Source organism: Actinoplanes ianthinogenes (assembly GCF_018324205.1).
GTDB lineage: Bacteria > Actinomycetota > Actinomycetes > Mycobacteriales > Micromonosporaceae > Actinoplanes > Actinoplanes ianthinogenes.
This window is the reverse complement of sequence record NZ_AP023356.1, coordinates 9,552,136-9,663,207: the sequence shown is the minus strand read 5'-3', so window position 1 is coordinate 9,663,207 and position 111,072 is coordinate 9,552,136. Positions and strand designations below refer to the sequence as shown.

Here is a 111,072-nt window from a genome sequence, read left to right as displayed (position 1 = left end):
TGACCAGGGCCGGATCGGCGGCGATGGCGGGGAACAGGGTCGGGCCGGCGCGGTCGGGCCGGAACCGGGCCAGGCGGGTGGTCAGGTCGTACATCGGGCGGCGGGCGGTGTCCCGGTCACGGTGGTGGGCGGCCAGCGCGGCGTCCAGCGGGCGCCGGCCGCCGAGTCCGGCGACGATCGCGGCGCTCAGCGACTCGGCGTCCCGCAGAGCGTGGCCGATGCCCTGCCCGGTGATCGGGTCCATCACCAGCCCCGCGTCGCCGACCAGGGCCCAGCCCGGGCCGTACGGCCGCCGGAACACGTTCGGCAGGTCGGCGGTCGCCCGGACCGGACCGGCCCGGTGCGCGGTGGCGAGCCGCTCGCCGAGATCGCCCACCGAGGCGACGGCCGCGAGATAGTTCCCGGTGAGGTCGGTGCGCAGGCCGGCGAACCGGGCCAGCGGCACGGCGAGGAACACGATGGTGAGCCCGTCGTCGGTGGGCCACAGGGTGACCATCATGCCGGGCCGGCTGTAGATCTCGCCGCCGGTGACGGGCAGACCGGCGAAGTAGGTGTAGCAGCCGGCCGAGGTGGTCCGCCGCGACCGGTACTCGCGGGCCCCGGCGGCCCGGGCCACCGTGGAGTGCTTGCCGTCGGCGCCGATCACGAGTGGCGCGGTGAAGGTGCGCGGGGTGCCGCCCTTCGGCGTGCCGCGGATGCCGGTGACCCGGCCGCCGGCGCCGGTCAGGCCCTCGACGACGAACCCCTCCTCGACGGTCGCGCCGGCCGTGCGCGCGGCGTCGACCAGCAGGGTGTCCAGCCGGGTGCGCCGGGGACTGTAGACGGCGTCGACGCCGCCGACGTGCGGGTAGGCGCCGCGCAGCACGGCCGGGCCGGCGTCGAAGGTGACCATGCGGGCGGCCGGGGTGCCCTGTGCGATCAAGGTGTCCAGCAGACCCCATCGGCGCAGCAGTGCGCCGCCGGGCAGCTGCACCTGGTGGGTGGAGAGGGTGTCGCTCGGGAACCGGGTGCGGTCCACCGCGAGCACCCGCAGGCCGGCCCGGGCCAGCAGCATCGCGGTCGCCGCGCCGCCGACCCGGGTGCCCACCACGATCACATCGGCGTCCATCGTCTGCTCCTTTTCGTTACGCCGTAACGTAACAGCGTTGCGATATGGTGGGGAGCATGGGACGTCCGAAGGGGCACGGAGCGCAAACCCGGGCGGCACTGCTCGCCGCCGCGGCCGAGATCCTGCACGCCGAGGGTGCCGGGGCGGTGTCGGTGCGGCGGGTGGCCACCGCCGCGGGCACCTCCACCCGCGCGGTCTACAGCCTCTTCGAGGACAAGGAGGGGCTGTTGCGGGCCATGGCGGAGGACGTGGCCGAGACCATGCGGCGCCACCACGAGGCGGTGCCGGAGCGGTCCGACCCGTGCGCGGAGATCGTCGACCTGGCCCTCGGTTACCGTGCGGCGGCGCTGGCCAAGCCGGAGCTGTACGACCTCTTCTTCAGCCTGGCCCGGGCCGGGTCCGATCGTGACGACCCGCTGGTCCGGCTGGTCTATCGCAGCTTCGAGCGGGTGCTGCGAGTGATCCGGCGCGGGGTCGCCGAGGGGGTGTTCCCCGGGCGGGACGAGTTCGGCATCGGCCGGCACCTGTTCGCCCTGGTGCACGGTCTCGCCTCGCTGGAACTGAGCGGGATCCTCGGGGCCGGGCGGGCGCCGGCCGTGTGGCGGCAGTCGGTGGAGGCGACCCTGGCCGGTCTGCGGCAGCCGCCGTCCGGGACGGCTCCGGGCGTACCGTAATCGGGGGTGACGCCGGGAAGAGCGGTCCGGGACCGGAGGGCGGGCTATTCCGCGGGTTGCCGGTCGGCCAGGCGTTGCCGGGCCTTGTCGGCCGCGGCGTGCGCGGCCGCGGCGTTGGCGAGGTACCGCTGGGCGGCGGCGCGGCGGCGTTCGGCACTGGTCCGCGCCTCCGCGGCATGGTCGAGGACAGCCTGCAGGCGCTGCCTGACGTTGTCGGCATGCTGAGCCACACCGTCATCGGACGACGGAGGACCCGGATCGGCAAGATCGCCGGGCCGCCCTGTTCGTTCGGCGGGCAACCGGTTCGTGTGGCGGGGTACGTTCCGGGCTCACCTCCACGGGTGGTTCGTGCCGCGGACTTCGTTCGGCGGACGGTTCATGCGTACGGTGAGGGACGGGTTTGCCAGCGACCAGGGGTCGATTCCTACCGGGGGGCGACGATGTCGGCAACCGCACAGCCGGAACGGTCGTCCATCTCCTCCGCGGTCGAGGACGAGATCACCGAGTTCATGCGGCAGACGTTCGTCGGGACCCGCGCGCGGTTCGCCCGCACCGGCGACGGTGCGCGTTTCGCGGTCCGCAGCAGCCAGGTCCCGGCCATCGCCGGTGACCGGATCCGCAGCACTCTGGACTACAGCCAGACCACCGATCCGTTCGACTACTTCCTGTTCTTTGTGGTGCACGGCGGCCAGGTGCGGATCACCACCCCGGCCGAGGGCCACCTGGAGCTGGCGCCCGGCTCGGTCGCGGCGTGCCCGGTGGGTGTCCCGGTCGGTTTCGCCACGCACGACATCACGCTCAGCGTGCTGCGACTGCCGCTCCAGCGGCTGGACCAGATCGCCGAGGAGGCTTTCGACATCCCGCGCGGGCGGTTGCGCCTCGACGGTGTCCGGCCGATCTCGCCGGAGATGCGCCGGTACTGGCGGGCGGTCGCCCACCTGGCCAACGGCGCTCTGATGGACGACCCGTCGCCGATGGCGTCGCCCCTGGTCGCCGAGGAGATGACCCGCACGGTGGCGGTGGCCGCGCTGCACGCCTTCCCGAACTCCGGCATGACGCGGTCCTACCTGCCCGGACCCGGCTCGGTGACCCCGGCGGCGCTGCGCCGGGCGGTGGCCTACATCGACGCGAACGCGGCCCGGCCGGTGACGCTGTCGGACATCGCGGCCGCGGCCGGCGCCGGCGCCCGCGCGTTGCAGTACGCCTTCCGGACCCACTACGGCACCACGCCGCTGGGGTTCGTGCGGCGGGTGCGGCTCGAACACGCGCATCGGGAGCTTCAGGCCGCGGACCCGGCGCAGGGCGCGACCGTCAAGGCGATCGCCGCCCGGTGGGGCTTCGCCAAGCCGGATCGGTTCGCGGCGGCGTACCGGGAGGTGTTCGGGGACCTGCCGAGCCGGACTCTGCGTTCCTGAGGGTGGGGGCGGCTCCGGGCGTACCGGAAAGAAGACGCAGGGGCCGCGACGCGCGGCCCCTGCCGGTGGTGGGATCAGCTGGCGGTGCAGGTGGGGGTGGGCACCGAGTTGGTGCCGGTCCAGGAGCCGAGGAAGCCGAAGGACGTGGTGCCCTTGGCCACGAGGCTGCCGTTGTAGCCGGCGTTCTTGGCGGTGACGGTGGCGCCGCTGCTGGTCACGGTGGCGGACCAGGCGTTGGCGACGGTCTGGCCGTTGGCGTAGGTCCAGGTGACGGTCCAGCCGCTGATCGCGGTGCCGCCGGCGGTCACCTTGACCTCGCCCTGGAAGCCGCCCGGCCACTGGCCGGCGATCGCGTAGGTCGCGGTGCAGGTCTTGCCGCTGGGCTGCGACGGTGACGGTGACGAGGGCGACGGAGAGGACGGGGACGGGGACGGGGACGAGGTGCTGGTTCCGCCGAAGACGGTGGCCTCCCTGGCGGTGGCCTTGATCCCGTTCGGGCCGTCGAAGACCCGGCTGTACCAGGTGGTCTTCTGGTTGACGTCGAAGTTGAGCACCATGTCCAGGACCGGGTCGGTGTTGCCGGACCAGGACCAGCCGAGGTAACCGAGGCCGCGCCGGGCCGCCTCGGCGATCACCGTCTGGTCGTCGACCTCACCGGACGCGAACTGCCAGCCGAACTCGCCGATCAGCAGCGGCCAGCCCTTGGACTTGAAGGTGTCCAGGTACGACGTGATCGTCGAGGCCTGCGAGTACACCGAGTACATGTGGATGGACAGGATCGTGTTGTGCTGGCTGTCCGCGTCGAGCACGGTCTGTCCGTTGGCGAGCATCACCTGCTGCCAGTCCTGGCCCCAGTTCGGTGCGTCGATCATCAGCAGATGCTGGAAGCCGTTGTCGCGCATCTTCTTGATCGCCGCGGTGGTGGCGGCGGTCCACTGGCTCGGGTTGGTGTTGCCGATCGGCTCGTTGCCGATGTTGATCGAGATGTAGTCCTCCTGGCCGGCCAGCACGCTCTTCAGGCTGATCCAGTAGTTGACCGCCTGGTCGAGGGTGTAGGCGGCGCTGTCCTCGCCGTACCCGGTGGTGTCGTGGTCCTCCAGGACGCAGATCAGCTTGTTGGCCTTGCACAGCGAGATCACGTTGGCCACGTCACCGGCGGTGTTCGCGGTCCACCGGCCGCCGGAGAGCACCACCCGGACGGTGTTCGCGCCGGCCGCCTTGATGGCGGCGAACGAGCTGGTCTGCGAGGTGTACCAGGTGTGCGCGTGGTTGACGCCGCGCATGACGAACTTGTTGCCGTTCGCCTCGTAGATGTCGGTGCCGACCACGTGCAAGCCGGTGGCGGCGTAGGCGGGGTTGCCGAGCGCGATGACCGCGCCGACGGCGGCGAGCAGGGCGGCGCAGAGTGCGATGAGGACTCTTCGCATGATCTGCCCCTTTCTTCACATCGATGGGGGACGCTGTCGGGAGCGCTCCCATAGAGTGGAGATGTTTCTTCAGTAGGTCAAGATAGTCACAGGGATCCGTGGATAAAGGTCCGATAAGCGGGAGCCTGACGGTCCCCGAACGGCCGGTTCCGGAGCATGGGCGTGCCCTGTCCCGTCCGGCCGCTGTGGGGGTGCCGTCATGCTCCGACCGTTGCTCAGCCTGCTCACGATGGTGCTGGTCGTGCTGGCCGGCGCCCAGCCGGCGCACGCGATCGCCTACGGCGAGGACGCGGCCGAGGGCGCCTGGTCGTTCTCGGCGCGGCTGACCATGACCGGCATCCCGACCGAGGATCACGGCAGCCGGGACAGCTGGTGCTCGGGAGCGCTGATCGCGCCGCGGTGGGTGATCACGGCCGGGCACTGCTTCCGGGACGCGGGCGGTGAGCGGGTCGGTCGTACCGTCGCCGAGCGGACCACCGCCGTGGTGGGCGGGCATGAGGTCGACGTGGCCGGGGTCCGGCAGGCGGAGACCGCGGACGTCGCGCTCGCCGAGCTCGCCGAAGCGATCACCGACGTCGCGCCGCTCACCGTCGGGGACACCCCGCCGCGGCCGGGGGAGGAGGTCCGGCTGACCGGGTACGGCCTGGCGGGCGCCGGCGACCGGAACCCGGACAGGCTGCAGACCGGCACGTTCGTCGTCGACCGGGTCGGCGACGCCGTCGTGGAGGTCTCCGGCCGCCGGCCGCACCGGTACACCAGTGCCTGCCCGCACGACTCCGGCGGGCCGTACTTCCGCACCGACCCGCCCACGCTGGTGGCGGTGGTGAGCAGCGGGCCGTCCTGCCCGCACGAGGGAGCCGACCTGAGCGCGCGGACCGACAACCTGGCCGGGTGGATCGCGGATACGGCCGGCGGCCGGGGCGGGCCGCTCGACGGAGCGTGGGCTCAGCCGGCCGGCGTCGTCGCGCTGCTGGTGGCGGCCGCTGCCGGTGCTCTTCTGTGGACCCGGCGCCCGGCCAAGGCCAGCGCCGCCGCTGTCGCTGCCGCGAGACCGGCGGTGGCGAACGAGCCGGTGGCGAGATGCCGGCGCACGGGATGAGATCATGGGCGACTGTGTGGATTCCCTCGGACCAGGACATCAGGGCGCTGCATGAGCGTGTGGCGCCGACGCCGGAGGCGTTCGAGCTGGTCTGGACGCATTGCGAGATCGTCTGCCGGATCGCCGAGCAGCTCCTCGACCGGCTCGGCGCCGGGCTGAACGCCGATCTGGTGCGGGCCGGCTGCCTGCTGCACGACATCGGCGTGTACCGGTTGTACGGGCGCGACGGGGTGCTCGACTACCCGAACTACATCCGGCACGGGGTGCTCGGGCACGAACTGCTGGAGGCGGAAGGGTTCCCGGAGGTGCTGTGCCGGTTCTGCTCCTGCCACACCGGGGTCGGCGTGACCCGCGCGGACGTCCTCGACCAGGGGTTGCCGATCCCGCCGGGCGACTACGTGGCGAAGACCGGTGAGGAGGAGCTGGTCATGTACGCCGACAAATTCCACAGCAAGAAGCACCCGCCGGTCTTCGTGTCCGCCGCGACCTACACGGTCAGCGTGAGCCGTTTCGGGCCGGACAAGGCGGCCCGCTTCACCGAGATGGTCGCCGCCTACGGCGAACCGGATCTGGCGCTGCTGTCGGCGGAGTACGGCCACACCATCGCGTGAACGCGAACCGCGGGTTCTGGCAATACCTGGCATGAGCTTACGCATCGCCGAGGTGCCCGCCGTGGGCGACGATCCACCGGCCGGGTTGCGGCTGACCGGGCCGCACGCCAAGGAGCGGTTCGCCGCTCTCTTCGACGAGCATGCGCCGGGCCTGTGGCGGTATCTGGCCCGGCAGGTGGGCGCGAGTCAGGCCGAGGACGTGGTGGCCGAGACGTTCCTGGCGGCCTGGTCGGGGCGGGGTGACTACCGGCCGGAGCGCGGCAGTGCACGCGCCTGGCTGTTCGGGATCGCGGTGAACCTGCTGCGGCGGCACCACCGGGTGCAGGCGCAGCAACAGCGGATGTCGCAGCGCCTGACCACGCATGTCGAGTCCGTGGGCGGCCCCGAGGACGGGGTGGCCGCGCGGGTCGACGCGCGGACCCACGTCGCGGCGCTGGCGGCGGCGATCGCGGCGCTGCCCGACGGCGACCGGGACGTGCTGCTGCTCAGCAGCCTCGGTGAGCTGAGCACCAAGGAGATCGCCACCGCCCTGGGCATTCCGGAGGGCACCGTCCGTTCCCGGCTGCACCGCGTCCGGCGGGACCTGCGCGCGCTGAAAGGTGACTCATGATCGACGAACTCGACGTCGCCCTGAACGATCTCTACCCGGTCCCGGCGGAGGATCCGGAAGCGCTGCGCAGGGTGCGTGTTCGCGTACTGAAAAGAAAGTGGCCTCGTGTCCCGCTCGCCGCAGCGGCCGCGGTCATCCTGGCCGTGGCGGTGGCCGTCGTCGCGATCCGCGGCCGCACGCCGGACGGCGCGATGGTCCTGGTCGCGCAGACGCTGAACACGGCCGCCGATGCCCCGATCCAGGCCGTGGACGAGCCGGTTCCGGCCGGGAAATACCGGTACATCGCCGTCCACTCGATGGCGGCCGTCTTCCAGAACTCGGACCTGGGCGCCCTGCGAGGCGTCAAGCAGGAGCTGTGGGTGCCGGCGGAACGGGCCGGCGAGTGGTTCCGGCTGGAGACCGACACCGGGGAACGGGTTCCCCTGCTCGGCACCGCGGAACAGTTGACGGCTGCCGGGTTCGACGACCGCTCGGCGCCGATCCGGGAAACCGGCCCCTGCGGAGCCTTCGGGCCCGGGATCAGCGACATGTGCACCGCGAAGGGGACCTGGCAGGTGCCGACCGCCGCGTTCGTCGCCGGGTTGCCTCGTGATCCGCGCAAACTGTTCGACCGGCTGCGCGACGACACCGACGGGCGTGGGCGGGACGCCGACCAGGAGGTGCTCGTCTATGTGGCCGACGCGTTGCGCAGCGGGCTGATCCCGGCGGATCTGCGGTCGGCGCTGTACCGGGCGCTGGCGTACCTGCCCACGCTGAAGATCGTCGAGGAGCGGGCGACGCTCGACGGGCGGACCGGGACTGCGCTGGGCATCGCCGCGGCCGGTGAGCGGCTGGAGGTCATCATCGACCCGGTGACCGGGTTGTACATCGGGGAGCGGACCCGGCGGACCACGGCCGCGCGCGGCCTGCCGGCGGGCACGCTGATCCAGTCGAGCTCGGTCGCCTACGGCGTCGCCGAGGCTCCCTGGAAGCCGGCCGGGCACCGCTAAGCTTTCGCGGGCTGCGTGGACGCGCAGCCCGCGAAAGGGTGGGTGGCATGACGGACGTGGTGCGGACGTTGCGGTGGCTCGGCGTGGGCGCCGTGCTGCTGTTCGGGGTCCTGCCGGCGGTGATGCTGAGCCTGCTGGTGGCCGGCGGGCACACTCCGCGCTCGGTCGGCCTGCTGCTGGTTCCCGGCATCGCGCTGGTCGTGTGCGCGCTGATCTGCGCGGCGCGCGGCATCCTCAGCCCCGATCCCGAGGCGAGCGCCCAGTTGATGCGGCGCGGCATGGCCTTCGTCGCCGGCGCCGACCTGATCATGCTGGGCGGCAACGCTCTGATCGGGATGGTCACCGGCTGACCGCCGCGCGGGTGGGTCCTTAAGGATGTTTAAGGATCTTTAAGGTACGCGTACTCAACCGGCTCCCCGGCTTCCTTCGTAACTGTGAGTGCTGCATCGAAGCAGCCTGAGAGCGAAGGAGCGATGCGATGTATCGAACCAGGCGGCAGCCGTTTTCTGGGACGTCTCGCAAGGTCATGCTCGCCCTGTCGGCGGTGGCGCTAGTCGGCGGCGCCTTTGCCGTCAGCACCGGGGTGAGTAGTGCCGGGGAAAACGGCGCTACCGAGAGTTGCGTCGGCCTCGATCAGGCGTTGCGGCAGAACTTGCAGTTCATCGCGGGGCAGAAGGCCAATCCGGATGCTCAGTCGGCGGGGCGGATCGCGAACCGGCAGGCGGTGGTGGACCTGATCAATCAGCGGCGTGCCACCGCGGGATGCACTGCGGACGTGGCCGGTGAGGTGGCCGCTGGTGCCGGTAAGCAGAACAACGGCGCCGGTCAGGCTGCGCAGAACGGGGCCGGTAAGCAGAACAACGGCGCGGGTCAGGCTGCGCAGAACGGGGCAGGCCAGGGCGCGCAGGCCGCTGGGCAGAGCTCCGGTGGCGGCGAGGTGGTCTGCAAGGGGTCGACGGTAACCCTGTCCGGTGAGGGCGGGGCGCCCGCCGCGTCGAGTGGCACGTTCCCGGCCGGGACCGTTCTGAAGGTCACCAACCTCGACAACAACAAGAGCATCACGGTCAAGGTGACGTCCGTGTCCGGCAGTTGCGTGCTGCTCAACAACGCGGCGTTCGAGCAGGTGCGCGAGCCTGGCAAGTTCCTGATCCGGCGCGCTGTCATCGAACGCGTGGGCTGATCACCCGATCGGGGGGTTCCGTGCGGTAGGCGGCCGCGAGCCGGCGCCTACCGCACGGATGCGGTTACACGGTGATCGTCAGGTTCGCGACGTATCCGGACTGCGGGGTGCCGGAGATGGTGACCATCTGCTGGCTGTATCCGTCCCGGAAGACACTGTCGCTGGACAGCGACACGCGCGCGAGATTGGTGATGCTGGCCTGATAACCGGCCGTGCGGTAAACGGTGCGGCAGATGTCGGCCGGGAATGCCAGCTGCGACGTCTTGAGTTTCCCGCTCGCCGAGGTGGCCCTGGCCAGGCTCGGGTACACCTCGAAGTGAAGGTGCGGCCAGCGCCCCGGATAGCATCCGGGGAAGATGGTGGTGAACGTCAGCCGGCCGTCGGAGCCGGCCGCCTGTACGCCACGGCAATAGTTCTCCTGCGTGACGCCGGCGGAGTACATCGAGTACCGGCCCTCCCGGTCGCACCCCCAGAGGTATACGGCGGCCCCGCTGTACGGAGCGCAGGTCGCCGCGGACAGCACCGTGAGGCGCAGAGTCAGGTTGACGCCGCCGGCGGTGGCGGAACCGGTGCCGAAGCTGGTTCGCAGGTCGCTGCGGACGATGCCGCTCTGGGTGAGGATGTTGGGGCCGTTCGTGCCGTCGCCGGGGAACGGACCCCCGGTCTCCGTGGGGATGGTCTGGCAGGCGGCGGCGGTCGCGGCGGACGGGGACTCCGTCGCACTCGCGGCGAACGCGGGGCCGGCCGCCAGGCCGGCGAGGCCGGCGCCGAGGGCAAGTCCGAGCATCTGGCGACGGCGCAGCAGCGTCGTCAGGTCGAACTGGAGGCCGCGGTTGAAGATGTCGCCGTCGTGGTCGTGGTCCATCGAGTGCCCTTTCCGGGTACGGGTTCACGCTGTCTCCTCCGTATCCAAACGAGAGCCCCAGGGCATTGCCATGTGTCGATGCCGTCAACGTTGTTAACCTTGCGCCATGGCCGGGACCGGACCGCCCAACGACGTGCTCGCACAGTGCCTCGCCGAGCTGCGGTGGACACCTCGGACCCTGGCGCGGCGCATCAATGCCGTCTACGGCCCCGGCACCATCTCCGAGTCGGCGCCCTACCACTGGCGCGACCGCGGCCGGGTGCCCTACCCACCGGTGGCGCTCTACGCGGTCCGGGTGCTCGCCGACGCCCTGGGCCGGCCCATCGCCGCCGAGGAGTTGTGGACGGCCGGCCAGCGGCTCCCCGACGTCGCCCGAGCGTTTCTGCGCCCGCGACCGGGTGGGCAATCGGCACCCGATGACCCTGATGCCGGCCTCGAACTGGTGACCGTTGCCGAACGAGGGGTCGACGCGTTGCGCGGGGCCGCCGCCGGCTCCGACAGCCTGGACGCCCTCGGCTACGTCGCGGCTCAGTACCAGGCGACGCGGGAGCTGCTGGAGCAGGATCACCGCGGCGAGCGGCTCAACCGGCGGTTGACGGTCGTGGCGGCACAGTTGGCGCAACTCGCCGCGTGGCTGGCCATGGACGCCGGGCGGCACCGCGAATCGCAGCGCTATCTCGTCGTGGGGTTGCGCGCCGCGCACGAGGGCGGTGACCGCAGGCTCGTCGCCCACCTGTTGCGAGACCTCTCGGCGAACGTCGCCGTCGCGGGACGCCCCGCCGACGCGGTGGACATCGGGCAGGCGGCGCTCGAGGCCGCCGCCGGCACCACTGCCACCCGCAGTTTCGCCGCCGGACAGCTCGCGTACGCGCATGCCCTCGCCGGCGACGAGCGCTCCGCCCGCCGGGTGGCGGACCGAGCCACCGCGATGGCCGCGGCGCCCGCCGGGGACGAGCCGGAGTGGGTGCGTCGGGTGGCCGCGGACACGGCCGAGCCGATGGCCGCCCGCACCCTGCTGCGACTGGCTCGTGACGAACTCGTCCGGGGCCGGCGGGCCCGCGCCCGGACGCTGGTGCGCGAGGGAACCGCGATGTTGCGCCCGGCGACGCTCGTCGCACCGGGGCATCCCCGTCCCCGGGCGGCGATCTACGAAGGCCTTTACCTCGCCGATGGGTACGTGACCGCTGGTGAGCCGGAGCAGGCGTGCGTGGTCGGGCGGGTCGTGATCGACCGGCTCGAGCAGGTGCGCTCGCGCCGCGCCGTGAGCCTGGTGCGCGACCTGCTGACCGATCTGCGCCGTGGCGGCCGGCACCGCGGTGTCCGCGACTTCATCGCGCACGCCGAAGCACGGCTCAGCACCATGTGAGCCTTACGGGGAGCCGGCCATCACCGCGTCCCGGCCGGCCTCCTTGGCCCGATAGAGGGCTGTGTCGGCGTTGCGCAGCATCTCGTCCGGGTCGGTCAGCCCGGAACCGTCGGCGACGCCGATCGAGATGCGCACCGCGAGCCCGGGGGTGATCTGCTCCCACGGATACCCGCGCACCGCCTCGAGCAGGCGGTGGCAGGCTCGCATGGCGCCGTCCAGCGAGATGCCGGGCATGACGATCACGAACTCGTCACCGCCCAGCCGTGCCGGCAGGTCGGTGACCCGCAGGTGATCCGCCATCAGCCGGCTCAACGCCACCAGGACCCGGTCGCCCGCCTCGTGCCCGTAGCGGTCGTTGACGTGCTTGAACTTGTCCACGTCGAAGAGGGCGACGGCGACCGGGGGCGCGCCGTACCGCTGGTTGATCTTGGACAGGTCGGTGAGGTACTCGGTCACCCGCCGGCGGTTCGCGATGCCGGTCAGCGGGTCGGTCCGGCTCAGGTGCAGGACCTCCTCGTTGAGCCGCTGGAGATCCGCCATCTGACCGGCGAGCGTCGCCCGGGCCTGCTCCAGTTCCGCGATGATCGCGGCCTGGGCCTCAGTCTGCCGGCGATACTGTGCCGCCTCCCGCTGCGCCTGCGCGACCTCGAAGCGCACCCGGAGAGCCTGGATGCGGCGGTCGTGCGCACCGTGCGCGGCGGCGTCGGCCAGCTCCCGGCACCGAAGCAGATGCTGATAGGCCCCGGCGTCGTCACCGGTCGCGTGCAGCACCTCGGCGAGCAGCGACTCGGCCTGCGCTCCCGAGCGCTGCGAGTGCAGCGCCCCGGCGAGGCCGATCACGCGCTCCAGCGTCTCGCGTGCCGCATCCCAGCGTGCCGAGGGGTTCAGCACGGTACGGACCAGCACCAGGAGCCGATTCACCTCGTATCCCTGGTTGGCGACGGCGCCGCCGGGCAGGCGGTTGTGGTCCGCCGCCCGGTCCAGCCACCGCTCGGCCTCCTCCAGGCGGTGCAGATCCGCCAGGACTTGCGCGTACGCGGTCATCGCCCGCTGCGCGTCCACCGGCATCCCCGCGGTGCCGAACAGCCGCAGTGCGCGCTCGCAGGTGCCGGCGGCGGCGACCGGGTCACCGATCTCCCGCTGGCCGTCGGCCATCATGGCCAGCATCGTCGCGGCGCCGCTGGGGTCCGCACAGGCGAGGAACAGGTCATGGGCCTGCTCGAACAGCTCCAGGGCCTGGTGCCGGTCGCCCATCTCGGCCCAGAGCGTCGCGACGAGGCTGAGCACCCGGCCCTCGCCGTAGGCGTCACCGGCTGCCCGGTACGCCTCCAGCGCCTCGTGCCCGTGCTCCATCGACTCCGGAACGCAATCGAGCAGGTGCAGGCACATCGCCGCGGTGTGATGCGCCTGGGCGATCGCCAGGGGATCGCCGAGCGCGTCGGCCTCGCCGACCAGGCTCAGCGCCGTGGGCAGGGCGTCCACCGGCTGGCCGTGGCGGGCGGTGAACTCCGTGACCATCGCCGTGCAGCGCACGCGGGCGACCTCGTCGCCCAGCGCGGCGGCACGCTCGAGTCCTTGGCGAGCCAGCGCGACGCGACGCTGCGGGTCGCGGACCAGCCGAGCGGCCTCGTCGACGAGCATCACCAGCTCACCGGCGGGCGTGCGGGCGGATTTCACGTCCACCATCATCGGCAGCCGCGCCGGGCAGGTGAGCACCGCGGTCAGAGCAGCCGCCAGTCGGCGTACTCGAAACCGGGCGCGACCACGCAACTGACCACCACCGGATCGGGGCCGGCCGGCTCGGCCGCCTGCCAGCAGCCGGCCGGCACCAGCAACTGCGGCTGCTGGCCGGCGGCGAGATCCGGCCCGAGCAGCAGCGGCCGCTCGGCGCCGGGCCGCTCGCCGGTCCCGCCGAGGGTCAGCGTCAGCGGCCCACCGGAGTGCCAGAACCACAGCTCGTCCGAGCGCACCACGTGCCACGCCGACCGTTCGCCCGGGTGGAGCAGGAAGTAGATGGCGGTCGCGGCGGCCCGCAGCCCGTCGTACCCCTCCGGCGGGAAGGTGTGCGGGGACCGCCAGGTCTCCCGGAACCACCCGCCCTCCGGATGCGGCGTCATGTCGAACTGCTCGGCCAGCGGCGGTCGATCGGTCATGTCCGGAACCCTATGCGCCCCGGCACGCGTCAGCGGTTGCCGAGGCGGCGGTTGACCTCGTCGGACACCCGCTTGTTCAGGTCGGCCAGCTGCTGGTCGGTGTACTTGGACAGATCCCCGGCCGGTTCCGTGGACTGCTTCTGTTCCTGCTGCTGCTGCTGCTGCTGCTGCTCCATCCGCTTGAGTTCCTGCTCCTCGGGCGACCCGGGCGCCGCGTACGCGCACCGCACCAGCGCGCCCTCGGCGGTCCGCAGGCAGGTGGCCTCCCGCCCGTCCACCTGGCCACGGCCCTCCACCCGGTAGCGGATGCTCTGCTCGCTGCCGACCGTGGCCGTCCAGGTGCTGCCGCCGGTCGGGATGACCTCGAAGACCTGGTCGTCGTTGTAGCAGCAGACGTCCCGGTACTCGGCCTTGATCAGCGCGACGACGGCCTGCGGCGACGACCACGTCGGGTCGAGCCGGTGCACGGTCAGCGGCGCGAGCGCCTGGCCGGTCTGCCGGGTCGGGACCATGGAAACCGCCACCACGGAACTCGCCTCGCCCTGCGGGGTGAGCGGGGTGACGTAGGCACTGCCGGCACCATCGGCGTAGCGCAGCGTGAACTCGGAGTTGTTGCCCTCGTTGGCACCGTCCTCGGAGGCGTCCCAGCCGGAGCGGTCGAACCACCAGTCGGCGAAGCCGCCGATCCCGGCGCTGGCCTCCCGCTGCCGCTTGGCGAGGCTGATCGGGTACGTCGGTCCCGGCACCGCCGCGGCGTCCGTCGTGACGGTCAACGTGCCGGTCCGGCCGTTGTAGAGCGCGACGCCGGCCGGGCGCTCGGTCACCGTGAAGATCCCGACCTGGCGTTTGAGCGGGACCACGACCATCGGGGTGTCGCCCGCGCAGTACCCGTAGACGTCCCGGGCGTCGAAGCGGACCCACCGCTGTTCCGCGGAGATCTTCCGCCCCAGGTTGTGCGAGAACCAGCCGCCGACCCGGGCGCCGGCCGCGTCGAGGTCGAACGAGCAGCGCTGCGACGTGCGGCTGTTGCTGCCCAGCGGGACCTGCTGGACGACGCCGACCTCGTAACCGGACAGCCAGCCGCGCCGCTCGACGAGGGTGCCGAACCGGTCCAGATCCGGCAGGTAGGTGATGTCGGAGACCTCGCCGGTGACGTCGCCCAGGTTCGGCGCGGTCTGCGCCTTGCCGACCAGGTACGGCGCGCGGGCGGCGAGGCCGGGCACCGGGTCGCCGACCACGCTGATCGCCGCCGCGTAGTCACGATCGCGCAGGTAGGAGTCGTAGACGAGCCAGCCGATCCCGAGCAACAGCCCGGTCACCGCACCCATCCAGGCCAGCACCGGGATCGCGCCGGAGCGCCGCTCCCGGCGGCGGAACTGGACGGCGCCGGCCACGTGGGGAACGGACGCCAGCAGGACGACGAGGGCCAGCAGCACCAGCCACGGGCTCAGCTTGCGCAGCTCCCACACGAAGATCGTGGTGGCGTAGGACGCCCACCAGACGAACAGAGCCGCCACCACACCCAGCGGGACCACCCACCGCAGCACACGAACCACCGGCGCCTCCTCAGCTCGTCGTCAGAGACTCCGAGTCTGCGGCACCACGTCCACAGTCACCCCTTCCACATCAACCCCTGCTTCCGGTACGCCCGGAGCACGGTCCCCGCCGTGAAGCCCGAAGCGGCCGACCCGCCCAGGCGCTGCGCGCAGCCGCCGACCCGGTGCGGCGTCCCGGCCCGGGCCCAGGGACCGCGGATGGGCTCAGCGCGAGGGCAGGCGCAGGCCGGACATGCCGCCGTCGACCGCCAGGGACATGCCCGTGGTCGCGCCCGAGGCCGGACTGGCCAGGTACTGCACCGCCGCCGCCACCTCGTCCGCGGTCACCAGGCGACCGGTCGGCTGCCGGGCCGCGAGGCGTTCGCGCTCCGCCTCCGGGTCGGCGGCGTGCGAGAGCAGCCGCGCCACCCACGGCGTGTCCACCGTGCCCGGCGCCACGCAACACACCCGGATGCCCTCGCCGACCAGGTCCGCGGCCATCGCCAGGGTCAAAGCGTGCACGGCGCCCTTCGACGCGCAGTACAGGGCCCGCTCGACCAGACCGGCGGTCGCGGCGATCGAGGACAGGTTGACGATCACCGGGGTGCGGGAGCGGCGCAGGTAGGGCAGGGCGGCGCGGCTGGCGCGGGCCACCCCGGTGACGTTCACGTCCAGGACCCGGGACCACTCGGCGTCGTCGTTGGCCTCGACGGTGCCGACCGCCGAGATGCCGGCGCTGTTGACCAGGATGTCCAGGCCGCCGTAGGCGTCGGTCAGTTCGGTGAACGCCGCCTCCAGCGACGCCGCGTCGCGCACGTCGGTCTTCAGCGGCAGGCCGGGGGAGTTGGCCGGGTCGAGGTCGAGGATGCCGACCTTCGCCCCGGCCGCGGCCAGCCGGCGCGCGCACGCCGCGCCGATGCCCGAGCCGCCACCGGTGATCGCCGCGACCAGACCGTCCAGATCTCTCATCGCCATGCCTCGCCTTCCGGGTAGGCGTACCGGGCCAGCGACTCGGGACGCATCTGGGTGGAGAATCCCGGCACGCTGGGGGCCAGGTAGCGGCCGCCCGCGACAAGGGCCGGGTCGAGGAAGTGTTCGTGCAGGTGGTCGACGTATTCGATGACCCGGTCGTCGAGCGAGCCGGAGACCGCGACGTAGTCGAAGAAGGACAGGTGACGGACCGCTTCACACAGACCGACGCCTCCGGCGTGCGGGCAGACCGGTTTTCCGTACGCCGCGGCCAGCAGCAGAACGGCCAGGTTCTCGTTGACCCCGGCGACCCGGCACGCGTCGAGCTGGACGACGTCGACGGCGTCGGCCTGCAACAGCTGCTTGAAGACCACCCGGTTGGCGACGTGCTCACCGGTCGCCACCCGGATCGGGTGCAGCGCGCGGCGGATCGCGGCGTGCCCGAGCACGTCGTCCGGGCTGGTCGGCTCCTCGATCCACCACGGGTCGAACCTGGCGAGCTCGGTCATCCAGGCGACCGCGTCCGGGACGCTCCAGCGCTGGTTCGCGTCGACGGCGATCCGCACGTCCGGACCCAGTACCGAGCGGGCCAGCGCGCATCGGCGTACGTCGTCTCGCAGGTCTGCCCCGACCTTGAGTTTGACCATCCGGAAGCCGTCGGCGACCGCTTGCCGAGCGAGCCTCTCGATCTTGTCGTCGGCGTAGCCGAGCCAGCCCACGGACGTGGTGTAGGCCGGGTAGCCGTGATCTTTCAGCTCAGTAACCCGGCCTGCTCTTTTATTCGATAAATCGGACAACACATCGCGAGCGGCGGCGGGTGTCAGCGCGTCGGTCAGATACCGCCAGTCCACCAGGGAGACGATCTCGTCGGGGGAGAGCGACGACAGCAGCTCCCACAGCGGCAGCCCGGCCCTCTTCGCCCGCAGGTCCCACGCCGCGTTGACCAGCGCCGCCGTCGCCAGGTGCATGACGCCCTTCTCCGGCCCGAGCCACCGGATCTGCGAGTCGTGGGTCAGCCGCTGGTAAAGATCGTCGATCGGTTTCCCGATGACCAGCGGCGCCAGGGCGTCGATCGCGGCCCGGCACACCTCGTTGCCCCGCCCGATGGTGAACGTGAACCCGTGCCCCTCGGATCCGTCGTCGGCCCGCAGCACCACGTAGGCCGCCGAGTAGTCCGGGTCCGGGTTCATCGCGTCCGACCCGTCCAGCTCCCGCGAGGTCGGGAACCGGATGTCGTGCGTGGTCACCGCGGCGATCGTCATCCTTTGACCACCGAGCGCTGCCGCCCCAGCCCGTCGATCTCCATCTCCACCACGTCACCGGCGCTCAGGTAGGGGAACCGCCCGCTCAGCGCCACCCCCTCCGGCGTCCCGGTGTTGATCAGGTCACCCGGCTCCAGCACGGTGAACTGGGAGAGGTGCCAGATCAGGAACCCGACGTCGAAGATCATGTCGGCGGTGCTGGAGTCCTGCCGCGGCGCGTCGTTGACCCAGGAACGCAGCCGCAGCGGGAAGCCGACCTCGTCCGGGGTGACCAGCCACGGCCCGAGCGGGTTGAACGTCTCGCACGACTTGCCCTTCGACCACTGCCCGCCGGAGCGGTCCAGCTGGTACTCCCGTTCGGACACGTCGTTGGAGAGCACGTAGCCGGCGACGTGCCCCAGTGCCTCCTCCGGCGAGGTGAGGTAGCGGGCCGTCCGCCCGATCACCACGCCCAGCTCGACCTCCCAGTCGGTGCGTTTCGAGCCGGGCGGGATCAGGATGTCGTCGTCCGGGCCGATCACCGTGTTCGGCGCCTTGTAGAACACGATCGGCTCGGCGGGCGGCTGCGCCCCGGCCTCGGCGGCGTGCGCGGCGTAGTTCTGCCCGACGCAGAGGACCACCCCGGGCCGCGCGATCGGCGCGCCGATCCGGTGCCCGTCCAGGTCGGCCGGGGGCAGCTCGGCCGGGTCGCCGGTGAAGCCGCCACCGGCCAGGAACGGCCCGTCGATGTCCGCGGTCACCTCGGACAGGTCGCGCAGCTGGCCGTCGGCGTAGAGCACCGGACGCTCCGCGCCGGGCGCGCCGATGCGCAGGTACCTCATTGGTTCTCCAATCGGTAGACGCGGGTCGCGGTGCGGCCGAAGATGTCGCCGGGGCGGCCGCCGAGGATGCCGGTGAGCACGGCGGCGACCTCCTCGTACGTCGCCACCACCTCGCACACCGGCCAGTCCGAGCCGAACATCAGCCGGTCCGGGCCGAACAGGTCGAGCGCGGTCTGGACGAACGGGCGCAGCATCGCCCGGGTCCAGCCCGGTCCGGCCTCGGTGACCAGGCCGGACAGTTTCGCCGCCACGTTCGGGCAGGCGGCGACCGGGGCGATCAGCCGTTTCCAGCCGTCCAGGTCGCCGAACGGCGGTTTGCCCAGGTGGTCGAGGACGAACGTGGCGTCCGGCAGGGCGGCGACGGCGCGGGCCACCGAGGGGAGCTGGGACGCGCGTACGACCAGCTCGTTGACCAGGCCGGCCTCGGCGACGGTGGCCAGGCCGGCGCGGACCCCGGGCTGGTCGAGCAGGTCGTCCGGCCCGGCCTGGACCTGGTCGCGGACCCCGACCAGGCAGTCGCCGCCCGGACCGGACCGGTGCCGGGCCAGCATCGCGCGCAGGTCGGGATCGGCCAGACCGGCCCAGCCCACCACGCCGGCGATCTCCGGGGTGTGCGCCGCCAGGGCCAGGAAGCGGCTGGTCTCGGCGGCCTGGCAGAGCCCGGCCTCGACCAGCACGGTCCGCTGCACGCCGCAGGCGGCCAGGTGCGGGCGCAGGTCGGCCATGGTGTAGTCGCGCCGGATCGGGGCCAGCCCGTCGGCGGCCAGCCACGGATAGTCCGCGGTCCACACGTGCTGATGCGCGTCGACGATCATGGGTGCGGCACGTCCGCGTCGAGCAGACCGGATCTGATCAGGTCGCGCCAGAGCCCGCCGGGAATGTCGAGGGCGGCCATCGCGGCCGCGTCGGCCGCTTCCGCGGCCGAGCGCATCCCGATCAGAACGGAGGCGACCGCGGGATGGGCCAGGGGGAATTGCAGTGCGGCAGCCCGCAGAGGTACGCCGTGCCGCGCGCACACCTCGGCCATCGCGCGCGCTTTCGCCAGCACCGCGGGCGGAGCCGCCCGATAGTCGAAAGTCGCCGTTTCCGACGGGTCGGCGAGAATCCCCGAGTTGTAGACGCCGCCGCAGAGCACCGCGATGCCACGGCGCTCGCATTCGGGCAGCAGATCGGCGAGCCCGGACTGGTCCAGCAGGGTGTACCGCCCGGCCAGCAGGAAACAGTCGAAGTGGCCGGTGCGGGCGAACTCGGTGAGCATCGCGGACTGGTTCATCCCGGCCGAGACCGCGCCGATCGCGCCCGCTTCGCGCAGCTCGATCAGGGCCGGCAGGGCCTCGTGCAGCGCCGGGCCGAAATGGTCGTCCGGGTCGTGCAGGTGCAGGATGTCGACCCGGTCGACGCCGAGGCGCGCCAGGCTTTCCCGGTGCTGGTCCCGGACGCCGGCGGCGCTGAAATCCCAGGTCCAGGAGGCGCCGGAGGGCTCCGCCCAGATGTCCGCCCCGGCATTCCGGTCCGGCGTCAGGCGGCGGCCGACCTTGGTGGCGATGGTGAACTCCGGCCGGCTCCGGCCGCGCAGGGCCGCGCCGCCTCTCCGCTCGGACAGGCCCGCGCCGTACAGCGGGGCGGTATCGAAGAACCGGACGCCCCGCTCCCAGGCGGTGTCCACGGCGGTGATCGCGTCCGCGTCGCCGACCGGCGTGAACAGGCCGCCGATCGGGGCCAGGCCCATGCCGAGGCAGGTGACGGTGACGCCGGTGCCGCCCAGCGACACCCTCGCGAACGGATCCACGACGCGGTCCTTTCGTAGATCCTATAGGATCCGCGTACGTGTCTAACGTGTTTCGATGCGGTAGTCAACTTTTCTATTGAGGAAGGTAGATGTGTCGGGGCCGATTCGCCGTTCCGTGCTCAGCGACGACGTGTATGAGCAACTGAAATCGCTCATCCTGGAGCACCGGATGGCCCCGGAGGACCGGGTCAACATCGACGGCCTGGCCCGTGAACTGGAGGTTTCGCCCACTCCGGTGCGCGAGGCGCTGGCCCGGCTGGAGTCCGAGGGCCTGCTGCGCAAACGGCCCCTGGCCGGCTACACCGTCAGTCCCCTGCTGACCCGCGCCGAATTCACCGACATGTTCGACATGCGGCTGGTCCTGGAAACGGCCGCCGCCCGCTGGGCGGCCACCCGGGCCGACGCCGCGGCGCGCGATGCGCTGCTGTCCGAGGCCGCCGTCTCGTACCCGGTGAGCGCACCCCGCTCGCATGCCGCCTTCACCGCCGCCGACGCCCGTTTCCACGACCTGGTCGCCGCGGCCGCCGGCAATCCGCTGCTCCGCACGGCGATCGGCCGGCTGCACGCCCACCTGCACATCCACCGGCTCTATTTTCCGTACGCGGAAACCGCCTCCACCCGCCACGAACACGAACTGATCGCCGCCGCGATCGCCGCCGCCGACCCGGACGCCGCCGAAGCCGCGATGCGCGAGCACCTCACCGCGGCCCGCACCCGTCACCTGGCCGCCTTCGACGATTGAGCGGCATCGTCAGATCGCCCGGTCGTGAGTCCGGGCATCACCGGTCAGGCGATGGGTCTGTCCGCAGCCCCGACGACAACGATGATGCGTCGACCGGAAGGCCGCTGATCAGCAGGCGTCTCAGTTCTTTCATCTTGTTGACCAGGGTTATTGCCTGCTCCAGGAGATCGTGGCCGGCCGAGGTCCGGCCGCGCCGATCGTCCCAGCTGTCCGCGGCATCGATGATCTGCTGGAAGTATGTCTCCACAGCCGGGGAATTCGTCAGCTGAACACCTGCTATGGCGATCTGCAAACGGGCCACCTCGCCGGCGAGCGTCAAACTGCGGGGTTTCGGTATCAAGATTGCCGCCCCGTGCTCGGTGTTCGCCAGGTCCTCGAGAATCGTTGACGTGTGATCCATGACCGAAGCTCGGAGAACGAGATCGAGCCCCCGGTCCGGGATGGCGACTCGCCGAAGCGCCGGCCGTAAGGCAGGGTCCGCGGTGGACAAGTCCTCGACAACCGAATCCAGCGTTTCGCCGAGCGCGGCGGAAACCCGCTCCAACTGGCCGACGGCCGCCGTTGTCACGCGCTTTCGCCGCCAGTTCTCCACCACCACGTGCGTTATGATCAGGCTCGGTCCGAGCAGGACGAGGTTCGCGGCGACGTTGCCGAACAGGCCGCCCGCCAATGAGGCATATTCAGCCCCTAGACACGCTGCGACGGGCGTTGTCAGCACTCCTCCCCAGAACAGCCAGCCCGGCATGGCCGCTTCACGGGAAATGCCGGGTAATGTCCGGAAGGTGCCGCGGATCGACATGCCGGATCCTAAGTGCTGTCCGGTTGCACACGTAGCCCGGCTCTGCAGTCCTCGACGACCTCCGAGGGGACTTCCGAACGTTGTTCCCGGAACTCGTCGACAAGTTGCCGTGCTTCCGCGAGGAGTTCCCGGGCCTCGGGTGGCGGGATGTAATTGATCCGCGACATGACGTCGAGCAGCCCATCGCCGAGAAGCTCCTGGACCTGCCGCCACTGATCCTCCGAGACAGGGGTGCCGGCCCCGCCGAACCGTCCGAAGAATTCCTGGTCCGCCCCGATCCGGTCCAAGGCGTCGATGACCCGGCGTGCGGCCGCCTCGTACAGCTCCGGGGCTCCCCCGGTCTGCGCGAAGGTGATCGCTCTGAGGGCCCCTTCGAGTGCGTCGTACGCGGGAGTCATGGCATCCTCACCTCCAGCCTGCCAGCCGTGAAATCGAGCCTTCACCGATGGCCGTGCGCGACCAAGGCTGCGCCGGAAATCGGACACCGATCGCCCGCGGGCTCGGCCGGAGCAGCCTGCCCGCCTGCGCCGGACGTGGACCGTTTCATCGAGCCCGGTCGGCCGATGCGCCGGCCGCATCGGGCGCGGTACAACAACCTCATGGCCAGGCCATCGAGTGACAAGGACACATGCTGGATTCTGATCATGAGACATGCGGCGGCGGTCCGGCTCGGTGACGAGACGGTCGACGCGCCGAGCGGGTCAGTCGTCCCGCCGTCCGGCATCCTGACCCCGGACGGGGTCGCCGAGGCCCGCGACATCGGCGGCGCACTCGCCATCGCCCTCGACGACCTCGACCGGGCCGGCCAGGCCCTCACGGTCACCCGCTTCCTGCACGAGGAGACCAACGCCGCAACGGCCACCGCCCGCGAGGTCCGGGACGGCTTCGAGCGTACGGCGTCCGCGCTGCGCGCCCGATACGGCGACGGCCCGCCTTCTCTGCCTGCCCTGAAAGCCGTCGGCCGGGAGGTGTCGTGCCAGGAACGCTATCCGCAGGCCTGGCTGAAGAAGATGACCACGACTCTGACCGGCCAGGGTCCGGCGTGCGCCGCGCTCATCGTCGGTCACGATCCCGGCATGAGCTGGCTCCTCACCGACCTGCTCGCAAGGAGGGGGCGACTGCCTGACGTTCCCGGACTGGGCCGTGCGGAACTCGTCGCCCTGCGGGGGGACGGCCGGCGGTGGGAGCCGATGTGGGCACTCACGAGCGGTGGCGCCGGCGACATCGCCGAGGTCACCGCGAAGATCCGGTCCAAGATGGATACGGCCAAGGTGTTCGGCGGCTTCGTCACCGCGATGCTGACGTTCATCATCAGTCAGTACGCCATCCGTCCGCCGGCAACGACGTACTGGGCGGTCGTGCGCGGCGGGTCCCTCGCCGCGCTCGGCGTGGGAGTCCTGCTCTATCTGATGACCCTGTTCTGGTACGACCGGCTTCTCATGCCCCCGAGGTTCTGGAGCGGCCGGCCCGGCGGCGGATCCGTCTCGCTCGCCGTGATGCAGAGGCCGCCGAGCTCCGCGCTCTGGGTGCTGTACCAGAACATGCAGCGCACGTGGCGCGGCCTCTTCGTTCCCGCCACCTACGCGTCGGCGGTCGGCCTTGCCGGATTCGCCGCGGCCCGGACGGAGCCGGCGAGCCGGGCGGCGTGGATCGGGTTCGCCGCCGCCGGCCTCGCGCTGGCCGTCACGGCGTGGTGGGGCTGGCGGTCGAGGCCCGTCCTCGGCGTCCAGGACTGACGGCGCCGGCCCGGCCGGTCAGCAGAGACGCGGCAGGACGTCGGCCCACCCGGACAACTCGGCGCGCAGGCCGGCCGGGATGTCCGGGGTGGCAAGCTGATTCGCCGCGGCCAGCAGCGCGCGGGTGAGCTTGGAGCGGCGCACGTCCGCGGGGGTGAGCTCCCGCCAGGCGGTGGGCAGCGCCCGAGCCGCTTCACGGGTCAGCGGCAGCACCGCCAGGCACCGGCGGATCAGCCGGTCCGGCGACGGGCGGCCGAGCGGTGTGTCGGCCGCGCACCGGGCCACCATCAGGGCCAGCTCGATCTCCGGCACCGGTGCCTCCTGACCGAGGAGCCAGTCGTGGAACGCGGCTGCCTCGTCGGCGTACGACGGGTGTTCCCCGGCGACCGTGTGCACGGCGGCGTGCGCCATCCGGAACCACTCGGCGCCCGGCTTCGACCGTCGTGTCGCCTGGTTCACGACGGCCGCATAGACACTGCGGTGGACGGCGTGGAACGCGGCGCGATCGAAGGGCCCGCCGAGCGCCAGCCAGTCCGCGGCGGAGATCTTGGCGAGGTGACCGCGCGGCCAGCGGCGGCCGGTGTCCCGGCCGTTCACGACGGCCTGCGAGCCCGACTCGGCGACCCGGAAGTAGCGGTCCTCCAGCCCGGGCTGCGGCTCCGGCACGATCTGATAACCCAGCCGGCGCAGCTCGTGGGCGATCGGGCGCCACTTGAGCGGCTTCGGCATCCGGTGCAGCTGACCCATCAGCAGCGTGCCGTGCCAGGGCGCGCCCCGGTGCTCGCGCTCGTAGTACGCCTCGAGCAGGCCCCAGTCGCGCAGGAGGTTGCCGGAGAAGTCCAGGATGCCCTCGTCGCCCGGCGGCCCGATCCGCTGCTCCAACTCGGCCGGCCGGTGACCGGGCGCAACGCCACGCACCCGCCCGGTGGCCAGCAACTCCAGGGTCAGCTCGGTCGCCTGCGCACGATCGCGTGGCCGATATCCCACGCCGGCAGCGTAATGACTGGGGGCTACGGACAAACGACCCGGCGCTGCCCGGGCCGCTGACCACCCTGTCACCGTGTCGGGAAAGCTCCATCGGCTGGCACTCGGCTATGTTGATGTCATGTCGCAGGTGGACCCGGACGACCATGCCACGGCGGTGCGTCTGGTCGGGGAGCCCGCCGACGTGGTCGCGGCGTTCGACGAGATGCCGGTGGGCCTGGCCGCGATGGAGGGCCCGGAGTTCCGCTGGATAGCGGCCAACGCCAGCTACCGGGCGGCTTTCGACCGCGAGGAACTCGTCGGCGTCACGATGCGCGACGGCCTCCCGGAGATGGCCGGCCAGTACCTGTTCGAGATGGTGGAGGGCGTGTACGCCTCGGGCGAGCCCGTGATCGCGAACGGGTGGCGGGCTCAGGTCGAGATAAACGGCGAGCTGCAGGACCGTTTCTTCGACTTCCAGTTGCACCCTCGACGCCGGCCGGACCGCACCGTTCACGGCATTCTGCTGCAGGTCATCGACGTGACCGAGCGGGTGCGGCAGGCGCAGGCGGCGGAGCAGGCCGCTGCGGAGGCCGAGCAGCGCTATCGAGTGGCCCGGGATGTGGTCGTCGAGTTGCAGCGGGCTCTGCTGCCGTCGCGGCTGCCGGTGCTGCCACAGGCCGCGGTGGCCGCGCGATACCTGGTGGCCGGTGACGACCAGGCGGCGGGAGGGGATTGGTTCGACGTCACCGCCCTGCCCGACGGCACGCTCGCGTTGGTGGTGGGCGACGTGGTCGGCCATGGCGTGGCGGCGTCGGCGGTGATGGGGCAGGCCCGTGCGGTGTTCGACGAGTTGCTCGGCGACACCGGCGACCTCCGGCACGCCCTGGAGCGCATCGACCGGCTGGCCGCGCGATCGCCGAGCCTGAGGGCCACGACATTGTGCGCGGCGGTGCTGAACCCTCGGACGGGTGGACTCCGCTACAGCACCTGCGGTCATCCGCCACCATTGGTCATCGCCACCGACGGATCCACGCGATACCTGAGCCCCTCCGGTGGCGGACCGCTGGGCACCGGTTCCCCGCAGACCATGGCCGAGGACACGCTGCGTCCCGGCGAGGTCCTGATGCTTTACAGCGACGGCCTGATCGAACAGCCCGGCAAACCGCTCACCGCAGGCATGCAGACCCTGGCCACAGTGGCCGGGGACGCCGTGGCGAACCGGGCGCTGCGCAGCACCGAGTCGGCTGTCGAGCGGGCCTGCCGGCAGACGATCGAGCTGATCACCCGGGTCGGCTACGTCGACGACGTCACGGCACTGGCCGCGCAGATCACCGCCGAACCGGTGCGACCGCTACGTCTCGAGCTGCCCGCCGCGCCCGGCGCGGTCACCCGGATCAAGACCGAAGTCCGCGCGTGGCTGCGACAGGTCGACCCGAGCCCGCGCGATGTCGACCAGATAGTCCTGGCCGTCACCGAGCTGGTCGCCAACGCGATCGAACACGCCTACCCACCCGGACAGCCGGGACCCGTCCGGATCGAGATCGACCTCGGCGTCGACGGCGTCCTGACCCTCACGGTCGCCGACGAGGGGATATGGGACGAACCCGGGACGACTCCGCCCAGCCTGAGCGGACGCGGCCTATGGCTGGTGGGAGCGGTCCTGGACGATGTGTCGATCGCTCACCCCCCTCGGCCGGTGGCTGACGCCGCCGGTGTCGCGCCCAGCGGCACTGTGGTCACGGCGCGGCACCGGCTTCACCGTCCGGCGTTGCTCTCCGCCGAGCCGAGCGCGACGCCGGACCGGAAGACCGTGGTGACCTTCTCCGCCGAACTCGAAGAAGGGCAACCGCGGAGGGTACGCATCACCGGTTCTGTCGATATCGCCTCCGCCGAGGAGTTCACCGACCGGCTCAGCGCGGCCAGCCGCGGCGGGGTCTTTCCGCTCGTCGTCGATCTGACCGATGCCGACGTGCTGGCCAGCGCCGGTGTCAGCGCGCTGTTCCAGGCCCGCGGCCAGCACGCCACCCATGGGCACGCCCTGACCATCGTCGCCCGCGCGAGCAGCGTGCCCGCCGACGTCCTCGACCTGGTCGGTCTCACCCACACGGCCCAGTTGCCCCAGGATCACGACGGCAGATGACCGGTGACCCGGGTCCTCGACCGGCGGATCGACCCGGGCAAGGAGGCCGAACTTGGCAGCCTGGGTGACGATGCCGGGCGCCGCGTCGCGGATCTCGCTGAGGGTGGTGCTCAGTCGCCCTCGAAACGGGACTCGAGGCCGCGTAGCGGACAGCCGCGCGCATCCTGGGGTCGGAGCACCCAGTACTGCCGGCCTCCTGGGGCGGGATGCTGAGCAGTGCGGTCAGCTCGGGCTGGTGCGGATCGGCCCACGCGAGGCGCGGGTCGCGGCGTGGACGGCGAGGGGTTGATCGCGGGCGATGCCCTGCACGCGGCGATCGTGGCCGGGGCGCGGTCGGGATCAGGCGCGGACGGGCTGCGTGCGGTGCAGGCGGATCCAGTCCTCGACGTCATCGGCGAGCCAGACCCGGCCCTGCTTGAGCTCGGCGATCGGCTTGGGGAAGTGGGTCTTGGCGGTGAGTTGGTTGATCCGCTGGCGGCTCAGCTCGCCGCCGAGACGGATCTGGATCTCATGGGTGCCCATCAATCGGTGCTTGGCTTTCTTCATGCAAGCGACTATAGGCACAGAGCAACCAGGTGAGTACCCCGCGAGGCTAAGTTTTGCGGAAATTTGCTGTGCGCGCGCCGCCTGAGATGTCTTGTCGCGCGGCCAGATGCCCAATGACCAGCGAAATTCTGGTCCGCGGCGTGCCCGTATCGACCGTCACCGTTTCGGGTGACCTCGGGGCGATGCGTCGCGGGCGGTTACGGCCGCGGTCGAATGCGGAGACTATCGGATGAAAGCCCGAAAAGGAGCGCATGCCTGAAACATCCCGATTATCGGGATTGGTAGCTTTTCGGCGGCCGGGCTTCGGCCCGGCCGTCTCGTCCTACCCGATCACCTGGAGAAGCAATGCTTCGTCGAGTCATCCGATCCCTGGCAGTCCTGTCCTGTGCGGGCACCTGCGCCGCGCTCGGCACCGGCCCGGCCGCTGCCGGGACGCCCACGCACCTGGCGGTGAGCTGCACGGGAAGCACCGCTACGTCCGTGAGCGCCACGGGCGTCACCGTCAAGGGCTCGGCGACCTGCACCGGCCCGGTCAATGCGAGCCTCGCCACCACGTACACCGTCGCCGGTGTACGTGCCACGGTGACCACTGTGGTCCCGCTGGTTTCCGGAGCCACGCAGGTCAACGTCACGGTGCCGGTGGTGGGCGTTTCGGCCGCCTGCTCGGTCCTGACGAACGTCGCCACCGGCGCGACCATCGCGACGTCGTGCAGCGTCTGAGCCCGAACAGGCCGCCTCGCCGGTGACAGCGGTACGACGTTGGCCGCCCCCGAGCGCGGCCAACGTCGTACCGAAAGAGGGTTTGGAATCAGGCGGCCGGAGCGGTGACCAGGATCGCCAGGCACATCTCGTCGCTGGTGCCCTCTCCCCAGACGACGTAGCGCGGGGGCAGCTGCTGGAGCTGGGGGAGCAGCTTGCGCAGTTTGGCGTCGTGGGTGCAGGTGACCCGGACCGTGTCGCCGGCCTTGACCGGGATCGGCTTGGCCAGCGGGACCAGGGCCTGGTTGTCGAAGTTGTACTGCGGGACGTCCAGGATGGTCTGCGCGCCGGGCTTGCCCGGGTTGAGTTCGATCTTGATGGAGCGGCCCAGCAGGTGCATGTGGCCCGCGGCCATGTAGATCGTGCCGGCCGCCTCGACCGGCTGGTCGCAGTGCTGGGTGTTGCCGGCTGTCACCTTGCCGTTGCTGCACCCCTGGATCAGATGTTTCTCCTGCTCGCCGGCGTCCTCGCCGAATCGGCTGGCGACGTCGGCGATGGCGGCGTCGCGGTCGCAGAGCGGGCCGGACTCGCCGGTGGCGCAGGGCAGCTCGATCGGGGCCGGGAACAGGTCGGTGGAGAGCGGCTTGAGCGGGCTGGTGGCGGTGGCGACGCGTAGCTTGATGCCGGACTGGTCGGTCTGGCCGGCTGCGCCCGGGTCGAGCAGGTTGTAGTGCACCTGCATGACCAGTTTGCTGCCGGGCGGCATGTCGAAGCCGAAGCCGGACGGCATCAGCGTCTCGCCGGCCCCAGGCGCCCAGTGCGCGACCCAGGCGGTCTGACCCTGCACGCCGGCGTCACCGAAGCAGGTCCAGCCCTCGCCGGGGGTCTGCTCGTCGACCTTGGCGGCCTCGGTGGCCTGCTGCGGGTCCAGGCGGTAGAAGATCGCATGGTGCACGATGGCGGCGTTCTGCGGCTGGAACTGGCTGCCGGTGAGGTAGGCGTTCTCGGTCAGACCGGGGTCGACCACGAAGCAGCGGTAGTCGTCGGTGCCGCCGTTCGGCGCCTTGGGGGTGTAGGGCTGGGGGAGCGCCAGGTCGACGAATCGCTCGCCGGAGCGCAGGCCGGTGGCCGGCGGCGCGGAGCCGGCGGTGTGACCGGAGTGCGGGTTCGAGGTGGCCGGCGCCGCGACCGGGGTGTCGGTCGTGCCGCAGGCCGCGACCAGCAGCAACGCGGCGGCGGGAATCAGGACTCGCTTCACAGTGCCCTCCGTGGGTGAAGTGGGCCGATGCCGAGTGAGCACAGCCTGCGCCGTGCGAGCTGAGCCCACCCTGAGCGGCCTTCGAGACATCCGGAATCGTCCCGATTCGCCATTGGTGATCACATCCGGGATGTCCCGGAGACTGTCCCGGAAGGGAAGGTAGTGACATCGGTCAAATCGGGTATTTGATCTTCCTGGCATAATGGGTGGTCTTGCTTCGAGAGAGGAACTGATGGCAAGCGAAGGCAGTACCAAGGCCGTGGTGACCGCGCTGAGCGCCAACTTGGCGATCGGTGTCTCGAAATTCGTCGCCGCGGCCATCACCGGCTCCGCGTCGATGCTCGCCGAGGGCGTGCACTCGGTCGCGGACTCGACCAACCAGGTGCTTCTGCTGGTCGGCGGCCGCCGCGCCAAGCGGCCCGCCTCGGCCCTGCACCCGTTCGGCTACGCCCGTGAACGCTACGTCTACGCGTTCATAGTGGCCATCATCCTGTTCAGCCTGGGCGGTCTGTACGCGGTCTACGAGGGCTATCACAAGATCATCGACCCGCATCCGCTGGAGTCGCCGCTGGTCGCGGTGATCGTGCTGGTGATCGCCGCAGTGCTGGAGGGCTATGCGCTCAAGACCGCGGTCGGCGAGGCGAACCGGGTGCGCGGCAAGCGCAGCTGGTTCCGGTTCATCGTCCGCACCCGCAACCCGGAGCTGCCGGTCATCCTGCTCGAGGACAGCGGTGCCCTGCTCGGGCTGCTGTTCGCGCTCCTCGGCGTGGGGCTGAGCGTGGCCACCGGCAACGGCGTCTACGACGGTGTCGCGACGCTGCTGATCGGTGTGCTGCTGGTCACCGTCGCGGTGGTCCTGGCGGTGGAGACGAAGAGCCTGATCATCGGTGAGTCGGCGGTGCCGGAGCAGCTCACCGCGATCGAGAAGGCGCTGCTCGCGTCGCCCGGGGTGCAGCGGGTGATCCACCTGCGGACCATGCACCTGGGCCCGGAGGAACTGCTGCTGGCCGCCAAGATCGCGGTCGGTGAGCAGGACGAGGGCCGGGACATCGCGGCGACCATCGACGACGCCGAGGCCCGGGTGCGTGCCGCGGTGCCGACCGCCAAGGTGATCTACCTGGAGCCGGACATCTACCGGCCGGGCGAATCCGCCTGATCGGCCGTGCTGTTCATGGCATACCGGATAACGTCCGGTATGCCATGAACTATCAGCCACCGCCCGCCGCGCCGTCGTCGCAGCCGCTGCGGCCCACGCCCGCCTTCATCGGCGCGTCCTGGGCCGCCCTCGCGGTCGGCGTCGTGTCCTACGGGGTCGGGCTCTGGAACGCCGACATGACCAAGAGCGAGAAGGGCTTCTACGCCGCGACGCTGCTGCTCGGCCTCTTCGGCGCGATCTCGTTGCAGAAGTCGGTGCGCGACCAGGCGGAGGGGATGCCCGTGTCGGCGCTGTACCTGGGGCTGGCCTGGGTGATGGTGGCGCTGTCCCTGATCATGCTGGTGATCGGCCTGTGGAACAGTGGCATGCAGCTCAACGAGAAGGGCTTTTACGGCCTGGCGTTCACGATGTCGCTGTACGCGGCGGTCGCGGTGCAGAAGAACGTCCGGGACATGGCTTACCGCCCCTGAGCGAGCACCCAGATTGGGATCGGGTCGGTGGCGGAGGCGATGACCTTCCAGCCGGCCCGCTCGTACATCCGGACGTTGCCCTCGGTGGCGGTCTCCAGGACGGCCGGGAGACCGGCGTCGGCGGCGCGTCGCAGGCCCTCGGCCATCACGGCGTGCCCGAGGCGGCGGCCGTGGTGGTCCGGGTGGGTGCCGAGGACCCCGAGATACCAGTACGGCTCGGTGGGCAGCAGCGCGTGCATCATCCGGTCGTAGGCGTCGAGCCGCTCCCGCACGTCGGCCGGCATGCTCGGCGCCGGCACGGGGGTGACGGCACCGGTGGCCGGCGGCTCCCAGATCGCGACGGCGTTGCCGCCCTCGGCGACGTAGACGGCGCCGAGCCCGACCCGCTTGTCGAACAGGTAGCCGAAGAACGCCGCGGCCTGCTCCGGGTAGGCGTCGTCGCTGGGGAAGAACCACCGGATCACCGGGTCGGTGGCGAAGGTGGCGACCAGCGACTCGACGATCTGCGGGCGGTCGGCCGGGGTGGCCACCGCGATCTCGGGAGTAGTCACAATGCCACCCTATCCATCGTTGATCTTGGCTTGCGCTGACCACCCGCGGACAGTGAGACATCCCCTGTGCCAGGGGCGTCAAGCGGCCTGGCCCGATCCCGCGCCTGCCCTGGGGCGCTGAGCACCAGCCGGGGAGTGTCCGGCTGGTCCTGGTGGCCCTTTCCGGGGCTGGGATAGGGCGCTGGGGGCCAGCCGGGGAGTGTCGGGCTGGTCCTGGTGGCCCTATCCGGCCATGGGATAGGGCGCTGAGGGCCAGCCGGGGAGTGTCGGGCTGGTCCTGGTGGCCCTATCCGGCCATGGGATAGGGCGCTGAGGGCCAGCCGGGGGTGTCGGGCTGGTGCTGGTGGCCCTTTCCGGGAGTCGGATAGGGCGCTGGGGGCCAGCTGGGGGTTGATCTCCGGGACCAGCGGCGGACAGTGAAGAGGGCGGCGATTGGTTTGGACGCGTCAGCGGCCAGATCGCCGGCCTCGGCCCGCGCGGGAGCATGCGGTCTGCACCCCGGCGGACCTGCGTAAATAGAGAATTTGATCTCAGGGTGTCGCGCCGATGCGGGCGTGCGAGATGCGCAGGTGGTGCTCCGCGCCGGGGTAGGTGTCCGGGTCGACGTGGACGGTCGCCTCGGTGAGCCGGGGGACGTGGTGGGTGAGCTGGTGCTCGGCGTCGGCGGCGATCTCGTGCGCGGCCATCAGGCTCAGGTGCGCGTCGACCACCACGGCGGCCTCGGCGTGCAGCCGGTGCCCGACCCAGCGCATCCGCAGCGCGGACACGTCGCGCACGCCCGGGATCAGGCGCAACGCCCGCTCGGCGTGGTCGACCAGGTCCGGATCGACCCGATCCATCAGGCGGCGGTACACCTCGCGGGCGGCGTCCTTGAGCACGAACAGGATCGCCGCGGTGATCAGCAACCCGACGACCGGGTCGGCCCAGCGCCAGCCGAGCGCCGCGCCGCACGCCGCGAGCACCACGGCGAGCGAGGCGAAGCCGTCGGTCCGGGCGTGCAGGCCGTCGGCGACCAGGGCGGCCGAGCCGATCCGCCGGCCGACCGCGATCCGGTAGCGGGCGACCAGCTCGTTGCCGGCGAAACCCACCACGCCCGCCGCGAGCACCCAGGGCAGATGGGTCATCGCCTGCGGCTCGACCAGGCGGCGCACGGCGAAGAACGCCGACGCGGCTGCGGAGGCGGCGATCACCAGGACGATCGCTACGCCGGCGAGGTCCTCGGCACGACCGAAACCATAGGTGTACGCCCTGGTCGCGGCCCGGCGGCCGAGCAGGAAGGCGATTCCTAACGGTACGGCGGTCAGGGCATCGGCGACGTTGTGCAGGGTGTCGCCGAGCAGGGCGACGGAGCCGGAGAGGGCGACGACGGCGGCCTGAACTAAAGCGGTCAGCGTGAGGGCGGCCAGGGAGATCCAGAGGGCGCGCATCCCGGCGCGGGAGGACTCCAGGGCGTCGTCGACCTTGTCGGCGGTGTCGTGCGAGTGCGGCGTGAGCCGATGCCGGATCTTGTGCCACGCGTCGCGCATCGAGCCGGTGGCGCCGTGCCCATGGCCATGCCCGTTCCCGTGGCCATGTTCGGCCCCATGCCCGGGCCCATGGCCATGTCCGTTCCGGTGCTCGTGCTCGGGCCCATGCCCGGCCCCATGGCCATGCCCGTTCCCGTGGCCATGTTCGGCCCCATGCCCGGGCCCATGGCCATGTCCGTTCCGGTGCTCGTGCTCGGGCCCATGCCCGGCCCCATGGCCATGCCCGTTCCCGTGGCCATGTTCGGCCCCATGCCCGGGCCCATGGCCATGCCCATTCCCGTGCCCATGCTCGGCCCCATGCTCGGGTTCGTGGCCGTGCTCGTGCCCGTGCTGGTGCGTGGCCATCGCTGCTTCCCCCGTCTTCTCTTCTTCCCGGCACGCCCATAATATGTGCTCATGCGCGCACGCGACAACGTTGCAGATGCCAGTGACCTGCAAAAACACCCTTCAGGCGACACCATCGCCGTGGCAACGACCATGCTGTCGATGCTCGCCGACCCCACCCGCCTGCGCCTGCTCGCCGCCCTGCTCCCCGGGGAGCGGGACGTGTCCGCGCTGACCGCCGCCACCGGTTCGGCCCGCCCGGCGGTCTCCCAGCACCTCGGCAAACTGCGACTGGCCGGCCTGGTCCGGGTTCGCCGCGAGGGCCGCCGCCAGGTGTACGCGGTGTCCGGCCCGCACATCGCCCGCCTGGTCATCGAGGTCTTGCAGGTGGCCGAGCACCCGTCGCGATGACCCTCGGGCTGCCGTAAGGGTTGACAGACCGCCACTCCTTATCGATTATCAATATATCGACTATCGATAAGGAGTTCAGCGATGACCCTTCGCCGGCCCGACTGGCTCGACGAACTGCACGGGTTGCTCCTGGTGGCGCTGATCGCCGCGGGTCTCGGCACGGTCGTCGGGGTGGTGGCGCTGCTCTCCGGCCAGTCCATCGACGCCGAGGTCGCCGTGACCGGTGCGGTGACGCCCGACCTGCCGTCCGGGATCGCCCTCGGATCCTCGGTCGGTGTCGAGATCCTGCATCCGTCGGCGGGCCAGGTGGCGTGGGCCCTGACCGGGATGCTGCCCCGGCAGGTGTTGATCCTGGCGACGCTGGCGCTGCTCTGGCGGGCGGTGGGTCAGGCGCGCCGGGCGGATCCGTTCGGGCCCGGCATGGCCCGGAGCTTCCACCGGCTCGGGCTGGTGCTGGTGCTCGGCGGCCCGGTCGTGTGGATCGTCGACTTCTTCGCCCGGACCCGGCTCAGTGACAGCGTGGGTGTCGGCGGGACCTATGCGGTGCTGGATTTCTTGGTGCCGCTGGCCTGGGGGTTCGCCGGGTTCGGGGCGTTCGCGATCGGTGAGATCCTGCGCCGCGGCCGGGCCATGCGCGTCGAGCTCGACGGGGTGGTGTGATGCCACCCGAGGACGAGCACCGGGTGGAGGTGCATCTCGACAAGCTTCTCGCCGAGCGCGGTCTGACCCTGACCGAGCTGGCCGACCGGGTCGGTCTCACCCTGGCCAACCTGTCGATCCTGAAGAACGGGCGGGCGCGGGCGATCCGATTCAGCACGCTGACCGCGCTCTGTGAGGTGCTCCAGTGCCAGCCCGGCGACCTGTTCACGGTGCGTGGCCCGGCCGCTTGATGGGGTCGGGCGGGATGGGCGGCACGATCAAGCGGCCGGGCCGCTTGATCGGATCGCGCAGGATGGGCGGCGTGATCGAGTCTCGTGGTGGCGCCGGCACGTCCTGGATCCTGTTCCTGCTCGCGCTGCCGGGTGCGGCCTGGTCCGTGTGGGTGGCACTGATCGCGTCCGCGCCGTTTTTCGGCGAGACCGCGACCGCGCAGGATCACGCCACCAGCGCCGCCGCGATGCTCTCCGGCGCGTCGCTGTGGCTGGTCACGGCGGCCTGCTCGGTGCTGGTCTCGCGCGGCGTCGCGGTCCCGGTCCTGTCCGGGATCGCGGCCGCCGTCTTCGCCGCCCTCTCCCTGGGCGTCGGCCCGCGCGCCCCGCTGAGCAGCGCCGACGAGGCCGGCTGGGGCGCCGCCTGGACCCTCCCGACCGGCTGGGTCGTCATCTGCTGGCTCCTGGGGGTCGCGGGCACCAGGGTGTACCGAGCGGTCGTCGCTCACTCCGGCAGCAGCATGCGGCCCTGATCGTCGCGCTCCACGGGAACGACCCGGCTCACGGCGCTCGCCGGCACCGGGCCGTAGATGTGCGGGAACTCGTCGGCGCCCGGCTCCATGGCCTCGTACTTGACCGGTGCGTCGAGGCGCTCGCTGTCGATGACCAGGACGACGAGGTCCTCCGTGGCGTCCCGGTAGACGAACTCGGCGACGCCACGCAGCTGGTGCGGCAGCGAGCAGTGGATGAAGCCCTGCTGCTCCAGCGAGACCCCGCGGGTGGAGGTGCGATACCAGCCGGTGGGGAGGGCGGCCTCCCAGGTCTCTCGTTCGGTGAGGTGAAGCAGTTCGGTCATGGCCCAGACGCTACTTGCCCTGGATTCTCCGGTGGCGAGCACGCCCGGCGGCGCCCCGATCAGAGGTCCAGCACCAGCCGGTCACCCGCGGCCCGGGACACGCAGACGAACATCGTGTCGTGCGCGTCTCGCTCGGCCGGGGTGAGCAGGCTGTCCCGATGATCGACCCGGCCGGCCAGGACGGTCGTCTCGCACGTGCCGCAGGTGCCCTCGCGGCAGGACGAGAGCACGTCGACGCCGTTGTCCTCGAGGACCTCCAGGATCGACCGGTCGTCGGGAACGGACAGGGTTCTGCCGGTGCGGGTCAGTTCGATATCGAAGCCCGTCCGCACCTTGCGATCGTCGCGTGGCGTGAAGCGCTCGACGTGCAGGTTCGGGCCGGGCCAGCGGGCCTCGGCGGCGAGCAGGAGACTCTCCGGGCCGCAGCAGTAGACCAGGGTGTCCGGGGCGTGCGCGCCGGCCAGGGCGTCCAGGTCGAGGCCGCCGTCGGGGTAGAACGTGACCTGGTCGCCGTACCGTAAGAGATCTTGTCGGAACGGCATCGTGGCCGCGCCGCGGCCCGCATAGTGCAGCTCCCAGGCGGCGTCCGCGGCGGCGGCGAGCATCGGCAGGATCGGGGTGATGCCGATGCCGCCGGCTATGAAGAGGTATCGCGGGGCCGGGCGCAGCGCGAAGTGGTTGCGCGGGCCGGACACCTCGACCTGATCGTTCGCGGACAGCAGGTCGTGGACGTGCCGGGAGCCGCCGCGGCCCCGTGGCCGCAGGCGGACGGCGATCCGCCAGGTCGTGCGGTCGGCCGGGTCGCCGCACAGCGAGTACTGGCGGGTCAGGCCCTCGCGCAGGTGCAGGTCGACGTGCGCGCCGGGCGCCCAGCCGGGCAGCTCCGCGCCGTCCGGGTGCCGCAGGTCCAGCGCCACGACACCGGCGGCGAGCTCAAAACGTCGGGTGATCAGCAGTTTCACGCGGGCACCGGTCCGCTCGCCGGGTGATCGGGGTGCGCCTGGAGCCACTCCCACATGGCGGTCGGGTCGTCGCCCTCGGCCTCGGCGCCGCAGTGGCAGCGCCCGCGCAGCCGGTCGGAGCCGGGCAGCCAGCTGACCCGCAGCAGTTTGCTCATCGGCCGGCCAGCTTGGCGATCATGCGGCGGGCGGCCAGGCCGCCGGTGTCGATGTTGATGGACAGCTCCTGGTAGCCGTCCGGCTCGGAGGCGATGACCTTCTCCAGGACGTTCAGCGCGGTCACGTCCTGGAGCACGACGGTCCGGTTGCTCTCCGCGAGGAAGTCGCTCACGCCCTGGTCGTCGAGGGCGAAGTCGCGGGCCACCGCCCAGAAGTCGTGGGTGGAGCGATCGGTCTCCGGGGTGATCGCGTAGACCACCTCGACGTGGAACGCGTCCGGGTCGGTGCCGTCGTCGTGGGGGAGCACCCCGACGGGCGCGATCCGGCTGTGCAGGACGTACAGGCAGGGCGGGGTGTACTCGATGTCCTGCCAGCGGGTGATCCGCCCGGTGATCCCGGTCGATTTGGCGTAGAACGGCGGGCAGGCGGCGTCGGCCATCCGCCGGGAGACGTAGACGATCCCGGCGTCCTCGTCGACCTCGGTGGTGATCGGGGTCTCGGCGACCTCGGGCGTGCCGATGTAACCGCCGTGCAGGTACGTCTCGTGCGACAGGTCCATCAGGTTGTCGATCAGCAGGCTTGCCCGGGCTTGCAGCGGCTCCATGCCGGAGACGACGGTCCAGCCCGGCTGGTCGAGCCAGGGGGCGCGGGGGATCCGGGTCGACGCGGCCAGGGCCGGGTCGCCGATGAAGACCCAGACGAACGAGTCCTGTTCGACGACCGGATAGGTCTTGAGGCGGGCGGTCCGCGGGACCCGGGTCTGGCCGGGCACGGCGACGCAGACGCCGTCGGCGCCGTAGGTGAAACCGTGATACCCGCAGACCACGGTGTCGCCGACCAGGTGGCTGGGCTGCTCGGCGAGCGGGAATCGGCGGTGCACGCAGCGGTCGGACATGGCGGTGACCGAGCCGGCCTCGGTGCGCCAGAACAGGATCGACTCACCGCAGACGGTGCGGGAGAAGAGGGTGCGGCCGATCTCACGGCCGTAGGCGGCGACGTACCACATGTTCTGCATGCCGGGAGTTTGTGACGTGGATCGCATCCAGGCATCGGGGGTTTCCGTAAGTCGGAAGGTGTCATCATCGGTCGATGGGGAACGGTGGGCGGCGTCCGGTGACCGGGCCGGTGCTCAGCCGGGCTTTGCGGATCTTCGAGGCGTTCGGGCCGCGGCACACCTCGCTGACGCTGACCGACGTGGCGCGGCGCTCCGGGCTGCCGCTGTCGACGGTGCACCGGCTGGCCGGGGAGCTGGTCGCGTGGGGTGCGCTGGAGCGGGACGCCGCCGGCTGCTACCGCGTCGGGCTGCGGTTGTGGGAGGTGGCCGCGCTGGCGCCGCGCGGGCAGGGGCTGCGCGAGCGGGCGTTGCCCTATCTGGAGGATCTGTCCCAGGTGACCCACGAGAACGTGCAGCTGGCCGTCCGGGAGGGCAACGAGCTGGTCTTCGTGGAGCGGATCGCCGGGAGCCGGGCGGTGCCGGTGCACACCCGGGTGGGTGGACGGTTCGCGCTGTCGGTGACCGGGGTGGGGCTGGTGCTGCTGGCGCACGCGCCGCGCGAGGTGCAGCAGGAGATCCTGGCGGCGCCGGTGGAGCGGTTCACGCCGTACACGGTGACGGATCCGCAGGTGCTGCTGCGGATGCTGGCCGACGTACGGACCAACGGCTTCGCGGTCAGCGATCGGCAGGTGACGGTGGACGCGCTGTCGGTGGCGGCGCCGATCCGGGACCCGCACGGTTCCGTGGTCGCGGCGGTCTCGCTGGTGGTGCGGTACGGCTCGTTCTCACCGCACGCACTGTCGCCGTTGGTGCGATCGAGCGCCCGGGCGATCTCCCGGGCGCTGGCGGATCAGTCCAGTGGCTGGCGGGCCAGCGCGTCCGGCTCCGTCCCGGCGAGCAGCCAGGCGCCGAGGTAACCGGCCACCGGCAGCCCGATCAGGATCGCGGCCAGCTGCGGCACCGGCACGTGGGTCAGCCAATGTGGATCCTTGTGGTGCCAGGCCAGCAGAGCCAGGTAAGCGCCCGCCGTCCCGAGCGCCGCCCCGAGCAGGGCCAGGGACCCGGCGGTCGCCCCCGTCAGCGCCCGCCGGGTCCGCCGCCGGGCACCGGCCGCCGTCAGCGTCCGCAGGTCCCGGGCCGTCTCGCTGCGGATCAGCCCGACCGTCATGGCCAGCACGCCGAGCGCCACCGCGATCCCGGCCGCGGTCGCATAGTCCGCCAGCCGCGCGATCTCGGCACCGGTCGGTCGGGACTCGACGGTGAGCCCGGCGGCCCCGGCGGCCTGGCGCGCCCGGTCGATGTCCGCCTGGCTCAACGCTCCCGGCGCCTGGACCAGCCAGCCGGCCGTGACCGGGGTGAGGTGCAGCGCCCGCACCGCGTGGCCGGTGATCAGTGTGGTGGGCAGCGACGGGTAGGCCGGCAGTGCGGCGTGCTGGATCTTCGGCCGCCAGGTGTCGCGCCGGCCGAGGGCCACGCGGTAACCGGCGAGGTCGGTGCGGGAGCTGACGATGTCGGTGTCGGACTCGATGCTCGCCGGGTCGATGCCGTATCGCTGGAGCAGCTCCGGGGTGGCCACGTACAGCAGCACCGCCTCGGCGCTGCGGTATTCGACACCCGTCCGCCCGTCACGCACCACCGGGTGCGGGATCGCCAGCCGGGCCGGCTCCCGTCCGCCGCCGTCCCTCATCTGCGGTGCGGCCGGGTCCACGGCCAGCTGGAGCGCCAGCGTGCCGGTGGCGTGCAGGCCGGCGCCGATCGCGGCGACCGGCGCCGTGGGCAGGGCGCCCGGCGCCGGCACCGACCCGTCCCGCCCGTCCGGGGACAGCCAGATCACCACCTGGTCGGCCGGCAGGTTCCCACCGGTCGGCGCCGCGGCCCTGGCCACCGAGACCGCGGCGCTCAGCGTGATCACCGCCGCGATGCCCACGGCCAGCCCGATCGCAGCGAGCGCCGCGCTCGACCTGGCCCGGTAACGGGCCAGGTCGCGCATCGCCAGCCGGGCCGCCACCGGGGCAAACCGGGCGAGTCGGCCGAGCGCGGCGATCCCGAGCGGCGCGAGCAGCAGCAGGCCCAGCGCGGTGGCGACCACCCCGCCGACGATGTACGCCGGTTTCACCTGCTCCGCCAGCACCAGCGCCCCGAGCCCGCCGGCCAGCACGACCGTCCCCGCCGCGGCGAACCGATGTGCCGGCCGGGGCCGCGCCGGGCGCGCCGACAGCGCGGCCACCACGGAGATCCGCGCCGCCGAGCGGGCCGGCCACCACGCGGCCGCGACCGCGGTGACGATGGCCAGCAGCACCACGGCCAGCACCGCGAGCCACGGCAGGTGGAACCGGTCGAAGCGGTGCCCGACCAGGGCCTCGGCCCGCGGGCTCAGCAGGAACCAGGCGATCACGCCGACCGCGGCCCCGGCCAGCCCGCCGGCCGTCCCGATCACCGCCCCGTCGGCCAGCAGCACCAGGCGCACGTGGCCGCGTGCGGCGCCGACCGCGCCGAGCATGCCGAGTGAGCGCAGCCGCCGCTGGGCGAGCACGGTGAACCCGGCCACCGCGAGCAGCCCGGCGAAGAACAGCCCGATCGTGCCGAGCAGCAGCACCACGACGCTGCCGTTGTCCGTCCCGTCGCTGCGGACGTCCACCGAGGCGCCGTCCGGGAACGCCGGGTCGGCCGAACCGACGCGGACCAGCACCGTCGCCGTCGTGGTCCCGGTCAGTTGCCCGGGCGCCACGAGACCGAACCGCTCCCGCAGATCGAGCGGGTTCTCCACCAGGCCGACCACGGTCCGGTCCTGCCAGGTCCCGCCGACCGGCACCCCGAAGATCCGTGCCACGTCCGCGGTGACCGCGACCTCGCCCGCGCCCTGCGGAAACCGCCCCCGGTCCAGCCGCAGCGTGGGTGCGCCGAACGGCCCGTGCGGATCCTGGGCGCGCAGGTCGATCGGAGTCACCGAGCCCGGCACCGGAACCTGCTGATGCTCGATCAGCTCGGCGGCCCCGAACGTGCCGCGCAGCCGGTCGACGTCGGCCGCCCGCTGAGCGCCGCTGCTGCTCAGCGAGACCAGGCGGTCGGCGGTGCCGAAGGTCGACGCCTGCCCGCCGTACGCATTGCTCGCCAGCCCCAGCCCGGCCGTCGTCGCCGCCACCGCCACCAGCAGCAGCGCCAGGATCAGCGACTGCTGCCGCCACTCGCGCCGGAACAGCCGCCACGCCCAGCGCACCACCGCCCGCCGGGCCGGCAGCCCGCCGCTGCTCCGGTCGAGCACCAGCGGCCGGTCCCGCACCGCGGTGCTCATCCCGCCGCCTCCTCGCTGAGCAGCACGTCCGGTCCCGGCCGCGCTCCGGTCCCGTCGACGATCCGGCCGTCGCGGATGAACACCACCCGGTCCGCCCAGGAGGCGAGCTGTGCGTCGTGGGTGACCACCACGACCGCCAAGCCGCGCCGGCAGGCGGTCAGCAGCAGCCGCATCACCGCCTCGCCGGTGGCGGTGTCGAGCGCGCCGGTCGGCTCGTCGGCCAGCAGCAGCCGCCGGTCGCCGACCACCGCCCGGGCGATCGCGACCCGCTGCCGCTCACCACCGGACAGCTGATCGGGGAAGCGGGCGGCCCGGTCGCCGAGCCCCAGCTCCCGCAAGGCGTCCAGGCCGGCGGTGCGGGCCTTGCGGGCCGGCCGGCCGTCGAGCTCCAGGGGCAGTGCCACGTTCTCCGCGGCGGTCAGGCCCGGCAGCAGGTTGAAGTCCTGGAACACGTACCCGATGGCCTGCCGCCGCAGGCGGCTCCGGTCGTCGCGGGACAGTCCGGAGAAGGCCAGCCCGCCGACCGACACCTCACCCGACGTCGGGGACTCGAGGGCGCCCGCGATGGTCAGCAGCGTGCTCTTGCCCGACCCGCTGGGTCCCATCACCGCGACCATGGTGCCGGCCGCGACGCTCAGGTCGACCTCGCGCAGCGCGTGCACCTCGTCGTCGCCGTCGCGGTAGGTCTTCGACACCTGCCGCAGCTCCAGCACGCCGCTCATCGCCGGACCCCTGCCCGGCGCCGCAACTGCGGCGCCGCCGGCGCCGAGGGAGGCGGTGGCGCGAGGGCCGCTCGCTTGATGCGGCCGTCCGCGGTGTCCAGCCACCGTACGACCGAGTCCAGCCGGAACAGCTCGGCGTCGACGGCGAGGGCCAGCGGCAGGTCGTGCTCGGCGTCCTCCTCCTTGAGCCGGGTCCACTGCTGCATCAGCTCGACGACGTGACGCCGGTGCGCCTGGATCACCTCGTGCACGTCCACCCCGGGCAGCCGGACCGCGATCAACACCTTGATCACCAGCTCGTCCCGCGGCGGCGCGCCCAGGTCGGGCGGCGTGCGCAGCCACCCGGCCAGCTCCGCGGCACCGCCGTCGGTGATCCGGAAACCCTTCTGCGGCCCGGGCTCCGCGTCGTCGTCGGACTGGACGAGGCCGTCCCGCTCCAGCCGCTGCAAGGTCTGATAGACCTGGCCGACGTTGAGCGGCCACACCTCCCCGGTCCGGGCCTCGAACTCCTCGCGCAGCTGAAGCCCGTATTTCGGCCCCTCGCTGAGCAGCGCCAACAGTGCGTGCCGAATGCTCACGTCGCCACCGTCCTCGGTCGGATGCTCAGTAGCATACTCGGTATATAGGCGCTGTCGAGACGTCCGCACCGGCCCTTGCTGGAGGGCCGGTGCGGACGGAACCCGTCAGTCGAGTTTGAGGTCCGGGTGGCGGCCGGCGACCGAGCGCATCCGCCACTTGTTGGTGAACAGGGCCAGCAGCGCGTCGTCGCGGACCCGGGTCATCACCTCGACGCCCGCCTCGCCGCGCAGGATCTCCCGGCCGTCCGCGTCGGTCTTCGCCGTCGTCTCGTAGGGCAGGTGGTCGACCTGCACCTTGACGCCGAACTCGCTCTCCAGCCGGAACGTGGCGACCTCGAACTGCATCGGACCGACCGCCGCCAGCACCGGCGACTGGTCACCACGCTGGTCGGAGCGCAACACCTGCACCACACCCTCGGCGTCGAGCTGCTCGATGCCGCGCCGGAAGCGCTTGAACGCCGACGTGTCGGTGGTGCGCACCACGGCGAAGTGCTCCGGCGGGAACGACGGCAGCTGCGGGTACTGCACCGGCTTGCCGACGTACAGGGTGTCGCCGATGGCCAGGGCGGTCGCGTTGACCAGGCCGACCACGTCACCCGGGTACGCCTCGTCGATCGTGTCGCGGTCCTGCCCGAACATCTGCTGGGCGTACTTCGTGGTGAACGGCCGGCCACTGCCGCCGTGCGTGACGATCATGCCGCGCTCGAACTTGCCGGAGTTGATCCGGACGAAGGCCACCTGGTCACGGTGCGCCCGGTTCATGTTCGCCTGGATCTTGAAGACGAAGCCGGAGAAGTTCGCCTCGACCGGCTGCTCGGTGCCGGACGTGGTGGGCCGGGCAGCCGGCGGTGGCGCCATTTCCAGGAGAACATCAAGAAGCTGACGTACGCCCAGATTCGCCACCGCCGCCCCGAACAGCACCGGCGTGGTGGTCGCCGCGAGGAAGCCCTCCTGGTCGTGGTCCGCGCCGGTCAGTTCCAGCAGGTCCAGCTCCTCCACGGCGGTGTCCCAGTCCGTACCGAAAAGGGTTTTCGCCTCGTCGGCGGACATCTCCTGCTCGATCGCCAGGTCGGCGCCGCCGGGGGAGCGCTGCATCCGGATGAACGTGCCGGTCCGCCGGTCGATCACCCCGTGGAACTGCCCGGCCGGGCCGACCGGCCAGGTCAGCGGCGTCGGGCGCAGGCCGATCCGCTGCTCGATCTCGTCCATCAGCGCGAGCGGGTCCAGGCCGGGCCGGTCCCACTTGTTGATGAACGTCAGCACCGGGATGCTGCGCTGCCGGCACACCTCGAACAGCTTCAGCGTCTGCGGCTCCAGGCCCTTGGCGGCGTCGAGCAGCATCACCGCGCTGTCCACCGCGGTCAGCACGCGGTAGGTGTCCTCGGAGAAGTCCGCGTGACCCGGGGTGTCCAGCAGGTTGATCACCGCGTCGCCGTAGGAGAACTGGAGCGCGGCCGACGTCACCGAGATGCCGCGCTGCTGCTCCATCGCCATCCAGTCGGAGACGACGCCCTTGCGGTCACCCTTGCCGTGCACCGCCCCGGCCTGCCCGATCACCCGGGCGTGCAGCGCGAGCGCCTCGGTCATCGTCGACTTGCCGGCGTCCGGGTGCGAGATCACCGCGAACGTTCGTCGCCTGCCCGCCTGCGCTGCCACACCCGCCGCTGACGCCAGCACACTCTGACTCACGTTCCGTCCTCATCGCCCCGCAGATCCGCTACCTGCGGATCTTTCGGAGCAACTGTAACGTCACGCCGGAGCGAGGATCAGGCGCCGTACTTGTCGAAGGGCACCGTCCAGTCGCCGAGACCGTTCCAGATCTCCAGATCACGCGGGCTGTGCTTGACGTCGACGATGTCGCCGAGGATGAAGGTGTTGTACACCCACAGCGCGTCCTTGGTGCTCAGGTTCACACAGCCGTGCGACCGGTTCGCCTGGCCGAGCTGACCGTTCCACGGGGCGGCATGCAGGAACTCGCCCGAGTAGCTGATCCGGGTGCAGTACTCGATGTCGGGGGAGTCGTAGTAATTCGGGTCGTTCGGGTCGGTGACGCCGTAGCTGGCCGAGCTCATGCTGTGCTTGCGCTCCTTGGACAGCACGACGTGCGGGCCGCCGGCGGTCCAGAAGCTCACCTTCTGCCCCTGCGCGCCGGTGGTGCCGCCACCCTTGCCGAAGCTGCTCTTCATGGTGCGGACCAGCTTGCCGTCGATGTACACCTTCGTCATGTGGGTGCGGGTGTCGGCGAGCGCGATCAGCTGGCGGCCGATGGTGAAGTGGGTGGACGAGTTCTTCGCCCCGTAGACACCCTTGCCCAGCTTCGTGCCGAAGCCGTTGACCTTCACCTTGATGGTGGTGCCCTTGGCCCAGTACTTCGCGGGGCGCCAGTGCACGGTCTGGTCGCTCGCCCAGTAGAACTTGCCCTCGACGGACGGCGACGTGGTGATCTCGATGGCCTTCTCGGCCGCCTTCTTGTTGACCGAGCGGCTGAACGCGATGATCACGGGCTGACCGGCGCCGTAGGTCCCGCCGGTCTTGAGGGACGTCATGGCATTCGCCTGGAACGTCACCTTGACCAGGTTGTCCGGCTTGATGGTGCTGAACGTCGAGGTGTGCGCGGCGGACGTGCCGGTGCTGTCGCTGGTGGTCGCGACCACCTTGTAGGTCTTGCTGTAGTCGAGCTCCTCGGTCGACTGCCAGCTGCCGTCGGACTGCATGGCGCCCTCGACCTTGGTCTTGCCGGTGGTGACGGTGACCGACTGGAGCGTGCCGTTCGAAGCGGCCACGGTGATCGGATTGACCGGGGAGACCTCTTTGGTCCCGTGGGCCGGCGTCACGGTCAGCGTGACCGGCGCGGCCGACGGCTCGGTGGCCGACTCGGCGACCGGCTCGACCCAGTTGGTCGTGCCGTTGTCACCGGCGCTCGCCTTGTTGCTGTGGGAGGAACAGCCAGCGGCGGTAGCAGCTGCGGCCACACCCAGTGTGCCGATGATGACCTTACGTCGCTGAATCATGGCTCTCACAATCGAGGGGGTCCCGTCCGGCGCCATCGGTCGCCGCACACCATAAGACGCGGCTGAAGCCCGAGAAGTTGCCTGTCGAGTCGATCAAATTTTTAAATGTCTGCGTTAAGGCAGTCATCTTGACAGATCTTGATCGCACCCGGTAGGCCGGAATGGCTCTCCGGGGTGCCGGATAGCCGACGGTGGGGGAGATAGCCGTCACATGGTGGCGGGGCGGTTACTCGGCGTCGCGTGATTCGCTCCCGGAACCGTGTTTCGGGGCCGCGATAAAGTGCCCGGATGTCCGCCGAATCACACACCGTCAATCGCCGCAACGGGATCACCCAGGGCGTGTTCGTGATGACCGGCTTCGGTCTCTTCTGGGCCATTCTCGCGGCCACTGGCGTCTCCCCCGCGGCAGCCGCGATCGGACTGGCGGTGCCGGCCGTGGCGACGGCGATCGCGGTGCTGGTCGTCGCGCTGCGATGGGCCGCCGAGTCGGTGGCACGCGGCACCACGCGCCGGGTCGCGGAGCACTCGCGACAGGTCTTCACCCTGGTCAATGTCGGCCAGGCGGTGCTCATCCTGATCGCGGTGTTCGGTCTGGTCCGCGCGGGACACCCGGGTCTCATCCCGGCCGCCGTCTGCCTCGTCGTGGGGTTGCACTTCCTGCCGCTCGCCCGGGTTTTCGACGTCCGCACCTACCTGGCGACCGGGGCGCTGCTGATCGCCGTGGCCGTGGTGGGAGCGGTCGTGTATGCCGCCGCATCGGACGACGCTCTGGTGCGGGTGGTGGTCGGGCTTCCGGCGGCGATCGCGCTGTGGACCTCGTCGCTGCTGATCGCGCGGCGCGGCTGAGGTCCCGCGGGCAGCCTCAGGCGCGGTCCCAGGTGATGACCGCGAGGGGCAGGGCGGGACAGGGGTCGACGCGGACGCCGCCGGGCAGGGCCTGGGCGGTGCGGACGCCGAGGGCGGCGCGGATCTGCGGGTCGCGGATCAAGGAACCGGTGACGTGCCGAGCGGTGCTGCCCGCGATGATCCGGCCCTGCGTGTTGACCAGGGCGACCGTGGCGTGGGCGGCGCGCATCGCGGGCCGCAGGGTGCGCTCCAGGTCGCCGACCGTGACGTCCGCGCCGGCTATCCCGGTGACCTCGCCGCCCGCGCGGACCGGGACGGTGAAGGTGAGGGTGTACTCCTCGGCGCAGACATAGTCGACGTAGGGGCCGGTGACGTGGCGCCGGCCGGTCTCGCGCGGGACCGCGAACCACGGGAGGCGGGCCAGGTCGACGAAGGTGTCGCTGTCCGGGTCGACGTCGAGCACCAGGCGGGAACGCTGCTCCGGGCCGGTGCCCATCCACCACTCCAGGCCGGGCAGGTCGTCGGTGAGCGGCACGGTGATCACGCCGGCGCCGGTGATCAGGCCGCCGAGTGCGGCGATCACCCGCGGGCGCAGCGGGGTCAGATCGGCCGAGATGATCGGGTGGTCCACGGCCGCGAAGATCTCCTCGGCGTCGCGGCGCAGCGCGTCGGCGGTCGCGAAGACCTGCTCCGCGAGCGCCGTGACGTGGCCGGCCAGAGTCGTCTGTCCCACGAGGACCCACCTTGCTAGTGCGACGGGGCGGTCACGGGTCGACCAACGTCAGATGCAGGTTTACCAGACGTTCGACGGCCCTCGCGACGTGGTCCTCGGTGAGCCGGCGTGCCCGGTCGTCGTCGCCCGCGGCGATGGCGTCCACGATCCGCGTGTGGTCGGCATGCGGATCGAACGCGTCGCCGTCCGCCGGGACGATCGGTGACCAGAGCAGGGTCCCCAGCTCGGCCGCGAACGCCACTTCCTCGTGTGCCAGCCGGGCGGACTGGGCGACCGCGGCGACCTCCAGGTGGAAGGCCCGCTCGACCCGGTGCAGCGGACGGCCCCGGGCGTCGAGCTCCTCCCGGATGCGCCGCACGTCGTCCGTGTCGGCGCGCTGGGCGGCCAGGCGTGCCGCGGCGCCGGCGATCGCCGCGTAGTGGTCGGCGGTGTCGCGCAGCTGGGGCAGGCTCATCGCGGCGAGCCGGGCGCGCAACGACGGCGCGTGCCCGGCAGCCGGCGCCCGCACGAAACTGCCGCCGCCTCGGCCGCGGCGGGTCTCCACCAGGTTCTGCTGCCGCAGGGTGACCAGTGCTTCCCGGACGGTGACCCGGGAAACCCCGAGCTGCGCCGCCAGGTCGGCCTCGCTGGGCAGCTGCTCGGCGTCGGTGAGCAGACCGAAAGTGATCGCGTCGGTGAGGCGCCGGACCACGGTCTCCGCGCGGCTGTGCGGGTCGAGCGGCGTGAACACCCGTGCTGACGTGCTGGTCCGGTCCGTGCCCATGCCCTTGATTGTTCCCCATGCCCGTTAACCCGACCGTTACCGGACGCCCTTGACCTTTAAAGTCTGACGCCATACGTTTTCGCCACCTCGCAGGAAAGGGCCGGAGGATCAGCGTGAACGACACACCCACCCCAGCGATCCGGCTCACCGGGCTCCGCAAGTCGTTCGGTGCCGTGGAGGCGGTGGCCGGTGTCGATCTGGAGATCGCCGACGGCGAGTTCTTCTCGATGCTCGGTCCGTCCGGCTCCGGCAAGACGACCGTGTTGCGGATGATCGCCGGGTTCGAGCTGCCCACGGCGGGCACGGTCGAGCTGGCCGGCCGGGACGTGACGAGGCTGGCGCCGTTCGAGCGCGACGTCAACACGGTCTTCCAGGACTACGCGTTGTTCCCGCACCTGAGCGTGCTGGAGAACGTCGAGTACGGACTGAAGGTGCGCAAGGTCGGCAAGAAGGAGCGACGTGACCGGGCGGAGCAGGCGCTTGCTGCCGTACGTCTGGAAGGTTTCGGCGGCCGTAAGCCGTCGGCGATGTCCGGCGGTCAGCGGCAGCGGGTCGCGCTGGCCCGGGCGCTGGTCAACCGGCCGAGAGTGCTGCTGCTCGACGAGCCGCTCGGTGCCCTCGACCTGAAGCTGCGTGAGCAGATGCAGGTCGAGCTCAAGGCGATCCAGCGCGAGGTCGGCATCACGTTCGTCTTCGTGACCCACGACCAGGACGAGGCACTGACCATGAGCGACCGGGTCGCGGTCTTCGACGCCGGCACGATCGCCCAGGTCGGCACCCCGGAAGAGGTCTACGAGAACCCGGCCAGCTCGTTCGTGGCCGGCTTCGTCGGCACCTCCAACGTGTTCACCGGCGAGGTGGCCACGGCGTTGCTGGGCCGCGAGGGCACCTTCTCGATCCGCCCGGAGAAGCTCGACCTCACGGCCGACGAGGACGGCAACGGCGTGGTCGCCGAGGTCGTCTACGCCGGGCCGATCACCCGATACGTCGTCGACCTCGACGCGGGCAGCCGCGTCGTGGCCGTCGCCCAGAACCGCCACAACGGCGCCCCGCTGGTCGCGCGCGGCCATCGGGTCCGGCTGAGCTGGCACGACGACCACGTGACCGTTCTATGAAGGAGACAACCATGCGGATAACGGCGATTCTGGCGGCGGGCATGCTCCTGCTGGCCGCATGCGGTGGTGGCGGTGACGGGAGCGGCGGCTCCGGTCCGGGCGGCCTCGCCGTCCCGAAGATCGACAAGCTGGGGTCGCTCGGAACCGGTGAGGGCGCCGTCACTATCGTTTCGTGGGCCGGGTATGTCGAGGACGGGTCGACCGACAAGAGCGTCGACTGGGTGACGCCGTTCGAGAAGGAGACCGGCTGCCAGGTCAACAACAAGGTGGCGGCGACCTCGGACGAGATGGTCACGCTGATGAAGACCGGCGACTACGACGTGGTGTCGGCGTCCGGGGACGCGTCGCTGCGGCTGATCTACGGCGGGGACGTCGCGCCGGTCAACACCGATCTGGTCGCCAATTACAAGGACGTCTTCGACGGCCTGAAGAACAAGGCCTGGAACTCGGTGGACGGGGTCGCCTACGGCATTCCGCACGGGCGCGGCGCCAACCTGCTGATGTACCGGACCGACACGGTCAAGCCGGCGCCGACCTCGTGGGGCGCGGTGTTCGACGCCAACTCGCCGTACAGCGGGAAGATCACGGCGTACGACTCGCCGATCTACATCGCCGACGCCGCGCTGTACCTGATGAAGACCAAGCCCGAGCTGGGGATCAAGAACCCCTACGCGCTCGACGACAAGCAGTTCCAGGCTTCGGTGGATCTGCTCAAGGAGCAGAACAAGACGATCGGCGAGTACTGGTCCGATTACACCAAGGAGGTCCAGGCGTTCAAGGCCGGCAACTCGGTGATCGGTACGTCGTGGCAGGTGATCGCGAACCTGGCCGAGGCCGACAAGGCGCCGGTCGAGGCGATCCTGCCCAGCGAGGGTGCGACCGGCTGGTCGGACACCTGGATGATCTCGTCCAAGGCCAAGCACCCGAACTGCGGCTACCTGTGGATGAACTACATCGTGTCGCCGAAGGCCAACGCGCAGGTGGCGGAGTGGTTCGGCGAGGCGCCGGCGAACAAGCTGTCGTGCGGCGAGACCGCCGACAAGAACCACTGCGCGACGTTCCACGCGGACGACGAGACGTATTTCGACCAGGTCTGGTACTGGACCACGCCGCTCGCGCAGTGTGTGGACGGACGCACCGACGTGACCTGCAAGGACTACTCGGCCTGGACGCAGGCCTGGACGACGATCAAGGGATAGCGTGACCAGTCTCGGTTCGTACCTGCACCGGCACCCGCGTCTGCGCCTGGCCGGCCTGCTCTCCGCGCCCCTGCTCTGGCTGGTCGTGGCCTATCTCGGCGCGCTCGCGGTGCTGCTGGTGTCCGCGTTCTGGACCGTGAACGGATTCACCGGCGGGGTGGTCCGGCAGTTCTCGCTCGCGAACTTCCGGACCATCCTGTCCGAAGAGGTCTACCGGGCCGTCACCCTGCGCAGCCTGGGAGTGGCGGCCGCGGTGACGGTCATCTGCATCGTCCTGGCGGTGCCGATGGCGTTCTTCATGGCCAAGGTCGCCTCGGCGCGGTCGCGGCACTGGCTGGTGATCGCGATCCTCACCCCGCTGTGGGCGTCGTACCTGGTCAAGGCGTACGCCTGGCGGATCCTCCTGGCGAACGGCGGGCCGGTCGACACGCTGCTCGGCGGCCCGGGCAACGGTCCCGGCTACGGACTGTTCGCCACCGTCCTGGTGCTGTCGTACCTGTGGTTGCCCTACATGATCCTGCCGATCTACGCGGGCCTGGAGCGACTGCCGGACTCGCTGCTGGAGGCGTCCGCGGACCTGGGCGCCCGGGCCGGCCGGACGTTCCGCGCCGTGGTGGTGCCGATCCTGATCCCCTCGACCTTCGCGGGGTCGATCTTCACGTTCTCGCTGTCGCTGGGCGACTACATCACCGTGCAGATCGTCGGCGGGAAGACGCAGCTGATCGGGAACCTGGTCTACGCCAACATCGGGGCGGCCAACAACCTGCCGTTCGCGGCCGCCATCGCCACCATCCCCGTCCTGATCATGGTGATCTACCTGGTCGCGGTCCGTCGCTCGGGCGCTCTGGAGGAGTTGTGACGCTGTCCGCACCGGCCCGCTGGGCGCTGCGTGTCTTCATGGGCTTCGGGCTGACCTTCATCTACGTGCCGCTGCTGCTGGTGCTGGTCAACTCGTTCAACGGCGACCGGACCTTCGCCTGGCCGCCGCACGACTGGACGACCCGGTGGTGGGCGGCGGCCTGGGACAACGACGGCGCCCGGCAGGCCCTGCTCACCTCGATCCGGGCGGGGCTCGGCGCGACCGCGATCGCGCTGGTGCTGGGCACGATGGTGGCGTTCGCGGTGCAGCGGTTCGCGTTCTTCGGCCGGGACACGGTCTCGCTGCTGATCGTGCTGCCGATCGCGCTGCCCGGCATCGTCACCGGCATCGCGCTGGACAGCGCCTGGCGGTCGGTGATGGGTGACCTCGGGGTCAGCAAGGGCATGTTCTCGGTGATCGTCGGGCACGCCACGTTCTGCGTGGTCACGGTCTACAACAACGTGCTGGCCCGGCTGCGCCGGACCGGCACGAATCTGGAGGACGCCTCGGCGGATCTCGGGGCGTCACCGTTACAGACTTTCCGGTACGTCACTTTCCCGCTGATCCGCTCGGCGCTGCTGGCCGGTGGGCTGCTGGCCTTCGCCCTGTCCTTCGACGAAATCATCGTCACCACGTTCACGGCCGGTCCCGGGGTGACGACGCTGCCCATCTGGATCTTCAACAACCTGTTCCGGCCGAACCAGGCGCCGGTGGTCAACGTGGTCGCGGCCGTACTGATCGTGCTGTCGGTGATCCCGGTGTGGCTGGCCCAGCGGCTGGCCGGTCCGGAGGCGGGTGCCAGCCGCACCTGAGCCCGTGCCCCCACTCGATGCGCAACCTAAGGTTGCGTATCGGCGGCCCGGTGACTACGGTGATGTGCAACCAACGGTTGCACTAACCGAGGAGGAATCACGATGGCGGACATCCTGCACCGGGTCGGCGTCAAGGGCGCGGCACCGGAGGACGTCTACGACGCGCTCACCACCGTCGACGGGCTGGCTGCCTGGTGGACGGAGAAGACCAGTGGGGACGGCGGGCTCGGGGGCCGGTTGGAGTTCCGGTTCCCGCCGGTGGGCGGCTTCGACATGGAGGTGGTGGAGACCCGGCCGGCCGAGCGGGTCACCTGGCGGGTCGTCGACGGCCCCGAGGAGTGGATCGGCACGACCATCGACTGGCGGCTGCGCCGGGACGGTGACTACACGATCATCCTGTTCGAGCACCAGGGGTGGAAGGAGCCGGTCGAGTTCATGAACCATTGCAGCACCAAGTGGGCCACCTACCTGCTGAGCTTGAAGGCGCTGGTGGAGACCGGCGCCGGCGCGCCCGCCCCGCACGACCTTCCGATCAGCGACTGGCATTGACCCGGCCGTGATTGAACCTTGTGCGCCGCCTGTGCGTTCTCTGCGAAGTGAACCGGAAACGGGTGGCCGGTCTTGACGGTCTGCGTGGACTCTGCGCCCTCTACGTGATGTTGTTCCACTGCTGGGCGTACACGTTCCGCGGTTTTCCCCGCTATCGCGGGCCCGATTGGCTGAGCTGGCTCGGCTTCGGCCGGCTCTCGGTGGTGCTGTTCCTGGTCCTGTCCGGGTTCTCGCTGGCCCTGGCGGCGGCCGGCGACGACTGGCGGCTGGGCAGCCTGGTCCGGTACGCCCGCCGCCGGGCCTGGCGCATCCTCCCCGCCTACTGGGCCGCCCTCGCGTTCAGCCTGGTCATCGCGTGGACCGTGGTCCGCCAGCCGTACTCCCCGGAGCCGACCGCCGGGTCGGTGGTGGTCTACACGCTGCTGCTCCAGGACCTGGTCGCGGTGCCGACCCCGAACGGCGCGTTCTGGTCGATCGGCGTGGAGGTGCTGCTGTACGGCGTACTCCCGCTGCTCCTGATCCTGTGCCGCCGCCTCGGCCCGGCGGCGATGCTGGCCGTCGTCACCCTGCCGGTGCTCGTGATCGGCTTCATGGTCTTCGACGGCTCACCGCCGCAGGGCGACAACCTGCTGACCCCGCATCTCGTCCCGGCCTTCGCCGCGGGCGTCGCGGCGGCCGGCGTGGCCGCGGCAGGCGCCCGCCGCCTGCCGTGGGCCGCGCTGTCACTGCTGGCCGCCATCCCGGCCGGAGCCCTCGTCCTGCACCAGGGCTCACGGTGGATGGTCCACCACTACTACTGGGTCGATCTCGCGGTCGTCCCGGCGATGACCCTGTTCCTGCTGGCCGTTGTGAGCGGCCGGCCACCCGCCCTGATCCGCCTGCTCGACTCCGCGCCGTTGCGGCGGCTGGGTTCGTTCTCCTACAGCCTCTACCTGATCCACCTGCCGATCGTGGTCGCGATCGACCAGAAGGTGGTGGCCCCACGGCTGGGCCACGGAATCGTCGCCTTCACGGCCACGACGGTGCTCGCCGGTGGCCTGTCGCTGATCGGTGCGTGGTGTTTCGCCAAGCTCTTCGAGGTGCCGTTCCGCTCCTGGGCGGACGTCAGGAACGCGATCCGTCCGGGTGTGCGGGCCGGAGCCCCGATCACGGACGCGATCGAGGCTCCGGCCGGGCTCAGCGATCCCGGCGCAGCACGGTCAGGGCCGTCACCCCACCGGAGCCCGGTTCGATCGTGGTGAACCGGAAGTCGGCGCCCTGACCGTCGGCGAACAACCGGTCACCGGCCCCGGCCACCACCGGGAAGGTCACCAGCCGGTACTCGTCGACCAGATCGGCCGCCGCGAGCGCCCGCACCACGCTCAGGCTGCCGATCACCACGACGTCACGGGTCTGCCGCTCCTCCTTGACCCAGGCGACCGGGTCGCCGTCGATCGCGGCCGAGTTCGACCAGGCGGCCGCGTCGATGCCGGTCCGGGTGGCGACCCGCTTGGCCGCGGCGTTCATCAGCCCCGCGAATTCGCTGTCGCGGCTGGGCCACACCTTGGCGAACGCCTCCCAGGTGCGTCGCCCGTACAGATGAACTCCCTCGACCATCCGCGAGCCGAGCCGGAACTTGTCGCCGTCGACCGGCCCGGTCCCGAACTTGAACGCCCAGCCGCCGTGCCCGGTGCCGCCCCGGCCGTCCGGGTCGGAGACCACGCCGTCCAGCGTGATGAATTGAATGACGATGACGTCGCCCATCGTTGCTCCCTGAAATCTCGGCGATCCAACTCTCACCCACCACATACCGAGCGGAGGCGGCAGACTCATCGCCATGACGACACCGGAGCAGCACGAGGCTTTCCGCGGCGACCTGCTGGCGCACTGCTACCGGATGCTCGGCTCGGTCCAGGAGGCCGAGGACCTGGTGCAGGAGACCCTGCTGCGGGCGTGGAAGGCGGCCGACCGGTTCGACCCGCGGAAGGCGTCGCTGCGCACCTGGCTGCACCGCATCGCGACCAACGCCTGCCTCACCGCGCTGGAGGGCCGCGCCCGGCGCCCGCTGCCGAGCGGCCTCGGCGGCCCCGGCGACCCGCAGGCGCCGCTCACCCCGAGCCTCGACGTGCCGTGGCTCCAGCCGTTCCCGGACGCCCGCCTCGGTGACCCCGCCGACGCCGCCCAGCAGCGCGCCAGCCTGCGACTGGCCTGGGTCGCGGCACTTCAGCTGCTGCCCGCCCGGCAGCGCGCCGCGCTGGTGCTGCGCGACGTGCTCCAGTTCTCCGCCGCCGAGGTCGCGGAGGTGCTGGACTCCAGCGTCGCGTCGGTGAACAGCGGCCTGCAACGGGCGCGTGCCACCCTGCGCGAGGCCGCACCGGAGCTCGACGAGCAGCGCGAGCCGGCCGACCCGGGGGAGCGGGCGGTGGTCGAGCGCTACCTGGCCGCGTTCGAGGCCGCCGACGTGCCGGAGCTGTCCCGGCTGCTCGCCGACGACGTGGCGATGGAGATGCCGCCGGTCGCGCTCTGGCTGCGCGGGCGCGCGGACTACCTGGCGTTCATCGTGCGGGTGTTCGCCATGCGCGGTCCGGGCTGGCGGATGGTGCCGGTGCCGGCGAACGGGAGCCTGGCGCTGGCGGCCTACGCCCCGGACCTGCGGGCGCACTCCGTGCAGGTGTTCACGGTGGCCGGTGGGCTGGTCCGGCGCAGCGTGTCGTTCGTGGATCCGGCACTCTTCGCGCTGTTCGGACTGCCGCCGGTCCATGACGCGCGGTGGCGTTCGTCGATGCGTTGACAGTCGCGTTACAGCAGTGTTTCAATCTGCGGGGTATCCCCTGTGAGCGGTAACACACTTCGATCACCACACTCTCGTCCTGAAGTGTGCCCGTCGCTGTTAGCGCTCACAATGCCGCGTCCCCCGACAGAAAGAGCCCTGCCATGCCCTCGCGAACCCGCATGCTGGTCTCCGGCGCCGCCGTCCTCGGCGCCGCGCTCGCCGGCATCCTGGTCAACGCCGCTCCGTCCGCGGCGGCCGTCACCGGTCCCTGTGACCTCTACGCCTCCGGCGGCACCCCCTGCGTCGCCGCGCACAGCACCACCCGCGCCCTCTACGGCGCCTACACCGGTGCCCTGTACCAGGTGAAGCGCAACTCCGACGGGGCCACCACGACCATCGCCCCGCTCAGCGCCGGCGGGGTGGCCAACGCCGCTGCCCAGGACAGTTTCTGCGCGAACACCACCTGCCTGATCACCGTCATCTACGACCAGTCCGGCCGCGGCAACCACCTCACCCAGGCCCCGCCCGGCGGGTTCCAGGGTCCGGACGTGGGCGGCAAGGACAACCTGGCCAGCGCCACCGGCGCCCCGGTCACGGTCGGCGGCCACAAGGCGTACGGGGTCTGGATCTCGCCCGGCACCGGTTACCGCAACAACAACACCAACGGCATCGCCACCGGTGACCAGCCCGAAGGCATGTACGCGATCTTCGACGGCACACACTCCAACGGCGGCTGCTGCTTCGACTACGGCAACGCCGAGACCAACAGCCTGGACACCGGCAACGGGCACATGGAGGCGCTGTACTTCGGCACCAGCACCGGCTGGGGCACCGGCGCCGGCAGCGGCCCGTGGATCATGGCCGACCTGGAGAACGGCCTCTTCAGCGGCTACAACGCCGGCAACAACTCGGGCGACCCCACCATCACCCACCGGTTCCTGACCGCGACCCTCAAGGGCGGCCCGAACCAGTGGTCGATCCGCGGCGGCAACGCCCAGTCCGGTGGCCTGTCGACCTTCTACAGCGGGGTGCGGCCGAACAAGTCCGGCTACAACCCGATGCACAAGGAGGGCGCCATCATCCTCGGCATCGGCGGGGACAACAGCATCAGCGCGCAGGGCACGTTCTACGAGGGCGTGATGACCTCCGGATACCCGTCGGACGCCACCGAGAACGCGGTCCAGGCCAACATCACCGCCGCCGGATACGCCACCACGTCGCTGACCAGCGGCCCGGCGCTCACCGTCGGCTCGTCCGTGTCGCTGCGCGCCACCACCGCCTGCTGCACCGGCCGCTATCTGGCGCACTCCGGCACGAGCGTGGCCACCCAGGCGGTCACCTCGTCCAGCTCGGCGACCGTGAAGGGCCAGGCCACCTTCATCGTCCGGGCCGGCCTGGCCAACAGCGGCTGCGTCTCCTTCGAGTCCAAGGACACCGCCGGCAGCTACCTGCGCCACTCCAATTTCCAGCTGTACCTCAACGCCAACGACAACAGCGCCGTCTTCAAGCAGGACGCCACCTTCTGCCCGCAGGCCGGCCTGAACGGCCAGGGCAACGCGCTGCGCTCGTTCAACTATCCGACCCGCTACATCCGGCACTACAACAACACCGGCTACATCGCCAGCCAGGGCGGCGTGCACACCTTCGACGCCACCGGCCTGTTCGCTGACGACGTCAGTTGGGTGGTCGGCGCCGGCTGGTCCTGACCCGACAGGACCGCGACCGGGCGGGATCGCTCGATCCCGCCCGGTCCGCTTCATCTTCTTTCGGTACGCCCGTCCACGGTGGATCCTGACATCGATGGATGCGAACAAAGTCGCCGTGGTGACCGGCGCCAACAGTGGCATCGGCTACGTCACCGCCCGCGAGCTCGCCCAGCGCGGCATGCACGTGGTGCTCGCCTGCCGTGACCCCGGCCGCGGCCGGGACGCCCTGGACCGGATGCGAGCCGAGGTGCCCGGGGCCCGCCTCGAACTCCGCCGGGTCGACCTGGGCAGCCTCGCCTCCATCCGGGCGTTCGCGGCAGGCTGGGACCACGACCGGCTCGACCTGCTGGTCAACAACGCCGGCATCGCGGTGGTGCCGTTCGCGCGTACCGAAGACGGGTTCGAATCGCAGTTCGGGGTCAACCACCTGGGCACCTTCGCGCTCACCGGCCTGCTGCTGCCGCACCTGCGCGCCGCCCCGGAAGCGCGCGTGGTCACCGTCAGCAGCGAGGGGCAGCGGTTCGGCGACCTGGACCTGACCAACCTCGACGCCGAGCGCGGTTACCGCGCCGGCAAGGCTTACACGCAGTCGAAACGGGCCAACCTGTACTTCGCCGTGGAGCTCCAGCGCCGCTGCGACGCGGCCGGGCTCGCCCTGCGCAGCATGGCCGTCGCCCCTGGTTTCACCAGGACGAACGTGCTCACCGGCGGGGCGAACAGCAGCCGCGGCCGGTTCTACCGGACCGCGGTCGGGCTGGCCATGCGCGTCCTGTTCCGACCGGCCCCAGAAGGCGCCAAGACCTCCCTGTACGCCGCCACCGCACCCGACCTGCCCGGCGGCAGCTACATCGTGCCGGACGGCCTGCTCCAGACACGCGGCGAACCGACCCGCCGCACCCGCGAACGCGCCATCCGCGACACCGCCACCGCCGCGCAGTTGTGGCAGCTCTCCGAACGCCTCACGGGCATCCGCTACGCCTTTTGACGAATTTCCTGCTGAACGACGCTTTGTGCCAACCTATGTGCGCCTCGGTGGGGATTCCGGAAGACTTCGGCATTACCGAAATCCGCCGAGCGACGAGGTGCGATCGATGACCGACGAGCGGGTCGAATCCAACGAGACGACGGTTCCGCTGTTGCCCTGTACGGACCCGGATCAGACGCTGGCATTCTGGCGTGCCTTAGGATTCCGGGTCACCTGGGAACAGCAGCGGCCGTACCTTTATCTGGCTTTTGAATGGAGCGGTTTCGCGTTGCATTACGCGCGGGCCGCGGACGGGATCGACCCGGCGCAGGAGCGGACCGGCGGCTGCCTGGTGATGGTGGACGCGGTCGCGCCATACCACGCGCGATTCACCGAGGGGATGCGTGGCGCGTACGGCAAAGTGCTCAGCAAAGGGCTGCCACGGATCACTCGATTCCGGGCCGGTGCGTCCCGGTTCACCGTGATGGACCCGTCCGGGAACTCGATCGTCTTCATCCGCCGCGACGAGCCGGGCGACCTCGAATACGGTGGTTCGAAGAAGCTCACCGGCCTCGCCAAAGTGCTCGACAACGCCCGGATCCTGCGCGAGTTCAAGACCGACGACCTGGCCGCGTTCCGGGCGCTGAATTCCGGCCTGCGCCGCCACGGCGCCGATGCCCCGGCCGTCGAGCAGGCGATGGCATTGGCCGCCCTGATCGAGTTGTCGACCGTTCTCGACGAGCCGGAGAAGGTCCCGGAGTGGGGCGAGCGGCTGCGGCGGATCGGGCTCGGCGCCGCGGATCGGGCTCGGGTCACCGGATTCGTCGCCGACCCCGGGCTGATCGAGCCGTGGTTGCCCTTCGAGGACGCGGGGCGGGACGACGGATAACACTTTTCTGGTGGTGGCGGCTCATTGCGTACGAAAGGGCAGTCTTTCTTTTGCTTTGCTTTAAGTGACTGTCCGGTGGATCGGGAGGCCGCCTACCATTCCGGCGGTCATCCCGGTCTGCCCCAGGAGTAAGTCGTGTCCTCTTCCGCTGTCAACGAGCCCGGCCGTCACGTCCGGCGGTCGCGGGGACCGGCCATCGCGGCCGTCGGCGTGGCCGTCGTCCTGATCGCCGGGGTGGCGGTCTGGATCAGCCGGCCCGGCACCCCCGAGGCGCAGCGGCCGCAGGACACCGGCGCGAACCAGCCCCTGGCCGCGCCGCCGAGCACGCCGTCCATGCGCACGCCGGCGTCCGCGCGGGCGTCCGCGGCGGCCTCGCCGACCACGAAGAAACCGGTGGCGGCCAAACCGGGCTGGATCGCGGTCGACCAGACCGCGTGGAAAGCGCAGGTCGCCACGTTCAAGGCGACCGAGGCCGACCCGGCGGGAAACGCCGGCAACCTGGCGGAATTCCGGGCCGACTGCCAGTACAGCCATCGCAAGGCGGACGACCCGATCGTCTTCCCGGGGCTGCCGGGCGCCTCGCACATGCATTCCTTCGTCGGCAACAAAGCCGTCGACGCGGGCACCACCGCCGGGGACCTGATGAAGTTCACCGCCAGCACCTGCAAACCGAAGGTGGACCACTCCGCCTACTGGGTGCCGACCCTTTACGAGGCGGCGACGAACAAGCCGGTCGAGACCACCGGATTCCGGGTCTACTACCGGTCGATCCGGGACAACTCGGCGGGCATCATGCCGATGCCGAACGGCCTGCGAATGATCGCCGGTGACGCCAGGAAGCACGTGCCGACGCCGCGCGGGGCGCAGGGACAGTTCTACTGCGCGTTCTACGGGCCCGGGAACCTCGACGGGGACGCGCGCAGCAGCAACGGGAACTGGCCGATCTGCGGCAAGCCGGCGCATCTGCATTTCACTCTCCAGTTCCCGGATTGCTGGGACGGCAGGAACCTGGACAGCCCGAATCACAAGGACCACGTCGCGTTCGGCACGAACGAGGGCTGCCCGGCCGCCCATCCGGTGCGGATCCCGGCGCTGACCTTCGAGATCACGTACGGCGTGACCGGCTCGAAAGCGGGCTACTACCTGTCCTCCGACCCGATCGGCAAGAGCGCCTCGTCGATGCACGGCGACGCTTTCCTGATGTGGGACGCCGACGCGATGAACCAGCGGGTCCGCAATTGCATCGCCCAGCGCCGCACCTGTAACAACGACGGCTACGACCCATTTTCCTTCTGAGTGGGCGCTGATATCGTCCTTACGTCAGAGCGGGCAATACCTTGACGCGAGTACCGAACCGGATGGGACTTCGCTGCCGCCGCCGGAATGCGGCGGCAGTTCACCGCTGCGAAATAGGGCGCCTCGGTGCACGGCGAGCGCGTCTCCCGCTAGCTGCGGGCATTCCGCGTAGGTACCGGCGGCCGCGTTCGAAAATCTGCTGGGTGATGTGCTGGTCCTTGGCCAGGCGGTCGTACATGCGTATTTTTCGTGTCCGGTCGGCTTTAGCGTATTCGTCTTTTATCAGATCCAGAAGCTCGCCGGCCATCGAGTGTGGAAATCCGTGGTCGATCAAGAGTGCGATGTCTTTGGGGCTGGGTGTTTCCTTTCCGCTCTGCGCCATTCCGAGAAGCATTGCCAGGTGGTATCTGTAATCGTCGGCTCCGCTGAGCCCTTCTTTTATGGTCAGATAGTCGCTGGCGTCGCGCAAGATGTCGATGCATGCTCCATAGGTTGCGAGATCCCAGGATGCTTGGAATGCTGTGTCATAAATTTCTGGCTCGAATATCTTGCCGGGGCTCACGCGGGCTATGTGTGGCGTCTGCACCAGCACGCTGAGGACAGCCTGGCCCATTTCATCAATGCTGATTATTTTATCGACGGGCTTGCTTTGGTTAAAGTAGTACCGTCGACGACGTTCGTAGTAAAGGCCTCGCTGGGAGAGGTATTCCTCAATCTGGCGCTGTACCTTGTCGGTTGCCCGAAGCGTGCTCGGACCGAACGGCGTCTGGCTGTTCGTGGCGCGGATTATACGTTCTCGCTGGCTGCTTTCCGCAGCCTGTATGACCTTCACGAGTACGCTGCGATCGTCGGGAGACTTTCCGCTCAACCGGCGTTTGAATATCTCGTGAGAGGTCTGGAGACCGTTGACGATTTGTGGCGCCTCAAGTTCGAGGACCTTGTTTGCGGGCTGCACCTTGGAGGCGACGATGGTGACTCCGTTGTTGAGCCACCAGAAGTCCTCGGTTGGATCCGAGGTCTCGAGTGTTTCCTGGATACTCCGGTTGACTGCTGTTTCGCCCTCGTAGTCGCGAACGTTCGCCTCGAACAGGGTTGCGTCCAGTTCGCCGGTGCGTGTGGTGATGAATTGGTCGTAGTCTCTCAGACGAACGACCCCGATGTAGCCGCCAATGCTAGTCGATATGGGATTTTCCGCCAAGAAAAGCTTGCGAGTGACGATGTCCGGCTTCCGGGCCAGGTCGCTGAGTCCCACGGCGTCGAGGAAATCGACGCGTGGTGTGGAGCCGCCGAACAGTCTTTTTATGCAGGCGTTGAGTTCGTTTGCTTTCCGCTCGATCGAGGGATGAAGGTGGTCGGCACGTAGGGAGGCAAATGCCACGGAAATGTGAAGCTCCGGCATGTCGAGCCTACGATATATGTTCAAGAAGCGGCGGCTTATCTCGATGACGCGACGATTCGCGAATTCTATCAGATCATCTTCGTCCCGGCCGAAGTCGAGCAGCTTCGGCAGATTTACTATTAGTTTGTCCAAGGGCGGTTCGGTGAATCCTGATGAATTCTTGACCTGCATGATAACGAGGTCGACCGTAGGGCGACGGCCGAAGTTGTGGTAGTCGTCGTCGCGTAGGCACATGGAGTTGACGAAGAGGTACATCGCATCTATTCCGCAGTCCTTCGTGCCATCCACGATTCCACTGAGAAGGTCATCGTGCCCCAGGCTGAATTGCTGCTTTAGGTAATGGCGCGCGGCAAAGAACGTGTGATGGTCGGTGGGAGTCATCTTCGATGCCGACTGAGTCCGATCGTTCTCAAGCATGGATTGCAGAAGAATCACGTCGTTGCTGCTCAAGCCATTATCCTTCCGTACCGTGGCCATGATCGATTTCTATTCAAGCCATGCGTGTATGGTCGCGGCTCGCTCCTGGTCGTTTCAAGGGTGCAATAGGAGCGGGAATGATCTATTTCAAAACGTGAGGACAGTGACAATTCGCGAGCGGTCAAGGGATGATCGATTGTCGGCTGGCTCCGCGATCCTGTGATCCAGTGATCCATCAGTGCACCGCTTGGACCCGCCCTGATGGGGGAAGCGGTACGGTGCCTGGCGTGCCGCATCGAGGAGAACGCATGTCATCAGACGTCACCCTTGATGGGCAGCGGCTACGGCGCGGGCGGATCGCCACCTCGCTGGCGTTTCTGCTTTTCGGGACAGCGCTGGGGGTGTGGACGGCGCGGCTGCCGGCGGTCAAGGAGAAGCTCGGGCTCAGCGACGGGCGGCTGACGTTCGTGCTGCTCGCGTTCGCCGCGGGGTGCCTGCTCGGGCTGGCGGTGCTCGGACGGCTATCGGACCGGGTGGGCAGCTCCCGGCTGCTCGTGGTGGCGGCGTCGCTGGAGGGCCTGCTCCTCGGGGTGACCGGGTTCAACGGCAGCCTGGCCGGGATGTGCGTCGTCGTCTTCTGCTTCGGGGCGGCGCACGGGACGCTCAACATCGCGATGAACGCCAACGCGGTCGAGGTGCAGCGGGCCTGGGGGAGTCCGATCATGTCCTCGTTCCACGCGATCTACAGCATCGGCGGGTTCGCCGGGGCGCTGCTCGGCGGGCTGTTCGCCCGGCACGCGGTCGGGATCGGACCGACCTTCCTGATCACCGGTGCCGGGGTGCTGGTGCTGACCGGGTGGGCGGCGCTGTGGGTGCTGCCGTCCCGGGGCGTCGTCCCGGAGCCGCGGGTGGACAGCCCGGGCGAGCGCGGGTCGCTGCTCGTGGTGTTCTTCGGCGTCCTGGTGCTGTTCACCCTGGTGGGTGAGGGCGCCGCGGCCGACTGGAGCGCGGTCTACCTGCGGGACGACCTGCACACCACGCCGGGTTTCGCGGCGTACGGATACGCCGCGTTCGCGATCATGATGACGGTGGGCCGGATCTTCGGCGATCGGCTGGTGGTCGCGCTCGGCCCGGTGACCCTGGTGCGTGCCGGTGGTCTCGTCGCGGCGGCCGGTCTCGGTGTCGCGCTGGTGGTGGACCGGCCCTGGGCCGGGGTGGCCGGGTTCGGGCTGCTCGGGCTGGGGCTCTCCGGCATCGCGCCGCAGGTCTTCTCGGCGGTCGGCAGCCGGGACTCGCAGCGGTCCGGCCGGGATCTGTCGACCGTGGTGAGCATCGGCTACGTCGGGTTCCTGGTCGGGCCGATCCTGATCGGGGCGGCGGCCACCGTGGTCGGTCTGCCCGCCGCACTGTGGATCCCGGCGGTCCTCGCGGTGATCGTCGCGGCGAGCGGCGGCGTGATGCGCCGCGACCGCTGAGCGGTGATCGTCGCGGCGAGCGGCGGCGTGATGCGCCGCGACCGCTGACCGATCGGAGGGCGTTCGGCGGCGGTGTCCCGATGGGATAGTGCGAAGGCGTCGACGATTCGAGCCGCCGGAGGTGCACGGTGACCACGTCCGTTCCCGAACTCCCCGCATGGCTGGACCGAGTGGTGTCCCCGATCCGGGACACGGTCCTCGGCCTGGTCTCCTTCGCGGCGGAGGCGCTTCAGGACCACACCCCGCACGGGGTGCTGCGCCACCCGCCCGCCGCGGCCTCGGTGGACCTGCGTTTCACCAGGTCGGACGCGAACGACGAGCAGATCTTCATCCCGGCCGGCACGCGGGTCGCGGCGCCCGGCCCGGTCGTGTTCGTCACCGCCTGGTCGGCCACCATCGAGCCGGGGCAGACCGCGGTCACCGTCCGGGCCCGGCACAGCGAACAGGTCGAGGGGGAGCTGGTGGGTGTGGCCACCGGCCGGCCCGGCCAGGTGCTGCGGGTGGCCAGGGCGCCGATCGTCGCCCTGGACGACGGGCACGACGTGGTCCTCGGCGTGGCCCGGCCCGACCCGGTGGCACCGGCCCGCTCGTTTCATGGCGTGACCTACGAGGTGTGGGAGCCGGTGTCGACGTTCGCCGGAGCCACCGCCGCCGACCGGGTGTACCTGCTGGACCGCGCGTCGGGCACGGTGAGCTTCGCGCCGAGGCTGGACCTGCGCGACACCGCCGGCGCGCAGCCCCGGGTCGTCGGCGCGCTGCCGCCGGCCGGTGCGGAGATCCGGATGTGGTACTCGACCGGCGGTGGCGTGGCCGGCAACGTGGCGGCGAACACCGTGTCCGCGATGCGCGACCCGATCCCGGGCGTGCGGGTCACCAATCCCGCGCCGGCCCGGGGTGGGCTGGCCCTCGAGGACGTGACCGGCATGCTGGCCCGCTGGCGTTACGAACAGTCCCAGTGGCGACGGGCCATCACCGCCCGGGACTTCGAGATCCTCGCCGTCTCGCCGGCGGTCGCCCGAGCCGGCGCCGCCATCGGCGAGGGGCGGGTCCGGGTCCGGCTGGTGCCCCGGGTGGAGGCGCAGGCCCGGCCCGGCTGGCGGCTGACGGCCGAGGTGCTCACCGAGCACCAGGACGCCGAGGTGCTCGCGGCCACCCAGGCACTGCTGGACGAGCGGCGGCCGCTCACCACCACGGTCGTCACCGAGTGGGCCCGCTACAAACCCGTTTCGGTACGCGGTCGCGTGATCGTCCCGGCCCACGAGGACCCCGACCTGGTCCGCGCGTACCTTGAGGAGCGCCTGTACCAGGTGATCAGCCCGGCGCCGGCCGCGGGCCGCAACGACGGCCTGCCGTTCGGCGAGCCGCTGGGTGCCACGGTCGTGAACCGGGTGATCGAGGAGTGTGCCCCGGAGAAGTCCCGGGTCGAGAACCTCCGGCTCGTCGTCCAGGACGCACCGGACACCCGGACCCGGGCAGTCGAGGTGGACCCGGCGCGCCCGGACGTCTGGTACGCGGGCAGCGACGACGCGCTCTTCCGCTCCACCAACGGCGGCGCGGGCTGGGAGGCGGTCGCCCGCTTCCCCGACGTGGTGGTGTCCCGCCTCGCGCTCCGGACCGGCCTGCTCGCCGTGGTCGCCGGTAACCGCGTGCACCTGTCGAAGGACTCCGGAGACAGCTGGACCGTCCTGGGCGAGCTGGAACCCTCGGTGACCGGCGCGGCGTGGGTGGACCGGGACGGGATGCCGGCGCTGCTGCTGGCCACCGACGCCGGGCTGTACGAGCTGTCGACAGCGCCGGGCTCGGCGCCGCTCCAGGTGATGGTCGACGACGCCGACCCCGATCGCGGCCTCGCCGCGGTGACGTCGTTCGTCACGGCCGACGGTGTCGCCGGCGTCGCGCTCGCCGCCCAGGCGCGACGGGGTGTCTACCTGTCGTCGGCCGGGGGCCGCCCGAACACCTTCACCATGATCGGCCTGGTCGACACGGACGTGCGGACGCTCGCGGTACGCCAGGACGGGACGGCGACGGTCCTGTGGGCCGGCGCGGGCGAGGCCGACCCGAGGAAACCGGGGAAGGGATGCCTGCGGGCCCGGCTGCTCGACGGCGACGTGCACTGGGAGACGCTCTCCAGCGACTGGACCGGCGGCACCTGCTGGGACCTCGCGTTCACCGGGTCGACGGTGCTGGCCGCCTCGCAGAGCGGGGGCGTGCAGCGGCTCGATCTCGGCAAGGCCGGCCCGTTCTGGGAGTCCGCGCCGGTGAGCAGTGGCCTGCCGCTGCGTGACCGGACCCGGTTCGACGCGGTCGAGACGATCGCGGTGACGGCCGGTGGACGTCCGGTGATCGGCACCAGCAAGGGTGTGTACCTGGAGACCGCGACCGACCAGTGGGCCGCTGTCGCGCACCGGGAGGGCCCGGTGACTATTCCGCAGGGCTGGCTGCCGTGCTCGGCCGAGCACGAGATCGAGGTGGTCCGCGACACCGTCTGACAGGGAACCGCGAGGTCCTCGTGTCACCAGCCGCAGCGGTTCGTCTGCTGCCGTTGCTGAACTCCGGACATCGGGGGTCAGGGCCAGAGCAACTCGTGGGTCCAGCCGGCGGTGCTGCGGGCGTACCGAAGTCTGTGGTGTTTGCGGTCTTTGTCGCCCTGCCAGAATTCGACCTCGTCGGCGGTCAGCGTGTAGAGGGTCCACTCCGGCGCGACGAAACCGGGATCGGCGTCGAGACGCTCCCGGGCCTGTGCCAGCGCGCGGTCCAGGGTGCCGCGATCGGTCAGCGGCCGGCTCTGGCGGCCGAGGGCGGCCTCGGCCCGCGAGCCGGCCGGGCGGGCCAGGAAGTCCGCGGCGCTGCGCTCGGCCGGCTCGGGCCGGACCCGCCCGCGGACCCTGATCTGGCGGGCCTGCGTCGGCCAGTGGAAGGTCAGCGCGGCGGCCGGATGCCGGTCCAGCTCGCGGCCCTTCGGGCTGGCCGCATGCCCGGCGAACTGCCAGCCGCCGGCGTCGACGTTCTTGAGGATGAGCACCCGCGCGTTCGGGAGACCATCGGTGCCGACGGTCGACAGCGTCATGGCGTGCGGCTCCCGGACCCCGCCCTCGACCGCCCCGGCAAGCCACTCGGCGAACAACGTCTCGGGCTCGGCGGGCACCCCGGAAGCGTCGAAGACGGGCAGCTCGCCGGTGAAGACCGGCAACCCCCGCAGATACTGCCGCATGTCAGTGTCGATCATGCTCCGACGCTAAACCCGCACCTCAGGGTCCAGGTCAAGCGCCGTAGATCTCGTGCCACTCCCGGACCTCGTGCGACTTCACCAGGCCGTTGACGACGAACGGGTCGCCGGCCACGAACTCGTCGGCCGCCGCGCGGGTGCGGAAGATCGACATCGAGCCCTGCGTCTGGGGGTCGCCGAACGTGCCGACCAGCAGCAGGTCGCCACGGGCGTGGAACTCGTCGAGCCGGGCCTTGTGCGCGGCGAAGTGCTCCTGCGCGCGGCTCAGCACGTCGTCGGCGGACCGGTAGAACACCACGTATTTGATCGTCATCGCCCTCATCCTCGCTTGTGTTCGTCACCGCTAACGTAAGCGACGGCTAACGAATAGGCAAGGGGCATACTGTCGATCGTGAGAAGACGGGCTGTGCTGGTCCTGGGCGTGGTGATCCTGCTCGCCGGCGTCGGTGGCGTGGTGGGCGTGCGGTGGTGGCAGAGCCGGGCGCCCTATCGGCCGGAGGTGCTGCACGCCCGGGCGACCCTGCGGATCGTCGACCAGGCGACCGCCGACGCCGCGCTGGCCCCGGTCGGCGCGCAGCACGCCGAGCCGGGCGAGCAGATCTTCCTCGGCCGCGTGACCTGGACGCCGCCCGCCGACGCGCGCGAGGGCGACTCGTTCCGGATCGTCCTGCTGGACAAGCGCAGCCACCTGATGCCCGGCTTCATCGCGGTGACCGCCGCCGACCCGGACGACGTCGGCACCGGCTCGGACGGCTCGCTCGACGCCGCCGCCGAGCGGTACCCGTGGCTGCGGGGGATCGGCGTCCGGGAGATCAACGGCTCGTTCTGGAGCGCCGGCAGCGCCGTGACGGTGTCGGCGGTGGACGCGTCCCCGGTGACGTTCCAGACCGTGCTGCACCGGGCCGTGGAGGGCACGCCGCCGGAGAACGAGGTCGCCACCGGGCCGGCGGCGGTGGAGGACCTGCTCGTCGCCCTGATCGGGGTCGGCCCGGACGGCCAGGTCTACTGGGCCGAGCGCCTGCTGAACTAAGGCCTGTTTCATAACCCGACCGGGGCTGCGGCGTGGCCAGGAGCGCGCCTGGCAGCGTCCGCGATTTGCCCGCATACAACACCGGTATGCGGGCAAATCGCGGCCGTTGCCAGCCACACTCCTGACCTCGCCTCGCACTCGGCCGGGTTATGAAACAGGCCTTAGCGCTTGAGCTCAACCCCGCTTGAGGTTGCAGGATGGCTCACATGACGGTGATCGAGGAGATCCGGCGGGCCCTGGACGAGCAGCAGACCGTGGACATCACCACGATCGGGCGGCGCAGCGGCCGGCCCCGCCGCATCGAGACGTGGCGTTACCGCGCGGCCGGCCGCTACTGGCTGTCCGGCAGTCCCGGCCGCCGCGACTGGTATGCGAACCTGGTCGCCCACCCCGAGTTCACTCTCCACCTGAAAGATCACGACCTTCCGGTACGCGCCCGCCCGGTGACCGACCCGGACGAGCGCGCCCGCGTCTTCGGCGAGATCGTGCCGAACCTGGGCTGGGCCGGCACCGTGGAGTCCTGGCTGGCCGGAAGCCCGCTCGTGGAGATAGAGCTGGCGACCGGCCCCGGCACGGCTACCCCGCCTGGCTGACCGCCGGGAACAGCAGCGACTCCAGCTCCTCGCCCGGCATCGGCCGGGCGAAGTGGTAACCCTGCGCGTTCAGGCAGCCCAGCCCGGCCAGCTCGGTGGCCTGCTCGGCCGACTCGACGCCCTCGGCGATCGTGGTCAGGTTCATCATCCGGCCCAGCCGCAGCACGGTGTCGGCGACCACGGCGCTCTGCGCAGTGCCGTTGAGCACCGAGACGAACGACTGGTCGATCTTCAGGATGTCGATCGGCAGCTGGGTCAGATACCGCAGCGTCGAGTACCCGGTGCCGAAGTCGTCCAGCGCCACCCGCACCCCGAGGTCGTGCAGGCGGTGCAGCTCGGAGACCACGTCGGCGTTGTCCACCTGGACGCTCTCGGTGATCTCGATGATCAGCGCGGCGCCCGGCAGCCCGGTCTCGGCCAGCACCCGGGCCACCCGGTCGGCGAACCCGCCGTTCAGCTGCCGGGCCGACGCGTTCACCGCGAGGTGCAGGTCGCGTCCGGCGGCCCGCCAGCCGGCGATCGCGGCGCACGCCTCGGCGAGCACCCACGCGCCGATCTCGTCGATCGCGCCGATCCGCTCGGCGAGCGGGACGAACGCGCCCGGCGGGATCATCCCGTGCGCCGGGTGCTGCCAGCGGACCAGCGCCTCCACGCCGGTGATCGCGCCGGACGGCAGCTCGACCACCGGCTGGTAGTAGACCCGCAGCTCACCGCGCTCGGCGGCACCCCACAGGTCGGTGGCCAGCTGCTTCTGGTCGCTGGTCGGCCCGGGGCCGTTCTTGATCCGGCGCTTGTCGGCGTACATCGCCTCGTCGGCCCGGCGGATCACCGCCTCGCCGTCGCTCTCGCCCGGCTCGGTCAGCGCGATGCCGACCGCCGAGCGCATCTGCACCACCACGTCACCGATCATGACCGGCAGCTCCATCTGCTGGCGCAGCCGGCGGACCACCGCCTCGGCGTTCTCCCGGCTGCCGATGTCGGAGAGCACCACGGCGAACTCGTCGCCGCCGAGCCGGCCGACCACGTCCGAGCCGAGCACGGAACGGCGCAGCATGCCGGCGAACTCCACCAGCAGCCGGTCACCCGCGGCGTGCCCGAGCGTGTCGTTGACCTCCTTGAACCCGTTCAGGTCGGCGAGCAGCACGGCGACCGGCTGGCCGTTGCGGATCGACCGGGCCAGGGCCCGGGCCAGCGCGTCCCGCAGCCGGGCACGGTTGGCCAGCCCGGTGAGCGGGTCGGTGACCGCGAGCTGGTGGTTCTCGCGCAGCGCGAAGACCTGGCGGACCACCACGATCGCGGTCAGCGTGATGCAGCCGGCGACCAGGCCGAGCCACGGGTAGGCGGCGCCCTGCCGCACCGCGGCCACGGCCAGCAGGACGAAACCGATCAGCACGCTCAGGTACGGCATCCGGCTGACCGCGCCCTCCGGCCCGCCCACGAACCGCCGGCGGCTGGACGCCCGGCTCTGCTCGAACGCGGCCGAGGCGATCAGGAAGTGCCCGATGATCCAGCAGGAGAACTGCCAGGTGGTGATGCTCTCGAAGACCGGGTGCGAGCGCAGGTAGCCGAGGTAGACGTTGCCGACCATCTCGAACAGCAGGGCCGCGGCGAGCAGGCGCATCGACCGGCGGACCGCGGCGTCGACACCCTGCAACAGCACCAGCGTGACCCCGAAGAGCAGGACCACGTCACCGATCGGGTACGCCACCGCGCCGGCGATCGCCGCGCCCGGCAGGTCGTGCGCGGCCAGCGCCGGCCCGAGCACGAAGTACCACATCACCATGGCGCCGGCGACCACCACGGTCCCGACGTCCATCAGCAGCTTCCAGCGGGCCAGCCCGCCGCTCCCACGCCGCGGCAGCGACAGCAGCCCCACCAGCATCACCGGGGTGAACGACAGCCGGAAGATGTCGCCCGGCGCCGGGAAGCCGTGGGTGCCGAAGACCGCGAACGAGATCGAGCAGGCGGCCAGCACCAGACTCGCCGCGCCGATCCAGCGCCACGCCCGCCGGGTGCGCTCCTCCAGCCCGCGCCGGAAGCTCGCCAGGAACGCGAACACCGCCCCGGTCACGTCGAAGGCGAGGATCACCGGGCCGGCGACCGCGTCGATCTCGTCCTGCCCGTGGAACTCACCGAGCAGCAGGTAGCTGACCACGCTCGCCACCACCGTGCCGGACACGCCGTAGAAGGCAAGCGGGCGCCATCGCTTGAACATGTCGTCCTTCCCTGTGCTGTCGGTCAGCGATCCCTCATCGGCCCGCGGGACGGTGACGTGACCGGCACGGGCCACATCAAACCGGCATGCAACCCGGCTGGGCAGCGGCAACCCAGCCGATACCGATTCGCACTGCAACGGCGACCGGTCGCGCCGAAGAGCCGGACGGAACCAGCCCGCCGTCATCCGGAGGAACCAGCCATGAACCCGCCCCTGGTAGTCATCGCCGAGGACGACCGCGACGTCCGGGAACTGCTCACCTTCGCGCTGGAGCACGCCGGTTACCGCACGGTGGCCGCTCGCGACGGCGCCACCGCGGCCCGCCTGATCGCCACGGAGAATCCCGCCGCGCTGATCACCGACGTCCGGATGCCCGACATGAACGGCATGGACCTCTGCCGCCTGGTCCGCCGCACTCCGGCCAGCCACGACCTGGCCATCCTGATGTTCTCCGCCAACATCCACCCCTACGACGTCGACGCGGGCCTGGACGCGGGCGCCGACCGATACCTGCCCAAGCCGCTGTCCCCGCGCCGCATCCTCACCGAACTTCACGAGGTCCTCAGCGGCGCCCGTACGTCACGCCTGCCGATGACCCCGCACCCGGGCACCCGCATCGGTGGCGTCTTCTCGCTGGCCTGACCGGCGTCAGCCGACGGCCGCCAGGAAGTCCGAGTAGAACACGCCCAGGCCGGCGGCCACGCAGACGCCGGCGATGGTCCAGAACCGGACCACGATGTTGACCTCGCTCCACCCGGCCAGCTCGAAGTGGTGGTGCAGCGGCACCATCCGGAAGACACGTCTGCCGGTGGTCCGGTACGAGACGATCTGGATCACCCAGGTGACCGTGATGATCACGAACAGGCCGCCGATCAGGATCGCGAGCAGCGTGGTGCGGGTCGCCACCGCGAGCCCGCCGATCAGGGCGCCGAGCCCGAGCGCGCCCACGTCGCCCATGAAGATCCGCGCCGGGGACGTGTTCCACCACAGGAAGCCCACGCAGGCGGCGGCGGCCGCGGCGGCGATGATGGCGATCTCCAGGGGGTCGCGGACCTGGTAGCAGTAGTCGTTCGCGCGGGCGTACGTCGCGTCGGCGCACCAGTGCCGGTACTGCCAGTACCCGATCAGCGCGTACGCCGCGAGCACCAGGGTCGAGGCGCCGGTGGCCAGGCCGTCGAGGCCGTCGGTGAGGTTGACGCCGTTCGACATCGCCGTGATCACGAAGACGAAGACCATCACCGAGCCGACCTTGCCGACGTTCAGCCAGCTGATGTCCTGGATGAACGAGATGTGCTCGCTGGCCACGGTCTGGCCGTTGGTGCTCGCCACATAGAGGGCCGCGATGCCGAACCCGGTGCCGACCACCGCCTGGCCGAGCAACTTGCCCTTGGCGGACAGGCCGTCGGAGTTGCGCTTGCGGACCTTGAGGAAGTCGTCGAGGAAGCCGATCGCGCCGCAGAAGACGAACAGCCCGAGCAGGACGAGGGCCGTCATGGTCGGCTTCTCCTGCGCGATCTGCCGCTCGGGCAGCGTGGTCAGCGCCAGGTGCCCGGCGACATAGGCGACCAGGGTCGCGAGGATGAACGCGACGCCGCCCATCGCCGGGGTGCCCTTCTTGCCCTCGTTCGAGGCGAGCCCCAGGGAACGGATCGGCTGCCCCGCCTTGAGCGCGCTGAAGACCCGGATCGCCACCGGCGTGCCGAACAGCGAGATGACGAACGCGACCGCGGCCGCAACGATGACCGCCCTCACCGGCGAGTCTCCATGAGATCAGCATCAACGATCATGGGCGATGATCTTGCCATCCGGCGGCGGCGTCGCGCGCGATCGAGGGCCGGAGATTCGCCACTACTTTCTCGTCACTCCGCGGCCAGGAACGGCAGTGTCAGCACCACCTCGAACCCGCCGTCCGGATGCGGCCCCGCCTCCAGGGCGCCGCCGTACAGCGCCGCCCGCTCCCGCATCCCGCGCAGCCCGTGCCCGCCGGTCGCGGATGCGGCCGGCACCGACGGCCCGGTGTCGCGGACCCGTACGACCAGGTCGTCCTCGCGATAGTCCACGGTGACCGCGGCCGGCCCGTGCCCGGTGTGCTTGAGCACGTTGGTCAGCGCCTCCTGCACCATCCGGTACGCACACACGTCCACCCCGCGCGGCACCTCCCGCACCTCGCCGGTGACGGTCAGCTCCACCGGCAGACCCGCGCCCCGGATCCGGCCGACCAGTTCGGGCAGCCGGGCCAGCCCGGACGCCGTCGTCTCGTCCGCGCCGCTCAGTGGCGCCTTGCGCAGCAGGATCAGCAGCCGGCGCATCTCCTCCTGCGCCTGCGCGCTGGTCTCCAGCACCGCACCCAGCGCGGTCCGCGCGGTGTCCCGGTCCGAGTCGAACACGTACCAGGCGAGGCCGGCCTGCACCGACACCACGGCCATGTGGTGCGCCACCACGTCGTGCAGCTCGCGGGCCACCCGGATGCGCTCGTCGTCGACCGCACGGCGGGCCTTCTCCTCCTGCTCGTCGCGCAGCCGCGCGGTCAGCTCGGTCAGCCGCCGTGCCCGGGTGCCGAACCAGCAGATCACCACCGGCCAGACCAGTGCCTGGGACAGCAGCGTGAGGTATTCGTTCTCGCCACCGCGCAGCCCGCCGTAGATCCAGACCGCGTCGAGCAGCAGCACCGCGGCGACCGCTTCGCGCAGCGGCCGGTGCGCGGCGACCGTGTAGACGGCGAGCAGTGCCCCGGCGCTGTTGACCACCGGCCAGAACCCGGCCGCGATGTAACCGGTCCAGATCAGGCAGTAGGCGACCAGCACGGGGAGCGGGAAGTAGCGGCGGAACACCAGGGTCGTGCAGGCGGCAACGGTCAGCGCGTAGCCGAGCGGGTCGGGCGCGCGCATGCCGGCGGGTGGCTGCTGATGACCCAGGGCCAGGTTCACGCACAGGACCGCGGCCGCCAGGGCCGCGTCGACGACGATCGGATGGCGCCGGGCGAAACTCCGCACCCGACCTCGCATCGGCACACGGTATCCCGCACGCGCGCGCGACACGTCAACCGTGCGTGGCAGGGCTCCTGCAACCAGGGGTGTAGATCAGGCCTGCCGGCCCGGCGTCACCAGGCCCGCCTCGTAGGCCAGCACCACCGCCTGCGCCCGGCTGGCCAGCCCGAGCTTGGCCATCGTCCGGTTGACGTGCGTCTTCACGGTCGCCTCCGAAATGATCAGCTGGGCCGCGATGTCAGCGTTCGACAACCCGGTGCCGATCAGCCGCAGAACCTCGGACTCGCGGCTGGTCAGGGCGCTCAGCTCGGGTCGTGGTCCGCTCTGCGGCCCAACCCGTCCGGTGTACGACTCGACGAGCCGCCGCGTCACCGTGGGCGCGAACAGCATCTCCCCGTCCGCGACCTCGGTCACCGCCGCGATCAGCCGCTGCGGGGGAGTGTCCTTGAGCAGGAACCCGTGCGCCCCGGCGCGCAGCGCGTCGTACACGTACTCGTCCAGGTCGAACGTGGTCAGCATCAGCACCCGGGGCGCCCGCTCGCCGCCCTGGGCGAGGATGTGCCGGGTCGCCTCGATGCCGCTCATGTCGTGCATCCGGATGTCCATCAGCACCACCTCCGGCTGGTGCTGTGCGGCCAGCCGCACCGCGGCGGTCCCCGAATCCGCCTCGCCGACCACCTCGATCTCCGGCGCGGCCCGCAACAACGCGGCGAGGCCGGCCCGGATCAGCACCTGATCGTCGACCACCAGTACACGGACCATCCGACCATTCTGGCCAACGCGTGCACGTGCCCTGGTACCACTTCCGCCGTACCGGATACCGCGCTGGGTGGGTGCGGAATTCCACCCACGGCCGGACGACCGCATCGATGTCCGTCGGTAACTTCAGGTTTCGAAGCGGTACGGGCAAAGACGTTCGTACCCGGAATCTGGGGGGATTTCCGATGAAAACAGCAACGGCACGCCGGCTGCTCGTCGGCGGCACCACCGCGCTCGCGCTGACCACCGGCGGGCTCGCCGCGGTGGCCACGCCGGCCCAGGCCGCCTCCGAGTGGAAGGCGGTCGCCAAGAGCGGGACGAACAACTGCCGGGAGCGGTCGCTGGCGATCGGCGGCCGGGCGGTCAGCTGGAGCAAGGTCTGCTGGTCCGGCACCAAGGTCTGGACCATCGGGTTCGCCGGTGACACCAGCGACGACGGCCTCGCCGCGGTGCTCAACGTCCGTTACCGGATCAAGAAGAACGGCAAGTGGAGCGGCTGGCACCACCGCCGGCTGGCGGTCGACAAGAACCCGTACGGCGAGGGCAAGTGGTCGTCCTGGCAGCGCTCGAGGTTCCCGACCAAGGACCTCCATTTCAAGCTGTGCCTCCAGGACGGCAGCGTGGTCTACAGCTGCAGCGGCGCCTGGTCCTGACCGGCGGGATGCCCCCGGGAAACGGTGGAGCGGCCGTTTCCCGGGTTCCCCGACCGGGGTGATGAATCAAATTGGTTTGATGTAATCTGCGGGGGTGAGCGCACCACCGGCCTTCCTCACCGCCGCCGGGCACCCGGTGCGCTGGCGGCTGCTCACCGAGCTGGCCCGCACCGACCTGGCCGTCCGTGAGCTGACCGCCCTGCTCGGCCAGCCGCAGAACCTGGTCTCCTACCACCTGGGCAAGCTTCGCCGCAGCGAGCTGGTGACCGCCCGCCGCAGCAGCGCCGACGGCCGCGACACCTATTACTCCCTCGACCTCACCCGCTGCGGGGCCCTGCTGGCCGGCGCCGGGGGAGACCTGCACCCGGCCCTGCGCCTGCGCCCGCCCACCAGCACCGGACCGGCCGGCGCGCGGGTGCTGTTCCTGTGCACCGGCAACAGCGCCCGCTCCCCGATGGCCGAGGCCCTGCTGCGCGCGCGGACCGCCGGCCGGGTCGAGGCGCACAGTGCCGGCAGCCGTCCCAAGCCGATCCACCCGCTCGCCGTGACCGTCCTGGCCGCCCGCGGGATCGACCTCAGCGGTGCCCGGCCCCGGCACCTCGACGAGTTCGCCGGGCAGCGGTTCGACCACGTGATCACCCTGTGCGACCGGGTCAAGGAGGTCTGCCCCGAGTTCCCCGGGCATCCCCGGCCCACCCACTGGAGTCTTCCGGAGCCCGCTGACCTGGCCACGTTCGGCCAGGTCGCCGACCGGCTCGACGACCGGATCGGCCACCTGGCGCACCTCATCGGAGCCACGAAGGAGGCGTCATGACCGACGGCACCGTGCACGTCCGCTACCTGGTCGACGACGTGCAGTCCGCGATCGACTTCTACACCACCCACCTCGGGTTCACCCCGGACCGGGTGTTCCTGCCGGCGTTCGCCGATGTCCGCCGGGGCAACCTGCGGCTGCTGCTGTCCGGGCCGGACAGCTCGGCGGGCCGCCCGATGCCCGACGGACGCCGCCCGCAGCCCGGCGGGTGGAACCGTATTCACCTGCTCGTCGACGACATCGACACGGAGGTGGCCCGGCTGCGGGACAGCGGGGTCGCCTTCCGCAGCGAGGTGGTGTCCGGCCCGGGCGGCCGCCAGATCGTCCTGGACGACCCGGCCGGCAACCCGGTGGAGCTGTTCCAGCCGGCGGGCGCCTGAGTGCCGGCCGTCCAGGCGCGCGCCGACCTGCTGACCGTGCTGCTCCAGCCGGCGGGCGCCTGAGTGCCGGCCGTCCAGGCGCGCGCCGACCTGCTGACCGTGCTGCTCCAGTGGGGGCGGATCGGCTGCGTCGGCTTCGGCGGACCGCCCGCGCACATCGCCCTGCTGCGCAAACTGTGCGTGGACGACCGCAGGTGGCTGGACGCGCGCGAGTTCGAGGACGCCATCGCCGCCTGCAACCTGCTGCCCGGCCCGGCCTCCACCCAGCTGGCGATCTTCTGCGCCTGGCGGGTCCGCGGCCGGGCCGGCGCGGTCGTCGGCGGGGCCGCGTTCATCCTGCCCGGCCTGATCGCCATCCTGGCCCTGGCCGCGCTGTTCCTCGGCGACCCGCCGACGTGGGTCCGGGCCGCGGGGGCCGGCGCCGGCGCGGCGGTCGCCGCGGTCGCCCTCCAGGCCGGCACCAGCCTGATCCCGGCCGGCTGGCAGCGCGCCCCGCAGCAGAGCAGCCGCCCGCGCTGGCTCGCCTACCTGCTGCTCGGCGCGGCCGGCGCGGCAACCCTCGGCCCCTGGCTGGTCCTGCTGCTGATCGCCTGCGGCTTCGCCGAACTGGCCGCCCAGCGCCTGCCCGCGGCCCGCGACGGCTCGGCCCCGCCGCGGCAAGGGTCAGCACTGGCCCTGGCCGGTCTCGGTGGCGGTGTCCTGGCCCCGCTGGTCTGGACGGCCGTCAAGGTCGGCGCGCTGTCCTACGGCGGCGGCTTCGTGATCATCCCGCTGATGCAGGCCGACGCGGTCGACCGGCACCACTGGATGACCGCCGCCGAGTTCCTCAACGCGGTGGCGCTCGGCCAGATCACGCCCGGCCCGGTCGTTCACACGGTCGCCGTGGTCGGTTACGCCGCGGCCGGAGTCGCCGGCGGCCTGCTGGCTGCCGCGGTCGCCTTTAGTCCGTCGTTCGCCTTCATCCTGCTCGGCGCCGACCGCTTCGACCAGCTCCGGGCCAACCGTCACGTCCGAGCCTTCCTCGACGGCACGGCTCCGGCCGCCATCGGCGCGATCCTGGGCTCCGCCGTCCCGCTGGCCCTCGCCCTCACCGAACTCTGGCAGTTCGCCGTCCTGGCCGGCGCCACCCTCCTGGCCCTGGCGTTCCGCCGTGGCCCCGTCCTCATTCTCTCCACCGCGGCCGTCGCGGGCGTGCTCCTGGTCCTGGCGGGAGCCCCGCTCCCACACTGAGCACGCGCTCCCGGCCGATCTCGCCGTGGGCGCCAGGCCAGGCAGCCGCCGGCCACTGACCGGCCGCCGCTCACGGTCGCGGCCACACGAGCCGTGCCGCTCGGGTCCGCGCTTCGCCTCAGACCGACATTTCCGGTACGGACGGGTGCTGCGACCGTACGGAAAATGTGCGACCGGAGTCGCGAGGGAAACGCGGACCGCAACCGCCGTCCATCCCTGCTGACGCTGCCGCGGCCGGTAGCTGGCGGCGGAGCCGTGGCCGGCGGACTTTATGATCACGGCGTGCTGGTATCGGAGGATGAGGCGTTCCGGCGGGCGGGCGCGGACGCCGAGGTGGTGGACGCCGGCGACGTCACCTACGCTCGAGGCCGCGACGCCCTGGTGATCATCGTGGCGGCGGGGGAGCGACCGGACGGCAGCCAGCTCGCCAGCCGCGAGGACGTGACGCTGCGCCGGCCGTTCCCGGGCCCGGTGACCGACTGGCTCGGCGATCACCGGCGGCCGTGGCTCGGGTTCGTCCGGCTGAGCGACGGCTGTCTCCCGCTGGGGCGGCTGCGCGAGGTCTGCCGCTACGGCGGCGGGACGGATCTGATCGACAACGGCTACTTCCCGCGCGACCCCGCGGCGGACACCGGCCTGCAGGGCATCGATCTGGCGCTGGAGAAGCGGCTCCCGTCCCGGGCGCTGGACCTGGCGAGGCCGGCCGGGGACGAGCCGGTCCCCGGCGTCGGCTGGCTGCTCGACGTCCAGCACGACCGGGTCGCCGCGCTGCGCGAGTTCCTCACCGGCTGGTACGCCGACGTCCCGGAGCAGGAGCCGGACGGGATCGAGCCGTCGATGGAGCTGCCCGAGCCGCTCCGGGTCTTCTACGAGCTGGCCGCCCGCAAGCCGATCATCTACGGCACGCAGGACACCGTCCGCCGGCCGGAGGAGCTGGAGTACGACGACGACTTCGACGGTGTCCCGTTCGCCGACGAGAACCAGGGCGTCTGGACCCGGGTGATCAATTTCGACCTCGACGACCCGCCGGTCTACGACGACGGCGAGCCGGACGCGGAACCGCTGAGCGGCTTCCTCCTCCAGTTCGCCCTCATCGAGGCGGTCATGTCGGCACCCTACGCGGGGCAGGCCGAGCTGACCGAGGCGGAACGGGACCGGTTCGTCGAGGGACTCATCCCGGTGCCGCTCGCGCCGGCGAGGTTCCCGGTCGATCCGACCCGGATCTACGTGGCGCCGGGCCTGATCGCCCTCACGTTCCCCTCCGACGAGGCGTTCGGGCTCACCGTCGCCGGCCGCCGGCGGTCGGCGCTGCGCGAGGTGCGGGAGCCGGGCTTCGCCTGGGCGAACTTCACCGGCTGAATCCGTCGATGCGTTGTGTGGCGCTCGCGGTTTCGGGTATCCGATGCTCATGGCTGCCAAGAAGAAATCTCAACTGGACGCCGCCGACCGCAACGCGATGTCGGACAGCACGTTCGCCTTCCCCCGGCTGCGCAAGGAACCGCTCAACGACGCCAAGCACGTGCGCAACGCGATCGCCCGGTTCGATCAGGTCCGCGACGTCACCGACAAGGAGCGGGACGAGGCGTTCCGCCGGATCAAGCGCGCCGCGGACAAGTTCGGCGTGGAGATGACCGAGAAGAGCTGGCGTGAACTCGGCAAACCGTCGGCCGCCCGGAAGTCCTCGGACAGGGACAAGTCGAAGGCTCAGCTGTACGCCGAGGCCCGCGACCGCGGGGTCACCGGCCGCTCGACGATGACCAAGGCCGAGCTGATCAAGGCCCTGGGCGGCTGACCGGCTCCCGGGCGTGGTCGCTGCGGCGGCCCCGTGGCCGGGGTCGCGCTTGTTGATCACCGGCGGCATACTCTCCCGGTGCGCCGCTCCGTGAACCTCGCGCTGTCCGCCGGCGTCGCTGTCGCCTGCGGGCTGGCCGCCGTCGCCGCCACGTCCGTCATCGGCCCGTCCGCACCCTCGGCTGACCCCGCTGTGGTGGCCGCGGCCACCACAGCGGCGGCCGCTCCCACCACGGCTCCGGTCCGGCCCGCCCTGTGTGACGCCAAGCGTCCGCCCGCGCGGGACCCGTTCCCGTTCAACAAGGACGCGGCGAGCCGGGACCGCCTGCTCGACTTCATCGACCTGCTCGGCAACGGCGAGACCTTCACCGGTGGGGCCGGGTCGTTCGGCCCGCTGGACGCCGCCGGACTGGCCGCCCTGTTCGAGGGCCGGTGGCTCGACCCCGACGACCGGCAGAACGCCGCACCGTCCGCCTGGGACATCTTCCAGTTCGTCTGCGCCCACCCGGGTGCGTTCGCCCAGGGCTACGCGGTCAGCCCGGACCGCGACGACTACCGGGTCTCCCTGGAGACCGTGTGGGCCCCGCAGATCGACGAACCCCTCCGCGCCGCCGCCCTCGAGTTCTGCGTGGACGCCGACGCCGTCGAGACCTCCGACCACCTGGAATGCTTCTGGGACTGACCGGTCGCACCGGGGGAGCGGCTCGATCAGCCGGCCTGGGTGAGGGCCTGCCGCAGGCGGTGCACGTGGGCGTCGACCTGGGCGCGGTCGTATCCGCGGAGCACCACGGCGAAGTCGGCGGCGGCGAGGGCGTCGCGGGCGGCCGCGCGGGCGAACTCGCTGCCCGAGTCCAGGGCCTGGTGCGCCTGGGCGATCGCCTTGTCGACGCCGATCCGGTCGTAACCGCGCAGCACGACCGTGAACTGTGGGGCGGGGACGCTCGCCGGGCTGATCGGTGTGCCGGCCGAGCCCAGGGCCTGCTGTGCCGCGGCGACCGCCCGGTCGACCTCGGCGCGGTCGTAGCCGCGCAGGACCACCGTGAACGCGGCGCCGGCCAGGGCGTCCCGGGCCGCCGCGCGGGCGGTGTCGCTGCCCGAGTCGAGAGCCTGCTCCGCCTGCGTGAGTACCTTGTCGACCTCGACGCGGTCGTAACCGCGGAGCACCACCGTGAATTCACGACTCCCCATGATCGGCAACCTTAGGGACCGGCCTCCCGTCACGGCAATTCGTCGTCCGGAACCACCGGGATCTCGTCGTCCGGCACCGGTGCCGGACGGCCGGCCCGCCGCCGGCTGCGCCCGGCGAGCAGCAGGGTGACCAGCCACGGGACCAGCAGCCAGCCCAGCGCACAGAGCGAGCCGTTGACCTCGTCGGCCCAGAAGTACTCGTCGTCGAAACCACGCCACTTCGAGATCGCGAACGAGGCGACGAACCAGGTCATCACCAGGACGGAGACGATGACCCCGAGGCGCCGGGTCCGTGCCGAGCTCGCACTGCCGCTGACCAGGCCGAGCCCGATCATCACGAACGGCATGAAGAACAGCCAGGCCCCGAGCATCACGAACATGTAGGCCGCGCCGGCATCCGCCATGATCATGACTGTCACTCTCGCAGGTTGCCGCAAACCGTACGGAAAATGCCGCGCGAGGCCGGGCGCCCTCCGGCAGACTGCCGGGCATGATCGACGAGGTGCGCAGTGTCGCCGACCTGGCCGCCCGCACGGCGTCCGGTCAGCGGGTCAAGTACGTCCATTTCTGGGGGCACACGCCGTCCCGCGACGGGAGTGTCAGCGCGAGTTGCCTGAGTCAGTGGTCGCCGGAGGGTTTCACCGTCGACGGCGTCCGGTTCGCGACGGCCGAGCACTACATGATGTGGCGCAAGGCCGAACTGTTCGGGGACACCGCCTCGGCCGGGCACATCCTGGCCGCCGGCCACCCGCGGCAGGCGAAGACGCTGGGCGGCCGGGTCACCCCGTTCGACCAGCAGACCTGGGACGAGCATCGGTTCGCCATCGTCGTCGCCGGCAACCTCGCCAAGTTCCGGCAGAACCCCGAGCTGGGCACATTCCTGCTGGGCACCGGCAACCGGGTGCTGGTCGAGGCCAGCCCGATGGACCGCGTCTGGGGCATCGGCCTGACCCGTGACGACCCCCGCGCCGACGACCCGTCCCGCTGGCGAGGCCTCAACCTGCTGGGCTTCGCCCTGATGGAGGTCCGCGCCCGGCTGCGCGGGTAATCCGGTGGCGTGCCGGGCCGGATCGGCGCGAGACTGCGGTCGATGGGAGCTCTCGACGCGCACGCGACCCGGGTGGCCGCCGGGGCCGTGATCCGGTTCCGGCCGACCGGGTCGTCGATGGTGCCGCTGATCCGCAGCAGGCAGCTGGTCACCGTCGCCCCGGTCGACCCGGCCAGACTGGAGGTCGGCGACATCGTGCTGGCCCGGGTCGCCGGGACGACCTATCTGCACCTCGTCTCGGCACTCGACCCGGCGGCCGGGCGGGTGCAGATCAGCAACAACCGCGGCCGGGTGAACGGCTGGACCGGCCACGCCCGCGTCTTCGGCATCTGCACCGAGGTCGACGGGGTGCCCCGTCCGCGGGCCGCCGCGAAGGTCCGGCCCGCGTCCTGAGCCTCAGGCCGGCAGGTCGAGATGCTCGCGCAGGGTGCTCCCCGCATACTCGGTGCGGTAGACGCCGCGCTCCTGCAACTCCGGGACCAGCTTGTCCACGACGTCCTCGATGGTCCCCGGCAGCAGCTGCGGGAGCAGGTTGAACCCGTCCGCCGCCCGCTCCCGGACATAGCGCGTCCACTGGTCGGCGATCTGCCCCGGCGTCCCGACGAACGTGCTGTGCTGCGGCGTCACCTCGATCACCAGGTCGCGGATGGACAGGCCGCGCTCGGCGGCCAGCTTGCGCCACCCGGCGATCCGCTCCGCCTTGCCGGTCCGGTGCTCGATCGAGATGGTGCCGCGGGACGGGTCCAGCTCACCCTCGGCGGGCTCGATGTCGGGCAGGGGGCCCTCGGGGTCGTACCCGGAAAGGTCCTTGCCCCAGTACTGCTCCAGGAACGCGATCGCGCGCGGCCCGGTCACCTGCTCCCGCTGGATCCACCGGGCCTTCTCCGCGGCCTCGGCCGGGGTGTCCCCGAGGACCACCGACGCGCCCGGCAGGATCCGCAGCGAGTCCGCCAGCCGTCCGTACTGTGCGAGTCGCCGGCGCAGGTCGGCGGCGTAGGCGACGGCCTTGTCGAAGTCGGTGTTGGCGGAGAACACCACGTCGGCGTGCCGGGCCGCCAGATCGCGTCCGCCGGGGGAGTCCCCGGCCTGGAAGAGCACCGGCCGCGCCGGCGTGGTCGGCCCGGCGGTCACGTCGATCAGGTCGTCGTGCCGGTCCACCGTCTCGCCCCGCCACAGTGCCTTGGCGGTCTCGACGAACGCGGCGGCCCGCTCGTACCGGCGCTCGTGCGGCAGCCAGCCGCCGCGCCGGAAGTTCTCCCCGGTCCAGGCATTGTCGGTGGTCACGATGTTCCACCCGGCCCGGCCGCCGGAGATCACGTCCAGGCTCGCCAGGCGGCGGGCCAGGTCGGCGGGGAAGTTGTAGGTGGTGTTCTGGGTCGCGACCAGCCCGATCCGTCGGGTCACCCCGGCCAGGGCCGCGAGCTGGGTGATCGCGTCGGGCCGCCCGGCGACATCCAGATCGTGGACGCGTCCGCGATTTTCCCGTACGCGTAAGCCCTCGCCCAGGAAGAACGCGTCGAACAGCCCACGCTCCAGCGTCTGCGCGGTCGCCACGAACGTGTCGATGTGCGTGTGTGACCGGAACGCCGGATCGGTCCAGATCAGTTGCGGTCCCACGCCGGTGAAGAACACTCCCAGGTGCAGACGGTGCGTCATGGTGCCTCTCCTATCCGGCGACGGCGTAGTGGTTGGCCGGACGCGCCAGCCCGAGCGTGTCCCGCAGCGTCGGACCGGCGACCGGTCCGCGTCCCAGCGCGGCGGCGATCCGTGGCAGGTCGACGTCCAGCTCGGCCGGGAACAGCCGCACCCCGTCGACGACAGTGCCCAGCCGCTCGATCAGGTCCCGCAGCTCCGCCGCGTCGCCGACCAGCCGCAGCCGCCCGGGCGTCCCCCACGCGACGACCGCGTCCAGCCGGGCGAGCCGCGGCTCGGCGGTGCCGATCAGCACCTCCAGGTCGGCGAAGACCAGGGGGCGCCCGCCTCGCGTGCCTGCCGGGCCCGGTCGGCGACCTCGTCGAAGCTCGGCGCGGCGATCAGGGCGACGTCGAGGCGGTCGGTGACGCCGAGGGTGTCGGCGCCGAGCACGACCAACTGCCCCTGCGGCGGACGCGGGGTGATCAGCGGACCGATCACCGAGAACCGCTCACCGGTGAAGTCGACGTGGTGCACCCGGTCGGCGTCCAGGAACCGGCCGGTCGCCAGATCCTTGATCACCGCGTCGTCCTCCCACGAGTCCCACAGCAGCCGGGCCACGTCGATCACGTCGGTGAGCTCCCGCCGCAGCTCCGGGCCGTCCAGGCGCGGCAGGCCGACGGTCGCGAACGCCGCGGCGTCGTGATCGGCCCCGACCACCCATCCGCCGCGCCCGAGCGAGGCGTGATCGAGCGACGCCAGCTGGGTGGCCAGGTGGAACGGCTCGGTGACGGTGGCGTGCAGCGTCGGCGCGAGCCCGATCCGCCGGGTGAGCCGGCTCAGGTATGCGGCCCGGACCCCGGCCTCGATCGCGCCGCGCGGTGGTGGCAGGGGCGAGTCGGCGATGGTGACCAGCGCGAATCCCGCCGCCTCGGCGGCGGTGACCCGGCTGCGCAGGGTGGCGACGTCGAAGGCGGGGCCGGCGGCCGGGTGCGCCCCGTTCCCGTCCACTTCCAGGGCAAGGTGTGGTTGTCGTTCGCTCATCGCTCCTCCAGGGGCGCGGTTAACCATGCAAAGTCTATAGCCAAAGGAGGAGTTCTGGCGGGACGGCTGCGTCACATCGGCGGCCGTGGCGCACACTCGGGGCATGCCGTGGTGGGGGCGGGCCGAGTGCCCGGTACGACAGGTCGAGCAGGAGTGGATCGAGACGCAGCTGGACTGGCTGGTCGCCGAGTTCGGGACCGGCCGGTTGCGGGGGACCGTGGTGCTGCCGACCGACGGATTCTTCCCGGGTTCGTACCGCGCGGACCGGGCCGACATCCGCTCCGTGCTGAGCCGGCTGTGCGCACACATGGGCATCGACCCGGCCCGGATCGAGCTGGAGCACTACGCCGGCGACCAGGAGCCGGGACTGTCCGCGCACGTGCCGATGAACTGGCGGTCGCGGGGCGCGGCCGGACACCACCGGGTCCGCGACGGCCGGTCCGTCATCGGGATCCGTGACGACCAGGCCGCGGCGCCGATGGCCCTGGTCGCGACCATCGGCCACGAGCTCGGGCACGTGCTGCTGCTCGCCGACGGCCGGATCTCCGCCGGCCGCGAGGACCACGAGCCGCTCACCGACCTGCTCACCGTCTTCTTCGGCCTGGGCATCTTCACCGCCAACGCGGCCTTCGAGTACTCGCGCACCTCGACCAGTTACCGCACCTCCCGCCTGGGCTACCTGACCGAGCCGATGTACGGCTACGCCCTGGCCCGCTACGCCTGGCTGCGCGGTGAGCCGCATCCGCCGTGGGCCCGCTACCTGGACACCAATCCCCGGACCTTCCTCAAGCGTGGCCTGCGCTATCTCGCCCAGGCGTGAGGCGGCTGTTCCGCAACGGCGTCCAGCCCATAGATTGGTTCCCGTCCATCCGGGGAGGGTGAGGGTGACGGGCAACAGGGAACCGGTGGCGGTCGCACGCATCCGGGACGCCGACGGCAACATCGCCGGGACCGGCTTCCTGGTCGCACCGAACCTGCTGCTCACCTGCTTCCACGTGCTCCCGGAAGCCGAAACCCCACCCGGACCCGCCGGCACCGTCGCGGTCGACTTCCCGCGCCGGCCGAAGGACTGGGCGACCCGGGCGCAGATCGTCGCCACCGTTGCCGAGGACGGACCCGGCCGTGGTGACACCGCGCTGCTGCGGCTCCTCGAACCACCCCCGCCGGACCTGGTGGCGGCCCGGCTGCACCTCGTCGAGACCACCTGGGGCGAGGAGGTGCGGATCTTCGGGTACGCCGGCCGGCGTCCCGAGGGGATCGGTGACGCGGTCGGCGGCAAGATGCGCCACGAACGCTCCTCCGGGCTCCTCCAGATCCAGACCGACGCCAGCGACCCGCGCATCGCCGGAGGTTTCAGCGGCTCCCCGGTCTACAGCCCGGAGTCGGATGCCGTGGTCGGCATGGTGGTCTCTCGCTACACCGGCGAGACCACCTGCAACGCGATACCGGTCAACACCCTGTTCGAGCACTTCCCGCAGCTGAGCGCCCGCGACCCGGCGGAGGTCTCGCCCTATCGCGGCCTGGAGCCGTTCGAGGAGCGGCACGCCGAGTGGTTCCGCGGGCGCGAGGAGCTGACCGCCGAACTCGCCCGGCAGCTGCTCGACCGGCGGCTGCTGATCGTGCTCGGCCCGTCCGGGAGCGGCAAGTCGTCGCTGGTCCAGGCCGGCCTGATCCCGCTGCTGCGCCGCATGGGCCGCCTCGGCCCGGACCGCCCGGCCGCCGGCCGCCCCTCGGTGGGCCGGGCCCGGTTGCGTCCGGGTGAGGACGCCTGGTCCCTGGTGGCCCGGCTGGTCACCGCCGTGCTGGGACCGGAGGCGAACGAGCCCGCGGCCCGGCTGGCCACCGAGTCCGAGCACACCCTGCGGGAACTCGCCGGGCAGCTCGACGAGCACGCCGGCGACACCGGCGTGCTGCTCTTCGTCGATCAGCTCGAAGAAGCCGAACCCGAGGTCGCCCGCCAGGTCATCGCGTTGCTCGACCACCTGGTGCGGGTGGCCGGCCCGAAGCCCCGTGCCGACGGGACGGCCCGGCTCATGGCGGTGGTCACGCTGCGGGCCGGGGCGCTGGAGGGCATGCTGACCGCGGAGAGTGCGGCCGCCGTGCGGGCGGCGGCCACCCCGATGGTCCCGCCGATGGGCGTGGCCGACCTGCACGCCGCGATCACCGCGGGCGGGGTCGCCTTCGAGCCGGGACTGGTGGATCGGATCCTGGCCGACGCCGGCACCGAACCCGGGCGCCTCCCGCTGGTCGAGTTCACCCTCGACCTGCTCTGGCAGGGGTGCCGGGCCAACACTGTCACGATCGAGGCGTACCACAGGCTCGGAGGTGTGTCGGGCGCCCTGGCGACCTATGCGGACGAGGTCCTCGACCGGCTGGCGACGCCGGACCGTGACCGGGTCCGTGGCGTGCTGACCGCGATGGCGCGCCCGGCCGAGGACGGCACCGGTTTCCGCCGCCGGCCGCTCGAACTGTCCGGCCTGGACGCCCCGACGCGGGCGGTCGTCGAGGAACTCGCCGCCCGCCGGCTCGTGGTGATCCACTCGGAGTACGCGGAGCCCGCCCATCAGGCGCTGCTGGAGAGCTGGCCGACGTTGCGGGGCTGGCTCGACGAGGACCGCGACTTCCTGGCCTGGCACGACCAGCTGCGCACCGACCGGAGGCGCTGGGCCGACGCCGAGCAGGATCCCGGCGCGCTGCTGCGCGGTGCGGCGCTCGCCGCCGCCGATCGGTGGACCGCCGAGCGGCCCGCCCAGATCGGCGCGGCCGACCTCGCCTTCATCAAGGTCAGCGGTGGGCGCGAACGCCGCCGGTTGCGGTTGCTGCGGACGACCGTAGCGGTCGTGTCGATCCTCGCGATCCTCGCCGCCCTGCTCGCGGTGCTCGCCGTGCGGCGCAGCGCGGAGGTGGCCGCCCAGCTGCGCGTCACCGCGTCCCGGCAGCTCGCCGCGCACGCCACCCAGTACCAGAGCACCGATCCGGCCCGGTCTCTCCAGTTCGCCGAGGCGGCCTGGAAGACCAGTGGCACGGCGGAGGCATACGGCGCGTTGCTCACCCAGTACGCGATGCTCGCCTCGGTCGACCGGATCTTCGAACAGCTCTGGACCGGGACCGCCGAGACGATCCAGAGCAGCGACGACGGCCGGGTCGCCCTGATCACCACCGACGACGGGCCGGTCGGGTGGATCGGGCTCAGCGGCGACCACCCGCAACGGTTCGACCTGCCCGGCGCCCGCCGCGACGACACCTTCCGGGTCGACCCGACCGGCCGGTACGTCGCCGGGGCCGGTGCCGACGGAGCGGTCACGGTCTGGACGGTCGCCGACCCCGGGCATCCACGGACGCTGGCCGCCTCCCCGGGCGCCGACCTGCCGGTACCCCTGGCCGTCGGCAACCTCGCGTTCTCCGCCGACGGCGCCCGGCTGCTGGTGTTCCGGACACCGAACACGGTCGCCGCGGGCGTGGCCGACCGCGCCCGGCACGAGCCCGACCTGCGGGTCTGGCAGGTGGCCGACGGAGCGCGGGTGCCCTCGGCGGTCCCGCTGTTCGCCGACTCCAGCTTCCGGGTGTTCTTCACGCCCGTCGCCGGGACGGTGGTGGTGACCGGATCGCGAGGCGCGCAGGTGCACGATCTGAGCACCGGCCGGGTCCGGCGGCGCGCCGCGGGCGCCGACCTCACCCCGGCCCTGAACGGTGCCGTCCTGCTGGACTGCGACGGCGAAACGCTGCACGTCCGGGACACGGTGTCCGGCGCGGCCCGCCGCACGATCCGTCTCGCATCGTGCAACTCCGCGGAGACCGACGCGAACCAGGGCAGCGTGATCCTCACCGCGAGCACCGGCGAGCGCGCCGCGGGAGTCACCGTCTCGATCACCGACCTGCGCACCGGGCGCCTGTACCGCGACCAGGTGCCGCCCGCCGACGATGCCGATCTGTTCGACGAGGCGGTGTCGCGGGTCGTGGCGCCCGGGCCGGACGGAACGCCGGTGATGCTCAGCGCGCGGCAGACCACCCTGTACCGCAACCGGCTGACGCCCGCCGTCGAGCAGCGGATGTCCGTCGAGGACCAGTTCGGCCGCGCGCTGGCCGCTGACGGGACGACCCAGGTCATCGTGCGCGACAGCGGACGGATCGAGGTCACCGACGCGGCGACCGGGCGGTCCCTCGCGACGGCCACCGGGCGCCCACCGGGAAGCGGCTTCGGAACCTGGGGCGCCGGGTTCGTGATCACCGCGGACAGCCGGACGCTGCTGATCGCCGAGCCGGACGCGGTCGCCGCCTACACCCTGCCGTCGCTGGACCTGCGCTGGCGGTCGCCGCTGCCGGAGCCCGACTTCGGCGCCCTCTCCCCGGCGGCCGTCGACGATCTTTACACCACGGTCACCCTGACCGGGCCGGATCGGCTCGCGGTCCTGCACCGCGGACTGCTCAGCTGGTGGGACACCGGAACCGGGCGGCAGGTGGCCGACCCGCTGCCGCTGAGCACGGGCAGCCTCCAGGAGCGGCTCAACGCCGGGATGGACATGCTCGGGCCGGTCCGGCCGGGCCATCCCGACCAGGTCGTCGTGGTGCACCCCGGCGGCGCGGTCCTGTTCTGGAGCCTGACCGAACGCCGGATGCTGTTCGGGCTGGACGCCGGCGCGTTCCGCAACGGTGACGCCGTGGCGTTCGACCGGACCGGCAATCGGCTCGCCGTCGCCGGCATCACCGAGACGGCGGTGTGGGAGCTGGATCCGGCGCCACCCCGGCGCCGGCCGGTGACCAGCGGGAACCAGAACGCGATCGTGGGATTCACCCCGCAAGGGCACCTCGTTCTCGGCGGCATCACCGGCGAGGTCGAGGTGTGGGACGTGGATCCGGGACTGTCGCTGGCCCGGATCAGCGCGCCCGGTCTCGGCGCGACCTGGCGTCTGATCGGCGACCAGCTCGTCTCCCGCGGGCCGGCCGGCAGCCGGGTCATCCCGCTCGACCCGGACCAGTGGTTCCAGCGGTTGTGCCGGCTCAGCGCCCGGCCCTTCACCGGCGAGGAACAGGACCTGATCCGCCGGGAGAACGCCCCGGCCGACCCGCCCTGCGCCTGATCGGTTGATCAACGTCGATAGAATCCGCGGCATGACACAGGTCGTGAAGATGTCCCTGGACGATGGCGGCACGGTGCTGGTCGAAGTGCCGGACGAGCCGGGCAGCCTGGAGAACGCAGGCCGCACCGCCGAGATGATCTCCAATGCCTCGGACACCCTGCACAAGGCGATCGACCGGGTCCGCCCGGCCGCCGCGGCGATCCGCGACAGCATGCTCGGCATGCCGGACCCGCCGGACCGGATCGCGGTCGAATTCGGCGTCAAGGTCACGGTCGACGCGGGGGTGGTGGTGGCCAAGGCCACCAGCGAGGCGAACTTCACCGTTCACCTGGAGTGGATCAGCTCCAGCCTGGCGGCCCGGTTCGGGAACGACTGACCACGGCGACGTTCGGCTGAGTCTTCTATAGTGGCCGCCGTGCATGATCAACTGCGGCGGTTCACGGCGGGGACCGTGCTGCTGGCCGGCGTGCTGACGCTGGCCGGCTGCACCTCGGATGCGGCGACTCCGGGCGGGACGGGACAGCCTGCTCCGATGGCGAGCTCGGCGCTCCCGGCCGACCCGGCGGCGGCGCTCGCGCAGGCGGCGAGCCGGCTGGGGACCGAGAGCGCGCGATTCACGGTGATCTTCGGGAAGGGGGAGAGGTCCGAGGAGAAGGCGTCCGGGACGGTCGACCCGGCCACCGGCGACTGGGAACTGATCGGGGACGCTTATGTGGTCCGCCGGATCGGCAACGACCTCTACGTGAAGCTGACCGCGGAGCCCCGGTTCAGCGTCTACGCCGGGCAGTACGCCGATGACCTCGGCAAATGGGTGCACCAGGTGGCGCCGGAGCCGTCCGGTACGGTCCTCGCGTTCGGCACCGACTTCCCGTGGACGCCGGCCCGGGCCGCATCTGGGATGAGCGGACCGGCGCGGACCGCCGACCGGATGTTCCAGGGCACGGTGAAGGCCGGCGCGCGGGCGGCGACGGATCCGGTCTGCACCGCGGAGCTGGACGTCGCCGGCCGGTTCAGCCGGATCAGCACGGACGCGGACGCGGTGGAGCCCGCGACGGTGCTGACCTACTCCGACTACGGCCTGCCGGTCACGATCACCGCACCCCCGGCCGAGCAGACGATCGAGGACCACCTGTTCACCTTCGCCCAGCTCGGCACGATCTTCGCCTGACACGGGAGGCGCGGACTCCCCGGAACGGCAAATGGCCCCGCCGCTCCGGGGGGAGCGGCGGGGCCGGAATCACGATCAGTAGCCGAAGTCCTGGGTGTAGTAGGGCGCGCCGTTGGCCGAGTAGACCGCGCCGACGCCGACCGTCTTCGACTTGCAGTTGAGGATGTTGGCGCGGTGGCCCGGGCTGCGCATCCACGCGCCGACGACCTCGTCCGCGCTGCGGTAACCCCAGGCGATGTTCTCCGCGGACGGGCGGGCGTAACCGGCCGCCTTCGAGCGGACCACGAAGTCGGAGCCGGAGCGGCCGGTGTGCGAGAACTGGCCGGTCTGGCCCATCCACGCGGAGTGACCACGCGCCGCGACGGTCAGCTGGGCGTTCTCGGTCAGCGCGGCACAGCCGTGCGCGGTGCGCTGCACGTTGGTGAGCCGGATGATGTCGGCCTGCAGGGTCTGCTCGGCGGCCTTGACCTTCACCGGCGCGGCCTCGGCCGGGGACGCGGTCATCATGATGCCGGCCGCGGCCGGGACGATGAAGGCGGCCAGGGCGAAGCTGCGGAGGAGAGAGCGCAAGGAAGACCCTTTCGAAGAGCGGCGCCTGGCTTGCCGCCAGGTTCACCGTTCTCTTCGTCCCCCGCCCGGCTCCGGTGATCGCAGTCCGGTGGCCCTCGGGTCGCCGTTCGGTTGCCGGCGCCCGGGGCACCCGGAACGGGTCGGCCGTGTGGCGGAAGCGGGCATCGGCGCGGCCCGGCACAGTGGGATCGGTGACGACGTCGACGGGCGCGGTCTTCATCTCGCACGCGCCGGAGGACCGTGCGTTCGCCGCCGACCTCCGCCGGCGCCTGGAAGACCTGCGGATACCGGTGTGGGTCGGTGCCCGCGAACTACGCGCCGGCAGCAAACTCACCCCGGAGATCGCCGCGGCCATCGCCGGCGCCGCACACGTCCTGGTCGTCCTGAGCCCCAGCACGGTCAACTCCCCGCAGGTCCGCTGGGAGATCGCCACCGCCCTCACCCGCACCGGCGACGACTTCCGGATCGTCCCGCTGCTGCTGCCCGGCATCACCCCGGACGCCCTCGACCTCTGGTTCCCGGAGCGCCCCGTCCCGGTCGAGCTCGGCCCGGACGGCCTCGGCGCCGCCCTCCCGGCCCTGCTGGCCGCCCTCGGCCGCCAGGCCCCCGACGACCCCCAGCCCTTCGCCGTCCCCGAGGCCAAACCGGTGGAGGAGTTGATCCTCAAACTCACCGACCCCCGGATCGAGGACGTCGACGGCAACCGCCGGATCCGCGCCACCGCCACCCTGATCTACGAACCGGCCGGCCCCGGCGCCCGCGCCGTCGAGAGCCTGCCCTACCCCTTCCTCGCCCCGCTCGGCCCGATCGAGGCCGCCGACCTGCGCTGGTACCTGGAGGAGTACCACCTCTGGCCGGTCGGCGTCTTCAGCCGCCGCGCCGACGGCATCCAGAAGCAGCTCCCGGCCTGGGGCGGCGCCCTGCACGCGGCGGCCCTCGCCGACGAGGAGGCCTGGGAGGCGCTGACCGCCTGGCAGCAGGCCGCCGACGGCGCCGACCGCCGGTTCTCCGTCATGGTCTACGGCGACCTGCCCCGCGGCGCCCCCGAGACGGACCGGGCCGCCGCCCGCGAGGCCGCCACCGACCTGCTGTCGCTGCCCTGGGAACTCCTGTACGACGGCCGCGGCTGGCTCTTCCAGGGTCGTGAGCCGGTCCGGGTCCGCCGCCGCCTGCCGAATCGCCGGCGCCAGCCCGACCGCCCGACCGCCCTCCCGGTCCGGATCCTGCTGGTCAGCCCGCGCCCGGAGGCCGACGCCGAGAAGAACCCGATCGCCTACCTCGACCACCGGGCCACCGCCCGCCCGCTGGTCGAGGCCGTGGAGAACCTCGGCGAGCTGGCCCGGCTCACGATCCTCCAGCCGCCCACCTACGCGGCACTGCAACAGGCGTTGCACGACGGAGATCAGGGATTTCCGTACGACGTGGTGCACTTCGACGGCCACGGCGTCGACGGCGCCCTCTGCTTCGAGCACCCGATCGACCGGGAACGCCGCCGCCTCGACCTCATCGACGCCGCCCAGCTCGCCGGCCTGGTCCGCCGGCACCGGATCCCACTGGTCTTCCTGGAGGCCTGCCAGTCGGCGGCCGCGGAGCGGGACCCCACCGCCTCGGTCGCCGCCCGGCTGCTCGACGAGGGCGTCACCTCGGTCGTCGCGATGAGCCACAGCGTCCTGGTGGAGACGTCCCGCCGGTTCGTGCAGCGCTTCTATGCCGAACTGGCCCGCGGCGCCCGGGTCGGCGCCGCGATGCTGGCCGGCCAGCAGGCCCTGTACGCCGACCGGGCCCGCGGCCGGGTCCTCGGCGCCGGCGAGCTGCTGCTCCAGGACTGGTTCGTGCCGGTGCTCTACCAGGAGGAACAGGATCCGCAACTGATCACCAAGATCCCGCCGGCCGCGGTCCGGCGCCTGGAGGCCACGCGCCGCCGGTTCAGCCTCGGCGACCTGCCGGACGCCCCGGAGCACCGGTTCCGCGGCCGCAGCCGGGAGCTGCTCGCCCTGGAACGCCTGCTGCACCGGCAGGACTGGGCCGTGGTCCGCGGCATCGGTGGGCAGGGCAAGACCACGCTGACCATCGAACTGGCCCGCTGGCTGGTCCGCACCGGCCGTTTCCAGCGGGCCGCGTTCGTCAATCTGGAGCACCACCGCGACGCCCGGGCGGTGCTGGACACCCTCGGCCGGCAGCTGACCGGCCCGCGGTACACCGTCGCGCAGTACCCGGATCTCGAGGTCGCCGCCCAGCCGGTCGAGCGCGCCCTCACCGATCAGGCCACCATCGTCGTGGTCGACAACTGCGAGAGCGTCCTGCCGGACGACGCCGACGCCCCCGCGAAGATCTTCGCCCTGTTCCGCGGCCTGCTGCACGCCGATCCGCGCACCCGGTTCGTCTTCACCACCCGCGAGCCGCTGCCCGATCCGTTCGGCAGGCACGGCCAGGTCCGGGAGCTGGGCGCACTGGACCGCCCGGACGCGGTCGAGCTGGTCGGCGAGGTGATGAAACAGCACGGCTGGACCCCGCCCGCGACGGACGCGGGTGAGGCGCCGCAGCAGATCACCGACCTGGTGGAGGCGGTCGCCTGCCACGCCCGGGCGCTGGTGCTGCTGGCCCGGGAGGTCGCCCGGAGCGGGGTCACCGCGACCACCGCCGACCTGCGGACGCTGATGGCCCGTCTCGACGAGCGGCATCCCGGCGATCGGGAGAATTCGCTGTACGCCAGCGTCGAACTCGCCCTGCGCCGCCTGTCGCCCCGCGCCCGCGAGCAGGTGCCGGCGGTCGCCGTCTGCCACGGCGGCGTGCACCTCAGCGTCCTGGAAGCCACCACCGGGCTCCGGCTGGAAGCCGCCCGCGAACTGGCCACCGAGCTGATCGAGGTCGGCCTCGCCGAGGACCTGGACAACGGGCACCTCGGCCTGGACCCGGGCCTGGCCCCCTACCTGCTCGGCGAGCTGACCGACGAGCGGGCGGCGGACCTCCGCTCCCGCTGGGCCGACGCCATGCTCGCGCTGACCGCGCGGCTGCGGCGCTGGGAGTTCGGCGCGGACGCCGACCGGGCCCGCGAGCTGACCGTGCTGGAGATCCCCAACCTGCTCGGCATGCTGGACGCGCTGGCCGGCCGGCGGCCCGCGGAGGAGGTCGTCACGGCCGCCAACGAGGTTCTGGCCCTGCTCGGCGACCTGGGCCGGCCGCGGGCCACGGCGCACGCGATCCGGGTGCGCGAGCAGGCCAAGCCGGAGCTGACCGGCTGGTCCGGCGCCCGCTTCCAGGCCGACGCGTCGGACGCCTCGCGCCTGCTGGACAGCGGCGACCTGCCGGCCGCGCGGGCCGCGGCCCAGCACCTGGTCGACCGATGCCTGGCCGCCGGCCCGGACGCCTACCCGCTGGCCGCCCACGACACCGCGACCGCCTACCTGAGCCTGGGCCAGGTGCTCGCCGAGGCCGACGATCCGGAGGCGGCGCTGGTGGCGTTCGCCGAGGCGCAGCGGCGCGCCCGGGAGATCCCGGGCGACGAGGGGCTGGAGACCACGGTGCTCGCGGAGATCGGCAACAGTCAGCTCGCGCTGGGCCGGCTGATCGACGCCGGGGAATCCTTCGAGGAGGCGATCGCGCGCTTCGCGCAAGCCGGCGAGGTCCGGGCCGCGGCCATCTCCCGGGCCCAGCTCGGTTCGGTCCGCCAGGCCCAGCTTCGGTACGCCGAAGCACTGCACGCCAAGCAGCAGGCCCGCGACACCTTCCAGACGCTGGGCGAGCCGCTCATGGTCGCCGGGTTCTGGCACCAGATCGGCGACGTGCACGCCCAGGCCGGGCAGCCGGACGCCGCGGAGCACGCGTTCCGCGAGTCCCTGGCGATCCGGGTCCGCGAGGACGACCGCAAGGGCCAGGCCGGCTGCCTGCTGGAACTGGGCAACGTCTACGCCCTGATGGGCCGGTTCGAGGAGGCGGTCGCGTTCGGCCGGCAGGCGGCGGACCTGTTCGTCACCATGAACGACCTGGCCTCGGAGGGCCGGGCGCGGGGCAACGTGGCGCTGATGCTGCTCGAACTCGACCGCCACGACGAGGCGCGCCGGGAGATCAGGCGCTCGCTCGACTGCCTGGCACCCTACGGCGCGGCCGTCGAACCCTGGCTGGTTTGGAGCATGCTGGAGCGCCTGGAGCGGGCGGCCGGTCGTACCGAAGCGGCTGTCGCGGCCCGGAAGCGGGCGATGGACCTGTACACGGCCTACCGCGAGGCGGGTGGGATGACCAAGTCCCCGCTGGGCCCGTCGGTGATGTTCTTCGTCGGGCAGGTCACCCGGCACGGCCGGGAGCGTGCGCTGAAGGTGCTCGACGACCCGGCCGCGCCGGACGGGCCGCCGTGGACGGTGTTCCGCCGCCAGATGCGCGCCGTGCTCGGCGACGACGCCGCCCAGGTCGCCGCCGGTGAGGACGACCTGGACTGCCTGGACGCCGTGGAGCTGCGGATGTTCGGCCGGTGGCTCGCCGGCGACCTGGAGTGAGTGCCCGGGAGCGCGGGGGCAGGGCGCTCCCGGGCACGCCCATCACGGCCCGGCGGTCAGATAGGTGACCTGGTGACCGCTGTTCGCGGCCGCGCCGGTGTTGTTGATGACGTGGCTGATCGTTCCGGTGCCGCCCAGCGAGACCGTCACCATGTCGTGGAACTTGACCCCGCTCACCGCCGGTACCTCGAACGCCCGCGCGTTGACCACCGACGAGTTCACGTTGAAGTAGCAGTAGCTGCCCAGCCCCCACGCCTCGTGACTGGTGACCGAGTCGGCCACCTTGTACGCCGCCCACCCCTGGGTGTTCCCGTTCATGTACGCGGCCTGGTTCGGCGGGTCGTACGGCATCTCGTTCTGGTAGAAGTAGGTCCGCCCGCCGTTGCCGTTCCAGATCGTCTGGTACTGCTGGTAGTGCTCGACGAACAGGCCGTAGAACGTCACGTTGTTGCCGTTGACCACCAGCCCGTTGCGGGCGGTGTTGGTGGTCCAGCCGACCGTCCCGCTGTTGCCGTGGTCGGCCCGCCAGATCCAGGCGTGGTCGCCGATCACGTTGTTGCTGTTGATCTGCACGCTGACCGTCGCCTTGCCGGCGATCGCGCCGCCGACCCGGACGAACACGTCGGACAGCACGGCCGGGTTCGCCGCGTGCGACGCCGTCGACCCGGCCGGCCCGACCTGGAGCAGGATGTTCGAGTTGGTGGTGCCCGCGTCGAGCAGCAGCCCGGCGATCCGCACCCCGTCCACGTCGGCCACGTGCATCGCGTCGACGCCGCCGTCCGGCACGAAGGTGGCCAGGCCCAGGCCGAGCACCACGGTCCCGGCGCGGGTCACGTTCAGCGTCTGGTTCAGGTGGTAGACACCCGGGGTGACCAGCAGGTTCTTGCCGGCGGCCAGGGCCGCGTTGATGGTCGCCGCGGTGTCCCCGGACTTGACCACGTAGAAGGTGCTGATCGGCAGCGACGTCCCGGCGGGCGACCCGTTCGCCCACGTGGTGCCGGACGCGTTGCTGCGCAGCGCCGGGACGAACACCTGGTAGGCGCCGGCGCCGTCGACGTACAGATAGGGCTTCTCGGCGATCGTCGGCGCCGAGCCGACCGTGGTGTACGGCGGCGAGGGGAAGCTCTGCGCGGGCGCGCCGGTCGAGCCGACGAACACCTGGTTCCAGTTCGAGCCGGACCAGCTCGACATCGCCGAGTTGCGGGTCAGGAACTGCTGCTGCGTCCCGGACTGGATCTGCCCGTCGATCTTGGAGTCGGCGATGAAGCCGCCGGAGGACCAGCCGCCGTCGGAGAGCGCCAGGTTGCCCCGCACGTGCATCCGCCGGTACGGCGCCGCCTGCGACACCGCCCACCGGTCGAGGCCGTCACCCGGGGTCACCGACAGACCCTCGGCCGAGCGCCAGAAGTTCTGCGTGGCGTTCTGCGACCCGTCCGGCCACCAGTCCGCCTCGACGTGCACGTGACCGTTGATGGTCACCTGGTCCGGGGTCAGGCCGAGCCCGGCCACCTGGGTGAAGAACCCGACGTTGACGTCGTTGGCATAGGTGCCCGGCTTGAACAGCAGCGCGTACCGGGCGTTGCCGAACTGGTTGCTGACCTGCGCGTTGAAGACCGAGTTCAGCTTGCTCTGGATCGTCGACGCGCTCATCGACGGGTCGAAGATCGTGACGTTCGGGCCGAGGTCGGGGTTGGCCGGGTTGGTCGGCACGGTGCTCGGCGGCGTGGCCGGCGTGGTCGGCGTGGTCGTGCCGCCGGAGAACGTCCACTTCTGATTAGCGCCGCCGGAGCAGTCCCAGAGCTGGAGCTTGGCGCCGTCGGCGAGGTTGTTGTCCTTGATGTCGAGGCACTTGTTCGCCGCGACGTTGACCAGGTCGCGACCGGCGGTCAGCGTCCACTTCTGGGTGGCGACGGCGTCGTAGCAGTCCCAGAGGTGCACGACCGCGCCGTTGGTGGTGGCGTTGTTCGCCACGTCCAGGCACTTGCCGAGCGCCTGCACCTGGCCGTTGTCGGCCAGCGTCCAGCTCTGATTCGGCCCGGTGGAACAGGTCCACATCTGTGGCTGGTTGCCGTTGGCGGTGCTGCCGCCGGTGACGTCCAGACACTTGCCGTTCGCGGAGCTGACCAGGGTGCCGCTGGCGGCGGCCAGGGCTTCGGTGATGCCGGCGACGCCGAGACCGGCGACGACCAGGCCGATCGTGCCGGCTGCCAGCCAGCGGGTCCGCCGCCCGGGACGGCGGTGGTGGGGAGCGGTCATAGTGGACCTTCCTGAACGATGCTTGCCGATGGGGGAGGGCCCAGCATTCGGCGGGTCCGCGACACGCTCAAGGTTTCTTAAGGCTCCGTTAATGGTTCCGGAACAAGAACGCTGATGTGTTTCATGGTGTACCTGGCCACACCCCGAGGCGGTGGTCACCGGTAGTGACCGCGATCCCGGCTCGATGATCTGCTCGGGGCATGTCGATGCGGGTCAAGGGAATCGTTGTCTATCTGGCCATCTCGTTCGGAGTGGTCTGGCCGTACCTGTTCGTGGCGCGGCTCGGACTGGGCTGGTCACTGGTCAACCCACTGGTGCAGCTGCCGGTGGCGTTCGTCCCGGCGATCGGCGCGTTCGTGGTGCGCCGCTGGGTCACCCGGGAGGGTTTCGCCGGCGCCGGGCTGACCTGGCGCAGCCCCGCGAAACTGTGGCTGGCCGGGTTGCTCGCGCCGCTCGGGGTCACCCTGATGATGCTGGCCTGCGCGGTCTCGGCCGGCTGGTGGGAGCCCCGGCTCGACGGCGGCGAGCTGATCTTCCTGCTGATCGCCCAGGTGGTGATGACGCCCGCCTACTTCGGCGAGGAGTTCGGCTGGACCAGCTTCCTCTGGCCGCGCCTGCTGCCCGGCCGGCCCCGCGGGTCGATCCTGCTCACCGGCCTGATCTGGGCGGTCTGGCATTACCCGCTCGCCTTCCTCGGGTACGCCCAGTTCACCGACCGGGCGATCAGCCTGCCGCTGTGGACCGTGATGTTCCTGCTCTTCGAGATCCTGCTCTGCTGGCTGTACGCCGCCAGCGGCTCGGTCTGGGTGACCAGCCTCGCCCACTCCGGCAACAACGTGGTGATGGGCCTGCTCAGCGAGGAGCTCCTCGGCGACCTGAGCAGCGTCCAGCTGCTGCTCTGCACCGATCTGGCCCTCGCCGTGCTCTGCCTGCCCCTGCTGGGCTCGAAGCTCTTCACCCCGGCCCGGCGCGCCGACCTGGCGGTCGTGTCCCGCTGATGCTGCACCGGGTGACGTGCACGTCACCCGGTGGGGCGGGCGGAACCGGCCACCTCGGCGGTGGCGGTGCCGTCCTGGGCCGCGGTCACGTGGCGGTGCAGGAGCAGGGCCAGCAGCGAGGCGATCAGGCAGCCGCCGACGATCAGGATCACCCAGGCGCCGCCGAGCCCGGCGCCGATCAGCGGGCCGGCGGTGATCGGCGCGAGCACCGTGGCGATGCCCATGTTCATCGTGTTCGCCGCGTTGTAGCGGCCGCGCAGGTCGTCCGGCGCGAGCGCGTTGATCAGGGCGGGCTGCATCGGCTGCAACACGGTCTCGCCCAGCCCGAAGACGACCATGCAGGCGATCACCAGGGCCGCGGCGAGCATCGGGCGGTGGCCACCGGCCAGGCCGCCCGCGCCGAGGATCAGCCAGGCCACCCCGAAGACGACGCCGACCACCGCCAGGCTGCGACTGCGGCTGCGGCCCTCCAACCGCCGCATCACCGGGATCTGGGCAACCAGGATGATCAGGGTGTTGGCCGCGATGGCCCAGGCGACGACGCGGGGACCGACCTCGGCGACGCGTACCGAGAAGGCGGCGAAGCCGACCTCGAGCTGGGCGTAACCGCAGGTCATCAGGGTCAGCCCGAAGATCAGCAGGCGGCGGAAGGGGCGGTCGCGGACCATCGCGCGATAGCCGCCGGTGGCCGCCCGGGCCTGGCCCGGCTCGCCGGGCCGGCGGCCGATCGACGGCATGGCCAGCAGGATGACCAGCGGAACCAGGTAGGTCGCGGCGTCCAGCAGGTAGATCGCCTGGAAGGTCGCCGGGCGGTGGACGTCGACGACCGCTCCGGCGATCAGGCCACCCAGCCCGATCCCGATGTTGAGCAGGGCGAACTGCAACGCGAACGCCCGCTGCCGCTCCCGCTCACCGGTCAGCTGGGCCAGCATGGTGCTCCCGGCCGGCCAGACCGGACCGTTGCCGGCCGCCGACACGAAGATCGCCAGGAAGGCGAGCGCCGGGGTGTCCGCGAACGCCAGCAGGACCCCGCCCAGCACCTGCACGAGCAGGCTGATCATGGCCACCGGCCGGGCGCCGAACCGGTCCATCAGGGAACCGCCGATCGGCGCGAAGACCAGCATCACCACGCCGAACCAACCGGCCGCGAGCCCGGCCAGCGCGTCCGCCAGGCCGCGCACGTCGGTCAGGTAGATGAACAGGAACGGGACCGTGAGGCCCCGCCCGAGGAAGTTGAGCAGCACGCCGAGCAGCAGCCAGCGCGCCTCCCGGCGCTCGGGGAGGGTGTCACGAAGCATGCCCGGATTCTGCCCCGAACGTGTGATTTTCGCGGGACACCAGGGATTTCCCCGGTGCGATGTGGTCGTCACTCTCGGCAGTCTTCAGTGGTCACGACCGGTGCGGGCTGACGGAGGCGACCATGCGGCACACGACAGTGGACGATCTGGCGGCGGTGGTCTGCGCGGCCCGGGCCGGGGACGAGCAGGCGTGGGCCCGGCTGGTCGAGGCGTACGCCCCGCGGCTGCGGCTGATCGCACGCCGCTTCCGCATCCCACCGGACCAGGTCGGCGACCTGTTGCAGGCGACCTGGCTGCAACTGTTCAACGGGATCGACCGGCTCCAGTGCCCGGAGGCGGTCGGCTCCTGGCTGGCGGTGACGATGCGCCGGTTCTGCCTGCACGCCGTCGCCGGCCGGGACCGCGAGTGCCCGGTCCCGGTCCTCGACGACTGGCTCACCCAGCCCGGTGACGCCCCCGACTCGGATCTGCTGCGCGCCGAGCAGGCGGCCTCGGTCCGGCGGGCCCTCGCCCAGCTGCCGGAACGCCAGCGCCGCCTGCTGTGGCAGATGGCCACCGACCCGGACGCCCATTACACCGAGCTCAGCGCCCGGCTGGGCATGCCGATCGGCGCGATCGGCCCGACTCGGGCCCGGGCCCTGGGACGCCTGCGCCGCCTGCTGCTCGACGACGAACGCGCCACCCTCCGGGTCTGAGCCGCCCTCAGTCCCAGCAGAGACAGAACGGTTTGCCGGCCGGGTCGGCGTAGACCCGCCAGTTCTCCCCGCCCGGGTGCAGGGCGGTGGCGCCGAGTTTCAGCACCGCGGTCTCGGCGGCGTCCACGTCGTCGACCGTCACGTCGAGGTGGAACTGCTGCGGATGCGCGGGGTCCGGCCACTGCGGCGCCCGGTAGTCGCCGATCTGCTGGAACAGCAGCGGCTGCGCCCCGTCCTCGCCGATCATCGCCATGCCCTCGGCCGCGTAGGTGATCGGCTTGCCGAGGACCTCGGACCAGAACGTGCTCAGTCGCTCGGCGTCCGGACAGTCGAGCATCACGCCCATCAGCGTGGTCTCCTGCCGCGTGGTGTCCAGGCAGAGGTCGAACGGGTGCCCGGCCGGGTCGGCCAGCGTGTACCACCGCTCGTTCTTCTGCAGCAGCGTGGCGCCCAGCTCGGCGGCCCGGGCCGCGCCGGCGTCGAGATCGGGCACCCGCAGATCGAGGTGCGCCTGCTGCGGGAACGCCGGGTCGGGCCACCGGGGCGCCACATGGTCGGGGCTGAGCTGGACGGCGACGCGCCACCCGTCCGGGGTCCCCAGCGCCACCCAGTCGTCCTCGGCGTAACGCTCGGTCCACCCGCCGAGCGCACGATAGAACGCGGCGAGCCGCCGGGCGTCGGGCGCGTCGAGCACCACCGCCCGCAACGTACCGATCATCATAACCCCTCCTCGATCAGACCAGGCCGTGCAGCACCGCGGCGAAGGCCGCCGGGTCCCGCAGGTGCGGGAACGGCCCGTCGGCGACGTGCGCCTGCGGCGCCGCCCGGACCGGGACGCCGGACCACTCCCGGTAGGCCGCGGCCAGTGCCGCGTCCGGCCTTCGCACAGCGAACTGACGGTACGCCTCGGGTACGACAGAAACCTCCCCGTCGTCGACCGCGATCACGTTCTGCACCGCGTACCGGGTCGCGAACTCGTGCGCCAGCGCCGCCCCGGCACCGTGCCCGACCAGCACCGGCGCCCGGTGCAGAGCGAGACCGTGCACCAGCGCCGCCAGATCCGTCACCAGCCCGGACAGGTCGTGCCGGGCCACCGAGTCGCCGTGCCCCGGCAGGTCCACCGCGACCGCCGCGCAACCGCCGTCCAGCTCGGCGGCGACCGGCCACCACATCGTCCGGTCGTAGAACAGCCCGTGCAGCAGCACCACCGGCCGGCCGTACCGCCCCCACCGGTCGTAGACCAGCCGGTTGCGCGGGGTGCCCTGGACGTGAGTGGTGCGGCGTGGCGGCTGTGGATGCACGTCACCTGTAACGACCACGGGCCGTGCCCCGGTTACGCCGCCAGGAACTCCTCGGCGCCACGCAGGCGGGTGACCAGAGCCTTCTGGGTCACGGCGCAGTTCAGCCGCACGGCGAGGGCGCCCGGCAGGCCGCTCCCGGCCCGCAGCGCGACCGGCAGCGCGGCCGGGTCGAGGCCGTCGCGCCGGGCGATCAGCACCCCCAGCCGGTGCCGGGAGATCGCGTCGGCGCCGGCGACGTTGTGCACGCCCGGCCGGGCCACCGCGGCCAGCTCCAGCACCGCGCCGGCCAGGTCGGCGACGTGCACCGGGCAGCGGATGTCGTCGGCGAACAGGACGCCGCCCCGCTCCCCGGTGGCGATCGCCCGCACCTGGCGCTCGATCACCGACTCCCCGGCACCGATGATCAACGACGTGCGGACGACGGCCGCGTCAACGACCAGCCCGCGGACCGCGACCTCGGCCGCGGCCTTGGCGGCACCGTAGGGGGTGATCGGATCCGGCACGGCCGTCTCGTCGTACTCGTCCGCCCGCCCCGAGAAGATCGCGTCGCTGGACACGTGCACGAGCCGCGCCCGGCTCGCCGCGGCGGCCGCGGCCACGTGCATGCCGCCGTCCGCGGTGGCCGCCCAGTCCGCCTGCCGATAGGCCGCGTTGACGATCACTTCCGGTCGCACGGCCGCCACGAGCGCGGCCACCGCGGCCCGGTCCCGGATGTCCAGCCGGTGCCCGCCCACCCCGATCGGCCGGTCGCGGAAGGTCGCCGTGACCTCGTGCCCGGCTGCCCGCGCCCGCCGGACGACCTCTCGCCCGAGCAGCCCGCCACCCCCGGCGACCAGCAGTCTCATCGCTCGCCCCGGGCCGCGATGGCGTCCGCCCACCTGCGGAACCGGCGGTAGGCGAAGCCCGGCGCGAGCCCGGACGCGACCAGCACGTCACTGTGCCCATAGCCACCCCACTCCCAGGTCAGCAGGGTCAGCGCGGTCATCCGCCGGCGCACCCGCCGCCGGATCCGCCGGATCTCCGCGTCGCTGAAGCCGCACGAGTGCAACCGCCGCGCGCAGACCGCGTGTGTCTCGTCGTCGTACTCGGTGTCCACGAACGGCTCGAGCAACGCGCCCCAGACATCGACCCGCTTGCGCACCGTGACCGGCGCCGCCGCCAGGGCCGTCGCGTGCTCCCGGCCGAGGAACACCGTGCGGCCACCGACGAGCCGCAGCTCCGGCGGAAACGCCTCCGGATCCGCGTCCCGCACCCGGGACCAGGGGATGAACCGGCCGGAATACCGCGCCTCCGGCGAGAACCGCGGCCACCCCAGCGTCACCCCGTCCGCCCCGATCCGCACCTCTCCCGCGAACGGCCCCCTCACCACCGAAGCATGACACGCCCGAGGCCCGCCGTTGCGGTCCCGGCCCGCTTCGCTTCCGGTCGCCGCGCTCACGGTACGGCCACCGCCGCGCTGCCGGCCGGGCAGCCGGATGTCGATCTTCAGTGGTGGCTCGTGTCCACTCAGGAGGGCATCGTGGGGGGCGGAGCGCGCAGATCGCCTACCTCGCCTTCACCGGCACCGACGCCACCAGGAGCTTTTCGCTCAGCGCCACGATCCAGAACGGTCTCGGCGGCGGCTACCCGCTCTACTCGGTCAACGGTCGCAACCCGGTGGTCAGCTTCGGCGGCTCGGTCCAGCCAGACCAAGAAACGCCCCGGCTGACCCACCGCCCCCGCCGGGCGAGCCGTTTCTCAGCTCGCCCGGCGGGAGGAGGCCAGGTCGTTGTCCGACTGCACCTGGCCGCGGGTCTCCGGCGTGACGCAGACCAGGTCCGCCGGCGTGACCTCCCGCCAGACGTAACCGGGCAGGCAGGTGTCCGGCCCGTAGTCGCCGCCCGTGGGGCTGCGCCGCGAGTCGGCGGCGGCGTTGTCGGCCAGCGCCTGGTCGTGGGTCGCCGGCGGGACGCAGACGTGATCGCCGGAGACCGCCGCACGCCAGACGAAACCGGGGAGGCAGTCCTCCGCGCCGCCGCCGGTGGCGGCCGTGCCGGTGCCGGTGACCCGCGCGGTGCCGCCCTCGCCGGGACCGGCCGGGTCCTGGCGGACCACCAGCGTCGCGGTGCGCTCGCCCTCGGCGGACGGCCGGAACGTCACGGTCAGCGCGCACGACTCGTCCGGCTCCAGCCAGTGGTCGACGCAGTCGCCCTGCGCGCTGAAGTCGCCGGCCGCGTCGCCGCGCATCTCGACGCCGGTCACGTGCAGCCGGTCCGGCCCGTGATAGCGGATGGTCGTTTGCGGACAATCTCGCGCCGTGCCGACCGCGACGCCGCCGCACTCGACGGCGGCCAGTTCCACGGTCGCCACCGACGCCTCCGGGGTGGCGCCGGTGCCGCCGTTGTTCTCGATCAGGTCGGGGAAGGTGCCGGTGCGGTCGTCCGTGCCGGGCAGCAGCGAGCCGCCGGTGGCCTTGTCGCCCAGCGTGAACCCGGTGACCGTGATGACCAGCGCGGCCACGCTGAGCAGGGTGATCGCGGCGGCCCGGACCCGGCCCCGCTCGCCGGTGACCTTGGTGGAGAAGACCGTGGAGACCACCGGGCCGATCGTCGCGCCGGCCAGGGTGGCCCAGGCGCCGGTGCCGAATGCGGCCGGCAGCACGGTTCCGGCGATCGATCCCGCGATGGCCAGGACCAACGCGCGCAGCCCGAAACCGGGCGCGTCGCGCAGTTCCCGGCGCAGGGATTCGCTTTCCCCGCGCGGCGCTCCGGCGTACGAACTTTCCGTGCGCGGCGCTCCGGAGTACGAACTCTCCGTGCGCGGCGCTCCGGCGTACGAAAAGGTGAGCTGGACGTCGCCCAGATCGACATGGTCGCCGGACCGCAAGGCCCGCCGCCCGGTGATCGGCCTGCCGTTGACCCGGGTGCCGTTCGACGAGCCCAGATCCTCGATCTCATATCCGGCGCCACGCCGGCGAACGACGGCGTGCCGGCGGCTGACCAGGTCACTCGGCAGGACGAAGTCGCAGGCCGGGTCGCGGCCGATGGTCGTACCGTAAGGATCCAGAAGGGTGTGGCGGCCCGCGGCCGTGGGCGGCGCGACAACCGTGAGGGTGGGCGGTCTCGGGCCCGGTTCGTGGTCGGTGGCCGGATGGATCCGGGTCTCGGCGGCGTCCGGGCCGTCGGTCGATCGTCGCGACATGACGTCTCCCCGAGCTGCTTTTCTGGATAAGAGGCGCGGCGGGCGTCACTGATACCGGCTCGCCATGATCAGCTACGCTGCCCGGCCATGGGACATGTGCTGGCACGGTTGAACGGGCACGGGATGGCGCTGGTGCCGCACTGGCCCTACTCGTTCGCGCGGGTGGACGGTGACGCGGACGCGGTCCGGGTGACCCGGACGACGCCGGACGGGCCGATCTCGACGGTGATCTCGCCCGGCGGACCCGTCGAGGGCGGGGAGGTCGTCGACGTCTCGGACGGCATGGACGTCCCGGCCTGGCTGATCGAAACCGGTCCAGCGCTGTTGCCGTGGCCGCGCGGATTCAGCCTGGAGTCGCCCGCGGACCCGTCCGATACGACGCCGTTCTACCTGTTCGGCCCGGACCAGGCGATGATCTTTCCGCAGGGCCCGGTGGCGGCCGATCGGCTGGCGGACCCGGATGCGCTGGTCGCGGACTATCAGACGGTCCTGGACCGGCGGACGGACGAGGACGACGTGTCGGTCGTCGAGCTGGGGTATCAGCACGACGGGCAGCAGTGGTGGCAGGGGCACTGGATGATTCCGCTGCGGGGCAACCATGTGCTGGTGCTGACCGGGCAGGGACCGCTGGCCGGCGCGGAGATGATCCGCGAGGCCGCCGCCTACGCGGCTCACCCGCAGCGGTAAGGATCCCCGGATGCCGTTCATGGACTACTTCACCGCGCCGGACGACGCGGACGCCGCTCGGGTGCTTCCCGGGTCGGGCGGCCCGGCCGCGCTCGGCTTCGACACGGTGCCGGTGAAGGGCATCGACCCCGCCGTCAACCTGGGCACCCTGGAGGCGATCCTCACCGGGCGCTCGTATGAGGAGGTCAGCGCGGCATCCCGGCAGTGCCGGCCGGTCACCGGCACCGACGCGGAGGCGTTCGTGGTGACGGTCACCGACACGCTGCGCGACGCTCTCGCGGCCGGCGAACCTCTCCAGCGGGCCGCCGGGGCCTGGGCCGCCACCGAGGAGATGGCCGGCGCTGATCCCGCCTTGCTGGCGGGCGCCCTGGAGGAGCTTGCCGCGCTGGCCCGGCGAGCGCTGGACCGGGGCCATCATCTGTACTGCTGGTGGGCGCTGTAGTCGTCGAGGGCGCTCCCGAAAAACCGGATCACATGTCGGACCCGTCGAGGTCGGCCTCGTCGAGGTCGACGCCGACACGCGTTCGCCGGGCTGTGCCGCGGGGCGGGACGGGATCGTTCTTGCCGACGATGCCGGCGATGACGACAAGGATCACCAGGATCCCGGCCGCGATCGCGAGCCCGATACCGGCGGCGGGCCGCGCGGCGGGCGGGATGAGCGCCCACAGGTCCGCGATGAGCAGGCGATAAGGCTTCAGGGCCTGCCAGAAGAGGGCGGCCACGGCCGCCCAGAACGCCACGATGCCGAGCACGACGACCCCGGTGAAAACCCCACCGAGAATCCTCGATCCACGCGCACGAATTCGCATGATTCACCGCCGGACGATGGGCGTCACTCCGTCGTGCCTCCACAATACCGGCCTTGACAGGGGAGCATCGAGGCGTGCTAATGGAAACACCGTTTCGGAGAGTGTTACGGATGACCCTATTGAGGTCCCGTGTCCCTGTCCCTGCGCGGTGTTCTCGCAGCGCTCACCCTGTCCGCCTCGCTTCTCGTCGCCACACCGGCGGCCGCCGGAGCCGCGGCCGTCGAGGTGGACGGCGAGATCTCCGTCCCCTGCTACAAGTCCACCTACCACCCGGACGCCGACTGGTATTTCCCGGCGACCACCAGCCCGAAAGCGCTGGTCTACCTCCAGCACGGCTTCTCCCGGTCGAACGGGAACGTGGCCGATCTGGCCCGCCGGTTCCAGGCGGCCGGATTTCTGGTCTTCGCGCCGACCCTGCCGTCCGCGGACATCTTCGGCTGCACGGTCAACAATCTCGGCAACAACACCGTCTTCCTCACCAGCGTCGCCGGCTGGCTCGGCCAGGCGACCGACCCGAACGCGGCCCTGGCCAAGAGCTATGCCGCGGCCGCCACCACCGCGGGCCGGCCCGGCAGCACGCTGCCGGCGAAATAGGTCCTGGCCGGTCATTCGGCCGGCGGCGAAGCCGTCACCTACATCGCCAACGTTCTGCGGACGACCTATCCGGCGGCCTTCGCGTCGCTGAAGTACCTGCAACTGCTCGACCCGGTCAAGTCCCCGGCCGGCAACAACATGGCGACCGGCCTGACCGGGCTGGCCGCCACCTCGCTGCCGTTGCGGACCGTCTCCTCCCCGCCCTACCTGGCCAACAGCAACGCCAGCGGCACCGTCGAACTGACCGGCGACCTGGACCGCGACTTCCTGGGCGTGCGCCTGACCACCGGCTCGCACTGTGACGCCGAGGGAGCCAGCACGAACATCCTGTGCACCCTGACCGCCGGCACCTCCAAGGCGCAGAACGTCACCGCCCTGCAAACCTTCGCGGTGAACTGGACCCTGGACGCGGTCGACGGGACCACCACGGCCACCTACTACCCGGGTGGCGCCTACTATGAGTCACTGCTGACCGGCGGCGTCATCGCCACCCTCAGCGGCAGCTGATCCCGCCGGGCCCGGCCGCGGTGGTGCTGGCCACCATGGCGGCCGGGCCGTACGGTATCCATCATGATCATTTCGTCACGTCTCGCGGTCGTGTCCGGCGGCGCGACCGGCATCGGCCGCGCGATCGCCGCCGGCTTCGCCCGCGACGGGCACCGGGTGGTGATCATCGGGCGCCGCTCGGGTCTGCTGCGGCAGGCCGCAGCGGAGATCGATCCGGCGCTCGTCATCCCGGTCAGCGCCGACCTGACCGATCCCGGCCAGGTGGAGCGCGCGGCCGCCGAGATCGCCGGGCTCGGCCCGGTCGACGTGCTGGTGAACAACGCGGGGGCGACCGTGACGCCGCCGTCGCGGGAGGGGCTCGCGGGACTGGCCGACGCCTGGCGCCGCGATCTCGACACCAACCTGATCACCGCGGTGCTCCTGACGAACGCGCTGCTCGACCGGCTCCGCCGCCCGGGCGGGCGGCTCATCATGATCAGCTCGGCCGCCGCCCAGCGGGGCGGCGCGGGCGCGCACTCGGCCGGGTCGTACGCCGCGGCTAAGGCCGGGCTGCACGGCTGGGCGTTCGGGCTGGCGCGCCAGCTCGGTCCGGACGGGATCACGGTGAACGTGCTGGCGCCCGGCTACATCCAGGACACCGAGATCTTCCACGGGCAGGACACGCCCGAGTTCGTGGCCACCAAGGTCGCCGACACGCTGGTCGGCCGGGCCGGTACGCCGGCGGACGTGGCAGCGGCGGTCGGTTACCTCGCCTCCCCGGAGGCCGGCTATCTGACCGGGCAGATCATCGGGCTCAACGGGGGCGCGGTGCTCGGCCGGTAGGGCGAGACGGGCCCGCCCACGACGGGCCCGTCAGCGTTTCCCCTCCCCGGGAAAGGGCCGGTCGGGGCCAGAGCTTGGGGCGTCGGCCCCGACCGGTTCAGGCCATCCTTCCGGTCAGCGCTCTCGATCCGCTATCGACTCCCTGTCACCGTCCCCGTCGGGACAGCGCTGGTCGCCGGCCGGGTGAAGCCCGATGGGCCCGGCCTGCTCGGAACGGTTCGGAGGCGCCGGGGGACTGAACGGCTTAGGGAGGTCGGCCCGGGGCCTAGGTAGGTGTCTGAGGTGCGGGTAGGAAGACCTTCCTAACGTACGACCGGCCGCGCGGCCGAGTCTGCTTGTGGAAACCGGGAACGGTGGGGGGAGCAGATGATGTCCGCGACGATGCTGACCGTGGCTCGTACCGACGCGCTCTTCGTGAGTGCGCTGGCCACGGGCTCGCGGCCGGGGCGGGAGCAGGTGGACGCGGTGGTCCGGGCGATGGTGCGGTCGTGCCACGGATCGCGCGGGTGCGCGGCGGAGGTCGCGGCCACCTACGGGGAGGTGCCGGAGTACGCGATACGCCGGATGGCCTGGGCCCGGCGGGTGATCCGCGCACACTTCGGCGGCACACGATGACCGGGACAGCGGTGGCGGAGCGGCCGACCGTGGAGATCCTCGAGGAACTCTCCGCTCTGGCCAGGGGCGCGACCGGGCATGCCGCCGCGGCCACCGCCCTGGAGATGGCCGCCGGGATGACGCCGGTGGGCAAGCGCCGGCTGTTCACCCTGGCGGCCGCCGACGCGCAGCTCGCGGGGGAGCCGGGACGGGCGGCGGAGCTGCTGCGCCGGGCGGCCGCGACCGGTGAGGCGATGCCCCGGGCACAGGACGGGGTGGACGAGTCGGTCGCGGCCGCACGCCGGGAGATGGCGCACGGCCGGTTCCTGGCGGCGGAGCGGGAGCTGGCCGCGACGGCCGGGCGGCTCTGGGCCGGCGGGGTGATCTGGCGGCTGCCAGCCGTTCTCGCGTTGCGGAGCTGGGCGCTGGCCCGGGCCGGCAACATCGTCGCCGCGTCCCGGGAGGCCGAACAAGCCCTCGCCCTGGCGCAGCTGACCGAGAACGACCAGGTGGCGGCGCGGGCCCACCACACCAGGTTGCTGCTGATGATCCTGCACGGGCGGCCGGGGGAGTCCGAGACGGCTCCGGGCGTACCGAAAGAGAACGATCCGGTGCGGGCCGGTCTCGCGCTTCTCGCCGGTCTCGCCTCGCGTCATCCGGGTGATCCGATCGGCAGCGCCGAGATCGCCGCGGAGTTCCTTCCCGACCTGCTGGAGTGCCGGCTGATCCGGGACCGGGAGCTCAGCGCGGAGGACCTGTACACGTTGCGCGGGCTGACCGCCTCGGCGCCGGCGCCGATCGCCGCGAACGCCTGGCGGGTGCTCGGACTGACCACCCGGGACGGGGCGAACGACTGCTTCCGCAGGGCCGCCCGCCTGCACACCGGCATGGAGATGCCGTTCGACAACGCGCGGGTGCACTTGTCGTACGGGGAACGGCTGCGCCGCGACGGTGACCGCCGGGCGGCGCGCAACCAGCTGCGGACCGCGCGCGACGGGTTCACCCGGCTCAGCGCGGTGCCGTGGGCGCAGCGGGCCGAACGCGAGCTGACCGGGACCGACGAGACCCGGGCCGGGCGCGCGCCGACCGGGCTGACCCCGGCGGAGTACCAGGTGGCACGCGTCGTCGCGACCGGAGTGTCCACCCGGGAGGCCGCCGCGCGGCTGTTCCTGAGCCCGAAGACCGTCGAGTTCCATCTCGGAAAAGTGTTCCGCAAACTGGGTGTCACCAGCCGCGCGCAGCTCGCGCACGTCTTCCCGGAGCTGGCCGGGCAGTAAATACTGCTCTGTATGGCCGCCTGGAAAGGCTTCGTGGGACGCGCGGCAGAGCTGGCCGCGCTCGCCGAGGCCCTCGACGACGCCGCCCGCAGTGATCCACGAACGGTGCTGATCGCCGGGGAGGCCGGGGTCGGCAAGACGCGGCTGCTCGACGAGTTCGAAGCGCGGTGCGCCGGGGAGGACCTGCTGGTCGCCCGGGGTGCGTGCGTGTCGGTCGGGGCCGGCGAGCTGCCCTACAGCCCGTGGCTGGCCGCGATGCACGCGGTCGAGGCCGAGGTGGGCGCCGACGCGCTGGTCGAGGGCGCCCGCGGCGACCAGGCCGCGCTCTCCGCGCTGATCCCCGCGCTGACCGATTCGGGTCTGCCGCGCGAGGGCGGCCAGCTGGCCCGGGCGCACCTGTTCTCGCTGTTCCTGGAACTGCTCGGCCGGCTCGCCGCGCAGCGCCCGCTGGTGCTGCTGCTGGAGGATCTGCACTGGGCGGACACGTCGTCGCTGGACCTGCTGCTGTTCCTGAGCCGTAACCTGCGGCACGTCCCGGTGCTGCTGGCCGGCACGTTCCGCACCGACGAGCTGGACGAGGACTCCCGGCACCGGGTGGTCATCGGCGAGCTGATCCGCGGGCGGGCCACCACCTACCTGGAGCTGAACCGGTTCGACCGGGTGGAGCTGGGCGTCTTTCTGCGCGCGTCGGGCGGCGCGGTCTCCGACCGGATCATCGCCAAGGTGCACGAGCGGTCCGGCGGCAACGCGTTCCTGGCGCAGGAGATCCTCGCCGCCGAGCAGCGCAACCCGGGCGGCCCCGTCCCCGATCACCTGCGTGACCTGCTGATGATGCGTGTCGACGGACTGTCCGAAGAGGGTCAGCAGATCGTCGGCGTGGTCGCGGCCGCCGGCCGCCCGGTCTCCGGGGCGCTGCTGGAGGCCGCGAGCGGCCTGCCGGGCCCGGCGTTGCGGTCCGGCCTGCGCGATGCGGTGACCAGGCAGGTTCTCGTCCGTACGACCGACGGCAGTTACCAGCTGCGGCATTCGCTGACGGCGGAGACGTTCTATCAGGACCTGCTGCCCGGGGAACGGGCCGGGCTGCACCGGGCGGTGGCCGCCGCCCTGTCGGTGTCGGCCGGCCCGGACGCGTCGCCGGTCGTGCAGGCCGAGCTGGCGCACCACTGGTTCCACGGCCGCAAGGACGACGACGCGCTGTTCTGGACGCTGCGGGCGGCCCGGTCGGCGGCGCTGGTGCACGCGTACGCCGAGGCCCGCCGCCAGTACGGCCGGGTCCTGGAGCTGTGGCGGCGGGTCCCGGACGCGTTCAAGCTGTGCCAGACCACCTATCCGCGGCTGCTGGACGAGGCGGCCGAGGTGCTCGACTACGCCGGTGACCCGCAGCGGGCGGTCGAGCTGACCGGCGAGGCGATCCAGGTGGTCGGCGTCGACGGCGATCCGCAGGTGCTGGCCGCACTGCACGAGCACCTGGCCCGGCTGCGCTGGCGGGCGCACGACACGCCGGGCGCGGTGGACTCCGCCCGCAACGCGATCGGCCTGCTCGACGGGGTGCCGCAGTCGCCGTTGCAGGCCCGGGCCGGTGCGACGTTCGCGCGGGTGCTGATGCTCAGCGGGCACTACCGGCAGGCGCTCGCGGAGGGCTCGGCCGCGCTGGAGGTGGCCACCGAGCCGGTCGAGCGGGGGTATCTGCTGGTCACGCTCGGGACCGTGCGGTTCCTGCTGGGGGAGCGGGACGCCGGGGTGGAGC

The 111,072-nt window shown here is 71.6% G+C and carries 114 protein-coding genes (2 of these 114 cut by a window edge); 62 read left to right on the top strand and 52 right to left on the bottom strand.

Going from position 1 to position 111,072, the window contains the following annotated elements:
• Positions 1-1,108, bottom strand: the 5' portion of a protein-coding gene (locus Aiant_RS44160) for an NAD(P)/FAD-dependent oxidoreductase (protein WP_189330588.1). Its footprint begins 137 nt before the window's first position; 1,108 of the gene's 1,245 nt are visible here — the first part of the coding sequence; its start codon is at positions 1,106-1,108; its stop codon lies off the left edge, out of view.
• Between the two features lie 56 nt (positions 1,109-1,164).
• Between Aiant_RS44160 and Aiant_RS44155 the strand changes: the two genes are divergently transcribed.
• Positions 1,165-1,782: a TetR/AcrR family transcriptional regulator gene (locus Aiant_RS44155; protein WP_189330587.1), complete on the top strand. Its 618-nt coding sequence runs from the start codon at positions 1,165-1,167 to the stop codon at positions 1,780-1,782.
• Positions 1,783-1,826: 44 nt separating this feature from the next.
• On the opposite strand, the gene Aiant_RS44150 is transcribed toward Aiant_RS44155, so the two are convergent.
• Entirely contained in the window at positions 1,827-2,012 is a 186-nt protein-coding gene (locus tag Aiant_RS44150) for a hypothetical protein (protein ID WP_189330586.1), read from the bottom strand.
• A 210-nt stretch (positions 2,013-2,222) separates the two neighbouring features.
• On the opposite strand from Aiant_RS44150, the gene Aiant_RS44145 reads away from it, so the two are divergent.
• Positions 2,223-3,197: a helix-turn-helix domain-containing protein gene (locus tag Aiant_RS44145; RefSeq protein ID WP_189330585.1), complete on the top strand. Its 975-nt coding sequence runs from the start codon at positions 2,223-2,225 to the stop codon at positions 3,195-3,197.
• A gap of 74 nt (positions 3,198-3,271) precedes the next feature.
• Here Aiant_RS44145 and Aiant_RS44140 read toward each other — a convergent pair whose 3' ends face one another.
• The gene (locus Aiant_RS44140) at positions 3,272-4,624 is read right to left on the bottom strand and encodes a cellulase family glycosylhydrolase (protein ID WP_189330584.1); all 1,353 of its coding nucleotides are present in this window, start codon (positions 4,622-4,624) and stop codon (positions 3,272-3,274) included.
• A gap of 199 nt (positions 4,625-4,823) precedes the next feature.
• Between Aiant_RS44140 and Aiant_RS44135 the strand changes: the two genes are divergently transcribed.
• The 6 genes from Aiant_RS44135 (at position 4,824) to Aiant_RS44110 (ending at position 9,113) form a co-directional block, all read left to right on the top strand.
• Complete coding sequence (locus tag Aiant_RS44135; RefSeq protein ID WP_189330583.1) at positions 4,824-5,723, top strand: S1 family peptidase; 900 nt, start codon at positions 4,824-4,826, stop codon at positions 5,721-5,723.
• Between the two features lie 14 nt (positions 5,724-5,737).
• On the top strand, positions 5,738-6,334 hold the full coding sequence (locus tag Aiant_RS44130) for an HD domain-containing protein (protein WP_189330582.1): 597 nt from the start codon (positions 5,738-5,740) through the stop codon (positions 6,332-6,334).
• 31 nt (positions 6,335-6,365) lie between these two features.
• The gene (locus Aiant_RS44125) at positions 6,366-6,944 is read left to right on the top strand and encodes an RNA polymerase sigma factor (RefSeq protein ID WP_189330581.1); all 579 of its coding nucleotides are present in this window, start codon (positions 6,366-6,368) and stop codon (positions 6,942-6,944) included.
• Positions 6,941-7,933 carry a CU044_5270 family protein gene (locus Aiant_RS44120; protein WP_189330580.1) on the top strand — a complete coding sequence of 331 codons (993 nt, stop codon included), beginning with the start codon at positions 6,941-6,943 and terminating at the stop codon, positions 7,931-7,933. Before Aiant_RS44125 ends, Aiant_RS44120 begins: the two co-directional genes overlap by 4 nt.
• Positions 7,934-7,980: 47 nt before the next feature.
• Positions 7,981-8,283 carry a hypothetical protein gene (locus Aiant_RS44115; RefSeq protein ID WP_189330579.1) on the top strand — a complete coding sequence of 101 codons (303 nt, stop codon included), beginning with the start codon at positions 7,981-7,983 and terminating at the stop codon, positions 8,281-8,283.
• 128 nt (positions 8,284-8,411) lie between these two features.
• A complete protein-coding gene (locus tag Aiant_RS44110; RefSeq protein ID WP_229830014.1) occupies positions 8,412-9,113 on the top strand; it encodes an RlpA-like double-psi beta-barrel domain-containing protein in 702 nt (233 codons plus the stop codon).
• 64 nt (positions 9,114-9,177) lie between these two features.
• Here the strand turns inward: Aiant_RS44110 and Aiant_RS44105 are convergent, their stop codons facing one another.
• Complete coding sequence (locus Aiant_RS44105; RefSeq protein ID WP_189330578.1) at positions 9,178-9,978, bottom strand: intradiol ring-cleavage dioxygenase; 801 nt, start codon at positions 9,976-9,978, stop codon at positions 9,178-9,180.
• 106 nt (positions 9,979-10,084) lie between these two features.
• On the opposite strand from Aiant_RS44105, the gene Aiant_RS44100 reads away from it, so the two are divergent.
• Entirely contained in the window at positions 10,085-11,344 is a 1,260-nt protein-coding gene (locus Aiant_RS44100) for an NsdA family TPR-like regulatory protein (protein ID WP_189330577.1), read from the top strand.
• A gap of 3 nt (positions 11,345-11,347) precedes the next feature.
• On the opposite strand, the gene Aiant_RS44095 is transcribed toward Aiant_RS44100, so the two are convergent.
• The 8 genes from Aiant_RS44095 to Aiant_RS44060 form a co-directional block, all read right to left on the bottom strand.
• Positions 11,348-13,021, bottom strand: coding sequence for a diguanylate cyclase (locus Aiant_RS44095; RefSeq protein ID WP_189330576.1), 1,674 nt, complete (start codon positions 13,019-13,021; stop codon positions 11,348-11,350).
• A gap of 44 nt (positions 13,022-13,065) precedes the next feature.
• On the bottom strand, positions 13,066-13,497 hold the full coding sequence (locus tag Aiant_RS44090; protein WP_189330575.1) for a cupin domain-containing protein: 432 nt from the start codon (positions 13,495-13,497) through the stop codon (positions 13,066-13,068).
• 29 nt (positions 13,498-13,526) lie between these two features.
• The gene (locus Aiant_RS44085; protein ID WP_189330574.1) at positions 13,527-15,053 is read right to left on the bottom strand and encodes a hypothetical protein; all 1,527 of its coding nucleotides are present in this window, start codon (positions 15,051-15,053) and stop codon (positions 13,527-13,529) included.
• Between the two features lie 204 nt (positions 15,054-15,257).
• Positions 15,258-16,007: an SDR family NAD(P)-dependent oxidoreductase gene (locus Aiant_RS44080; protein ID WP_306415819.1), complete on the bottom strand. Its 750-nt coding sequence runs from the start codon at positions 16,005-16,007 to the stop codon at positions 15,258-15,260.
• Positions 15,998-17,263 (bottom strand): enolase C-terminal domain-like protein, encoded by a 1,266-nt coding sequence (locus Aiant_RS44075; protein ID WP_189330573.1) that lies wholly within the window; start codon positions 17,261-17,263, stop codon positions 15,998-16,000. Before Aiant_RS44075 ends, Aiant_RS44080 begins: the two co-directional genes overlap by 10 nt.
• A complete protein-coding gene (locus tag Aiant_RS44070) occupies positions 17,260-18,084 on the bottom strand; it encodes a fumarylacetoacetate hydrolase family protein (protein WP_189330572.1) in 825 nt (274 codons plus the stop codon). The genes Aiant_RS44075 and Aiant_RS44070 overlap by 4 nt, the downstream gene beginning before the upstream one ends.
• A complete protein-coding gene (locus Aiant_RS44065; RefSeq protein WP_189330571.1) occupies positions 18,081-18,899 on the bottom strand; it encodes an amidohydrolase family protein in 819 nt (272 codons plus the stop codon). Before Aiant_RS44065 ends, Aiant_RS44070 begins: the two co-directional genes overlap by 4 nt.
• Entirely contained in the window at positions 18,896-19,873 is a 978-nt protein-coding gene (locus Aiant_RS44060) for an aldo/keto reductase (RefSeq protein WP_229830013.1), read from the bottom strand. Before Aiant_RS44060 ends, Aiant_RS44065 begins: the two co-directional genes overlap by 4 nt.
• A gap of 91 nt (positions 19,874-19,964) precedes the next feature.
• On the opposite strand from Aiant_RS44060, the gene Aiant_RS44055 reads away from it, so the two are divergent.
• The gene (locus Aiant_RS44055) at positions 19,965-20,615 is read left to right on the top strand and encodes a GntR family transcriptional regulator (RefSeq protein WP_229830012.1); all 651 of its coding nucleotides are present in this window, start codon (positions 19,965-19,967) and stop codon (positions 20,613-20,615) included.
• A 37-nt stretch (positions 20,616-20,652) separates the two neighbouring features.
• On the opposite strand, the gene Aiant_RS44050 is transcribed toward Aiant_RS44055, so the two are convergent.
• Together Aiant_RS44050 and Aiant_RS44045 are read right to left on the bottom strand one after the other, a co-directional pair.
• Complete coding sequence (locus Aiant_RS44050) at positions 20,653-21,414, bottom strand: hypothetical protein (protein ID WP_189330570.1); 762 nt, start codon at positions 21,412-21,414, stop codon at positions 20,653-20,655.
• Positions 21,415-21,422: 8 nt separating this feature from the next.
• Positions 21,423-21,812 carry a hypothetical protein gene (locus Aiant_RS44045; RefSeq protein ID WP_189330569.1) on the bottom strand — a complete coding sequence of 130 codons (390 nt, stop codon included), beginning with the start codon at positions 21,810-21,812 and terminating at the stop codon, positions 21,423-21,425.
• 246 nt (positions 21,813-22,058) lie between these two features.
• Here Aiant_RS44045 and Aiant_RS44040 point away from each other — a divergent pair, with 246 nt between their 5' ends.
• Complete coding sequence (locus Aiant_RS44040) at positions 22,059-23,150, top strand: hypothetical protein (RefSeq protein WP_189330568.1); 1,092 nt, start codon at positions 22,059-22,061, stop codon at positions 23,148-23,150.
• Between the two features lie 18 nt (positions 23,151-23,168).
• On the opposite strand, the gene Aiant_RS44035 is transcribed toward Aiant_RS44040, so the two are convergent.
• On the bottom strand, positions 23,169-24,137 hold the full coding sequence (locus tag Aiant_RS44035) for a hypothetical protein (protein ID WP_189330567.1): 969 nt from the start codon (positions 24,135-24,137) through the stop codon (positions 23,169-23,171).
• A 118-nt stretch (positions 24,138-24,255) separates the two neighbouring features.
• Here Aiant_RS44035 and Aiant_RS44030 point away from each other — a divergent pair, with 118 nt between their 5' ends.
• Positions 24,256-26,256: a SpoIIE family protein phosphatase gene (locus Aiant_RS44030; RefSeq protein WP_189330566.1), complete on the top strand. Its 2,001-nt coding sequence runs from the start codon at positions 24,256-24,258 to the stop codon at positions 26,254-26,256.
• A gap of 339 nt (positions 26,257-26,595) precedes the next feature.
• Here the strand turns inward: Aiant_RS44030 and Aiant_RS44025 are convergent, their stop codons facing one another.
• Positions 26,596-26,802 (bottom strand): helix-turn-helix transcriptional regulator, encoded by a 207-nt coding sequence (locus tag Aiant_RS44025; RefSeq protein ID WP_229830011.1) that lies wholly within the window; start codon positions 26,800-26,802, stop codon positions 26,596-26,598.
• Positions 26,803-27,147: 345 nt separating this feature from the next.
• Between Aiant_RS44025 and Aiant_RS44020 the strand changes: the two genes are divergently transcribed.
• Positions 27,148-27,522 (top strand): hypothetical protein, encoded by a 375-nt coding sequence (locus Aiant_RS44020; protein WP_189330565.1) that lies wholly within the window; start codon positions 27,148-27,150, stop codon positions 27,520-27,522.
• An 88-nt stretch (positions 27,523-27,610) separates the two neighbouring features.
• Here the strand turns inward: Aiant_RS44020 and Aiant_RS44015 are convergent, their stop codons facing one another.
• Entirely contained in the window at positions 27,611-28,759 is a 1,149-nt protein-coding gene (locus tag Aiant_RS44015; protein WP_229830010.1) for a monooxygenase, read from the bottom strand.
• Positions 28,760-28,991: 232 nt separating this feature from the next.
• Between Aiant_RS44015 and Aiant_RS44010 the strand changes: the two genes are divergently transcribed.
• Both Aiant_RS44010 and yiaA read left to right on the top strand, forming a co-directional pair.
• Positions 28,992-29,915, top strand: a complete 924-nt coding sequence (locus Aiant_RS44010; protein ID WP_189330563.1) for a cation diffusion facilitator family transporter — start codon at positions 28,992-28,994, stop codon at positions 29,913-29,915.
• A 44-nt stretch (positions 29,916-29,959) separates the two neighbouring features.
• Positions 29,960-30,385 carry an inner membrane protein YiaA gene (yiaA, locus tag Aiant_RS44005; protein ID WP_189330562.1) on the top strand — a complete coding sequence of 142 codons (426 nt, stop codon included), beginning with the start codon at positions 29,960-29,962 and terminating at the stop codon, positions 30,383-30,385.
• On the opposite strand, the gene Aiant_RS44000 is transcribed toward yiaA, so the two are convergent.
• Together Aiant_RS44000 and Aiant_RS43995 are read right to left on the bottom strand one after the other, a co-directional pair.
• On the bottom strand, positions 30,373-30,936 hold the full coding sequence (locus tag Aiant_RS44000; RefSeq protein ID WP_189330561.1) for a GNAT family N-acetyltransferase: 564 nt from the start codon (positions 30,934-30,936) through the stop codon (positions 30,373-30,375). The two genes, yiaA and Aiant_RS44000, sit on opposite strands and share 13 nt — an antisense overlap.
• A gap of 530 nt (positions 30,937-31,466) precedes the next feature.
• Positions 31,467-32,462 carry a cation diffusion facilitator family transporter gene (locus tag Aiant_RS43995; RefSeq protein ID WP_189330560.1) on the bottom strand — a complete coding sequence of 332 codons (996 nt, stop codon included), beginning with the start codon at positions 32,460-32,462 and terminating at the stop codon, positions 31,467-31,469.
• Between the two features lie 69 nt (positions 32,463-32,531).
• On the opposite strand from Aiant_RS43995, the gene Aiant_RS43990 reads away from it, so the two are divergent.
• The 5 genes from Aiant_RS43990 (at position 32,532) to Aiant_RS43970 (ending at position 34,599) form a co-directional block, all read left to right on the top strand.
• Positions 32,532-32,849, top strand: a complete 318-nt coding sequence (locus tag Aiant_RS43990) for a hypothetical protein (RefSeq protein WP_212846839.1) — start codon at positions 32,532-32,534, stop codon at positions 32,847-32,849.
• Between the two features lie 9 nt (positions 32,850-32,858).
• Positions 32,859-33,197: an ArsR/SmtB family transcription factor gene (locus Aiant_RS43985; RefSeq protein ID WP_189330558.1), complete on the top strand. Its 339-nt coding sequence runs from the start codon at positions 32,859-32,861 to the stop codon at positions 33,195-33,197.
• An 81-nt stretch (positions 33,198-33,278) separates the two neighbouring features.
• Positions 33,279-33,857: a DUF2975 domain-containing protein gene (locus tag Aiant_RS43980; protein WP_189330557.1), complete on the top strand. Its 579-nt coding sequence runs from the start codon at positions 33,279-33,281 to the stop codon at positions 33,855-33,857.
• Positions 33,857-34,087, top strand: a complete 231-nt coding sequence (locus tag Aiant_RS43975) for a helix-turn-helix domain-containing protein (RefSeq protein ID WP_189330556.1) — start codon at positions 33,857-33,859, stop codon at positions 34,085-34,087. The genes Aiant_RS43980 and Aiant_RS43975 overlap by 1 nt, the downstream gene beginning before the upstream one ends.
• A 71-nt stretch (positions 34,088-34,158) precedes the next feature.
• On the top strand, positions 34,159-34,599 hold the full coding sequence (locus Aiant_RS43970; protein ID WP_189330555.1) for a hypothetical protein: 441 nt from the start codon (positions 34,159-34,161) through the stop codon (positions 34,597-34,599).
• Here Aiant_RS43970 and Aiant_RS43965 read toward each other — a convergent pair.
• Genes Aiant_RS43965 through Aiant_RS43950 form a run of 4 tightly spaced genes read right to left on the bottom strand, consistent with a single transcriptional unit; the run spans position 34,572 to position 37,055 of the window.
• Positions 34,572-34,922, bottom strand: coding sequence for a DUF952 domain-containing protein (locus Aiant_RS43965; RefSeq protein WP_189330554.1), 351 nt, complete (start codon positions 34,920-34,922; stop codon positions 34,572-34,574). The two genes, Aiant_RS43970 and Aiant_RS43965, sit on opposite strands and share 28 nt — an antisense overlap.
• Positions 34,923-34,981: 59 nt before the next feature.
• Entirely contained in the window at positions 34,982-35,884 is a 903-nt protein-coding gene (locus tag Aiant_RS43960; RefSeq protein WP_189330553.1) for a PDR/VanB family oxidoreductase, read from the bottom strand.
• A complete protein-coding gene (locus tag Aiant_RS43955; protein WP_189330552.1) occupies positions 35,881-36,039 on the bottom strand; it encodes a hypothetical protein in 159 nt (52 codons plus the stop codon). Before Aiant_RS43955 ends, Aiant_RS43960 begins: the two co-directional genes overlap by 4 nt.
• Entirely contained in the window at positions 36,036-37,055 is a 1,020-nt protein-coding gene (locus Aiant_RS43950; protein WP_189330551.1) for an aromatic ring-hydroxylating oxygenase subunit alpha, read from the bottom strand. Before Aiant_RS43950 ends, Aiant_RS43955 begins: the two co-directional genes overlap by 4 nt.
• A 74-nt stretch (positions 37,056-37,129) precedes the next feature.
• On the opposite strand from Aiant_RS43950, the gene Aiant_RS43945 reads away from it, so the two are divergent.
• A complete protein-coding gene (locus Aiant_RS43945; RefSeq protein WP_189330550.1) occupies positions 37,130-37,951 on the top strand; it encodes an IclR family transcriptional regulator in 822 nt (273 codons plus the stop codon).
• Here the strand turns inward: Aiant_RS43945 and Aiant_RS43940 are convergent.
• The 5 genes from Aiant_RS43940 to Aiant_RS43920 all read right to left on the bottom strand — a co-directional run bounded on the left by Aiant_RS43940 (position 37,885) and on the right by Aiant_RS43920 (position 44,637).
• On the bottom strand, positions 37,885-40,326 hold the full coding sequence (locus Aiant_RS43940) for an FtsX-like permease family protein (RefSeq protein WP_189330549.1): 2,442 nt from the start codon (positions 40,324-40,326) through the stop codon (positions 37,885-37,887). The genes Aiant_RS43945 and Aiant_RS43940 overlap by 67 nt on opposite strands.
• Complete coding sequence (locus Aiant_RS43935; RefSeq protein WP_189330548.1) at positions 40,323-41,048, bottom strand: ABC transporter ATP-binding protein; 726 nt, start codon at positions 41,046-41,048, stop codon at positions 40,323-40,325. Before Aiant_RS43935 ends, Aiant_RS43940 begins: the two co-directional genes overlap by 4 nt.
• On the bottom strand, positions 41,045-41,626 hold the full coding sequence (locus tag Aiant_RS43930; RefSeq protein WP_189330547.1) for a PadR family transcriptional regulator: 582 nt from the start codon (positions 41,624-41,626) through the stop codon (positions 41,045-41,047). Before Aiant_RS43930 ends, Aiant_RS43935 begins: the two co-directional genes overlap by 4 nt.
• Before the next feature lie 105 nt (positions 41,627-41,731).
• Complete coding sequence (locus tag Aiant_RS43925; protein ID WP_189330546.1) at positions 41,732-43,315, bottom strand: peptide chain release factor 3; 1,584 nt, start codon at positions 43,313-43,315, stop codon at positions 41,732-41,734.
• Positions 43,316-43,392: 77 nt separating this feature from the next.
• Positions 43,393-44,637 carry a L,D-transpeptidase gene (locus tag Aiant_RS43920; RefSeq protein WP_189330545.1) on the bottom strand — a complete coding sequence of 415 codons (1,245 nt, stop codon included), beginning with the start codon at positions 44,635-44,637 and terminating at the stop codon, positions 43,393-43,395.
• 288 nt (positions 44,638-44,925) lie between these two features.
• Here Aiant_RS43920 and Aiant_RS46375 point away from each other — a divergent pair, with 288 nt between their 5' ends.
• Positions 44,926-45,483, top strand: a complete 558-nt coding sequence (locus Aiant_RS46375) for a hypothetical protein (RefSeq protein WP_189330544.1) — start codon at positions 44,926-44,928, stop codon at positions 45,481-45,483.
• Between the two features lie 16 nt (positions 45,484-45,499).
• Here the strand turns inward: Aiant_RS46375 and Aiant_RS43910 are convergent, their stop codons facing one another.
• Positions 45,500-46,216 (bottom strand): PDC sensor domain-containing protein, encoded by a 717-nt coding sequence (locus Aiant_RS43910; protein ID WP_189330543.1) that lies wholly within the window; start codon positions 46,214-46,216, stop codon positions 45,500-45,502.
• A gap of 31 nt (positions 46,217-46,247) precedes the next feature.
• Entirely contained in the window at positions 46,248-46,979 is a 732-nt protein-coding gene (locus Aiant_RS43905) for a FadR/GntR family transcriptional regulator (RefSeq protein WP_189330542.1), read from the bottom strand.
• Between the two features lie 113 nt (positions 46,980-47,092).
• Between Aiant_RS43905 and Aiant_RS43900 the strand changes: the two genes are divergently transcribed.
• The 6 genes from Aiant_RS43900 to Aiant_RS43875 all read left to right on the top strand — a co-directional run bounded on the left by Aiant_RS43900 (position 47,093) and on the right by Aiant_RS43875 (position 52,754).
• Complete coding sequence (locus tag Aiant_RS43900) at positions 47,093-48,094, top strand: ABC transporter ATP-binding protein (protein WP_212846836.1); 1,002 nt, start codon at positions 47,093-47,095, stop codon at positions 48,092-48,094.
• 11 nt (positions 48,095-48,105) lie between these two features.
• Positions 48,106-49,293 carry an ABC transporter substrate-binding protein gene (locus tag Aiant_RS43895; protein ID WP_229830009.1) on the top strand — a complete coding sequence of 396 codons (1,188 nt, stop codon included), beginning with the start codon at positions 48,106-48,108 and terminating at the stop codon, positions 49,291-49,293.
• A 1-nt stretch (position 49,294) separates the two neighbouring features.
• Positions 49,295-50,152: an ABC transporter permease gene (locus Aiant_RS43890; RefSeq protein ID WP_189330540.1), complete on the top strand. Its 858-nt coding sequence runs from the start codon at positions 49,295-49,297 to the stop codon at positions 50,150-50,152.
• Positions 50,149-50,964 (top strand): ABC transporter permease, encoded by an 816-nt coding sequence (locus Aiant_RS43885; RefSeq protein WP_189330539.1) that lies wholly within the window; start codon positions 50,149-50,151, stop codon positions 50,962-50,964. The genes Aiant_RS43890 and Aiant_RS43885 overlap by 4 nt, the downstream gene beginning before the upstream one ends.
• 102 nt (positions 50,965-51,066) lie before the next feature.
• Positions 51,067-51,513 carry an SRPBCC family protein gene (locus Aiant_RS43880; protein WP_189330538.1) on the top strand — a complete coding sequence of 149 codons (447 nt, stop codon included), beginning with the start codon at positions 51,067-51,069 and terminating at the stop codon, positions 51,511-51,513.
• Between the two features lie 47 nt (positions 51,514-51,560).
• On the top strand, positions 51,561-52,754 hold the full coding sequence (locus tag Aiant_RS43875; protein WP_212846835.1) for an acyltransferase family protein: 1,194 nt from the start codon (positions 51,561-51,563) through the stop codon (positions 52,752-52,754).
• Here the strand turns inward: Aiant_RS43875 and Aiant_RS43870 are convergent.
• Entirely contained in the window at positions 52,690-53,256 is a 567-nt protein-coding gene (locus tag Aiant_RS43870; RefSeq protein WP_189330537.1) for a dihydrofolate reductase family protein, read from the bottom strand. The genes Aiant_RS43875 and Aiant_RS43870 overlap by 65 nt on opposite strands.
• 73 nt (positions 53,257-53,329) lie before the next feature.
• Here Aiant_RS43870 and Aiant_RS43865 point away from each other — a divergent pair, with 73 nt between their 5' ends.
• The 5 genes from Aiant_RS43865 (at position 53,330) to Aiant_RS43845 (ending at position 59,120) form a co-directional block, all read left to right on the top strand.
• Positions 53,330-54,283, top strand: coding sequence for a sigma-70 family RNA polymerase sigma factor (locus Aiant_RS43865; protein ID WP_189330536.1), 954 nt, complete (start codon positions 53,330-53,332; stop codon positions 54,281-54,283).
• A 143-nt stretch (positions 54,284-54,426) separates the two neighbouring features.
• Positions 54,427-55,971 carry an alpha-L-arabinofuranosidase B gene (locus Aiant_RS43860; RefSeq protein ID WP_189330535.1) on the top strand — a complete coding sequence of 515 codons (1,545 nt, stop codon included), beginning with the start codon at positions 54,427-54,429 and terminating at the stop codon, positions 55,969-55,971.
• 94 nt (positions 55,972-56,065) lie between these two features.
• Entirely contained in the window at positions 56,066-56,956 is an 891-nt protein-coding gene (locus Aiant_RS43855) for an oxidoreductase (protein WP_189330534.1), read from the top strand.
• A gap of 106 nt (positions 56,957-57,062) precedes the next feature.
• Entirely contained in the window at positions 57,063-57,824 is a 762-nt protein-coding gene (locus tag Aiant_RS43850) for a VOC family protein (RefSeq protein ID WP_189330533.1), read from the top strand.
• A gap of 135 nt (positions 57,825-57,959) precedes the next feature.
• Positions 57,960-59,120, top strand: coding sequence for a DUF1996 domain-containing protein (locus tag Aiant_RS43845; protein ID WP_189330532.1), 1,161 nt, complete (start codon positions 57,960-57,962; stop codon positions 59,118-59,120).
• 100 nt (positions 59,121-59,220) lie between these two features.
• Here Aiant_RS43845 and Aiant_RS43840 read toward each other — a convergent pair whose 3' ends face one another.
• On the bottom strand, positions 59,221-60,969 hold the full coding sequence (locus Aiant_RS43840; RefSeq protein ID WP_189330531.1) for an AIPR family protein: 1,749 nt from the start codon (positions 60,967-60,969) through the stop codon (positions 59,221-59,223).
• A 275-nt stretch (positions 60,970-61,244) separates the two neighbouring features.
• On the opposite strand from Aiant_RS43840, the gene Aiant_RS43835 reads away from it, so the two are divergent.
• Positions 61,245-62,411, top strand: a complete 1,167-nt coding sequence (locus Aiant_RS43835; RefSeq protein ID WP_189330530.1) for an MFS transporter — start codon at positions 61,245-61,247, stop codon at positions 62,409-62,411.
• 128 nt (positions 62,412-62,539) lie between these two features.
• The gene (locus Aiant_RS43830; RefSeq protein WP_189330529.1) at positions 62,540-64,900 is read left to right on the top strand and encodes a baseplate J/gp47 family protein; all 2,361 of its coding nucleotides are present in this window, start codon (positions 62,540-62,542) and stop codon (positions 64,898-64,900) included.
• Between the two features lie 77 nt (positions 64,901-64,977).
• Here Aiant_RS43830 and Aiant_RS43825 read toward each other — a convergent pair whose 3' ends face one another.
• Both Aiant_RS43825 and Aiant_RS43820 read right to left on the bottom strand, forming a co-directional pair.
• Positions 64,978-65,637 carry a pyridoxine/pyridoxamine 5'-phosphate oxidase gene (locus tag Aiant_RS43825; protein ID WP_189330528.1) on the bottom strand — a complete coding sequence of 220 codons (660 nt, stop codon included), beginning with the start codon at positions 65,635-65,637 and terminating at the stop codon, positions 64,978-64,980.
• A 34-nt stretch (positions 65,638-65,671) separates the two neighbouring features.
• Positions 65,672-65,950 carry a YciI family protein gene (locus Aiant_RS43820; protein WP_212846833.1) on the bottom strand — a complete coding sequence of 93 codons (279 nt, stop codon included), beginning with the start codon at positions 65,948-65,950 and terminating at the stop codon, positions 65,672-65,674.
• A 78-nt stretch (positions 65,951-66,028) separates the two neighbouring features.
• Here Aiant_RS43820 and Aiant_RS43815 point away from each other — a divergent pair, with 78 nt between their 5' ends.
• Both Aiant_RS43815 and Aiant_RS43810 read left to right on the top strand, forming a co-directional pair.
• A complete protein-coding gene (locus tag Aiant_RS43815; RefSeq protein WP_189330527.1) occupies positions 66,029-66,667 on the top strand; it encodes a hypothetical protein in 639 nt (212 codons plus the stop codon).
• Positions 66,668-66,873: 206 nt separating this feature from the next.
• A complete protein-coding gene (locus tag Aiant_RS43810) occupies positions 66,874-67,260 on the top strand; it encodes a nitroreductase/quinone reductase family protein (RefSeq protein WP_189330526.1) in 387 nt (128 codons plus the stop codon).
• Here the strand turns inward: Aiant_RS43810 and Aiant_RS43805 are convergent.
• Positions 67,244-69,475, bottom strand: a complete 2,232-nt coding sequence (locus Aiant_RS43805) for a putative bifunctional diguanylate cyclase/phosphodiesterase (protein ID WP_189330525.1) — start codon at positions 69,473-69,475, stop codon at positions 67,244-67,246. The two genes, Aiant_RS43810 and Aiant_RS43805, sit on opposite strands and share 17 nt — an antisense overlap.
• A 201-nt stretch (positions 69,476-69,676) precedes the next feature.
• Between Aiant_RS43805 and Aiant_RS43800 the strand changes: the two genes are divergently transcribed.
• Positions 69,677-70,117, top strand: a complete 441-nt coding sequence (locus Aiant_RS43800; protein WP_189330524.1) for a response regulator — start codon at positions 69,677-69,679, stop codon at positions 70,115-70,117.
• Between the two features lie 6 nt (positions 70,118-70,123).
• Here Aiant_RS43800 and mraY read toward each other — a convergent pair whose 3' ends face one another.
• The 3 genes from mraY to Aiant_RS43785 all read right to left on the bottom strand — a co-directional run bounded on the left by mraY (position 70,124) and on the right by Aiant_RS43785 (position 73,224).
• Positions 70,124-71,227 carry a phospho-N-acetylmuramoyl-pentapeptide-transferase gene (mraY, locus tag Aiant_RS43795; protein ID WP_189330523.1) on the bottom strand — a complete coding sequence of 368 codons (1,104 nt, stop codon included), beginning with the start codon at positions 71,225-71,227 and terminating at the stop codon, positions 70,124-70,126.
• Between the two features lie 107 nt (positions 71,228-71,334).
• Positions 71,335-72,480: a sensor histidine kinase gene (locus Aiant_RS43790; RefSeq protein ID WP_189330522.1), complete on the bottom strand. Its 1,146-nt coding sequence runs from the start codon at positions 72,478-72,480 to the stop codon at positions 71,335-71,337.
• 75 nt (positions 72,481-72,555) lie between these two features.
• The gene (locus Aiant_RS43785) at positions 72,556-73,224 is read right to left on the bottom strand and encodes a response regulator (protein WP_189330521.1); all 669 of its coding nucleotides are present in this window, start codon (positions 73,222-73,224) and stop codon (positions 72,556-72,558) included.
• A gap of 182 nt (positions 73,225-73,406) precedes the next feature.
• On the opposite strand from Aiant_RS43785, the gene Aiant_RS43780 reads away from it, so the two are divergent.
• The 7 genes from Aiant_RS43780 (at position 73,407) to Aiant_RS43750 (ending at position 78,771) form a co-directional block, all read left to right on the top strand.
• Positions 73,407-73,874 carry a hypothetical protein gene (locus tag Aiant_RS43780; protein WP_189330520.1) on the top strand — a complete coding sequence of 156 codons (468 nt, stop codon included), beginning with the start codon at positions 73,407-73,409 and terminating at the stop codon, positions 73,872-73,874.
• 94 nt (positions 73,875-73,968) lie between these two features.
• Complete coding sequence (locus tag Aiant_RS46815; protein ID WP_189330519.1) at positions 73,969-74,688, top strand: arsenate reductase/protein-tyrosine-phosphatase family protein; 720 nt, start codon at positions 73,969-73,971, stop codon at positions 74,686-74,688.
• Positions 74,685-75,068, top strand: a complete 384-nt coding sequence (locus Aiant_RS43770) for a VOC family protein (RefSeq protein WP_189330518.1) — start codon at positions 74,685-74,687, stop codon at positions 75,066-75,068. Before Aiant_RS46815 ends, Aiant_RS43770 begins: the two co-directional genes overlap by 4 nt.
• Positions 75,069-75,131: 63 nt before the next feature.
• Positions 75,132-76,298 carry a chromate efflux transporter gene (gene chrA, locus Aiant_RS43765; RefSeq protein WP_189330517.1) on the top strand — a complete coding sequence of 389 codons (1,167 nt, stop codon included), beginning with the start codon at positions 75,132-75,134 and terminating at the stop codon, positions 76,296-76,298.
• Between the two features lie 282 nt (positions 76,299-76,580).
• Positions 76,581-77,657: a hypothetical protein gene (locus Aiant_RS43760; protein WP_189330516.1), complete on the top strand. Its 1,077-nt coding sequence runs from the start codon at positions 76,581-76,583 to the stop codon at positions 77,655-77,657.
• A gap of 49 nt (positions 77,658-77,706) precedes the next feature.
• Positions 77,707-78,090 (top strand): DUF6582 domain-containing protein, encoded by a 384-nt coding sequence (locus Aiant_RS43755; protein ID WP_189330515.1) that lies wholly within the window; start codon positions 77,707-77,709, stop codon positions 78,088-78,090.
• 78 nt (positions 78,091-78,168) lie between these two features.
• On the top strand, positions 78,169-78,771 hold the full coding sequence (locus tag Aiant_RS43750) for a hypothetical protein (protein ID WP_189330514.1): 603 nt from the start codon (positions 78,169-78,171) through the stop codon (positions 78,769-78,771).
• Between the two features lie 26 nt (positions 78,772-78,797).
• Here the strand turns inward: Aiant_RS43750 and Aiant_RS43745 are convergent, their stop codons facing one another.
• Together Aiant_RS43745 and Aiant_RS43740 are read right to left on the bottom strand one after the other, a co-directional pair.
• Positions 78,798-79,277 (bottom strand): DivIVA domain-containing protein, encoded by a 480-nt coding sequence (locus Aiant_RS43745; protein ID WP_189330513.1) that lies wholly within the window; start codon positions 79,275-79,277, stop codon positions 78,798-78,800.
• Positions 79,278-79,306: 29 nt separating this feature from the next.
• Positions 79,307-79,687 carry a hypothetical protein gene (locus Aiant_RS43740; RefSeq protein ID WP_189330512.1) on the bottom strand — a complete coding sequence of 127 codons (381 nt, stop codon included), beginning with the start codon at positions 79,685-79,687 and terminating at the stop codon, positions 79,307-79,309.
• Positions 79,688-79,767: 80 nt separating this feature from the next.
• Here Aiant_RS43740 and Aiant_RS43735 point away from each other — a divergent pair, with 80 nt between their 5' ends.
• Together Aiant_RS43735 and Aiant_RS43730 are read left to right on the top strand one after the other, a co-directional pair.
• A complete protein-coding gene (locus Aiant_RS43735; protein ID WP_189330511.1) occupies positions 79,768-80,325 on the top strand; it encodes a riboflavin biosynthesis intermediates N-glycosidase in 558 nt (185 codons plus the stop codon).
• A gap of 42 nt (positions 80,326-80,367) precedes the next feature.
• Positions 80,368-80,718, top strand: a complete 351-nt coding sequence (locus Aiant_RS43730) for a S24/S26 family peptidase (RefSeq protein WP_189330510.1) — start codon at positions 80,368-80,370, stop codon at positions 80,716-80,718.
• 3 nt (positions 80,719-80,721) lie between these two features.
• Here Aiant_RS43730 and Aiant_RS43725 read toward each other — a convergent pair whose 3' ends face one another.
• The 3 genes from Aiant_RS43725 to Aiant_RS43715 are packed head-to-tail and all read right to left on the bottom strand — an operon-like array spanning position 80,722 to position 83,001.
• On the bottom strand, positions 80,722-81,981 hold the full coding sequence (locus Aiant_RS43725; protein ID WP_189330509.1) for an LLM class flavin-dependent oxidoreductase: 1,260 nt from the start codon (positions 81,979-81,981) through the stop codon (positions 80,722-80,724).
• Positions 81,982-81,991: 10 nt separating this feature from the next.
• On the bottom strand, positions 81,992-82,273 hold the full coding sequence (locus Aiant_RS43720) for a hypothetical protein (RefSeq protein ID WP_212846831.1): 282 nt from the start codon (positions 82,271-82,273) through the stop codon (positions 81,992-81,994).
• Positions 82,267-83,001, bottom strand: coding sequence for an LLM class flavin-dependent oxidoreductase (locus Aiant_RS43715; RefSeq protein WP_212846829.1), 735 nt, complete (start codon positions 82,999-83,001; stop codon positions 82,267-82,269). The genes Aiant_RS43720 and Aiant_RS43715 overlap by 7 nt, the downstream gene beginning before the upstream one ends.
• Positions 83,002-83,104: 103 nt before the next feature.
• Between Aiant_RS43715 and Aiant_RS43710 the strand changes: the two genes are divergently transcribed.
• The 4 genes from Aiant_RS43710 (at position 83,105) to Aiant_RS43695 (ending at position 89,247) form a co-directional block, all read left to right on the top strand.
• Entirely contained in the window at positions 83,105-83,821 is a 717-nt protein-coding gene (locus Aiant_RS43710) for a hypothetical protein (RefSeq protein ID WP_189330508.1), read from the top strand.
• A 64-nt stretch (positions 83,822-83,885) separates the two neighbouring features.
• Positions 83,886-88,079 (top strand): nSTAND1 domain-containing NTPase, encoded by a 4,194-nt coding sequence (locus tag Aiant_RS43705; protein WP_189330507.1) that lies wholly within the window; start codon positions 83,886-83,888, stop codon positions 88,077-88,079.
• Positions 88,080-88,110: 31 nt separating this feature from the next.
• Positions 88,111-88,455, top strand: coding sequence for a CU044_2847 family protein (locus Aiant_RS43700; protein WP_189330506.1), 345 nt, complete (start codon positions 88,111-88,113; stop codon positions 88,453-88,455).
• A 39-nt stretch (positions 88,456-88,494) separates the two neighbouring features.
• Positions 88,495-89,247, top strand: a complete 753-nt coding sequence (locus tag Aiant_RS43695; RefSeq protein WP_189330505.1) for a hypothetical protein — start codon at positions 88,495-88,497, stop codon at positions 89,245-89,247.
• 75 nt (positions 89,248-89,322) lie between these two features.
• Here the strand turns inward: Aiant_RS43695 and Aiant_RS43690 are convergent, their stop codons facing one another.
• Positions 89,323-89,817, bottom strand: coding sequence for a CAP domain-containing protein (locus tag Aiant_RS43690; RefSeq protein ID WP_229830008.1), 495 nt, complete (start codon positions 89,815-89,817; stop codon positions 89,323-89,325).
• A 191-nt stretch (positions 89,818-90,008) separates the two neighbouring features.
• Here Aiant_RS43690 and Aiant_RS43685 point away from each other — a divergent pair, with 191 nt between their 5' ends.
• Positions 90,009-94,307 (top strand): CHAT domain-containing protein, encoded by a 4,299-nt coding sequence (locus Aiant_RS43685; RefSeq protein WP_189330504.1) that lies wholly within the window; start codon positions 90,009-90,011, stop codon positions 94,305-94,307.
• A gap of 42 nt (positions 94,308-94,349) precedes the next feature.
• On the opposite strand, the gene Aiant_RS43680 is transcribed toward Aiant_RS43685, so the two are convergent.
• A complete protein-coding gene (locus tag Aiant_RS43680; RefSeq protein ID WP_189330503.1) occupies positions 94,350-96,563 on the bottom strand; it encodes an RICIN domain-containing protein in 2,214 nt (737 codons plus the stop codon).
• A gap of 200 nt (positions 96,564-96,763) precedes the next feature.
• Here Aiant_RS43680 and Aiant_RS43675 point away from each other — a divergent pair, with 200 nt between their 5' ends.
• A complete protein-coding gene (locus Aiant_RS43675) occupies positions 96,764-97,561 on the top strand; it encodes a CPBP family intramembrane glutamic endopeptidase (RefSeq protein ID WP_189330502.1) in 798 nt (265 codons plus the stop codon).
• A 23-nt stretch (positions 97,562-97,584) separates the two neighbouring features.
• On the opposite strand, the gene Aiant_RS43670 is transcribed toward Aiant_RS43675, so the two are convergent.
• Entirely contained in the window at positions 97,585-98,859 is a 1,275-nt protein-coding gene (locus Aiant_RS43670; protein ID WP_189330501.1) for an MFS transporter, read from the bottom strand.
• A gap of 122 nt (positions 98,860-98,981) precedes the next feature.
• Between Aiant_RS43670 and Aiant_RS43665 the strand changes: the two genes are divergently transcribed.
• On the top strand, positions 98,982-99,554 hold the full coding sequence (locus Aiant_RS43665) for an RNA polymerase sigma factor (RefSeq protein WP_189330500.1): 573 nt from the start codon (positions 98,982-98,984) through the stop codon (positions 99,552-99,554).
• A 7-nt stretch (positions 99,555-99,561) separates the two neighbouring features.
• Here the strand turns inward: Aiant_RS43665 and Aiant_RS43660 are convergent, their stop codons facing one another.
• The 5 genes from Aiant_RS43660 to Aiant_RS43640 all read right to left on the bottom strand — a co-directional run bounded on the left by Aiant_RS43660 (position 99,562) and on the right by Aiant_RS43640 (position 104,035).
• Positions 99,562-100,275, bottom strand: coding sequence for a VOC family protein (locus Aiant_RS43660; protein WP_438800553.1), 714 nt, complete (start codon positions 100,273-100,275; stop codon positions 99,562-99,564).
• Between the two features lie 13 nt (positions 100,276-100,288).
• Positions 100,289-100,855 carry an alpha/beta fold hydrolase gene (locus tag Aiant_RS43655; RefSeq protein ID WP_189330499.1) on the bottom strand — a complete coding sequence of 189 codons (567 nt, stop codon included), beginning with the start codon at positions 100,853-100,855 and terminating at the stop codon, positions 100,289-100,291.
• A 32-nt stretch (positions 100,856-100,887) separates the two neighbouring features.
• Positions 100,888-101,700: a sugar nucleotide-binding protein gene (locus Aiant_RS43650; protein ID WP_189330498.1), complete on the bottom strand. Its 813-nt coding sequence runs from the start codon at positions 101,698-101,700 to the stop codon at positions 100,888-100,890.
• On the bottom strand, positions 101,697-102,221 hold the full coding sequence (locus Aiant_RS43645) for a hypothetical protein (RefSeq protein WP_189330497.1): 525 nt from the start codon (positions 102,219-102,221) through the stop codon (positions 101,697-101,699). Before Aiant_RS43645 ends, Aiant_RS43650 begins: the two co-directional genes overlap by 4 nt.
• Positions 102,222-102,592: 371 nt before the next feature.
• Positions 102,593-104,035 (bottom strand): FHA domain-containing protein, encoded by a 1,443-nt coding sequence (locus tag Aiant_RS43640; RefSeq protein WP_189330496.1) that lies wholly within the window; start codon positions 104,033-104,035, stop codon positions 102,593-102,595.
• An 87-nt stretch (positions 104,036-104,122) separates the two neighbouring features.
• Here Aiant_RS43640 and Aiant_RS43635 point away from each other — a divergent pair, with 87 nt between their 5' ends.
• Both Aiant_RS43635 and Aiant_RS43630 read left to right on the top strand, forming a co-directional pair.
• Positions 104,123-104,722 carry a hypothetical protein gene (locus Aiant_RS43635; protein WP_189330495.1) on the top strand — a complete coding sequence of 200 codons (600 nt, stop codon included), beginning with the start codon at positions 104,123-104,125 and terminating at the stop codon, positions 104,720-104,722.
• 10 nt (positions 104,723-104,732) lie between these two features.
• Positions 104,733-105,164 (top strand): hypothetical protein, encoded by a 432-nt coding sequence (locus tag Aiant_RS43630; RefSeq protein WP_189330494.1) that lies wholly within the window; start codon positions 104,733-104,735, stop codon positions 105,162-105,164.
• Positions 105,165-105,192: 28 nt separating this feature from the next.
• On the opposite strand, the gene Aiant_RS43625 is transcribed toward Aiant_RS43630, so the two are convergent.
• The gene (locus tag Aiant_RS43625) at positions 105,193-105,474 is read right to left on the bottom strand and encodes a hypothetical protein (RefSeq protein WP_189330493.1); all 282 of its coding nucleotides are present in this window, start codon (positions 105,472-105,474) and stop codon (positions 105,193-105,195) included.
• 186 nt (positions 105,475-105,660) lie between these two features.
• Between Aiant_RS43625 and Aiant_RS46360 the strand changes: the two genes are divergently transcribed.
• The 6 genes from Aiant_RS46360 to Aiant_RS43600 all read left to right on the top strand — a co-directional run.
• Complete coding sequence (locus Aiant_RS46360) at positions 105,661-106,125, top strand: alpha/beta hydrolase (RefSeq protein WP_229830007.1); 465 nt, start codon at positions 105,661-105,663, stop codon at positions 106,123-106,125.
• A gap of 138 nt (positions 106,126-106,263) precedes the next feature.
• On the top strand, positions 106,264-106,632 hold the full coding sequence (locus tag Aiant_RS46355; protein ID WP_229830006.1) for a hypothetical protein: 369 nt from the start codon (positions 106,264-106,266) through the stop codon (positions 106,630-106,632).
• A gap of 69 nt (positions 106,633-106,701) precedes the next feature.
• Positions 106,702-107,454, top strand: a complete 753-nt coding sequence (locus Aiant_RS43615) for an SDR family NAD(P)-dependent oxidoreductase (protein WP_189330681.1) — start codon at positions 106,702-106,704, stop codon at positions 107,452-107,454.
• Positions 107,455-107,820: 366 nt separating this feature from the next.
• Entirely contained in the window at positions 107,821-108,069 is a 249-nt protein-coding gene (locus Aiant_RS43610) for a hypothetical protein (protein ID WP_212846827.1), read from the top strand.
• Positions 108,066-109,325 carry a helix-turn-helix transcriptional regulator gene (locus Aiant_RS43605; protein WP_189330491.1) on the top strand — a complete coding sequence of 420 codons (1,260 nt, stop codon included), beginning with the start codon at positions 108,066-108,068 and terminating at the stop codon, positions 109,323-109,325. Before Aiant_RS43610 ends, Aiant_RS43605 begins: the two co-directional genes overlap by 4 nt.
• 12 nt (positions 109,326-109,337) lie before the next feature.
• Positions 109,338-111,072, top strand: partial view of a helix-turn-helix transcriptional regulator gene (locus Aiant_RS43600; protein ID WP_189330490.1) — the 5' portion only. The gene runs 1,205 nt beyond the window's last position; only the first 1,735 of its 2,940 coding nucleotides appear in the window; the start codon lies at positions 109,338-109,340; its stop codon lies off the right edge, out of view.

What these genes read in the sequence shown, in the direction of transcription:
- Aiant_RS44155 (WP_189330587.1), top strand. Translation starts at nt 1,165, where the DNA reads ATGGGACGTCCGAAGGGGCACGGAGCGCAAACCCGGGCGGCACTGCTC.
- Aiant_RS44145 (WP_189330585.1), top strand. Translation starts at nt 2,223, where the DNA reads ATGTCGGCAACCGCACAGCCGGAACGGTCGTCCATCTCCTCCGCGGTC.
- Aiant_RS44140 (WP_189330584.1), bottom strand. Translation starts at nt 4,624, where the DNA reads ATGCGAAGAGTCCTCATCGCACTCTGCGCCGCCCTGCTCGCCGCCGTC.
- Aiant_RS44135 (WP_189330583.1), top strand. Translation starts at nt 4,824, where the DNA reads ATGCTCCGACCGTTGCTCAGCCTGCTCACGATGGTGCTGGTCGTGCTG.
- Aiant_RS44125 (WP_189330581.1), top strand. Translation starts at nt 6,366, where the DNA reads ATGAGCTTACGCATCGCCGAGGTGCCCGCCGTGGGCGACGATCCACCG.
- Aiant_RS44120 (WP_189330580.1), top strand. Translation starts at nt 6,941, where the DNA reads ATGATCGACGAACTCGACGTCGCCCTGAACGATCTCTACCCGGTCCCG.
- Aiant_RS44115 (WP_189330579.1), top strand. Translation starts at nt 7,981, where the DNA reads ATGACGGACGTGGTGCGGACGTTGCGGTGGCTCGGCGTGGGCGCCGTG.
- Aiant_RS44110 (WP_229830014.1), top strand. Translation starts at nt 8,412, where the DNA reads ATGTATCGAACCAGGCGGCAGCCGTTTTCTGGGACGTCTCGCAAGGTC.
- Aiant_RS44105 (WP_189330578.1), bottom strand. Translation starts at nt 9,978, where the DNA reads ATGGACCACGACCACGACGGCGACATCTTCAACCGCGGCCTCCAGTTC.
- Aiant_RS44100 (WP_189330577.1), top strand. Translation starts at nt 10,085, where the DNA reads ATGGCCGGGACCGGACCGCCCAACGACGTGCTCGCACAGTGCCTCGCC.
- Aiant_RS44090 (WP_189330575.1), bottom strand. Translation starts at nt 13,497, where the DNA reads ATGACCGATCGACCGCCGCTGGCCGAGCAGTTCGACATGACGCCGCAT.
- Aiant_RS44080 (WP_306415819.1), bottom strand. Translation starts at nt 16,007, where the DNA reads ATGGCGATGAGAGATCTGGACGGTCTGGTCGCGGCGATCACCGGTGGC.
- Aiant_RS44075 (WP_189330573.1), bottom strand. Translation starts at nt 17,263, where the DNA reads ATGACGATCGCCGCGGTGACCACGCACGACATCCGGTTCCCGACCTCG.
- Aiant_RS44070 (WP_189330572.1), bottom strand. Translation starts at nt 18,084, where the DNA reads ATGAGGTACCTGCGCATCGGCGCGCCCGGCGCGGAGCGTCCGGTGCTC.
- Aiant_RS44065 (WP_189330571.1), bottom strand. Translation starts at nt 18,899, where the DNA reads ATGATCGTCGACGCGCATCAGCACGTGTGGACCGCGGACTATCCGTGG.
- Aiant_RS44050 (WP_189330570.1), bottom strand. Translation starts at nt 21,414, where the DNA reads ATGTCGATCCGCGGCACCTTCCGGACATTACCCGGCATTTCCCGTGAA.
- Aiant_RS44045 (WP_189330569.1), bottom strand. Translation starts at nt 21,812, where the DNA reads ATGACTCCCGCGTACGACGCACTCGAAGGGGCCCTCAGAGCGATCACC.
- Aiant_RS44040 (WP_189330568.1), top strand. Translation starts at nt 22,059, where the DNA reads ATGAGACATGCGGCGGCGGTCCGGCTCGGTGACGAGACGGTCGACGCG.
- Aiant_RS44030 (WP_189330566.1), top strand. Translation starts at nt 24,256, where the DNA reads ATGTCGCAGGTGGACCCGGACGACCATGCCACGGCGGTGCGTCTGGTC.
- Aiant_RS44025 (WP_229830011.1), bottom strand. Translation starts at nt 26,802, where the DNA reads ATGAAGAAAGCCAAGCACCGATTGATGGGCACCCATGAGATCCAGATC.
- Aiant_RS44020 (WP_189330565.1), top strand. Translation starts at nt 27,148, where the DNA reads ATGCTTCGTCGAGTCATCCGATCCCTGGCAGTCCTGTCCTGTGCGGGC.
- Aiant_RS44010 (WP_189330563.1), top strand. Translation starts at nt 28,992, where the DNA reads ATGGCAAGCGAAGGCAGTACCAAGGCCGTGGTGACCGCGCTGAGCGCC.
- yiaA (WP_189330562.1), top strand. Translation starts at nt 29,960, where the DNA reads ATGAACTATCAGCCACCGCCCGCCGCGCCGTCGTCGCAGCCGCTGCGG.
- Aiant_RS43995 (WP_189330560.1), bottom strand. Translation starts at nt 32,462, where the DNA reads ATGCGCGACGCGTGGCACAAGATCCGGCATCGGCTCACGCCGCACTCG.
- Aiant_RS43990 (WP_212846839.1), top strand. Translation starts at nt 32,532, where the DNA reads ATGGCCATGTCCGTTCCGGTGCTCGTGCTCGGGCCCATGCCCGGCCCC.
- Aiant_RS43985 (WP_189330558.1), top strand. Translation starts at nt 32,859, where the DNA reads ATGCGCGCACGCGACAACGTTGCAGATGCCAGTGACCTGCAAAAACAC.
- Aiant_RS43980 (WP_189330557.1), top strand. Translation starts at nt 33,279, where the DNA reads ATGACCCTTCGCCGGCCCGACTGGCTCGACGAACTGCACGGGTTGCTC.
- Aiant_RS43975 (WP_189330556.1), top strand. Translation starts at nt 33,857, where the DNA reads ATGCCACCCGAGGACGAGCACCGGGTGGAGGTGCATCTCGACAAGCTT.
- Aiant_RS43965 (WP_189330554.1), bottom strand. Translation starts at nt 34,922, where the DNA reads ATGACCGAACTGCTTCACCTCACCGAACGAGAGACCTGGGAGGCCGCC.
- Aiant_RS43955 (WP_189330552.1), bottom strand. Translation starts at nt 36,039, where the DNA reads ATGAGCAAACTGCTGCGGGTCAGCTGGCTGCCCGGCTCCGACCGGCTG.
- Aiant_RS43950 (WP_189330551.1), bottom strand. Translation starts at nt 37,055, where the DNA reads ATGCAGAACATGTGGTACGTCGCCGCCTACGGCCGTGAGATCGGCCGC.
- Aiant_RS43945 (WP_189330550.1), top strand. Translation starts at nt 37,130, where the DNA reads ATGGGGAACGGTGGGCGGCGTCCGGTGACCGGGCCGGTGCTCAGCCGG.
- Aiant_RS43940 (WP_189330549.1), bottom strand. Translation starts at nt 40,326, where the DNA reads ATGAGCACCGCGGTGCGGGACCGGCCGCTGGTGCTCGACCGGAGCAGC.
- Aiant_RS43935 (WP_189330548.1), bottom strand. Translation starts at nt 41,048, where the DNA reads ATGAGCGGCGTGCTGGAGCTGCGGCAGGTGTCGAAGACCTACCGCGAC.
- Aiant_RS43920 (WP_189330545.1), bottom strand. Translation starts at nt 44,637, where the DNA reads ATGATTCAGCGACGTAAGGTCATCATCGGCACACTGGGTGTGGCCGCA.
- Aiant_RS46375 (WP_189330544.1), top strand. Translation starts at nt 44,926, where the DNA reads ATGTCCGCCGAATCACACACCGTCAATCGCCGCAACGGGATCACCCAG.
- Aiant_RS43905 (WP_189330542.1), bottom strand. Translation starts at nt 46,979, where the DNA reads ATGGGCACGGACCGGACCAGCACGTCAGCACGGGTGTTCACGCCGCTC.
- Aiant_RS43895 (WP_229830009.1), top strand. Translation starts at nt 48,106, where the DNA reads ATGCGGATAACGGCGATTCTGGCGGCGGGCATGCTCCTGCTGGCCGCA.
- Aiant_RS43880 (WP_189330538.1), top strand. Translation starts at nt 51,067, where the DNA reads ATGGCGGACATCCTGCACCGGGTCGGCGTCAAGGGCGCGGCACCGGAG.
- Aiant_RS43870 (WP_189330537.1), bottom strand. Translation starts at nt 53,256, where the DNA reads ATGGGCGACGTCATCGTCATTCAATTCATCACGCTGGACGGCGTGGTC.
- Aiant_RS43865 (WP_189330536.1), top strand. Translation starts at nt 53,330, where the DNA reads ATGACGACACCGGAGCAGCACGAGGCTTTCCGCGGCGACCTGCTGGCG.
- Aiant_RS43860 (WP_189330535.1), top strand. Translation starts at nt 54,427, where the DNA reads ATGCCCTCGCGAACCCGCATGCTGGTCTCCGGCGCCGCCGTCCTCGGC.
- Aiant_RS43855 (WP_189330534.1), top strand. Translation starts at nt 56,066, where the DNA reads ATGGATGCGAACAAAGTCGCCGTGGTGACCGGCGCCAACAGTGGCATC.
- Aiant_RS43850 (WP_189330533.1), top strand. Translation starts at nt 57,063, where the DNA reads ATGACCGACGAGCGGGTCGAATCCAACGAGACGACGGTTCCGCTGTTG.
- Aiant_RS43835 (WP_189330530.1), top strand. Translation starts at nt 61,245, where the DNA reads ATGTCATCAGACGTCACCCTTGATGGGCAGCGGCTACGGCGCGGGCGG.
- Aiant_RS43825 (WP_189330528.1), bottom strand. Translation starts at nt 65,637, where the DNA reads ATGATCGACACTGACATGCGGCAGTATCTGCGGGGGTTGCCGGTCTTC.
- Aiant_RS43820 (WP_212846833.1), bottom strand. Translation starts at nt 65,950, where the DNA reads ATGACGATCAAATACGTGGTGTTCTACCGGTCCGCCGACGACGTGCTG.
- Aiant_RS43810 (WP_189330526.1), top strand. Translation starts at nt 66,874, where the DNA reads ATGACGGTGATCGAGGAGATCCGGCGGGCCCTGGACGAGCAGCAGACC.
- Aiant_RS43805 (WP_189330525.1), bottom strand. Translation starts at nt 69,475, where the DNA reads ATGTTCAAGCGATGGCGCCCGCTTGCCTTCTACGGCGTGTCCGGCACG.
- Aiant_RS43800 (WP_189330524.1), top strand. Translation starts at nt 69,677, where the DNA reads ATGAACCCGCCCCTGGTAGTCATCGCCGAGGACGACCGCGACGTCCGG.
- Aiant_RS43790 (WP_189330522.1), bottom strand. Translation starts at nt 72,480, where the DNA reads ATGCGAGGTCGGGTGCGGAGTTTCGCCCGGCGCCATCCGATCGTCGTC.
- Aiant_RS43785 (WP_189330521.1), bottom strand. Translation starts at nt 73,224, where the DNA reads ATGGTCCGTGTACTGGTGGTCGACGATCAGGTGCTGATCCGGGCCGGC.
- Aiant_RS43780 (WP_189330520.1), top strand. Translation starts at nt 73,407, where the DNA reads ATGAAAACAGCAACGGCACGCCGGCTGCTCGTCGGCGGCACCACCGCG.
- Aiant_RS43770 (WP_189330518.1), top strand. Translation starts at nt 74,685, where the DNA reads ATGACCGACGGCACCGTGCACGTCCGCTACCTGGTCGACGACGTGCAG.
- Aiant_RS43755 (WP_189330515.1), top strand. Translation starts at nt 77,707, where the DNA reads ATGGCTGCCAAGAAGAAATCTCAACTGGACGCCGCCGACCGCAACGCG.
- Aiant_RS43745 (WP_189330513.1), bottom strand. Translation starts at nt 79,277, where the DNA reads ATGGGGAGTCGTGAATTCACGGTGGTGCTCCGCGGTTACGACCGCGTC.
- Aiant_RS43740 (WP_189330512.1), bottom strand. Translation starts at nt 79,687, where the DNA reads ATGATCATGGCGGATGCCGGCGCGGCCTACATGTTCGTGATGCTCGGG.
- Aiant_RS43735 (WP_189330511.1), top strand. Translation starts at nt 79,768, where the DNA reads ATGATCGACGAGGTGCGCAGTGTCGCCGACCTGGCCGCCCGCACGGCG.
- Aiant_RS43730 (WP_189330510.1), top strand. Translation starts at nt 80,368, where the DNA reads ATGGGAGCTCTCGACGCGCACGCGACCCGGGTGGCCGCCGGGGCCGTG.
- Aiant_RS43725 (WP_189330509.1), bottom strand. Translation starts at nt 81,981, where the DNA reads ATGACGCACCGTCTGCACCTGGGAGTGTTCTTCACCGGCGTGGGACCG.
- Aiant_RS43715 (WP_212846829.1), bottom strand. Translation starts at nt 83,001, where the DNA reads ATGAGCGAACGACAACCACACCTTGCCCTGGAAGTGGACGGGAACGGG.
- Aiant_RS43710 (WP_189330508.1), top strand. Translation starts at nt 83,105, where the DNA reads ATGCCGTGGTGGGGGCGGGCCGAGTGCCCGGTACGACAGGTCGAGCAG.
- Aiant_RS43700 (WP_189330506.1), top strand. Translation starts at nt 88,111, where the DNA reads ATGACACAGGTCGTGAAGATGTCCCTGGACGATGGCGGCACGGTGCTG.
- Aiant_RS43680 (WP_189330503.1), bottom strand. Translation starts at nt 96,563, where the DNA reads ATGACCGCTCCCCACCACCGCCGTCCCGGGCGGCGGACCCGCTGGCTG.
- Aiant_RS43675 (WP_189330502.1), top strand. Translation starts at nt 96,764, where the DNA reads ATGTCGATGCGGGTCAAGGGAATCGTTGTCTATCTGGCCATCTCGTTC.
- Aiant_RS43670 (WP_189330501.1), bottom strand. Translation starts at nt 98,859, where the DNA reads ATGCTTCGTGACACCCTCCCCGAGCGCCGGGAGGCGCGCTGGCTGCTG.
- Aiant_RS43665 (WP_189330500.1), top strand. Translation starts at nt 98,982, where the DNA reads ATGCGGCACACGACAGTGGACGATCTGGCGGCGGTGGTCTGCGCGGCC.
- Aiant_RS43660 (WP_438800553.1), bottom strand. Translation starts at nt 100,275, where the DNA reads ATGATGATCGGTACGTTGCGGGCGGTGGTGCTCGACGCGCCCGACGCC.
- Aiant_RS43650 (WP_189330498.1), bottom strand. Translation starts at nt 101,700, where the DNA reads ATGAGACTGCTGGTCGCCGGGGGTGGCGGGCTGCTCGGGCGAGAGGTC.
- Aiant_RS43640 (WP_189330496.1), bottom strand. Translation starts at nt 104,035, where the DNA reads ATGTCGCGACGATCGACCGACGGCCCGGACGCCGCCGAGACCCGGATC.
- Aiant_RS43635 (WP_189330495.1), top strand. Translation starts at nt 104,123, where the DNA reads ATGGGACATGTGCTGGCACGGTTGAACGGGCACGGGATGGCGCTGGTG.
- Aiant_RS43630 (WP_189330494.1), top strand. Translation starts at nt 104,733, where the DNA reads ATGCCGTTCATGGACTACTTCACCGCGCCGGACGACGCGGACGCCGCT.
- Aiant_RS46355 (WP_229830006.1), top strand. Translation starts at nt 106,264, where the DNA reads ATGGCGACCGGCCTGACCGGGCTGGCCGCCACCTCGCTGCCGTTGCGG.
- Aiant_RS43610 (WP_212846827.1), top strand. Translation starts at nt 107,821, where the DNA reads ATGATGTCCGCGACGATGCTGACCGTGGCTCGTACCGACGCGCTCTTC.
- Aiant_RS43605 (WP_189330491.1), top strand. Translation starts at nt 108,066, where the DNA reads ATGACCGGGACAGCGGTGGCGGAGCGGCCGACCGTGGAGATCCTCGAG.